This window comes from Shinella sp. WSC3-e (assembly GCF_945994535.1).
In the GTDB taxonomy this organism is placed as follows: Bacteria; Pseudomonadota; Alphaproteobacteria; order Rhizobiales; family Rhizobiaceae; genus Shinella; species Shinella yambaruensis.
Genome location: NZ_OZ000530.1, coordinates 2,907,270 through 3,016,519, shown reverse-complemented (window position 1 = coordinate 3,016,519; position 109,250 = coordinate 2,907,270). Strand labels below are relative to the sequence as shown.

Here is a 109,250-nt window from a genome sequence, read left to right as displayed (position 1 = left end):
GCGGCGCCGTGCACATGTCGGCGCTCGCCGGCATCGACCAGGCGCTCTGGGACATCAAGGGCAAGGCCTATGGCCAGCCCGTCCATGCCCTGCTCGGCGGCCAGGTGCGCGACAGGATCAAGGTCTATTCCTGGATCGGCGGCGACCGGCCCTCGGACGTCGCCAACAATGCCCGCGAAGTCGTTTCCCGCGGCTTCAAGGCGATCAAGCTCAACGGCTGCGAGGAGATGCAGATCGTCGACAGCTGGGACAAGGTGGAGAAGGCGGTGGAGACCGTCGCCGTCATCCGCGAGGCGATCGGCCCGCATGTCGGCATCGGCGTCGACTTCCACGGCCGCGTGCACCGGCCGATGGCCAAGGTCCTGGCGAAGGAATTGCAGCCCTACAACCTGATGTTCATCGAGGAGCCGGTGCTGTCGGAGAACCGCGAGGCGCTGAAGGAGATCGCCAACCATTGCGCGACGCCGATCGCGCTCGGCGAGCGGCTCTATTCGCGCTGGGACTTCAAGTCGGTGCTGTCGGACGGTTATGTCGACATTCTCCAGCCGGACCTTTCGCATGCGGGCGGCATCACGGAATGCCGCAAGATCGCGGCGATGGCGGAGGCCTATGACGTGGCGCTGGCGCCGCATTGCCCGCTGGGTCCGATCGCGCTTGCGGCCTGCCTGCAGGTGGACGCGGTGTCGCACAATGCCTTCATCCAGGAGCAGAGCCTCGGCATCCACTACAACACGGGCAACGACATCCTCGACTACATCTCCAACAAGGCGGTGTTCCACTATGCCGACGGCTTCGTGTCGATCCCGCAGGGGCCGGGCCTCGGGGTGGAGGTGGACGAGCAATATGTCATCGAGCGGGCGAAGGAGGGCCACCGCTGGCGCAACCCCGTCTGGCGCCATGAAGACGGCAGCGTGGCAGAGTGGTGAGCCCGCCGCATCGTCGATCCGGAGAGCTGGGCCATCCGCCGGGCTTTTTCCTTTCCTGGCCGTGGTGGACGCAGGCCCTCGTCATGCCTATGTCATACGGGCACACCGCAAAGGAGAGATTCATGCGCCCCATCACCGGTTTCGTCGTCGCCGCGCTCGCGGTCCTGTCGCTGGCAGGATGCAGCACGACTGCGGCGAACAACACGACCTACGCCCGCCCGCCGGCCTCGAGCGGCCTGCAGATTCCGCTGAACTGACACGCGTGCGCAGTTCCGGCCCGGTGCGGGAACTGCGCCTTTCTCATGTAGACCGAGCCGCTTCAGGCCTGCCGAAGCGGAAACTCGATCGCGGCGCGGTAACGCCCTTCGGCCGTCGGGCCTGAGGAGAGACGCCATCGATTGGCAAAACGCGCCTGCAGCCGGTCGGTGATGTTGCGCAGGCCGACGCCCATGCCCGGCGGCTTGCGGGCCATGCCGCCGCCTTCCGGCAGGTCGTTTTCGACGGTGAGGACCATGCGATCCCCCTCCCGGCGCGCTTCCAGCACAATGGTTACCGGTTTACGCGATGCCGCGACGCCGTGCTTGACGGCGTTCTCGATCAACGGCTGCAGGATGAGATTGGGAACCAGCGCGGTGGCGAGTTCATCGGGCAGGCGGATGTCGAACCGCAAGCGATCGGCGAAGCGCTCGCGTTCGATCTCGAGATAGTCGCGCTGAAGGGCGATCTCCTCGGCCAGCGGCACGTCATGCAGCGGGTCGAGCGAGAGCGTCGTCTGCAGGAAGCGCGACAGGGACAGGACCATGCGGTCCGCCCGACCCGCCGATCCCTCCTCGATGAGGCCCGCGACGGAATTCAGCGTGTTGAAGAGGAAATGCGGATTGAGCTCGTAGCGCAGCGCCCGCATCTCCGCATCCAGCTTGCGCCGCTCGGCATTGAGAAGCGAGAGCGCGGCGGCATAGAAGCCGAAGGTCGCGACGTTCCACAGCAGGCTCATGCGGAACTGCAGGATGGCTTCGTCGAACGTCGCGGCGATCGCAAAGCCGGGCATGCCGAGGCCGCCGGGCAGCAGGTGCGGCCCGAGGGCCACGACGGCCGTGACGTCGAAGGCCGCCTGGCCGACGGCAACCACCAGAACGGCCAGAACGCCGAGCCCGAGCGCCCTTTCCCGCGGCAGGCCGTGCAGCCGCTGGAGGATCTGCGCCAGCAGCAGCGCCAGCAGGACGCTGCTCAGCCAGCCGGGTGCAAGGATCAGGGCGCCGCCCGAGAGCAGCAGGAAATCGTTGATGAAGAGCGCCGTCCAGAGTGTGACGGCCAGGACGAGCGCTTCGCGCCCATGGATGATGCCGGCCATGCCTGCTCCCGAAACCGCTGCCTTTCGGGAACGCGTATTCGCCCCCTTCTTGCTATGCCCCGTAAGCGGCCCCGGGAAAATGTCCTTGTGATGTTGTTCACGAAAAAACCCGGCTTGCACATGGCAAGCCGGGTTTTCCTTCGATGCATGGCTTCTAAAGCGCGCCGCGATCTTTCAGATCCGTGCCTCACGCTTTAGGTCGTTGATTTTCCGCATGTCGTTGGCGCAAAGCCGCTGCACACTTTTGCACGACGTGCTTTTAGTGGCTGTCGGCCATGCGGGCGGCCTCGACGGCATCGGACTGCTCGAAGCGCACGCCGTTGAAGAAGGCGTTCAGCAGGACGGCGACGATGGAGGCGAGCACGATGCCCGATTCGATGATGGGATGGATCGCATGCGGCATCCACATCAGGTAGTTCGGGGCGAGCAGCGGGATCAGGCCGAAGCCGATGGAGACGGCAACCACGAAGAGGTTGTTGCGCGAGGACTTGAAGTCCACCGTCGTGAGGATGCGCACGCCCGTCGCGGCCACCATGCCGAACATCACGAGGCCGGCGCCGCCGAGGATGAAGGTCGGCACGGCCTCGACGAGGGCGCCCATCTTCGGGATCAGTCCGAGGACGATCATGATGATGCCGCCCGCGACGCAGACATAGCGGCTCTTCACGCCCGTGACGCCGACGAGGCCGACATTCTGCGAGAAGCTCGTATAGGGGAAGGTGTTGAACAGGCCGCCGATCATCGTGCCGATGCCGTCGACGCGCAGGCCCGCCGTCAGGTTCTGCTGGGAGACCGGCCGGCCGGTGATTTCCCCGAGCGCCAGGAACATGCCGGTCGATTCGATCATGACGACGATCATGACGAGCGTCATGGTGGCGATCAGCACGGGATCGAAGATCGGCATGCCGAAGCGCAGCGGCGTGACGACTGCGAACCACCCGGCATCGGCCACGCGGTCGAAATGCATCATGCCGAGGATCGACGCGGCGACGCAGCCGATGACGACGCCGCTGAGGACGGCGATGTTGCTGATGAGGCCGCGGCCGAAGCGGGCGATGGCGAGGATCGAGACGAGCACCAGCGCCGACAGCGCGATATGGCTCGGCTCGGCATAGATCGGGTTGGAAACGGTCGGCGCGATGGCAAAGCCGCTCGGAACCGCCGGGCCGCCGCTTTCCGCCAGCGTCTTCATCTGGGCGAGCCATTCGGCATGGGCCGGGTCGATCAGCTTGGGCGCGGTCGGGCCGAAGGGATTGCCGAAGGTCCAGTTGATGCCGACGCGCATCAGCGACACGCCGATGACGAGGATGATGGTGCCCGTCACCACGGGCGGAAAGAAGCGCAGCAACCGGCCCATCAGGGGCGCGATCAGGAGAGCGATGAAGCCGGCGCCGATAATGGCGCCGAAGATCATGCGCGCGCCCTCCGTTCCCGGCGTCATGGTGGCCATGGAGACCATCGGCCCGACGGAGGCGAAGGTGACGCCCATCATGACGGGCAGGCGGATGCCGACATGCCGGCCGAAGCCGAGCGACTGGATGATGGTGACGAGGCCGCAGACGAAGAGGTCGGCGGAAATCAGGAACGCGACATCCTGCGGGCTGAGCTGCAGCGCGCGTCCGACGATGAGCGGCACGGCGACGGCGCCGCCATACATGACGAGTACGTGTTGGATGCCCAGCGTTGCGAGCCTGCCCGCAGGCAGTTTCTCGTCCACCGGGTGTATGCTGGATGCGTCGCTCATGGATACTCCTCCCATCCCATCGACCTTCCGAATTCCCGTCCTCCAACGGGGTGCGCCATCTTTGGTAGAGCGACAGACGGTCGCAAGCATAGCCCGGCGATAAACACTTTACGGTTTTCTGGGGTAATCCTGCGAGGAAGCTGGTCCGCCGCGTGCCTGGGGCTTGCCGGATTCAGCTGGAATTTCATCGGTTTGGCACCGATCCGGCGCCCGATATGCGACGTGAGCCAGCCTTCATTTGACCGCAAGTCACCCGCTGCCGTCAACTGTTTCCTGCGCGGCATATGTGTATTTCCACGCCGCCACCGGAAGAGCGGGAAACAGGCCTGGAGAGAGGCGCCGTGCTGGAAAGCAGGAAGCCGCGCGCGCGAAGCGAGGCAGCGCCGCGGCGGGCCACCGGAGACCTGATCCGGCGGTCCCCGACCTTGCCGGCAGGCCGGAAAAGCAAAAGGCCTTCCGGTTTCCCGAAAGGCCTTTGGAATTCGAATGGTGGGCGTGACAGGCATCTAAGCAGCTCAATTCGCCTTTGTTTTTACTGTCTTTTTCGATTTAATTCCCTCACCGGAAATAAGGTGAGGGATTTCTATGTTCCCGATCTGGTCCGCGACGATGCGGCTGGCCTCGATGCCGAGCCGCTTCCTGTCGACCCCCTTGGTGTAGATTTCGGCCGTCGAGAGCTTCGTCCAGCCGTATTGCGCCAATAGCTGATGGCTTCCCGCGCCGCCCTCCGCCGCAAGCGTTGCACTGAGCTTGCGCAGTCCGTGCGCGGACTTGCTGACCCCCGCGTCGGTGCACTTCTCCTTGAACCAGTTCCCGAAGCTTTCCTTGGTGAAGGCTTTTCCCTGAGAGCTTTCGATCAGATGCAGGCCGCGCCGCGGCGTGGCGTCGATCATCTTCACCAGATCGTCTGATAGCTCGATCGATATCCGGTATCCGGTCTTCGCGGTGTCGATCGACATCACCCGGCCCTGAATGTGCTGCCGACCGATGACGGCAATATCCGACCGGCGCAGACCGGTCAGGAGCATCAGCTCCATTGCCAAACGCTCGGGCGTCCCGATCTCGTGCTTCGCGCGATACTTCCGCACATCGTCCTTGGTCCACGCCGGGAAGCCGTCGGTCTTGTAGGTCGGCAGCACGATATCGCCGGTCGGGTCGGTCGGGACGATCCGCATTCGCCTAGCCCATCCGAACATCCCCCGCATCACCTTAAGGAAGTTCGCGGCCAGCGCTGGCGTCTCGTGGCGCTTATCGACCGCTTCCTGGATGACGTCCTGCGTAAACCCGGTCAGCGCTGAGCGTGCGCTCGTTTTCAGAACCTTCACCATGATGAGGCGCTGCTGCTTCTGCGTCGCCGCGCTGTAGCCGGCCCATTTGGCGCTCTCGGTCGTGTATCGGTCCCAGAGCCACTGTAGCGTGCCCTCGTAGACCTTCGGAACGGGAAGGGGCGCGCCGCCCGTCAGCGCCGCCATATAGGCCGCCTTGAAGGTCGGATCGTTCGGGGCGGGGAGGCGGATGCGCTTTCCCTTGCCGATGCGGAAATAGAAGACCCACTTGTCATGGCGGGTCTTCTGCTTGTGAACGTGAAGGGGGAGTTTCCGGGGCATCCCGGATTCTTCACAGGACCGGGCGGGAGTAGTCAATTCCATCGCTCTTCTTCGGGGCGATGTCCGGCGCCGTCGTTCCGGCGTGCGGTATGATCGACACGACCGCATCCCCGATCTTGATATCAATGCGACAGCTGGTCTCGTTCGCGACTTCGGCGGCGCGCATCATGTCCTGTTTGCGGATGAGGGCAGGGGCTGACATGGATCAGTTCTCCCCGTTGTTCGACTTATCCACAGGGGCCTCGCCAAGCAGTGAGCGCAGGAAGATCATTAAGATTCGCTCCTGGTCAATATGGCAATTCCTGATGCTATCTTGGACGACGTCGTCGGCGAGCGCCCAACGGGCTTTTGCGCGGACGTCCTCGATCGTGCGGCAAGGGCAGCGCATGACCGCCAGTTCCGCTTCTTCCTTCCTGTCCCAGATGCCTTCTTCGTTGATGTGGCCCTCGTCCGTTATTCGAAACTCGGCGGTGGCGGCGAGGTGTGCTTCGATAAGATCGGTCAGCATTCCCCGTCCTCCAGCAATGCGTCGGCGACGGCCTACGCCTGGTTCAGTTCGTGCTCGGCTTGCTCGGCCAGAAGGTCGAGCGCCCACATGTCGCGAGGGTCCTTGAAGCCCTGCGCCGCGAGACGGAGGGCGTGGAGATAGGAACGGGCGGCACCGAAGGCATCTTCAAGACGCTGGCTAGGTGTCTGGGGCATCACACGCCCTCCGCCCGATCGAGGAAGGATTCGAGGAAGTCTATCGCCACCTCATAGGAGAGATCGCCCCGCTCTTGTCTGGCAGCCAGATAGCGCCCCTTGAGCAAGATTGCCTCGAAAGAGGTGGCGGGATGCAAGGCAATCGCGTGAATCAGTTCGATGCCGTGCGTCGAAAGCTCGTCGCCACCCTTTTCCGCAAACTCCGGGCTATCGTCATCATGCTCGTCCAGCAGCGCGCAAAACCGCGTCTCGTTGTCGATATGCTGGTTGATCAGGGCAAGCAGGTCTTCGCGCTCCCGAGCCTCTGCCAGGGCGATAGCGCACACCGCGTTGATGGTCTCGACGCTGTAGTCTGCGGCCATCGATCCAAGGCAGGTTTGCGTGGTGTGGTGCAGGAAGAAATCCTGCAGCGATTTGATGGGCTGGTCGGCAACCGCCGTTTCCAGCTTGCAGAGCGGGTCCTGGTATGGGTCCGCTTCGTCATCGTCCATCGGGCGCTGCGCGACGTAGAGCGGAAGCCACTTGGCGAACAGGTCGGCGATGACGGAGGGCTGCGGGTCGAAAAAGAAGGTTTTCATTCCGCCGCCCTCCGTTCTGCGTCGGCCTTCATCCAGCCAAGAGCGGCTTTCATCATGGCAGGGATGCGTGGAGTTTCGCCGGCCTCGTAGTCTTCGATGGCGAATTCCAGTGCCTCCATCGCCTCGCCGAGGGTTTCAGCCGGACGGTCCCACTCTTCGAGCACTTCGATCTTGTCCCAGTAATCGACGGGGATATGATCGTCTTCGCCTCGGTCCTCGGCCTCCGACTGCTTCGCGAGGTGGACGTATTTCACGGCCTTGTAGCGCAGGATCGCGGTGTTGAGCGAAATGTCAGCCATCACGCAGCCTCCACTTCCGAGACTTCAACGCTGAGATGCGCGGTGGCCGCGACAAAGGCCGGAAGGTCTTCCGCGTAATACGCCGCCCGCTGGATCAGCAGCCATGCGCGATCCTCGGCTTCCTCGGGCGTAGTCGGCTTTGCATCCTTGGCGACCTGCTCGACGAGTTCAATGCAGCCGTTGAGATGGTCGAGAAACACATCGCCGATCTCGCCGGCCGCGTTGTACAGATTTCCACTCGTGAAACGCCCTTGGTTCAAGAACGCGCAAGCCGTTTCGTCCAACGCGAAGAACAGGGCGAGGAGCGCGCGCAGTTCCTTCATCGAGAGCTTCCGCAGTTCCTCGACGGTGAGGAGATGTGTGATCTCGGGTTCGGTGGTGCCCATGATGAGCGACGAGATTGAGGGCACAGCCTCGCCCCCGGCCGGAATCGGTCCGTTCATGACTTCTCTCCATTTTCCTGTTGGGTGGTGCCGGCTAGGGCCGGTCTGTCATTTCTGAATTTGTGCCACGGCGGCGCGGTTTACTCGCGCCGGATCAGCCGGCGGCGGTGTCGGTTTCCGCGAGATCGGCGAAAAAGCGGACGACATTGGCCACGTCCTTGAGATAGCGCGCCGAATTCGTGAGATTGGCCATATGGTTGTCGACCTGCGCACGCTTCAGCATCAACTCGTCGAGCAAGCTCTTTTCGGCCGCTTCTTCCTGGTTGATCAGCCCATTCTCCAGTTCATAGGCGATGCCGGCATCGTCGATCTGGCGGCAATGCTCGACGTGGGATTTCATCCAGCGGTACTCGGCCTCAAGGACCTTCTCGATATTTTCGAGACGGATCAGCGCCGTTCGCAGAATTTCTTGCGCGCTCGAATCGGCTGCCTGCGGCATTTCAATCTTTTTCGGGACGTTCATGATGTTTTCCTCGGGGGCATGGCTTAGGGGTTGGCCTCCTCAATTTGAGGGGTGCCTATTCGTTCTTGACCAGCTTCAGGCGCCCTTGGCCCTGCCGCTCGGCGACATAGGTCTTGGCCTTGCTCAACAGGCCGTTTTCCATGCAGTGGCGGGCCTTGTCGGGGTCGAAGAGGCGAACCGCCTTCCCCCCGATATCGGCGCGTAAGCCGAATTCCATCGCCGCGCCCATCTTCTTCAGACGGTTGCCGAGCCAGAGTGTGCCGCACTTCAAAGCGGGCAGTCCGAATTGCTCCCAGATATGCCGAGCGGTGACGCCGGTGCGTTGGATGGCGTCCGGCCGCACCTTCTCGCGCAGGTCGGAGAGTTCACGGCGCATGGCATCCAGATCGGCGTGGACCGGCTCAAGCTCCTGCCGGACGACGACGCCAGCGTTGCGCTTGATCATCCCGCCGAGCATGGTGCGCGTGGCCTGATCGAATTCAACGTTGCCGGTCAAATGGCCCCGGCGCCAAGCAACGAAGACCTTGATCAGCATGTGCCGAACGGCCGGGGCCTTCTCGGCATCGGAAAGAGAGGCGACGAGCAACGCCTGCTCTTCTGAAAGCCAATATTCGATGACCTCCGACTTGCGCCCTCTACCAGACGTCACGACTTTGACGCCGCGCCGCACGGCGCCAAAGGCTTCAAGCTCAGCCATGTTTCGGTCGATCAGTTCACGAATGACTCGTGGACGTTTGAAACCAAGACGGTGCGCGAGGTCGAGATCAAGGGTGCAGGGCTCGCCATCATAAACGGACAGCTCGACGTCGGCGACGGAGAAGGACGAGACGTTCATCGCGTGCCCTCCATTGCCCGGAGCATGTCGCGGGCATTGTCGAGCGCAGCACGAGCCGCCAGCGCAACAGCCGAAACCCCGTGCCCGACGTCGCCGCCTATGCCGTCGCCGGTCTTGTCCAGCGCGGTCAGCAGGTCGAAGGCGGTTTCGATCTCGTCGCGGAGTTCGGCGAACTTGGGGAGGGTGCCCCCCGTAGGCTTGGCGGACGGAGAGGGGATATTCCGCGCCGGAATATCGGTTGTGGCGGCGTGGACATGAAGATCAATGCCGAGGATGGCCTTGAGCGCCAGCACTGACTTGGACCGCAGCACCACGCTGCGCTCGATACGATCGACTGTCTGCTGGGAGGTTCCCGCCTTTTCAGCCAGGAAAGCCTGAGACCATCCATTCGCCTCGCGCGCCGCGCGGATGATCGGCCCGTCCGTCGTCGGCGCGAGGTGGATGATGTCGGCGGCGGATTGATGTGCGTTCATGGCTACTCCATCGAGCTGATGAAGCGTTAATTATCCCTGAACGGATAGGTGGTCAAGCAGAAATTATCCGCGAACGGATTAGAACGGTGGCGTTTGCCAAATGTACGGCTTCACCCATTCAATCGGATGCACGTTTTCTACCGGAATGTCGGTGAGGTCGGAGGCGCGAGGGGACGTCAACGTCCACTTCCCCTCTGAAGAGCCGCGCAGGATCTTCCTAATGATGAAGCGACCGTCCGGCAGTTCCGCGACGACCACGCTGCCCACTCCGTCGGCAGGTTGGGTCGGATCACCAAAATATATGACGGCATGAGCTGCGAACTCGGGGAGCAGCGTATCCGATGTGACACGAACCGCAGTCAATTTTTTGTACGCAGTTGGGGGCTTTGGTGCCCACATCTGGTCAGCACGGTCAATCCAGCGAATTGTCTGCGCCTCTTCGATCACGCCGCGGACAGGCATCAGGTCGAACTTTTCCGAAAGGCCATAGACCTCATTATAGAGATCAGAAAGGCTGTCTCGGTGATCGCCTTCAGGTGCGGTTCCCTTTGTCCAGCGATTGACAGTAGACTGGCTAACCCCCAGCCGCTCAGCGACTTTTGTCTGGGTCCATCCAGGCATAGCGAGAAGTGAGATCAGTTTTTCGTTTATAGACATGGGGTTACAATATCCGTGATTGGATGGCGTTTCTATTTCCTTTCACGGATAATCGATATTGCCTAACTATCCGCGAACGGATATGGTTAGCGCGCTATGAACAACATCCGTTTTATCCGAACCCAAGTTTTCAAGATCAGCCAGGCCGAGTTCGCTCGGATCGCTGACACCGGCCAAGCGGTCGTTTCGCGATGGGAGAAGGGCGACACCTCGCCCTCTCTGGAACAACTTCGACGGATCCGTGAGGAGGCGCGTAGGCGTGCCCTTGCTTGGGACCATGATTGGCTCTTCGGTGCCGCCCCGGTGTCCGCATGAGGCCGCCCCTGAACCTCCCCGCCGCCGACGACGTCACGCGCGCCGCCATGTGGCTGGCTGACATCGCCCGTTGGCCGGAATCCCCGGCAGACCTCCTGATCCACCGCTTCGACTTGAAGGTCTGGCAGGCCCGCAAGGCCGTCGAGAAGGCCCGGAAGATGCAGTTGCTGCGGCGGGTATCCTGATGGGCGCCTTTGCGGAATGGCAACCCCGCTATGCCGAGCACGGCATTGTCACCTTCCCCGTCGTCGTCGACGAGAAACGGAAGAAACCCGCCATCCAAGGCTACCTAAAGATCGGCCTGCCGACGAGCGGCCAACTGGTGATGAAGTTTCCCGAGCACGACGCCCTCGGGCTGGCGTGCAAGCGGAACCGGATTTCCGTTCTCGACGTCGACACGACGGACGAGCGTGAACTTGCGGATGGACTCGCACGGCACGGCCAGACGCCGTTCATCGTCCGCAGTGGGTCTGGGCATTTCCAGGCTTGGTATCGCAACAGCGGTGAGAGCCGCCGAATCCGTCCCGATCCGACTCGGCCGGTCGATATTCTCGGCAACGGCTATGTCGTCGCGCCGCCGTCAATGGGCGCTCGTGGCAGATACCAGATCATTCAGGGCAACATGGACGATCTCGACCGCCTGCCGAAGATGATCAACGTCGCCCCGATCACCGGCCGCGGCGAGGATTTGTCCGCACGCAAGACGCAATCCGGTCCCGACCTCGCCGGCATGCACCAAGGCTCTGGCCGCAACAACACCTTGTTCAGCCGCGCTCTTCGCCAAGCGCACGTCGCATCAACCAAAGAGGAGCTTATCCAGATGGTTTCCCAGGCAAACCAGCAGTTTGCTCAGCCGTTGCCTGCCGACGAGGTGCTGAGCGTCTCGCATTCCGCGTGGAAGTACAAGGAGGCCGGCCGGCTCATGGTCACGGGCGGCGAGGCAACCGCCGTCATCTTCCAGAGCGATATCGACCATCTCTGGGACCAGCCGACAGCCTTGTCGCTTCTGGTGCGGCTCCGGCTCGCCAATGGGCATCGCAACGGCGAGCCTTTCCCGCTGACCAGCGGCATCGCAGCGAAGCTCAACATCAGCAAGGACACTTACCTCGCCGCTCGGAAAGTCCTTATCGACCGGTTCTTCCTTGAGATCGTCCACCCCGGGGGCAGGGGTCGTCACGACCAGCCGTTGGTGAGGCTGATGTGATGAAGGGGGGAGGAAGGCAGGAGAAGAGGTGTCTTAGTTATGTTGTGTCGAGATTTTCGACCCTAAGACTTCCCCCTCATTTGGAGGGCGGCATGACCATCGCGCTCTCCACGATCGACAAACTTGGGAAGCTTTTCCCTCGCCTGGCGAGCGATCATGACGGCGAGGTCGTTGCAACAGCTCGGGCGATTGTTCGGACGTTGGCGTCGGCCGGTGCCACGCTTCACGACATCACCGCCGAGATGCAGCCGAAGGTTCGCGTTCAGGAGCGTGTCGTCTACCGGGACGCTCCGAAGCCGAAGCCGAAGGCAAGTCGGAAGGCGAAGAAGGCGTCTCCACCGCCCGAGCCTCCGCCGCAGGCGACACGCGGCAAGTTTGTGCCCTACGAGGAGGTTTTGAAGTTCGGGCCTCAACTTCTCGAACTCGATCTGAACGGTAAGGAAATGGACTTCGTCCTGCAAATCCTGACCTGGGCCGAGACCTACAAATCCAAGTTCACGCTGACCGCAAAGCAGGCTGGTTGGTGGCAGCGCTTGTTGGTCGAGAACGATGTTGCCACACCTGAAGGACCAGCAGCATGAGCACCACTGTCGGGAAAATGAAGATCCAGATTGCCGGCGAGACCAAGGCGAGGTTGGCAGCCGAGCAGAGGGCGAGCGACGCGGAGGCGCGGGCCGAGGCGGCGGAGAAGCGGGAACGCAATTTGGACGGGGAGCTTCGGCGCCTTCGCTCGCGAGTGTCCGAGCTGGAAGCGCTCACCGCTTCGACAGGGAGGGCCGCGTGATCCTCCTCGACCTCATCAAACTCAAAGGCCGCCTTTGGTGGCGGAGGGTAACACTATGACCCCGATCCTGAACATCACGCGCAACGACGACGGGCAATACCAGATCACCGACCCGAACGGGAAGTTGGTCGAGGGGCCGTTCGATACCAACGCTGCGGCGTGGAAGGCTCTCGACAGGCTGGACAGCGAGGCCGCTTTGCCGAAGCGGCGCAAGAACAAGCCCGTCCTCTGGGGTAAGCCGGAAACCAACTCGAAGAAGACGCGTCGGAAGGAGAAGCGGCAGAAGGAGCGAGCCGACCACAAGATGAAGGTTAACGCGGCAAAGGCCGTCGGCTGGGTTCGTGGCGTCGCCGCGGTCAAGTTCGATCCGGCCGGCGAACGGGCCTACCGAGACCACAAGCTCGGCACCTTCGGGGCGGCATCCGAGGTCAAGCGGATCGATCCCGCTGAATACCTGGCTGCCAAGGCGCGAGGCGAAGCTTGAACCGCAAAACCGTCAACATCTACAAGGTGACGCGGGAATGCGGCGTACGGCTGGTCGCTTCGCGGGAGCATAGCCCCGCCAGCCGCCGGCCGTTCGACTGTTTTTGCAAGCCGACGGTCCGGGAGATCGGCCAGCGTTGGGGAGAGGGGCACTTGCGCCTGGTTCTCATGCTCATGACAGGCACACGCGCCAACGCCCGCGGGCTTTATGCGGACATGATGAAAGCCGTTGCCCGGCTCCTCGCCGGCAATCCCGACCTGATTCGCCGGCCGTCCCTGGTCGACGAGTTCAACACCATCGACCTTGGTCGTCTGCGCAGTCAGGCGAAGGCCATGCGGTGCGGAGTGCCGACGAGCGACGTGTTGCTTGTCCTGCTGTCGGTAAAGTTCAAGGCCGTGGCGAGCGGCGAAGCAATCGAGACAGGAGAAGAGGCATGAATTTCACGGACTGGACGGCCAAGCTGGTGAAGGACCGGATCATCGAAATGGCAGACACGCTGCGCATGGTGCCGGCAGTGAAGGGGCCGAAGAGCTACGGGAATGCCATGCCAGAGGGCGTCAGGCAGCGTTCGGAGGCTTTCGGGTATCACAAGGCCACTTATCGAGAAACCGCGTCAGCGGCTGCCCTCTGGCGAATGGAGCAATGCTTCGGGTGGATAAATTCTCTGCCCGACCAGTCTGACCGTGAACTTCTTTACGGCTGGTCGTTCGAAAAGGTGCGAACCGGGCGCTCTCTGGCCGACTTCGCCGAAGAAAATGGCATGAACGAGAGAAAATTGCTCCGGGCTGTAATCGCTATCTGCCAGCGGATTGCCGATCGCCTAAACCAAGAGAGGCAAATTCGGCTTTCGGCCCTGGATTGCGCCGTGTCCGAAAATGCGTTTGAACTCACGTCAACAACGGTACCGTCCGAGAAATGCGCCACACACTGGCGAGCGTCGGACGGAAGGCCGCACATCGACCCTGCTCTGCCGAAAAGCCGAGTAATCGACCCCCGGAAGATCCGGGCGCGGCATTCGGAAAAGAACCGGAGCCTCGGGGCACGCTAGGAATCCAAGGGGAAGCCGCTACGCCTGAATCCATAGCCTACTGGCCGGCGTACTTCTCTTTCATCTGCCGCCCAACGCGGGCGCCGAGGGCGAATGCTTCTTTCTTCAGCCAGCGCTCAGCGGATGCTTTGCCGTCGCGAGCCACACGGCGTCGATATTCTCGCTCTAGCCGCGGACGATGGCTATCCATAATGCGCTGTCCCTCAGCCCGCGCTTGGCGCTCTGCCTTGGCAGACATGGACCGATTTGACTGGCGAATTTTTCGCTTTTTTTTCGTGTCAACTTTCGGTTCGAGGCGCTTTTTATTCTCGCCCTTGCTATGCGGTTGAGTAGTCACCGTTCTGTTGTCGAGATTGGGTTCGGTAGGACTCTCAAGCCCTTCGACTGCCAGGGATGGCGATGGAAGTGCTACAGCTACGCTGATCAGGATCGCTGAAAGTGCAAGACGTGACAAATCATTTCTCCTTCTATGGCCGAAGATGGTCACAGTTGGGTCGATTTCGAGGTCGCGAGCCTACTTTTTGCTTGAGGATAGGAAAATTGCAAGTTTGGACAGTGGCGGTGGCACCGATCTACTGATTGGACAACCATCCATGAGACCGGCCGGTATCGAGCCTCGCCCATTCCAAAGCCCATCGGGAAGGCGGCCATGCCAATGTTAGGCGGTCGTGAAGGCCGCGGGATGTACGCAGCCGTTCCTTTCCGACCCCATACGGCATAGCCGTAACCTTGGGAGCAGCTTCCAAGGCAAAGTCCCAAGGCATAGCGCCAAGAGAGCCCGTCCCGGTCTGTCACCCGGTGGCGGGCTTTCGTTTCAGGAGAGAGAGAAGAGCGGGATGGTTCTCATCATTCGCCCTCTTTGCGGCAAATCGAGGCATGAAGGTTTTGCTCGGCATCACTTGCCGTTTGGCTTTTCCGGTTTCGCTGATGGTTTCAGCCCGGGGTCGTCATCGACCGTCTTACCTGGCTTTGTGGGTTCCTTCACGTCCTTAAACGGATCGTTGTTCGGTTGGAGCCCGATACCTGTGCCTGTGTTGGTGTCTGTTGATGTACCTGTTGAGTTTCCCATGTTGGTACCTCCCAATTTTAGCCACCAGATTATGCAACGCAAGATCGCAGGAGTCGATAGGCCTAATTCCAGCGCGCGCATCTCCGTCGTACGCTGGTAGGTCGTAGGGACTGGAACGCCCTACGGCCATTCATTACAGCCCGGCCACCTTGCGGAGATCGTCGTTCATTCGGCTCTGCCAGCCTTTGCCCGTCGCCTTGTAGTGCTCGACGAGATCGGGATCGAGGCGGATGGTGATTGGTTTTTTGGTGACCTCGGCCTTCGGCCGGCCGCGTACGGCCTTCTCCATCTTCTCCGCAATATCGGGGAAGACCTCCTTGAAGGGTCGGGCGGATTTCATCTCCTCCTCGGTAAGAGGAGGATTATCGGATACTGCGTCCCAATCGTCTTTCGTATAGCCGCGGCCTGGATGAAACTGCTCGCGGGGTCTGTACTTGATAACCATCAGATCAGGTTCCTTTCGTCTTCCCGGGCCGGGCGCATCGAGATAACCGAAAGCGCCTCGGTGCCGAGGGTTACGAAGATCACGACGACGGTGCCGTCTGCGAGACGACCGATAGCCTTGGACCGCCCATGCTTCGCAGGGACGACGACCGAGGCAAGGAAGAACTCGAAAGACAGTGCAGCGAAATCGAGACTGTGTTTCTCGATGTTGGCGATGCGCTTCGGTTCGTCCCATACGATCTTCATATAATGTACGTACGATAAATCCCGCGAATGTGCAAGGAATATTTGTACGTACGGAAATCATTTTTGTACGTACAGGTAGGCGATGCCGTCACGCCCTCCCGCCCACCGTCCGCCGATGCAGGGTGACCGGCAGCAACACCCGCTAGTGCGGATCGGCAGGATTGTCCTGAACTATACTTGGTGCGAATTGGTGGTAGTCAATGACAGACAGAGACGACGAGACCGGCCGCTTCCTGCCTGGCAACAGGTTCTGGGAGGCGCGTTCCTCGCATGGCCGCAATCCGATCTTCGCAAAGCCTGAGGATCTGTGGGCGGCTGTGGTGGAATATTTCGAGTGGGTAGAAGCAAATCCGCTCTACGAGGAGAAGGTCTTCAACGGCAAGGATGGCATTGTGCGCGCCACCATCGCGAAGATGCGCGCAATGACGATTTCCGGGCTGTGCGTCTTTCTCGATATCGCCCGCGGTACATGGGACGGTTATCGCGAGCGGCCCGATTTTATGCACATCGTCACGCGAGCCGAGGAAATCATCCGAGATCAGAAGTTTTCCGGCGCCGCCGCTGACCTCCTCAATGCCAACATCATCGCCCGCGACCTTGGCTTGGTCGACAAGCAGGATGTTGATCAGAAGACGAAGCTTGAGGCCGGCGATAGCCTGACCGAGCTGCTGAACACGATCGCCCAGAATGGCAAGCGCATCACTGACCGCTGATCAGTTCCTCGATCCGCGCTGGAGGTTATCGAACCTCTACTACATCACGGACAAGACGGGAACGAAGATCAAGTTCGAGCCGAACGAGAGCCAGCTTGCGTTCCTGAACGAGACGACGGCGCTCAACATCATCCTGAAGGCCCGGCAGCTCGGGTTCACGACGCTGTGCTGCCTGATCTATCTCGACGCCTGCCTGTTCCATCCGAACACCAGGGCGGGCGTTATCGCGCACCGGCTCGACGACGCCAAGGTCATCTTCCGGGACAAGATCAAGTTCCCGTATGACAGTCTGCCGGATCAGCTCCGGGCGCGCATCAGGTCGACGCAGGACAGCGCGGACACGCTGACGTTCAGCAATAACTCGTCCATCCGCGTTTCGACGTCGATGCGCTCTGGCACGCTGCAGTATCTGCACGTCTCCGAATTCGGGAAGATCTGCGCGCAGTTTCCGGAGAAGGCGCACGAGATCGTCACAGGTGCGCTCAATGCCGTGGCGCCGGGCCAGTTCGTCGTGATCGAGAGCACAGCGGAAGGGCAGGAGGGCGCCTTTTTCGACATGACGTCTCGGGCGATCGAGATGAAAAACTCCGGAGCCGCACTGACGGAGATGGATTACAGCTTCCATTTCCATCCGTGGTATCGGGACAAGACATACCGGCTCAATCCGTCCGGCGTGACGATCACGGAAGAGGATGAGCGGTATTTCGACAGCCTCGCGGCCAGGGGCATCGTTCTCGATGATTGGCAGAAGGCCTGGTACATCAAGAAGGACGTTACGCAGGCCGGCGACATGAAGCGGGAATTCCCGTCCTTTCCGGAAGAGGCCTTCGAACAGGCGCTGGAGGGCGCTTACTTCTCCGTCGAGATGGACATCGCCTACAAGCAGCAGCGCGTCGGCGGCTTCCCGGTCGATCCTCGTTATCCGGTCAACACCTTCTGGGATCTCGGCCGCAACGACCTCAATACGATCTGGCTGCACCAGTACATCGGTGGGCATCACCGTTTCGTCGGCTACTACGAGAACAGCGGCGAGTGGATCGGCCATTACGTCAACTGGCTGAACGACTGGAAGCGTGACCGCAATATCCAGTTCGGAGAACACTACCTGCCGCATGACGGTGACCGGCAATATCTCTGGATACCTGACGGCACACTCGACGTGATGTCCAAGCTGAACTTCCGGCCGAACATCGTCGATCGCGCTACCTCGGAAATCCAGCAGATCAACCAGGCACGGCCGTTCTTCCACAAGTGCCAGTTCGATGAAGCTGGCTGCTCGGTGGGCCTGAAGCGCCTCAAGGCGTTCCGGAAGGAATGGGACGACCTGAGAGGCATGTGGAAGGACAAGTCGCGCCACGACATCAATTCGCACGGCGCAAAGGCGTTTCTGACCTTCACGGCCTCCGGGTTCCGTGAGGACGAAATTACAGTGCAGGCAACGCAGCGTGACCGTCACCGTGAACGGTTCGCCTCCAGAGGTGAAAGCGAAGGCTCATGGATGACAGCATGACAGGCCTTGCGAAAGGCAAGCCGGTTCCGCAGCGCTTCAAGGATTGGTTCATCAACGACCGGAACCATACCGAGAAGTGGCGCGAGGAGGCGAAAGAGGATTACGAGTTCGTCGCCGGCCGGCAGTATTCGGATGACGAAATTGCGGCGCTCAAGGCGAAGAAGCGCCCCATCGTCGTCTTCAACCGCATCCAGCCGATTGTGGACAGCGTCTATGGCCAGGAGATCGGCAACCGCCGTCAGGTCAGCTATATCCCGCGGGAAATGGGCGACGTGAAACCGAACGAGCTTATGACCGGCGCAGCGGAATGGTTCCGTGACCAGGCGCATGCCGAAACGCATGAAAGCGATGCCTTCCTCGACATGCTGATCTGCGGCATAGGCTGGACGGAAACCCGCATCGACATGGAGGAAAACCCGGCCGGGACGCCGGAGATCAACCGCGTCGATCCGATGGAGATGTTCTGGGACTACGACGCCAAGCGTCGAAACCTCTCTGACGCGCGCCGCGTGTGGCGGGCTCGCCGCATTCCGGTTTCCGAGGCCAAGGCCATGTTCCCGGGCTTCGCCAAGGCGCAGCTTGATGCACAGTGGACCATGGTGCGCGATCGGCAGGAAGTCGAGAGCGCGCCGGAGACGGACGACGGCGGCGAGGATTCGGGCGACGAACTGGTGACCCTCGTTCACGCGCAATGGATCGAGCGCGAGGCCTATTACATCGCCGAAGACCCGATGAGCGGGCAGCAGGGCGAATTCAGCGTCGAGGAATACCAGACCACCAACAAGCGGATGAAGCAGTTGATGGGGACCGAGATGCAGGGCGCGCGTCTGATGCGCAAGGTCCGCAAACAGGCCTTCCTCGGGGAGGTGGTGCTGTCCTATGGTCCGGCGCCGTGCCCCACGCAGTTCTCCTTCGTGGCCATCACCGGCAAGCGAGACCGCAACAAGGGCACCTGGTACGGCCTCGTGCGCGGCATGAAAGACCCGCAGCGCTGGGCCAACAAGTGGCTTAGCCAGATGATGCACATCATGAACAGCAACGCCAAGGGCGGGCTGCTGGCCGAGAAGGGCGCGTTCAGGAACCAGCGACAGGCAGAGGAAAGTTGGGCCGATCCGTCCGCCATCACATGGATGGAGGATGGTTCGATCCAGCAGCAGCGCATAAAGGAAAAGCCGCCCGCGCAGTTCCCGGCCGGCTTCCAGCAACTCACCGAGTTCGCGATTTCATCGATCCGGGACACCTCGGGTGTTTCGGTCGAAATGCTTGGTCTTCGCGAGGCCGGACAGGCCGCCTCGCTGGAAATGCAGCGCCGGCAGGCGGGCATGACGATCCTGCAACCGTTCTTCGACGCGCTGAAGCACTATCGCGAGCTGCAGGGCGCGGTGATGCTCTATTACATTCAGAACGATCTTTCGGACGGCCGCCTGGTCAAGATCGTCGGTGACGACAACGCGCAATATGTGCCGCTGATCCGGCAGGCCACGTCGGAATACGACATCATCATTGATGATGCGCCGACCAGCCCGAACATGAAGGAAGCTGCCTGGGCGACCATGATGCAGCTCCTGCCGGCATTCGGCCAGATGATCCCGCCGCAGATGATGGTGACGCTGCTCGAATACTCGCCGCTGCCGTCGAACGTAGTCGAGAAGCTGAAGCAGCAGGCGCAGCAGAGGCAGGAACAGCAGGCGCAGGCGCAGCAGCAGCAAATGCAGGTTGCGCAGCAGCGTGAGGGCGCCGAAGTCGGCAAGATCGAATCCGAGACCGAGAAAAACAGGGCAACGGCGCTCAACCAGGCGTCTCAGGTCGAGTTCGAAAGGGCAAGAATGGCGACGGACATGCTCCAGATGTTCGCCGCTCCACAAGGGCAGCCAGAAAGGGCAATTCAATGAAGCAGTCCGAAGAGGATTTCGTGAATGAAGGGTTTTCCAGTGAAGAACTGGAGGCCATCAGCGCCGCCGGAACCGAACCGGTGGTGGAAGAGCCGGAGATCACCGCGGAAACTCCGCCGCCGGCCGAGACTGCCCCGGAGACACCAGGACCTGAGAAGGTTGATATCCGTGCTTTGCAGGAGGCCAGAGCGAGCGAACGCCAGCTGAGGGCAGAACTTGCCCGGCATGCCGAAGAGCGCGCCCGTCTTGACGAGCGGGTCAAGCTGCTCTCTGCCGCGATGCAGAGCCGCGCGGTCGATCCGGAGCCGAAAGTCCCGACATTCGAGGAAGACCCGTTCGGGAACATGGAACACCGGTTCCAGGGCACCAACAAGCAGATCGAGACGCTTCAAGCCGAACTGAAGGCGTTCCGGGACGCCGAGGCGCAGCGCGCGCAACAGTTCCAGGTCCAGCAAGAGCGGCAGGCGATCGTCAACCGCGCGCAGCTGATCGCGAACAAGGCGGCCGAAAAGCACCCCGACGTGAACGACGCGGTTCAGCACGTCGTCAACGCCTCCGTGGCCGAGCTGCGCCGCCGGCTTGAGGCCGGCATGATCCCGCCCGAGCACTATGAAGAGGCGGTGCATAACCATTTCACGGCGCTTTGCTCGCAGGCGCCGGAAGATCCTGACCAGTTCGCGGACTACATCCGCCGGCACGCCCGCTACTGGGACTGGCAGGGCGCGAAAACGCCGGCCGCCGGTCAGCAGTCCGTCCAGGACCTCGCCGCGCGCCAGGAGCGCCACATGAGCCTTTCCGGCACATCCGGCGGCGAGGCTCCGAAGCCTCTCGACGCCAAGGCGCTCGCCACCATGTCGGACAAGGAATTCCAGGCCCTCATGCACACCGTGCAGGGCCGCAAGCAGGTTGAGCAGATCATGGGCGGGTAATTGCCCTTCCCGCCCTGACGGCCCACGCACAACGGCCTTAAACTTGCTGCTTCGGGGCGCGGCCCGTTATCCGCGCGCAGCCCGCGCACCACGGCTTTAAAGTGGCCTGCTTCGCCTGCCAGCGGCGTCACAGTTTGGCGATCACCCCAAATTTTCCAGTCCTTTCAAGGATATAGAAATGGCAAACACCACGTTTGGCGTCAACGACGCCTTGGCGGTGAAGCTGTGGGCGCGTCGTCTCGAATACGATATCGTCTATCGTACCGACATCTCCGCGCTGATCGGCGAATCCTCCAACTCCATCATCCAGCTCAAGACCGAGACCTCCAAGGAGTCCGGCGACCAGGTCACGTTCCCTCTGATGAAGGAACTGATGGGCGACGGCTTCACCGAGGGCGAAATTGCTGAAGGCAACGGCGAAAGCCTGTCGCTCTACAGCGATGCGCTGGTCATCAACGAGCTCGGCCACGTCGTCAAGATCCCGAACAAGGGTCGGTCGATCGACGCGCAGCGCGTTCCCGTCAACCTCCGCGAGGCGGCCCGCTCCGGCCTTCGCACATGGAAGGCGAAGCGTATGTCCGTCACATTCTTCAACCATGTCTGCGGCTATACCCCGGAGACGCGGCCGAAGTATCGCGGCAACAATGCCATCGTCGCTCCGTCGCGGCAGTTGTTCGTCGACACGGGCAACAACAACTCGGACGGTGACGAAAACCTCGCCTCCGATGACGTGTTCTCGCTCAAGTACGTCGATTTCGCCCGAGAAATGGCGGAGACGGCCGCAAGCCCGATCCGGCCCATCAACGTCGAAGGCGTGGACGGCGGCCGTGACATCAGCGGCGGCAAGTACGTCATGTACCTGCATCCGTACCAGGTAACGGACCTGCGCACCAAGACGGATACGGGCCAGTGGCTCGACATCCAGAAGGCTGCGCTGGCGGGCGGCAGTTCGTCGAAGAACCCGATCTATACGGATGCTCTCGGCGAATACAACAACGTCATCCTGCGCAAGGCGAACCACGTCACCCAGGGCGTCAATTCGTCCACGGGCGTTGCGGTGGCCAACACGCGCCGTGCGGTCCTGCTCGGCGCTCAGGCGGCTGTCGTCGGCTTCGGCAAGGGCAACGGCCCGACGACCTATGCCTGGAATGAAGAGCTGATCGACCACAAGCGGCAGCTCGAAGTGTCCATCATGAGCATGTTCGGCCTGAAGAAGACCCGCTTCGACAACCAGGACTTCGGGACTGTCGTCGTGTCTTCCTACGCCGCTGCTCACACGTAAGGAGGGACGAAGATGCCGACCAATACCCGCGGCTCTACCGCCCGTGACGACAGCAAGCAGCTCATCCACTATCTGCGGAAGGGACTTGCCTACAACTCCGGTGCCGGCCCCCACCTCGTGGGGACCATTCCTGCCGGCGCTCTCATCCTGAAGCCGTCCTCGGGCGTGCATGTCGTGACAGCGGCAAATGCCGGCACGAACAAGCAGGCCGACGTTGGAACGCTCGCCACCGCTGACCTCTTCGGTACGGACCTGTCGCTCGCCGCGACGAATTTCGTTCCGCTGGACGAAGCGGTGGGCGGCTACCGCGTGGCGGCCGATACGGAGATCTACGTAACGCTCGACATCACCGGCAGCGGCAGCACGGCCGGCGATTTCGAGTTCGTGATCGCGTTCATCCCGGACAATGACCGGTAATGGACCTCGCGTTCATGACCTTGTGGGAGGCGGGTTATTTCCTGCCTCCTGCAGATCCTCCCAAGCCTGAAAAAACCGTCCTCAAGGGGCACTGCCAGCACTGCGGGAAGAAGGTCGGCAAGGGCCTTTTTCGGCATGAGAAGGCGTGCGCAAAGGTGAAGCGATGACGATCACCGTTGTCACGGGCGGCCCGATCGGTCCCGGCATCGACGTCAGCCTGACGCTCGGCGCTCTGAAGGCCGAGATTGCCGACGATCTGGACCGCACCGACCTGACGAGCCAGATCGCGACGGAAATCCAGCGGGCCATCAAGTTCTACCAGTACAAGCGCTTCTATTTCAACGAGGTGAGGGACGAGGTCTTCCAGACCGTCGCCTATCAGGGGCTCTACAACTCCCTCGATGCCGAGATCATCCAGCAGTTCATCGAGTTCGACGACATCTACCTGAACGGCGAGCAAATGCCGCTCACGTTCATGGAGCCGAGGGAATGGGAAGTGCTGGCGTCCGGCGGCAATGGCGCAAAGCCGCGCTCCAGGACCTACTATAACCAGGCGATCGGCCTCTACCCGCTTCCTGATCAGGCCTACACGGTGCGGATGACGGGGCACATCATCATCAGCGCGCCGTCCTCGGACAATGAGACCAACAATCCTTGGCTGACCGAGGCCTACGACCTCATCAGGGCGAGAACGGTCGCGAACCTCGCGCTGAAGAAGCTGCGCGACGACACCCTCTTCCAGCGCCATAGCGCGGTCGAGGCGAGCGAATTCAACAAATTGGCGGCAATGACGGCATCCAAGGTCGGTTCCGGCTTTGTGACGCCCACGGAATTCTGAGGCCAAGCATGGCTATTCCCTATCATACGCACAATTTCACGATCCAGACGGCTGACGCCGAGGATACGGCGGCAGGTGTCCGGGATGACGTGCCGGTTACGCCGAAGTCGATGAAGCCCATCGCTGACAAGGCGGGATCGGCTCTCCAGCCAACGACGGGCGTCGTTCGGCTTCCGACATACGACTATGCCGGTGGCGCTGGTGGCCTTTCTGACGTCCTTCGCGTCTTCATTGAGGACCGTCGTGCAAACTTTGCGCGCGTCGATACGGAACCGGCTCATGACGTGAAGTTTGAAAACGGCGGCTGGTGGTCTCTAGACGAGCTGACGGTGACGCCCTTCATGGCCGGCGCTGCTGGCGATGGCGTCACCGACGACACCAACGCGGTCAAGGCCATCGTCGGATTTGCCTATCTCCTCGGAGCTACGATCTATTGGCCCGACGCTGCTTTTCTGACGACGGAGAGTATCCCGAACTTCCACGACGTAAAGCACACCGGCCCCGGCCGTGTCCTGCGCGGGAGTGACGTTTGGTACAGCACCCCGACCGGTTCGCAGCGCAATATCGTTTACTACACCACGACAGGCGACAACGCGAACGACGGTCTGTCGGACGCTTCGCCGCGCCTCACCCTTTCGAACGCAGCAATCCTGCTGAACAAGTACGGCTGCGAAGGAAAGATGATCGACGGTCGCTGGCGCCTGCAGTTCGCTGCCGGAACCTGGCTCAACCAGACACTCCGCATTGGAAGCGCGCTCAAGTCTCGCTATCGGATCGAGCTGCATGGTGTGCTTGATGAGGACGGCACGCCCCTCACGATTTGGGAGCACAACAACACCTCAATCCTTAACGTTGTACATATCGAGCCGGAGGGCCAATACGAGTTCCGCGGCCTGTGGGCAAAGGGCGTCGATAACACGCAGTTCGCCTCTTATGGCTTCATTGGAAAATCGAAGGTCGATTTCTGGTTTGCCGATTGCCGTGTGACCGGAAAGTCCATCGGCTTTGCCGTCATCAACCAGTCGGAAGGCTACATGGAGCGCTGCTGGGCAATCGAATGTGGCGACGGTTTCAGAGGAACCTATTCGTCGACGATCAGCGTCGGACTTCTGCCGGAAGCCGCTTGTCGTGCAATTGATTGTACTGCGGCAGGCGCCTTCATCTCTCGCGCATCTGTCGCCCATGTCGATTACTTCAATCCGGAGGGCTGCGGGTACGGCGTCCTGATCGACATGAACGCCCGCGCCGCCATAACCGGCGGCGACTTCAAGCGCTGCGCGGTCGGCATCCAGACGTGGGGCGGCGGCGAATGGGCTGATGGTGGTGTCCCTGTCAACTTCAACGTCGGAACGGCCGATGCGTGCACGGTTACATTCCGTTCTCAAGGCTGGGGCGGCGAGACGCGTCTGTACTCGCAGAATTCGCAGTCATACCACCGGATCGGCCATGGGCTCGGTCCCTGGACCACGGATGCGACGTCACAAACGACATTGACAAACGTGGTGGCTCCGCCGGCTGGTGGGCGCCCTCGATTGGTGGGGGGCTTCTTCGCGGACAGCGGGAAATCCTTGCGAGTGCGGGCCTGGGGTACACTGTCGGGCGCGGGAATTACCAAGACCTTGCGCCTGCTCGCCATGGACTACGACACGCAGGCCAACCCCGCGCAGCTGATGAACCTCAATCTTGGGAACGGCGAAGGCGCGTTCGATATAGACTGCCTGATCGTTGCCACGTCAGTCACCGCCCAGCAGCATAATCGTCGCATCATCACCCCTATTGGTACGGTTCTGATTGACACCGCCACGGCGGTTTCGTTCGCGGCCGACCGCATGTTGCGTTGGTACGGCCTGCTCGGCGCATCAGGCGGACAAATCAGTCTCTCCGGCTACGAAATCTATCTGGCTGGCTAGGTTGTTCTAGGATGAAAATCCCTCTCTCGCCCTTCGAGCCGGACAAGGCCACCTACAACGTCGCCGCGGCGAATGTCGTCGTCAACGCTCTGCCGATTGCGGACGGATGGGGGCCCCTGCCGTCGCTGAACGAGATCATCCCGACAGAGGTTGAGGAAGGCGAAATCGACGCGATTGCGGGCTGCACCGGCGTGTTTCATGCCCGTACAGCGGCGGGAACGACGGCGACATTCGCGGGCACTGCCACGAAGCTCTACCTCTTCAACGAAACGGATCTGATCTGGGAGGACGTGACGCGCACGTCGAGCGACTATTCCTCATCGCTGCGCTGGTCGTTCGTCCAGTTCGGCAGCCGCGTGCTTGCCACGAACGGCGTTGATCCCATCCAGGTCTATGATCTCGGGTCGGATACCGAATTCGCTAACCTCGCCGGATCGCCGCCGGTCTGCAAGAGCCTGATGGTCGTCGGTGATTTCGTCGTGGCGCTCGGCGTTGACGGTCAGCCGGACCTCGTCAGGTGGTGCGGCATCAACGATACCGAGCAATGGGCCGAGGGCGAGGACGGTGCGGGCTCGCAGGTGATGCCGGTCGGCGGCGACGTCCTCAACGGCATTCCGGTGACGGGGGGCGCCATCATCCTCATGCGCTCCGCCATCCGCGCCATGCGGTTCGCCCTCGAAACGGGGTGGGTCTTTGCCTTCTCGGACATCACGACGGAACGCGGCCTTGCGGCGCCCTATGCCGTGGCCCAGATCGGACAAGACGACTATGTCTATTACAGCCCGAGCGGCTTCTACCGGGGCAACAATGCCATCGGCTCGGAGCGCCTGAACAAGTGGTTCAGCGAGACGGTCGACACGGACTATCTGGAGGACATGGATGCCTCGGTCGATCCGTTCCGACAGGTGATCTGGTGGCGGTTCCGGTCGCGCGACACGAAGAACTACCTTCTCGGCTATAACTGGATGCTGGACCGGTGGTGCTTTTCCGACATCGAGTTCCAGGCGCTCGCCACGGTCGCAACGCCCTCGGTCACCATCGACGGCATGGAGAAGTTCTTCAACACGATCGACGATGTAGACGTGCCTTTCGATAGCCGCTTCTGGCAGTCGGGCCAGCCGACATTCGGCGGCATATCGACGTCAGGCCGGCTCGCCTTCATGTCTGGCGAGAACCTGCCTGCCACGCTCTACACCGCCGAGGTTTCGCCAACCGATCCCGACCGCTTCTTTGTCAACGGCGCGCGGTTGGATTCTGACGCGGTGAACTACACGATGACTCTCGGCACCTCGGATTTCAAAGGACAGGGCATCCGATGGCGCAATCCGGTCACGCCGTCGCCACGGACGCGGTTCTGCGGCATTCGCGGCGACGGCCGGATGATCAAGCTGAAGGTGGACATTCCCGCCGGTGAGGAATGGAAGACGGCAACCACCATCGAAATGATGGGCGAAAGGGCCTCGTTCTCATGACCGTCTATGCGCAAACCACTGGCCAGCGTGTCGTGTCGTCCGTCAGCCTGGCTGATACGAGCGAAATCGATCTCGTCACGTCGGACACCAGTTCCACGTCCACGCTCGAAAGCATCATGTTCACCAACACGACGGCCGGCAGCATCGATGTGGACCTGATCTATGACAAGGGTGGCTCCTCGGTCTACGTGCTGCACGAAAAGCCTGTGGCGGCGCACGACTACCTGTTGCTAACCGACCACAATCTGCCGATCCCGGCCGGCTGCCTCCTCCGGGTGAAGGCGAGCGCGGCCGGCATCGATGTCACGGCGGTGCACATCCGCAATCACGCCAACCTCAAGAGCATCGGCCCCGGCTGATGCTTGTCGCCTTTGCCTCTCCCGAGGAGGTGGACGACATCTGGCCCATCTTCGAGGCCCGGATGCAGCGGGCCTGCGACCGGTACAGATGCGACCTGACGGAGCCTGTCCTGCGCCAGATGTGCCTTTCGGGAGAAGCCTATCTCATGGTGGCGCACGACGGCGAGCGGCCGCTGATGGCCTCCGTCTGGAAATTCTACAGCTGGCCGACCGGCATTGTCTTCCGGTGCCTGTGCCTGGCCGGCGATGGCGTCGGCAGATGGGCGGACGCGGCCCGTGCCTTCGCCGTCGATGCCGCCCGTACCGGCGGCGCCAAAACCATTACCGCGAGTGGACGAGCCGGTTGGGGAGCTATTTTCCCCGGCGCCCGCGAAGTCTACCGAACCTACGAGGTGAATGTCTGATGCCCGGTGGAAGCTCTCAAACCCAGACGACCAGTTCCGAGCCGTGGAAGCCGACGCAAGACCTCCTGAAGACGGGCCTCGCCGACGCGCTGAAGCTCTACAAGGACGGGTTCGGTTCTCAGGTCTATACCGGATCGACCGTCATCCCGTACTCGCTTCAGACGATGAAGGGGATGAGCGGCCTTGAAGCCCTCGCCAACGGCAGCGCCGGCAAGAGCCTGACGAGCCAGATGAAGAACATCATCGGCAACGGCGGCTTCAACTCCTACCAGCGGAACGCCCTTGGCGGGCTCAACATGGCGGCCGACAATGCCGAAAACCGCTATATGCGCATGCTCGGCAACGGCGGCTTCAACCAGTCGCAGCAGCAGGCGCTTGGCTCGATCCGACGCAACTTCGACGACAATCAGGGGATTTTCCAGGGCCTTTTGAACAGTGGCGGCCTGACCGATGACCAGCGTCTCGCCATGGACAATTACCGCACCACGGCAACGTCGCAGTTCGATCCGAACGCCGACCCGAACTTCCAGCGGGTGCTTTCTAGTGCCCTCGATGCGGCCGGCGACAGCGTCAACCTCAGCGCGGCGGCGGCAGGCCGGTACGGCTCGGGTGCGCATCAGGGTGTCCTTGGCAAGACGACGGGCAATCTCGCCGCGGGCATGATGTCGGACGAATACAAGAACTGGCAGAACCGCCGGGACCAGGCGAACGCCAATCTCTTTGCCGGCGGGCAGACAGGCGTCGGCAACATGACGAATGCCTACGGCACGATGCAGGGCGCGGCGAACAACCTGATGCAGATGGGACAGGTCGGCATCGACAACATCGATCGCCAGTTCGGCAATCTGCTGAACGCCAACGGCCAGCTGTTCAACGCGGGACAGGCCGGCCTCGGCAACATCCAGAACGCCTACAACATCGCGCAGATGCCATATCAGACGCTGATGCAGATCGGCGGCATGAATGAGGATCTGGCCACGCGGCTCAAGAATGACGAGCTGCGCATCTTCAACTCGCAGAACAACAGCCCCTGGGACCAGATCGGCCAGCTGCTCAACGTCGCCAACCTGAACGGCAACTTCGGCACGCAGAACGTCACGGCCTCCGGCCCGAGCGGCAATCCGATCCTGAGCGGCCTTGGTGGTTTCGGCCTGCTGGCCAGCCTGTTCGGCGGCGGCGGTGGCACTGGCGGGCCCGGCGCCCTCAGACTTTAAGGAGATCGACATGCCCGGAAAACGTCCCGACGAGACCTATGGCCGCCCGATCAAGCCCGGCAAGGGCGACACGATCCCCGCCGGCTTTCCAGGTCAGCTCGGCCTCCTCGCCAAGCAGATGAACAACGGCTTCGGCGGCGGCATCCTCGCGCAGAGGAATTACCTGAACCAGATCTACGATCCGATCCGCATGCCGGGCACGCCAACGCTCGGCGGCGATGGAACGGCCACGGGCGACAAGCCGGGCGTCACCGGCGAGACGGAGCTTGATCCTGCGATGCAGCAGTGGGCGCGCATGCTCTATGGCTCTCCGTACCGGGACCAGCAACTTGCCGCGCTGCAGGAGTATTTCAAGCAGCAGGGACATCTTTGAGGAGCGATGACGATGGCAAACGGCTTTCTCGGCCTTGATTCCGACGCCCTCATGGCGATCAGCGCCGGCCTGCTTTCCGGGCGCTCGACGCAGGAGCAGCTTGGCAATGCGGCGACGGGCCTCATCGGGGCGCGCAAGGAAGCTCGCCAGCGCAACATGACGATGGAGATGCTTGGCAACGGCAACCCGCAACTGGTTCAGGCCGTCCAGGCTGGCCTCTTGTCGCCGGCAGACGCCTTCACGCTGCACTACAAGCAGCAGCTGGCCGACAAGGAGGCCCAGCTGAAGGCGCAGCGTCCGAGCTATATGGCCGTGGGTGGCAGAGTGTTCAACGAGAACACGGGTGACTGGATCGACCCTCCTGGCGGCGTGGCAAAGAAGCTGCCGGCAGTGGCGGACGAGTATGAATACGCGAAGTCTCAGGGGTTCGGCGGCTCGTTCATGGACTATCAGGCGTCCAAACGCCGGGCAGGCAACACCGGTGCAGATCCTTACGAGACCCGCCGCGCCGCCGCCGAGGCCAACGGCCTGACGCCGGACAATCCGGCCTATCAGTCGTTCATCCTCACCGGGAAGATGCCGCGCGAAGACCAGTCGCCGCTTACCGCCACCGACAAGAAGGCCATCCTTGAGGCCGACGACATGGTGGCGGCCAACGAGAACGCCATCACGGCGCTGGATCAGGCCATCAGCATCAATGACAAGGCCAATCAGGGCTTCGGCGCCAGCACGCGCGGCGCGTTTGGCAACGCCTTGCCGAATATCTTGCTCCCCGACTTCGTGTCCTCGCCGGAAAGCTCGGCTGCCACGGCTGAATACGACAACCTGGTGATCGGGCAGGCGCTTCAAAGCCTGAAGTCTATTTTCGGCGCTGCGCCCACCGAGGGTGAACGTAAGATCCTGATGGAAATTCAGGGCTCGGCAAGTCTCCCGAAAAATGTCCGCCTCGGCATCCTGGAGCGTGCCAAGGCTCTTGCGGAGCGCCGGCTTGAATTCAATCGCCAGCGCTCCGAGAGCCTGCGCGGCGGTTCGTTTTACAAGCCGGGTGGCGGACAGGCCCAGAAGGGCAACCGCACGTCTGCCGGCGTCCAGTGGAGCATTGAACCGTAATGCCGACACTCAACATCAACGGCCGCCGTGTGCAGGTGGATGACAGCTTCCTGAGCCTCACGCCGGAACAGCAGAACGCCACCGTGGACGAAATCGCCTCTCAGCTCGGCGAGGTCCCGCAGGCCGAAAGCGCGCAGTCGCAGGATCTCCGCTCCGATCTGTCGAGCATGTCGACCAAGCTCGGGGACGCCTCGATCGATAGCCTGGCGCAGGTCCGGTACGACCAGATGCCGGAATGGAAAAAGCCGATCGTCGCGGCCGGTGATCTCGTCGACCTCGCCGCCAATGGCATGACCATGGGTTTCGGCGACAAGGCCGCAGCCGCCGCGCGCGCCGCGTTCACCGACAAGTCCTATGATGAAGAGCTCGCCGCAATGCGTCAGGCAACGCAGGGCGCGCGGGATCGGGCGGGGTATGCGGGAACGGCAGCGGAGTTCGGCGGACTGATTGCTACTCCGGTCGCGCTCGCCAATCGCGGCGCCACGCTGGCCGGACGCTTCGGTACGGGTGCGATGGAGGGCGCGAAGGGTATCGCGGCCCGCGCCGGTCTGATGGGCGCTGAGGGCGCGGCCTATGGCGGACTCTCGGCAGCGGGCAATGACGCGGACATCGCAGAGGGCGCTCTGCTCGGCGGCGGGCTCGGTGCCGCCGTGCCTGTCGTCGCTGGCGTCGGCCGCGCCGTTGCCAAGCCGTTCATGGACGCGGTGCGGGCTCGCACGAACCCCGGGGCCTATGCCGTGGAGAAGGTGGCGGAGCGCGTTACAAGCCGCATGCCGGTCGACCAGGCGGGCCGGCGGATGGCGGCCGGCGAGGGGCTAAACCTTGCCGACGTCGGCGGCGAGAGCGCGCGCGGCCTACTTCGGACTGCGACCAACATCCCGGGAAAAGCCCGAGACCGCGTCCAGGCCCAATTGACGCTCCGCCAGTTCGGTCAGGGCGACCGGCTGAAGGCGGCGATTTCGCGCACATTTGCCGACCCTAACGGATACATGGCTGCAAAGGACGCCATCGCGGATGCGGCGGAAAAGGCGGCTGGTCCGCTTTATCGGCGCGCCTATGCGCGGCCCACCCACTTCAGCAAGACCCTGGAGGGTATTCTGGAAACGCCTGCCGGCAAGTCGGCACTTCGGCATGCCGAGCAGCTGGCGGGCAACGAGCAGGTGCCGTTCAAGCAGATGTTCGTCAACATTACGCAGAACGGCCAGGTGGTTCGTCGCGTGCCGGACACGCGCGGCTGGGATTACATCAAGCGCGCCATGGACGATATGATCGCGCGCGAGACGGATAGCATCACCAAGAAGGTGACGAACGAAGGCCGAATCTTGGTCGGATTGAAGAACCGGATGCTGGCTGAGGTCGACCAGCTGAACCCCGATTATGCAGCTGCCCGAAGTGCATGGGCCGGCAAAGCCGCGCTCGACGATGCGCTGGAGACCGGCCGGGAGGTGTTCCGCATGTCTCCCGAAGCCCTGAAACGAGCCGTGGCCGACATGGGGCCGGCGCAGAAGGCGAGCGCCCGCATCGGAGCGGCCGAAACCCTGCGAAACCAGATCGAGCAGGCCGGCGTGACGAACAACGCAATCCTGCGCATTTTCTCGCGCCCGGCGCAGATGCGGAACCTGCAAACCTTGTTCGAGAGCCCGGAGAAGTTCCGGGAATTCCGTTCGACGATCATCAGCGAGGCGCGCAAGCGGGCCACCTACCAGGCCGTGACGGGCAACAGCACGACGGTTCGGCAGGCGATCGACATGGCGGAGGCTGGCGGGCTTCAGGAGGGCGTCGACACGGCGCGGAACCTGATCACGACGGGACCGGTGAACGCCACGCTGCAGTTCATCGGCTCCCGGCTTCGCATGCTTGGCGGAATGACACCGACGGTGGCGGACGAGGTGTCGAAACGGCTGATGGCTGGATCGGCCAAGTCGAAAGCGGCGGTCATCAACGAGCTTCAGCGCATCAACCAGCTGAAGATTTCGGCGGAACAGAAGCGTCAGGCGGTGCAGGCGTTCGTCGCCCGTGCGCTTGCCATTGCGGCGCCTGCGGGGATCGCCGCAGAGTAGTCAGGCATCTGTTTTATTTCGACGCGAAGGCCATAGGAACCACAGCAAGAGAACAACGAAGAGGCAGAAAAGCGCGAAATCCACCGTGAGTTCAGGTGCTATGTGACCGCGCGCATAAAGGCCGCCGATGGCCACGGCGAAAATCCCAAGCAGGACTTCTGGGGTAAGGCGGCTTTTCATGTGCACCATTCGTCTGCGGCCAAACGTCAAAGGAGAAAGTCACTGTCCTTCAAGTTGACGAGCGGATCAAGGACAATCGAGAAGTCGGCCTTGCCGTCGCCGTTCACGTCGCCATGGATGAAAGTGTCGCCCAGCTTCTTCTCGTATCGGAGTTCCCCGGCGGTTTTCGAGAATTTCTTGTCGCCGATGAACTCGAAGAACTGGTCTCCGCGTTTGCCAGTGTCCGCATCGATGCCCATCAGGTCGATCCTGTCGCCTTCGACCTGGCGGAAATCGTAGATCGTATCCCGGCCGCGCCAGCTGACCGTGGAATCCGAAACGGAGTTGAAAACGAAGGTGTCGGCACCACTGCCGCCCCACAGATCGTCGGCGCCTTTGCCACCGGTGATCTGATCCTTGCCGGCATACCCGATCAGCACGTCGGCCTTGTCGCCGCCGGTGATCGTGTCGTTGCCTTTCAGCATCTTGGCGACGACGGCATAGTCATCGTTCAGCGTGACGGTCTTCGCGGCGGCGGTGAGTTCGGCGGCCTTGATGCTCACTCCCTCGATCGAGACCACTTTGATGTTCTTGATGTAGGCCTCGTAGCTGGTGACGACGCCCTTCGACAGGTCCCGGTTGGAATTCATGCCGAAGCCGTATCCGTGAAACTCCTCGGTCACGTTGCCGCCCGGCTGAATGATGTACGTCCACTGGTCGAAGAGATAGTGCGAGCCGTCGAGCATGGTCGAGTAGTCGAGCTTGCTCATATCGAACGAGCGATTTTTGTGAACTTCGACGGTAGCCATGGCGCCCTCCCTTAAACCGGGAAAGGGAACCACCAATTACCGCAAAAGTCGAGACAGGAACCCATGGCAACAGCACAATCCGTCATTGACGTCATGCTCGGCGAGGCCGGCGGCAAGACCGCAGAGCAGCGTCTCAACGACATGAGGCACATTTTCTCATCCATGGTGAACCGCGCCCGGATGACGGGCCAGAGCATCGAGGATATCGCCCTCAGCCGGTCGCAGTACAACGCCTATGGCAAGCGCCTGCCTGCCGGCGTCGAGAAGTACCGGGATCTTGCAGAGCAGGCCATCCAGGACGTCCTTTCAAACGGCCCGGTGACCAGCGCCACCTACTACGCCACGCCCGCGGCCGTGGACAATCTGCCCGGCCGGCTCGCCTATGAGACGGAGACGGCGAGCCACCGCTATTTCAGCGACCCGGAGTTTCGGGGGATCGTCACCCGCAAGGGCGCTCGCCAGCCTCAATTGCTGAACACGCCAACGCCGGAGTTCGCGGTGCGCGATCCGTTCGCCGGTTCGGTGCTGAGTGACCTCGGTGCTGTCTCCGGCGTGCCTTCCGGTCTGGAGACCCCCGCCGTCACGCCGACCGAGGCCTATGGCCAGCTGGCGGGCTCGACGGAGGGAACCGGTCTCCAGAACCTCTCCGGACAGTCGCCCATGGCCGGCCTGCGCTCGGGCCTCCTGGCGCAGCAGCGCGACTATCAGACGCTCGATCTCTCCCCGAGCCAGTACCAGGCGGCGCTTGATCGGCGAGACGCCGCCGTCGGCATTCTTGGCCAGCAGGACATGGCCGTCCCGAACATGGCGGAGATGCAAGCGCAGGCGAACTTTCAGAACGAGGTGAACCAGGCGCGCCAGAGCGTTTCCCAACCGCACACCTATCAGGCCTACCAGCCCGAGGCGGGCGTCACCGACGCTATCGCCGCCATAGAGGCCGTTTCACCGACGACACAGCAGGCGACACCCAGCCTTGCTGACGCATACCGTCAGATGGGCCAGTCGATGGAGCAGGGCGGCATCCTCGGCATGGACGGCCTGAAGGTGCGCGATCCGAACGACGTTCTCGGCGTCGGCCGGCTGAGCCCCAACCCGCTCGCCAATCCCATCGACAATCTCCCGGCCTATGAGCCGCAAACGGCAGAAGTCGGTACGGTTGAGGGGCCGGTAACGACCGGGGCCATATCCGCACCGGAAGACGTCGTTGAACAGGACATGGCCGTGTCCACGACGCCGGACGCCACACAGCAGCAGCCCTCCCGGTTCGGCCGGATCGCTCGCAATGCCGGAGCGTCCATGCTCGGCGGTATTGCCGGCTCCGCAATCGGCGGCCCGATTGGTGGCCTGATCGGCTCCGCGCTCGCCCGCGAGACCTTCGGCGCCAACCAGCAGCCGGGCGGCTTGCTCGGTGGCCTGCTTGGCGACCGGAGCGGGCAAGGGGCATGGGCCGGCGTCGGCACGCTGAATGACCTCGGGCGCGGTGCGCAGGCGGCCTATGGCGCGTGGGGTGGCCCGAAAGGCACCACCGGCATTGCGACGGATGGTTCGCGCATCACCAACCTTGGCGACGGCCTTGTTTCCCGCATCGACCGGTTCGGGCACGAGACCTTCTTCAAGGACGGCGACACCTGGGCGGCGGAGGCGGCGCTGGCGGCCTCTTCGGCGGGATATTCGGGGGCAGCTTTGGCGATAGCGGGCGCTCTCAGGCAGACAGGGCAAGAGATAGCGTAGGACTTTACTGATGGCAAAAACCTCCATCCTCGACTACAGCGCCACGCCTGCGGAAAATCAGGACGTCAACGGCATTTCCATCCTCGGCACGGCGCGGCCTTCGAACATGGATGACGGGCTGCGCGCCGTGATGTCGCACGCGGCAAAAGGTGCCGTTTCGCGCCGGGTGGCGAAGAGCGCGCCGTACACCGTAACGAAGGACGATCACAACCAGCTCTTCGACTTCACAACGGACGCGACGTGCACGACGCAGGCCGCCGCAACGCTCACCGATGGGTGGATGTGCTACATCTACGCCTCCGGCGGCGACGTCACGATCAACCCGAACGGTTCGGAGACCGTGAACGGGGAGGAGACGGCGACGGTCAAGGAGGGAAACCTCGCCATCCTTCGCGTCTTCGACGGCAACTTCATGCTGAGCTTCTTTCTCGGCTCGGCCGCCGGAGACATCATCCATGAGGAGACGGCGACGACGCTCTCCAGCGGAGACAGTCGGGACATTACCGGCATCGATACGGGCTATCGGTCGTTCGTCATCGAAGGCAGCCTCACCAGCATCACGAGCAACCCAGGCGTGACGAATTTCCGGCTGAGCGTCGGCGACGGCTCGACGTGGTACGACTTCAACGTTGCCGCGCCGCTCGTCCGCTGGTCGAACAGCGGCACCACGAACCGTTATTTCTTCGCGGAAGTCCACAACCTTGACAGTGCCGACCTGCCGATCTTCTTCAAATCGGACCCGCGAAACGAGGATCTGACGTTCCGGGATTTCGCACTGCCCGACATCTATTCGGCCCGGCCAATCACGGCGCTGCGCTTCCGCATCGTGCCGCCCTCTGGCTCCCTTACGCTGAACATCGGCTGCCTGCGCGTCCGCGGCATTCGCTAACCGTCGCCTCCGTGCGCGACGGCACCTAGCCGCAGTATTTCAGTTTGAACTTTATAGTACCGCGCCATTCGGCGGTGGGACATTGGCCCATTTCTCAGCGATGTCAGAGCAAGCAGCTTTCATCTCGTTGAAGCGATAGATCGAATTCGTTGGCGCGGTAATCGTGGCGCCGGCGACCGCACAAAGCACCATGCACAACTTTTGCTCTGGCTTTGATTCCTCAATGAAGGGCGCCTCCGCTAAGTAACCAAACATGAAGGCAGATTGCCATTGACCGACATCCACAGAGAGGGGGCTGCCCTTTGCGTAGCGGTACATTATTGCGCCGACTTTCTGAGTGTTGACCTTCGTCTTTCGGTACGTGAGCAAACTTGGTGTGAATTTGACCTTGGTGCCGTTGTACTCGGGGCTTCCTATATTTTGCGGCGCCATGAGATCAAATCCGGACAAATCAAACATGGTGGAGACTGCTGAGAATGCCTCAATGAAATCCGCGTTATAGCCGTACAATTGCTCTTGGAAGTCTTCATCCGCGAGCATGTGACGAACGTCGTCAGCTTTGCTGGAAAGGTCCCCAGGTAGCGGATTCCCCTCAAGCAGGTGATCTGATATCGTCCTGCGTGCGATCTGGTGCTGAAAGGTTCGGGCAAGCGACTTGTACTTGGATTTCTGCACTATCGTTCGACGCGCTTGAGTCGAGGCAGACATGTAGTCGGCAAGGTATTGAACTGGAATTGTCGGGTCTTTCACAACGGAATGCGTTTTCTTTTCCATAACACCCTCGGTGGACGCTCATGAATTACTACAGCGGCACTCTCGACAATGACCTCAGTCTTAAACTATCGCCGCTTACTGGCGAACAGGCAAGAATGGCGGATCCGCAATTTGAGGGCGCAGGAGGCTATTTCCTGTACAAGACGAGGAAGTCGTCGCCTAAAAGCATCGAAGTTCTCGCCCAAGTCCACTCCGACGAGGCGGCGTTTGAGTTAAGCCGCCTTCTTGGCTTAGACTAATTTCTTCTTGTACGGACGGTGCGTTAGAAGTGGGCCACGCCCAAATCCAAACGAAACGCGGTTGCCACCAGTACTGCTCGGGGTTGATCAGGGGACATCTAGACCGCATCCGAGGGCAAGGCGCTCTGCGGCTGGTCGCTAGCTGATCGCATTGGGCGGCGCAGCGGGACGCCCCCGTTCACATCAACCACTTCAAAGGCTCCCATCTCGGGGGCCTTTTTCGTTCCAACGAGGAAAACACCATGAACCGCAGCGCATTCTATGCGTCGGTGCGCCAGCGCGCGTCCGGCATCTTCGGCACGTCTCTCACCCAAGGCCAAGTCAACGGCTGCGAGGCGATCCTCGACGAGGCACAGAGGCGAGGAACGCCGCTCTTCCACCTCGCCGCGATCCTGTCGGAGGTCTACCACGAGACAGGCGGCCAGATGCAGCCCGTCAAGGAAACGGTCTACGCTCACAGCAAGGATCGGAACCCTTCCGACGCCACCGTCATCAAGCGCCTCGACACCGCCTATGCCAAAGGCCAGTTGCCGTGGGTGTCAAAGCCCTACTGGCGTCAGGGGTGGTTCGGAAGGGGCCTTATCCAAGTAACCCACGAGGAGAACTACCGCAAACTGGGTCTCTCGAAAGAGTCGGCGCTGGACCTGAAAACCTCTGTCCGCGCGACATTCGAGGGCATGGAGAAGGGCCTCTTCACCGGGAAGAAGCTTGCCGACTACGACTATCTGGTTACCCGCAACCCCGATGTGCCGGGCTACAAGTATTACAATTCCCGCGCCATCGTGAACGGCGACACGGCCGGCAACGGGGCGAAGATCGCCACCTATGCCAAGGCGTTCGAAAAGGCGCTACGGGACGCTGGCTATAGCGGGAAGGCGTCTCAGCCTGCCCTCGAGCCCAAACCCACTCCTGCGCCTCCTGTGGCCGAACCAGCCGCTGCCCCCAAGCGCTCCGGCTTCTCCGCTTTCATCTCCGCGATCCTCAGTCTCTTTGGAAGGAAATAGCCATGTCCGCCGTCATCGCTCGAATCGCCCTGCGCTATCTTGCCGCCTCCCTGGTCACAGCCGGGCTGCTGGACGCTGACCTCGGCAACCAGATTGGCGCAGATCCCGATATCCTGACGCTCCTGGGCCTCGCCATCGGCGCGGGCGTCGAGATGGCCTATGCCGCTGCGCGCCGGCTCGGGTGGGCGACGTGATCGGCCTCCTCGATGCCGCGAAGATTGCCGGCGGCATCGCCCTCGGTGCGCTGATCGCCACGCCGGCCGCCCACTATCTCGGCAAGCGCGAAGGGCGGCAGGAAGCTGCCGTCGCCGCCCTTGAACAATCCGTCAAAGCCCTGCGCGAAAGGAGCGCCACCGATGATGAGATATCTCGTTCCGATCTTGCTGGCCTGTGCCGTCATCTCGGGTTGCTCGAAGACGACGAAAGGGAATGCGTGCGACGGCTGGCGGAAGCTCAACATGCAGCTGGAGACGGCGCTGTTCGTAACGATGAATGACCGGCAGTTCGCCAATGGCGTTGCCGGCCACAATGCACACGGCGTCCGGCAGGGGTGCTGGAAATGAGTCCGCCGGAGATCGACGCCGCGGTTCATCAGCAGCTCGGCGCACTTGACGCCAAGATGGACCGTGTCTTGGCCGACCAGGACCAAGCGCGATCCGACCGCAAGCAGCAGTATTCGAAGTCCGAGAACATGGAGAGGCGGCTCGACGACCTGGACCGGAAGCTCGAAGGCCTCAGCACCCGCCTGGACAAGATCGAGCCTGTCACGGCCGATATCGGTCGCTGGCGGGAACGTTTCCTTGGCATGCGAATGCTGATCGTCTTCATCGCCGCTGCGTTCGGTGCCTCTCTGGCGACAGTGGGGAAGTGGGTGGCGCTTAGACTCGGTTGGACCGGATAAAAATGTGGCTAAGCTCTTCTTGAGCCAGTTTGACAGCGATTCGCAATTCTACTTCCGCAAGGCCGGGTCCGATCGCTTTCCTATAGTCTTCTATTGAATAAATTTGAATTTCTCTCGGTATCGCTTCGGAACTATCCCGGTCCAATTCAAAGGAAACGATTATCTGATCATCTACGAGAACTCTGAAGGTATCAAACGTTTGCTCAGGCGTATCGGTCAGCACATGATATACCCGTCCATTGTCTGTAATCCCCTTAACTGATCGATAAATGCGATCAGCTCTGGCGCCAGATCCCGGCTTGATTCTGGCTTCCAACAAGTCCTGCCGAATCTGTTCCTCTGTCACCTTCTCAACCACCAAATTACTCGCTCCGAACGGCAACGGCCGAAGCCGAACGCTTTATTGTAATATCAATCCCTATGCTACGATCATCAGCTGGCACTTTCATGCATCGGCGACCAGTTAGCCAGCCACTGCGATCAATGACCTTCAAATCGGTGCAGGCCGGCGACATCAAGGTCGTGCGCGAGATCCTTCAGCGCATCGAGGCTGCACAGCGGCGCGGCATTGAACGGCAATAGCCGAAGCCAGTCTAAGCCATGCCCCTCTGTCCTTTGTGGATGGAGGGGCACTTTTTGCGTTTCAGGGCCTGACGAATACGCCGGCCACATCGGCAGCGTACCATTTGCACCGCCTGACCAGCGGGAGGATGCCGACCACAGCCCGGTAGCGGCCGGGAAAACAAACCGAGCTATCGGGGCATATGGACTTCACGGATGCTTGGCTTCGACGGGATCGAGGCAGGCGCTGATGATCCTCCTCAGGACCGTCTTAATTGATGCCTATGGCTCTGAGGGTAGTTGTTAGAAGGGTGGAGAACGGGAGAAAAGGCTTTCTAAGCCATCAGCCTTGGCACGAAAAAGCCCGCCGGAAGGGCGGGCTGAGTGCATGGTAGTAAGTGGTAGTAAGTGGTAATAGCGAGGCCGCAGGTTTCAAGGACGCGCGCTACTCGCTGGCGCTAATTGATATGCCACTTTCCTTCTCGACTGATTGAATCGCGTTGATCCAGGCAGCAAAGGATCGCGTGGGAAGCCTGTAAAAGCCACGCCCTTTTCGGCTCTCGTCAGCCAGTATGATCCCTCGCGTTTTTAACGCCGCCAGGGCATTGTTTACAGTGGTGCTAGGCAGCCCCGACTCTGCAATTATTGCTTTTCGAGATACCCACTGATCAGAGTGTTCTGCCATTGTATGGAGGACTTCACGATAGTGGTCTGACGCTATTTTCGAGTGGTACATTTCGCTGAAGTACTTATTTCCGAGCTGCGCTAAAGCTCCGTTCTCAGCAAATGCCCCTGTTACCACGTCTTGGGGCGAAATAATGTCATCGGTATCAGTATCGAAAGCACTGTACGCGAATTGTTGGATGAAGTGAGGGTATCCTTCTGACAAGCCGCCAAGGAGTTTACTGGCAGTTCCTTCGATGGTCGTCTGTATCTCATTTTTTTCGTTCGCTTGACGGATCCCACTGTCAATTACCAACTCACGCTCATGGGTGAGAAGTGGATCTAGGACCATGGTCGTGAAAATCCGTGGCGAAGATTCATGGCTCGCGCGCAACTTAGAGATGAGCGGAGGGAGTCCAGCAAGCCCAAACAATACACGGTCGCAGTTCTTTCTCGTAAGGCGTTCGGTAACAAGCTTGCAGAGGGCACCTAGCCCTGCTTCCTCTCCGGGACGGTCGGCCTCATCGATTAGTATCACTATACCGTCGATCGCATCACCCAAATCGCTACACAGCCCAGCCAACTTTCCGACTAGTTCATCCGCTGCATCGTTCGGGTCAAAGGATGCCGCCTCCTTGTGATATCGAACGCCAAGGATTTCCCAGTTGGCGCACCAGTCCCAAAAGGCCTTGGCACGTGCGCGAAGTTCATCCCTCTCGCCTAATGCTGCTTTCGCCTCCCGCCCAATTGCCCTTATGATGTCTAGTTGAGTAGCTGCATCACCAAGGTCTACGGAAAGAACGAGAAAGTTGAAATTTATCCCCCCTGTCGCTTTAATAGAGCCGCTTGCAATCCACTTCACCATCCAGAACAAAGATGATTTACCTATACCTCGTTCACCCAGGATCATGAAGTGACTGGGATTCGAGTTCTTTGTCTGAAAGAGAGCTTGCTCGATCGCGTCAATCTCCGGAAGGCGCCCATGGAACATACCGGGAGCAATGATACTATTAGGCCTGAACGGATTATATTTCATCGACATTCTCGATCTCAAAGGCGTTTCGATAATCCAATGGGCAGTCGCGTCCTGTGCCGCCTAGCACGCGCCGCTCAATGCGTGGTCCCCTTCCGTCTTGCGATGTACGCGTCGTTCAATTCTCTGACCATGAACCTAGCCACGACTTCGTCGAAGCCATCCTGAGGAATGCCGTTAAGCTCGGCCGTCAATCCCGTGAATATGTCGTACACCGCCCACATGCCCGTGCCGTCCTCACGCATGTCGTAGCGGTTCTTATGAACGCGGCAAGCCATGGCTTTCTTCATCAGTTCACGGTCGAGGGCGGAGCCACGCCCATTTTGCATTGGTGGATCGTGGCAAAGGAACCATCTAATCGCGCAGAAGTCGAGTCGTTCTCGCCGTCAGATTTCGGACCACTGCTTGTGGATATTGCCTCGCCGGAAAGCATAGTACGTAACTGACTTAGACCAGTCCGTCCCGCCGACCGTAGCGTCCCCTCGCCAAACAGAGGGAGCAGAAATGCAAGACAACGTAAGACCTATCGTGCCAGTAAGTGTCAGCGGCTTGACGCCGGGAGTGCCCCCAACCGGCGTTCCAATATTTGAGACAGTCAGGGCTACTGATCTGTTCGTCGATCTGGCGTACCAGCGGTCCATTGGAGAGCGAGGGTTAAACCAGATACGACGCATTATCGAGGGCTTCGACTGGGCGAAGTTTAAGCCGCCTATTAGAGGTGGCTCGGTTTGTCTGAACAGCTTCGGGCGTTTCGCTAAGTGGATTTCCGCCTCGATTATGCGGCCACCATCATTGGTGTCAGCGCGTTGAAGTAGGCCTGATCCGGCGTCCGCCGGTCAAGGGATGAATGTGGGCGTCTGGTGTTGTAGAAGTTCAGATATCGGCCGATGCCAGCGCGTGCCTCGGACACAGTCTTGTAGGCATGGAGGTAGACTTCCTCGTATTTGATCGAACGCCAGAGCCGCTCGACGAAGACATTGTCTCGCCACGCACCCTTGCCATCCATCGAGATGGCGATCTGTGACCTCTTCAGCACGGCGGTGAAGTCGATGGAGGTGAACTGCGATCCCTGGTCGGTATTGAAGATTTCCGGCCTGCCATGACGGGCAAGTGCCTCCTCCACCGCCTCGATGCAGAAGGCTGCTTCCATCGTGATCGACAACCGCCATGACAAGACCTTCCGGCTGAACCAGTCCACGACGGCGCACAGATAGACAAATCCCCGCGCCATGGGGATGTAGGTCAGGTCCATTGCCCACACCTGATTGGGCCGGGTGACTGCCAGCTTTCGTAGGAGGTAGGGATAAATTTTGTGCCCTGGCGCTGGTTTCGAGGTGTTCGGGCGGCGGTAGATCGCCTCGATGCCCATCTTCTTCATCAGCGTGGCGACGTGTCGCCGCCCGGTCTCCAGACCTTCTCCTCTCAAGAGCCCTTGCAACATCCGACTTCCGGCAAAGGGGTAGTCGAGATGCAATTCGTCAATCCGGCGCATAAGGGCCAGATCGCCGTCAGACACCGGAAGAGGCAGATAGTAGACGCTGCCACGGCTGAAGCCGAGAAGCTTCGCCTGGCGCACGACGGATAGCTTGTGCTCGCGGTCGATCATTTCTTTCCGCCCAGCAATCCCGCCTTGCCGAGCGCACCGGATAAAAAATCGTTCTCCAGTGTCAGTTCGCCGATTTTCGCGTGCAGCGTTTTGACATCGATGGTCGGACCCGACGGCTCCGCTTTCGTTTCATCGCCGAACACACCTGTCGCCCCCTCAAGGAGCTGGTCTTTCCATTGCTTGATCTGGTTGGCGTGCACATCGAACTGCTGGGACAACTCCACCAGCGTCTGCTCACCTCGGATGGCGGCAAGTGCCACCTTCGCCTTGAAAGCCGGGCTATGGTTCCGGCGCGGTCGTCTCGTCATGGTCTCTCCTGTTCCCGGCATCTAAGCCGAAGTCAGGCAGAAACTCCACTTATCCCCGCTGTGCAGATTTCCCGAGCCAGCTCTATTTGCGCGTACTCAGAGTACGAAGGAGCAACCGTCCTTAAGGTGCTTGATGGGCAACATACCGCGATCGCCGCGGCTTCCAATCCGCATGTCGGAGAGATTCCCGTGATGATCGTGGAAGCCGAAGACACGATCGCACAGGCGAAGGCGTTTATCGGCCAGAACACACAGAAGCTTGGCATCACTAGCCTGCAGCTCCATCAAGCAGCTGTAGCCGCCGGGGATGAAGACGCCCTTACTCTGGAACTGACGTGCAAGGCCGCAAATGTAAGGCTTCTACGCGCACCGAATTCTCACGCCGGCGATGGCTCTCGACAGACGATAGCCGTTAAGCAGATCGAAGGGCTGATTGCCCGCCGAGGAAGAATTTTCGCGCGGGAAGTTCTGGAAATTATTGCAAACGCCGAGCGTGGATTGATCACTGCCACTCATGTAAAGGCGGTAGAGTTCCTTCTCATCGATCCCGAGTTCGCCGGCCATGTGTCGGCCGACGATATCACCTCGGCCATTATCGACCTTCTCTACACCGCGGAGGAGGATGCGAAGCGGTTCGCGGACACGCACCGGATGCCACATTGGAAGGCCTTGGCCAACGTGTGGTTCCGGAAGTGCAAAAAGCGGAGAGGCGTGCTTCGAGCAGCTTAGGCGTGGTGCGGGGCAGTTTAACCTGCTGCCCCAATCCGCTCAGGACTCGGTTAGCCAATAGGCGGGGCAGCGCCGAGGCGGAGAGCGGCAGTAGCCATAACTGGAATTGCACCGCCTCGCCTGAACGCGAAGGGCGGGAGGCCCGCCCTTCGCTAGGTTCATATCGACTTCGTCAAAGAACGCGATTAGCCGTCTGCCTCCGTCTTCGGCAGGGCCACCATGCGCAGCGTGTATTCACACGTCGCCCATCCGCGCTTGCCGCTATTGCCCATCCCTCCCGACGAACGAGCGTGAGCCTGGAGCGTCACTTTCGTCGGCGCGTGGAGGCCGGGCACGACCTCAATGAAGTCGAGGAAATTCACGCGGCAATCGTACTCGGAGCCATTCTTCGTCGTCAGGCCTCCCGAGAGGCTTTCGCGATCCAAGGCATGGCCGGCCGGCGCCTTCCACTCCTGGAGCGGGGAGTCGCACGCCGCGCGGCGACCATCCCAACTCGTGCTACCGGTCGTGCAGTTCGCCGAAATCTTCATCTCGGTGAGATGCTGCATGTCCTCCGCTCCCGCTGCGGTCTGGAAGACGATGGCCGCGCCGCTGATGGCGAGGGTGACCGCGAGGTGCGCGGTCGATCTGATCAATTTTGCCATTCTGCTGTTCTCCTCTTCGGACAGACGGGGTATTACCCCCGACAGTCGGGGATTCTGTCCCCGGAGCGGATGGGCGAACCCACCCGATCTCGAAAATGAGGATTACAAAAGTCTCCGGCTGGAGGAACAAGCCTACGCAGAAAGGGCGCAGGTCACCGTTGGTCAGCGCCGGTTGCTGTCATCAAGGCCGTTTTTTGAAGTGCTGTAAAATAGATGCAAGTGTCCCTTCCACTGAGGCTGGGCGCGGCGAAGATTTGCGCCTCCGCAACCGAGAGGTATCCGAGCTTCTTTCCCGTTAAACACCAATCCTGAAGGGAGCGCAGTGGAATCGGATAGAACTCGTCCCGTTGCAGCGACTTGAAGAAAGCCGGAGCATAAACGAAGCGCTTCTCACTCTTCGCCAAGTGGGTGGCGGTACGCACGAGGAAACGCCGGAATTCATCTGGCACCTTCACACCATACGACGCATACCAGCGCTGATCGCGTTGCTTGTAGCCGCCGGGTTCGCAATCGATCTGACGCGCTTCTTCTTTACTAATCTCTTGTGCTTCATCCCATACCGTTTCGACTCTCTTGGCGCCACCGCCGCCAGCGTTCGAACGTTCGGGTATGTCCATTAGAAAACGAGGTTGGAGGAGTTTCATGCCCAATCTCCGTCGTCAGATTGATTCCGATCGTGAATACGTTTCGAGGGCATCTTCTATTCGTAGGAGTTATTCCCGGCTCCCGATAATCGATCCTCGCCCGTCGCCTAGAAAGGGCTTTCACGAGCGCGATAAGGGGCGATTCGCTGGGCGAAACGATGTCATGGCGCGGGGGTCTAGGGCTTGGAAAAGGTGAGGGGAGCGCGACGGGTTTCACAACGAAATCAATGGTCGCAGAAGGGGCCGAGGTGAGGGGTAATGCATGGTCTAAAAATGCAAAAAGCCCTGTAAAAACAGGGCCTTGCAAGGTATCGAATGGTGGGCGTGACAGGGATTGAACCTGTGACCCCTACGATGTCAACGTAGTGCTCTCCCGCTGAGCTACACGCCCATCCGATGAGGCGCATAGACCACAAAACCCCGAGGCGCGTCAATAGGTTTTTGAAGCTTTTTTTACGGGGCGATTTTGCGGTCTTTTCCGAGGGTTAGGCGGCCAGCATCTTGTTGACTTCCTCGACGAGATCGCGCAGGTGGAACGGTTTGGACAGAACCTTGGCGTCCTTCGGGGCCTTGGAATCCGGGTTGAGCGCCACGGCGGCAAAGCCGGTGATGAACATGACCTTGAGGTCCGGGTCGAGTTCCGTCGCGCGGCGGGCAAGCTCGATACCGTCCATCTCCGGCATCACGATGTCGGTCAGGAGAAGCGAGAAGGGTTCTTCGCGAAGCCGGTCATAGGCGCTGGCGCCGTTGTCGTAGGACAGCACCTGGTAGCCCGCCTTTTCGAGCGCCTTTACGAGGAACCGGCGCATATCGTTGTCGTCTTCTGCGAGGAGAATCTTGGGTGTCATGGAATTCGGGAACCGTTGCTAAGGTTGTCTGCCCGCGGACGGGCGGTTCTGTTACAAGAGCGTATTCCGGTAAATATCCGGTGAATGGGTGAGGGCAAGCCCTTATCCCTCGTTTCTCAGTATGGACACGGGGTGTGGCCGCTGGCAACATGGCCGACGCAATGACTTTCAGGCATGGTAAAGGACGGCAATGGCGGAGGCCTCAAGCGAAAACAGTCACTTCGAAGTGCTGGAACCGGTTTCGCAGAGCGTGCCCCTCGTCTTCAATTCCCCCCACAGCGGTCGGCGTTATCCACAAGGCTTCCTGGCGCAGTCGCGCCTCGATGCGCTCGCCATCCGCCGCTCGGAGGACCATTATGTCGATGAGCTGTTCTCCGTCGCGCCGGCGCTCGGCGCGCCGATGCTGGTCGCGCATTTCCCGCGCGCCTGGCTCGACGTCAACCGCGAGCCCTACGAGCTCGATCCGCGCATGTTCGAGGGGGCGCTGCCCTCCTATGCGAACGTCAATTCTATCCGGGTCGCCGGCGGGCTCGGCACCGTACCGCGGGTGGTCGCCGAGAACATGGAGATCTACCGCCATCGCTTTCCCGTGGAAGAGGCGCTGGAGCGGGTCGAGACGGTCTACAAGCCCTATCATGCCTGCCTGCGCCGCCTCGTCGTGCGCACCCATGTGACCTTCGGCTTCTCGGTGCTCATCGACTGCCATTCGATGCCGGGCAATATCCGCGTTTCCGGCACGGGCATGCGGCCGGACTTCATCATCGGCGATCGCTACGGCACGAGCGCGTCGGGCGAGCTTTCGCGCACGGCGATGCGGCTTCTGGAGGACATGGGCTTTTCCGTCGTGCGCAACAAGCCCTATGCGGGCGGCTTCATCACCGAGCATTACGGCCGGCCGGCCAAAGGGCTGCATGCGTTGCAGATCGAGGTGAACCGCGGCCTCTATGTCGACGAGACGACGCTGGCCAAGCGGCCGGACTTCGCGGTGCTGCAGACGGCGATCTCGGCTTTCCTGCAGGACTTTTCCGACCATGTCGAGGAATATGCCGCCGACCGGGCGCTCGCCGCCGAATAGGCCGGCCTCCCCTCAAAAAAAACCGCGCTTGGGGCGCGGTTAAGTCTAGGGAGGAAACACCCAAGGAGGGTATTTACAGCCACGAATGACTGTAAGAAAACAATAATATTGCGCTGCACAAATGTCAAGCGCAACTGCGGGACAAATTTGCGGTCCGTTAAGCAACATCCTGTGCCCGCTCCGCGCGGCCTTCTGCGTCAATCCGGTTCCGTTTTCCGCGGCGATGCAGTAAGGAGAGGCGGTCCGCAGCCCCTCCGAGAGATCCCCCATGTTGCCTGATCGCACCTTCTTCGACCGCCTTGCCGATGCAGCAAGGAAGGAAACCCTGCCGCGCTTCCGCGTCGGCGCCGATGTCGTCAACAAGGAGGCTGCCGGCTTCGACCCCGTGACGGAGGGCGACCGGGCGGCGGAACTGGCGATCCGCGCGCTGATCGAGCAGCATTTCCCGGGGCATGGTATCCTCGGCGAGGAGCACGGCTCGGTCGGCCTCGACCGCGAATATGTCTGGGTCATCGACCCGATCGACGGCACGCGCGCCTTCATTTCCGGCGTGCCGGTCTGGGGCACGCTGATCGGCCTCTACCGCAACGGCGAGGCCGTCATGGGGCTGATCGACCAGCCCTTCACCGGCGAGCGCTATTTCGCCGACGGAAGCGTGTCCCACTATGCCGGACCGGATGGCAGCAAGGCGCTGTCGACGCGGCCCTGCAACAGCCTGTCCGATGCGATCCTCTTCACCACCTCGCCGCACCTCTTCACGGAACGCCGCAAGGACCGGTTCGAAGCCGTGCAGGAGAAGGTGCGGCTCTTCCGCTACGGCGTCGATTGCTACGCCTATGCGCTGCTCGCTGCCGGCCATGTCGACCTCGTCGTCGAATGCGGGCTGAAGCCCTATGACGTCGGTGGCCTCATCCCGGTCATCGAACAGGCGGGCGGCATCATCACCGCCTGGGACGGCGGCCCGGCGGAAATGGGCGGCGAGATCATCGCGGCCGGCAGCCGCAAGGTCTATGATGAGGCGATGGCGCTGCTGAACGGATAGGAATCTGTTTCGCGATTCCCTTCCTTGAACCAGGCTCGATTTAAAGGGGGCCTGCGTTCAGGCGCCGAGGCTGGTTTCCTCGGCGTCGCTTCCCGGAATGAAGGCGTCGATCGCGGCCAGCGCCTGCATGCGGTAGCGGTCGGCCTCCTGGAACAGTTCGTGGCGCGCGCCGTCGATCTCGATGAGGCGGGCGGCGCGGAAGATGCGCGCGAGATCGCCGATCGCCTTGCGCGGCACGAGGGCGTCCCGTGTCGGGCACAGCAGCAGGGTGGGAATGCGGATGCGCGTCAGGTGGTCCTGATGCGTCACGCGCGCCATGGTCTTCAGCGTTTCGTTCAGCCAGCGGGCGCTCGGCCAGCTGATGGAAAGCTCCGGGTGCTCGGCGAAGATCGCGGCATTGCGGGCAAAACGCCGCGGATCGGATGTCACGATGTTATGTGCGAAGTCGAGCGGCGGATCGCCCTTGCGGAAGGTGTGCTTGCCGAGACCCAGCAGCGAGGCCAGCCGGGCGATGACGGTGATCTTGCGCTGGCTCATCGACTGGCCGGCGAGCGCGATGAAAGGTGCGGCGAGCACCATGCGCTCGATGCGGTTTTCGAGCAGCGGTGCCTGGGAGAGGGCGACGAGCGCGCCGGTCGAATGGGCGACAATGAAGAAGGGCAGGCGGGCATCCGGCAGCACGATCTTTTCCAGGAAGAGCGAAAGATCGGCCTCGTAGTCGGAAAACCGCAGGATATGGCCGGTGCGGCTGCCCGGTATCAGCCGGTCGGAGCCGGCCTGCCCGCGCCAGTCGAAGGTGGCGACCCAGAGGCCGCGGGCGGTGAGGTCGCTGATCGTCTCGAAATATTTCTCGATGCATTCGCTGCGGCCCTGCAGCAGCACCACCGTGCCCTTGGCCTCGCGCTCGTTCGAGCGGAACACCGCGTAGCGGATCTTCACGCCGCCATTGCCTTCCAGGAAGCCGGCGAAATGGTTCTCCGGTACGGGATTGTCGGCGGTGGCGTTGAGGATGGAATCCATGGCGCGGGCGGGTCTCGGCGGGCGTCGATGATCGATGGATAGGCGCTGGCGCCAGTGCCGTCAAAGAAAAAAGCCGGCTGCATGCGGGCACGGGGGGCTTCACATGCAGTCCGGCGTAATTTGACCGGGAAGGAAGGGACGTTACACCCCGGTCGTCAGAAGTTTTCGCTTCCGATGATGCCGTTCTAGCAGGACCAATCTGAACGCTGTCCGAAGCTGCCGTTCATCCTCCGTTCATCTCGAAATTTTTTCCGAAGCCCGCCTTTTCGGCCGGCCAGGCCTCTTGAACGGCTGAAATTCCATTCCCATCTCAACGTCACGGACGCCAACAGGGTCCGTCGAGGCTTCCGTCGCCAGAATGGGACGGGGCCGGATGAACCGGGCTGCACCTTCGGAAATCGGGGGCAGCCTTCAGAAAGATCGCAACCGTTGCTCTAAAGGAGGACACCATGCGTCACGTCGATTTCTCCCCCCTCTATCGTTCCACCGTCGGCTTCGACCGTCTCTTCACCATGCTCGACAGCCTTGGCCAGCCCGATCAGGCGCAGAGCTACCCGCCCTACAACATCGAGCGCACCGGCGAAAACACCTACCGCATCACCATGGCGGTGGCTGGCTTCGACGAGAGTGAACTCTCCATCGAGGCGCGCGAGCACGCGCTGACGGTCAAGGGCGAGAAGAAGGACGACGCGGCCGAAGACAGCCAGTATCTCTATCGCGGCATTGCCAAGCGCGCCTTCGAGCGTCGCTTCCAGCTCGCCGATCATGTGGAAGTGCGCGCCGCTTCGCTGAAGAACGGCCTCCTCCACATCGACCTCCTTCGCGAGATCCCGGAAGCCGCCAAGCCGCGCCGTATCGAGATCACGGCCGTCCAGCGCGACGCCAAGCAGATCGAAGCGCAGACCAACTGATCCGGCTTCGCGTTCGATTGGAATGAAGAAGGGCGGTGCCGCAGGGCACCGCTTTTTTTGTGTCCGGCGATGCCGCTCAGAGCGCCGAGAGGAAGTCGTCGACGTCGGTTTCCTTCGTGGCGAAGCTCGTGACGAGCCGGATCAGCGTTTCGTCCGCGCGCATGCTGGCCTTTACCTCGGGGCCGGCGGGCCAGTCGTAGAAGACGGCGCCCTTGTCCTGCAGGGCCTTCATCGCGTTGTTGCGGATGATGACGAAGAGCTCGTTCGATCCCGTCGGCCAGGCGAGGCGGGCCGTGTCGGAGGCCTCGAAACCGGCCGCAAGGCGCGCTGCCATGGCATTGGAATGACGGGCGAGGGTGAGCCAGAGGCCGTCCTTGAAATAGGCGTCGAACTGGGCGGCGATGAAGCGGGACTTGGAGAAGAGCTGGGCCGAGCGCTTGCGCAGGAAATGCATCTGCTGCGCCTTGCCTGGATCGAACAGGATGAGCGCCTCGGCGCACCAGCAGCCGTTCTTCGTGCCGCCGAAGGAGAGGATGTCGACGCCGCGCCTCCAGGTCATGTCCGCCGGCGTCGTGCCGAGATGGACGAGCGCATTGGCGAAACGTGCGCCATCCATGTGCAGCGGCAGGCTCGCCTTCCTCGCGACCTCCGAGAGGGCGGCGATCTCGTCGAGCGTATAGGCGGTGCCGGCTTCGGTGGCCTGGGTGATGGTGACGGCCATCGGCTGCCCGCCATGCACGAAGTCCGGCGGGAAGCGGCCTATGGCGGCGGCAAGAGCGTCCGGGGAGAGCTTGCCGGCGGGACCATCGATCGGCACCAGCTTGGCCCCGGCAGCGAAAAATTCCGGCGCATTGCATTCGTCGACATTCACATGGGCTTCGCGGTGGCAGAAGACCTGGCCGCCGGGCCGGTTGAAGCTGGCCAGCGCCAGCGAATTGGCCGCAGTGCCCGTGCCGACGAAGAAGACGGCGACGTCACGCTCGAAAATTTGCGAAAAGGTCTTTTCCACATGCTTGTCGAGGTCGCTCGCGCCATAGGCCGAGGCGAAGCCGCCGGCCGCCGTCACGAGGCTCTGTGCGATGTCTGGATGGGCGCCGGCCCAGTTGTCGGAAGCGAAAAACATGCGATTTCCAGTGCGAATGTGGCTGCGGGAGGACCATAATGGAGAAATGAAGGCGATCAATCGCCGAAAACGGCTGAAAGTGCCATCCTCCTGGAGAATGAAAGGAATGGAAACAATGGGCCAGTTGATCGTAATTTAATTTCAAGCTTGCGGCGGAGCAGGCAATTTTTCTTCATGGGGTGGTGATTATTTGGCATGATGGCCTTGCGGCCCGGGGGTGTTTCTGGCATAGAGCCCATGAAATAGGACAGGTTTACTGTCCTATTTCGGTCAAGAGACCGAAGAGGCGCCTTCCGCGACCGCGGAAACTGCCGAAACGGCACCAGGCGAGGGAGGACCGCTCCTTCGGAAAACCTGGTTGCCACGACGGTCCTGATGATCATTCCTGGTCGGCCGTCGTTTTGCGGTTACATCAGGTTCAGAAAACAGCCGCTCGCGAGGCCCTGCCCCAAGGCAAAAGGGTCTCACGGGCGAAAAGGATTGCCCGCAGGATGGGCCCACAGGAGGAAGAGATGATGGTGAAGACCCAAGCACATGATTTGCGGCAGTTCCGGGCGCAGGCGACTGCGACGGGCGCCACGACACGCGCTTCCAATCCGGGCCTGCCGAAAAAACAGGGACTCTATGATCCGCGCAATGAACACGATGCCTGCGGCGTCGGCTTCGTGGCGCATTTGAAAGGCAAGAAATCGCACCAGATCGTCAAGGACGGGCTGTTCATGCTCGAGAACCTGACGCATCGCGGCGCTGTCGGCGCGGATCCGCTGATGGGCGACGGTGCGGGCATCCTCGTCCAGATTCCGGACCGCTTCTTCCGCGAGGAGATGGCAAAGCAGGGCATCACGCTGCCGAAGGCCGGTGAATATGCCGTCGGCCACATCTTCATGCCGCAGGACGAGAAGCTCGTCGATTATTTCAAGAAGGTCATCGGAGATGTCGTCGCTGAAGAGGGGCAGGTCCTCATCGGCTTCCGCGACGTCCCGGTCGACAATTCTTCGCTCTCCAAGGCTCCCGAGATCGCCGCCACCGAGCCGCGGCACGTCCAGGTCTTCATCGGCGCCGGCCGCGACGCCGCGACGAACGGCGAGTTCGAGCGTCGGCTCTTCACCCTGCGCAAGGTGATCTCCAACCGCATCTATGACGAATACGAGGGCGAGGAGAGCAATTTCTATCCCGTCTCGCTGTCCTCGACCACCATCGTCTACAAGGGCATGTTCCTCGCCTATCAGGTGGGCGCCTACTACAAGGACCTTGCCGATCCGCGCTTCGAATCGGCCGTCGCCCTCGTGCACCAGCGCTTCTCCACCAATACCTTCCCGTCGTGGAAGCTGGCGCACCCGTACCGCATGGTCGCCCATAACGGCGAGATCAACACGCTGCGTGGCAACGTCAACTGGATGGCGGCCCGCCAGGCCTCCGTCTCCTCGCCGCTGTTCGGTGAGGACATCACAAAGCTCTGGCCGATCTCCTATGAGGGGCAGTCGGATACGGCCTGTTTCGACAACGCGCTCGAATTCCTCGTGCGCGGCGGCTATTCCATGGCCCATGCGGTCATGATGCTGATCCCCGAGGCCTGGGCCGGCAACCAGCTGATGAGCCAGGAGCGCAAGGCGTTCTACGAATACCACGCCGCGCTGATGGAGCCGTGGGACGGCCCCGCCGCCGTCGCCTTCACCGACGGCAAGCAGATCGGCGCGACGCTCGACCGCAACGGCCTGCGCCCGGCACGCTACCTCGTCACCGACGATGACCGCGTCATCCTCGCCTCCGAAGCCGGCACGCTGCCGGTCAAGGAAGAAAGCATCGTCAAGAAGTGGCGCCTCCAGCCGGGCAAGATGCTGCTCATCGACATGGAGGAAGGCCGCATCATTTCCGACGAGGAGGTGAAGTCCGCGCTTGCCGCCAAGCATCCCTATCGCGAGTGGCTGGACAACACCCAGATCATCCTGGAAGACCTCGGCCCGGTCGAGCCGCGGGCGCTGCGCCGCGACGTCTCGCTGCGCGACCGCCAGCAGGCCTTCGGCTATACACAGGAGGATACCCGCCTCCTGATGTCGCCGATGGCGACCACCGGGCAGGAGGCGATCGGCTCCATGGGCACGGACACGCCGATTTCGGCCATGTCCGACAAGACCAAGCTGCTCTACACCTATTTCAAGCAGAACTTCGCGCAGGTGACGAACCCGCCCATCGACCCGATCCGCGAGGAACTGGTCATGAGCCTCGTCTCCTTCATCGGCCCGCGCCCGAACATCCTCGACCATGGCGGCGCGGCCAAGGCCAAGCGCATGGAGGTGCGTCAGCCGATCCTTACCAATGGCGACCTCGAAAAGATCCGCTCGATCGGCCATGTCGAGGACCGTTTCGACACCAAGACGCTGGATTTCACCTATGATGTCTCGCGCGGTGCGGACGGCATGCCGGAAATGCTCGACCGTCTGTGCGAGCGTGCCGAGCAGGCCGTCACCAGCGGCTACAACATCATCGTGCTCTCCGATCGCCAGATCGGACCGGACCGTGTGGCGATCCCGGCGCTCCTGGCGACGGCCGCCGTGCACCACCACCTGATCCGCAAGGGGCTTCGCACCTCGGTCGGCCTCGTCGTGGAGACCGGCGAGCCGCGCGAAGTGCACCATTTCTGTCTTCTCGCCGGTTACGGCGCGGAAGCGATCAACCCGTACCTGGCCTTCGACACGCTCACCGACATGCACAAGCGCGGCGAGTTCCCGAAGGAGGTGGACGCGGAGGAGATCGTCTATCGCTACATCAAGGCGATCGGCAAGGGCATCCTGAAGGTCATGTCAAAGATGGGCATCTCGACCTACCAGTCCTATTGCGGCGCGCAGATTTTCGACGCCATCGGCCTCTCCTCCGAGCTTGTCGACAAATATTTCTTCGGCACCGCGACGACCATCGAGGGCATCGGCCTCGACGAGATCGCCAAGGAGACCTTCAACCGCCACAAGGCCGCCTTCGGGCGTGATCCGCTGCTCGCCAACACGCTGGATATCGGCGGCGAATATGCCTACCGCATGCGCGGCGAGGAGCACGCCTGGACGCCGGACGTCGTCGCTTCGCTGCAGCATGCGGTGCGCGGCAACGCGGCCGATCGCTACAAGGAATTTGCCGAGATGGTGAATGCCTCGGCGCTGCGCATGAACACGATCCGCGGCCTGTTCTCGATCAAGGGCGCGGAAGCGGCCGGCCGCAAGCCGATCTCCATCGACGAGGTCGAACCGGCGGTCGACATCGTCAAGCGCTTCTCGACGGGCGCCATGTCCTTCGGCTCGATTTCCCGCGAGGCGCACACGACGCTCGCCGTCGCCATGAACCGGATCGGCGGCAAGTCGAACACCGGCGAGGGCGGCGAGGAAGCCGACCGCTACATGCCGCTGCCGGACGGTTCGATGAACCCCGAGCGCTCGGCGATCAAGCAGATCGCCTCCGGCCGCTTCGGCGTGACGACCGAATACCTGGTCAATGCGGACATGCTGCAGATCAAGGTCGCGCAGGGCGCCAAGCCCGGCGAGGGCGGCCAGCTGCCCGGCCACAAGGTGGACGCGACGGTCGCCAAGACCCGTCACTCCACCCCGGGCGTCGGCCTCATCTCGCCGCCGCCGCACCACGATATCTATTCGATCGAGGATCTGGCGCAGCTCATCTACGACCTGAAGAACGTCAACCCCGAGGCCGATATCTCGGTCAAGCTCGTCTCGGAAGTCGGCGTCGGCACGGTTGCCGCCGGTGTCGCCAAGGCGCGCGCGGACCATATCACCATCGCCGGCTTCGACGGCGGCACGGGCGCCTCGCCGCTCACCTCGCTGAAGCATGCCGGCTCCCCGTGGGAAATCGGCCTTGCCGAGACGCACCAGACGCTGGTGCTGAACAAGCTGCGCTCGCGCATCGCGCTGCAGGTCGACGGGGGCCTCAAGACCGGCCGTGACGTCGTCATCGGCGCGCTGCTCGGCGCGGACGAATTCGGCTTCGCGACGGCCCCGCTCATTGCGGCCGGCTGCATCATGATGCGCAAGTGTCATCTCAACACCTGTCCGGTGGGGGTTGCCACACAGGACCCGGTGCTGCGCAAGCGCTTCAAGGGCACGCCGGAGCATGTCATCAACTACTTCTTCTTCGTCGCCGAAGAGGTGCGCGAAATCCTGGCCTCGCTCGGCGTGCGTTCGCTGAACGAGATCATTGGCGCCTCGGAGCTGCTCGAAAAAGAGAGGATGATCTCGCACTGGAAGGCCAATGGCCTCGACTTCTCCCGCATCTTCCACAAGGTCGATGCGCCGAAGGAGGCGACCTACTGGACCGAGCGGCAGGATCATCCGATCCACGACGTCCTCGACCGCAAGCTGATCGAAGAGGCGAAGCCCGCGCTGGAGAAGAAGACGCCCGTCGCCTTCGAGGTCGACATCAAGAATGTCGACCGTTCGGCCGGTGCGATGCTGTCCGGGGCCGTCGCCAAGCGCTACGGCTTCAAGGGGCTGAAGGACGACACGATCTCGGTGAAGCTGCATGGCACGGCGGGCCAGTCCTTCGGTGCCTTCCTTGCCCGCGGCATCACCTTCGACCTGATCGGCGCCGGCAACGACTATGTCGGCAAGGGCCTTTCCGGCGGCCGCATCGTCGTGCGTCCCCCGGCGGAGAACCGCGCGGTGCCGCATGAATCGATCATCGTCGGCAACACGGTGCTCTACGGCGCGATCTCGGGCGAGTGCTACTTCAACGGCGTTGCCGGCGAACGTTTCGCCGTGCGCAATTCCGGTGCCGTCGCCGTCGTCGAGGGCGTGGGCGACCATGGCTGCGAATACATGACGGGCGGCGTCGTCGTCGTCATCGGCCAGACGGGCCGCAACTTCGCGGCGGGCATGTCCGGCGGCGTTGCCTATGTGCTGGACGAGGCCGGCGATTTCGCCCGCCGCTGCAACATGGCGATGGTCGAGCTGGAGCCGGTGCCGGAAGAGGACGACATGCTGGAGAAGCTGCACCATCATGGCGGCGACCTCATGCACAAGGGCATGGTCGATGTCTCGGACGACATGACGCGCCACGACGAGGAGCGGCTCTACCAGCTCGTCACGAACCACCTGCACTATACGGGCTCGCCGCGGGCGCGGGAGATCCTCGACAAATGGGCCGAGTATCGTCCGAAATTCCGCAAGGTCATGCCGGTCGAGTACCGCCGCGCGCTCGAAGAGATGGAGCGCATGAGGATGGGGATCGCTGCCGAGTGAGGCGGCGGGCTCCGCAAGGAGCCCCTCATCCGCCTGCCGGCACCTTCTCCCGGTGAACGGGAGAAGGGATGTGCGGCAAGGCGGTGCGACATCTGCCTTCTCCCCGCCTGCGGGGAGAAGGTCGCGGCAGCGGGATGTGGGGTTGTCCCCGTCAATGCCTGTCGCGCGGTGTTCCCTTTTGCGCCCGAAGCGCTCGTCGAAACGTTATAAGAATCAGGATATCACAATGGGCAAGGTTACTGGTTTCATGGAAATCGACCGGCAGGTGATGAAGTATCAGCCGGCCTCCGACCGCATCCGCCATTTCCGCGAGTTCACCATCCCGATGTCGGACCCGGAGGTCCAGAAGCAGGCCGCGCGCTGCATGGACTGCGGCATTCCCTATTGCCACGGCCCGACCGGCTGTCCGGTGCACAACCAGATCCCGGACTGGAACGACCTCGTCTACAACGGCAACTGGGAAGAGGCGATCCGCAACCTGCATTCGACCAACAACTTCCCGGAATTCACCGGCCGCGTCTGCCCCGCGCCCTGTGAGGAAGCCTGCACGCTGAACCTCGAGGACATGCCGGTCTCCATCAAGACCGTCGAGCAGGCGATCGCCGACAAGGCCTATGAGATGGGCTATATCGTGCCGCAGCCGGCGACGCTGAAGACCGGCAAGAAGGTCGCGGTCATCGGCTCCGGCCCGGCCGGCATGGCCGCCGCCCAGCAGCTTGCCCGTGCCGGCCACGAGGTTCACCTCTACGAGCGCGAATCCAAGGCCGGCGGCCTGTTGCGCTACGGCATTCCGGATTTCAAGATGGAGAAGAACTTCATCGACCGCCGCGTCGACCAGATGCGCGGCGAGGGCGTGACCTTCCACTACGGCGTCAATGTCGGCGTCGACAAGAAGATGGACGAGATGCTCGCCGAGCATGACGCCGTGCTCTATTGCGGCGGCTCGGAAACCCCGCGCGACGCCGGCATTCCGGGCGTCGATTTCGCCGGCGTGCACGATGCCATGCCCTATCTCGTCCAGCAGAACCGCCGCGTCGGCCGCGAGAACATCGACAGCGTCGGCTGGCCGTCCGACCCGATCCTTGCCGGTGGCAAGCACGTCGTCGTCGTCGGTGGTGGCGACACCGCCTCGGACTGCGTCGGCACCGCCTTCCGCCAGGGCGCGGTGAAGGTCACCCAGCTCGACATCCGCCCGCAGCCGCCGGAAAAGGAGGACAAGCTCGCCGTCTGGCCGTTCTGGGCGACGAAGATGCGCACCTCCTCCTCGCAGGCCGAGGGCGCGGTGCGCGAATTCCAGGTCGGCACGCTCGAATTCGTCGGCGACGAGGACGGCGTCCTCACCGGCGTGAAGTGCTGCCAGGTGGACGACCGCCGCAAGCCGATCGCCGGCACGGAGTTCATCATCAAGGCCGATCTCGCCTTCATCGCCATCGGTTTCCGCGGCCCCTTCACCGACAGCGTACTGAAGGATCTGGGTAGCCGCCTGACGATCAACACCGACAAGCGCGGCTCCTCCAACGTCGTCGCCAACGAGCACGACTACAAGACCTCGGTGGACAAGCTTTGGACGGCGGGTGACGTGCGCCGCGGCCAGTCGCTGGTCGTCTGGGCGATCCGCGAAGGCCGACAGGCCGCCCGCGCCATCGACGAGGCCCTGATGGGCTCGACCACGCTGCCGCGCTGAGATTCATGCAAATGGCGAAAGGGCGCTCCGGGAAACCGGCGCGCCCTTTGTCGTTTTGAATGCCCCTCATCCGCCTGCCGGCACCTTCTCCCCGCAAGCGGGGAGAAGGGACCTGTTGCACTGTTCTACCCTGATCCGGGCAAAGCGTTGCCCCATCTCCCTTCTCCCCGCTTGCGGGGAGAAGGTCGCGGCAGCGGGATGAGGGGCGATACCTGCCTCAGACGAAGAGGAAATCCGATGCCGAGAGGTCGGCGAGCTTGATGTCGTCGAGGCGCAGTTCGCTCTGGCCGAAGTCGAACACCACGTCCTTGCCGCCATCGGCCGTGCGGGCGATGTCCTTGAGGTCGGCGAAGCTCGAAACACCGAGGCTCTTGGAGATTTCGATCTTGTCGAAATTGGTCTGGAAGTCCTCGATCTCGGTCCTGCCGGTCTTGAAGACGAAGGTGTCGCGGCCGGCGCCGCCTTCCAGCTCGTTGTTGCCCGAGCCGCCATCCAGGCGATCGTTGCCGGCGCCGCCTTCGAGGTCGTCATTGCCCGAGCCGCCGAAGAGCCGGTCGTTGCCGGCGCCGCCCTCCAGGTCGTCATGGCCGGAGCCGCCCCAGATCCTGTCGTTGCCGGCATCGCCCGAAAGCTTGTCGTTGCCGCCATGGCCGGAAATCCGGTCATTGCCGTCGCCGCCGGAGATCGTGTTGGCCTTGCTGTCGCCGTTCAACACGTCATCGCCGGAAAGGGGGTCCTTCGGTTCGTCGGTATCGACGGACTTGAAGGAGAAGTGGCTTGCCTTGAGGCTCGACAGCTTGGTGTCTTCCAGCGTCAGCGTATTGCCGTTGCCGAAATCGAAGCGCACGTCCTCACCGCCGTCTACGGTCCTGGCGAGCGCCTTGAGTTCCGCAAAGCTCTTCACGCCGAGCGCGCTGTCGATGACGATCTTGTCGGCGCTCGTGGAGAAGTCGTCGATCTCGTCGCGGCCGCTGGAGAAGACGAAGGTGTCGCGGCCGGAGCCGCCGCTCAGCTCGTCATTGCCGGTGCCGCCGTGCAGCCAGTCGTTGCCGGCACCGCCCTCCAGGTCGTCATTGCCGCCGTAGCCGAAGAGCTTGTCGTTGCCGCCCTTGCCGTAGATGTCGTCGGCCGTCGACTGGCCCTTGAGCGTGTTGGCGGAAGAGGTGCCGATGATCTTAACCATGAGAAATGTCCTTGTTCGATTGGGTCTTCAGAGGCGAAAGGTCAGCGCGGGTCAGTCTTCGCGCTCGAGGCGCAGGATCTCGCCGGTATAGCCGTCGATCTTGGCTTCGCTGACCACGTTCTTCGTGTCGACGATCTTTGCCTCGAAGTGGCCGTCGTCCATCTCGATTTCGCGGATGACGTAGCCCTTGGCCGAAAGCTCGGTGGCGACCTGCTCCAGCGTCTTGCGCACGGGCGCCGCGGCGGTTTCGGCGAGGGCCGGTACGGTGAGGGCGAGGAGGCCGGCGGCGAGAAGGCCGGTCGTGGTGAGGCGCATGGCGAAATCCTTTCCTGTCGTTGTGGGGGGAGGTTTCGCACAGGCTGCCTGTTGCTTGCCTGACAGGCGCTGTCAGCGATTTGTCAGCTTGATACGCGTATAGGTAGGTCCATGATCACGAAGATATTGACTCCCTTTCCGCTGGCGCTCGCCCTGTTCGTCGCCCTTTCCGTGATGCCGCCGATGGGCGCGCAGGCGGATGACGACGACGATGCGGTGGAGCACGAGGAAGCCCGCCGCGCCCTCGAACAGGGCCTCGTGCGCCCGCTCGAACAGATCATCGTGGAAGCCCGCAAGCATGTCGAGGGCGACCTGATCGAAGTGGAGCTTGAGCGCGAGAACGGGCGCTATATATATGAGCTGGAATTCATCCAGCCGTCCGGCCAGATCATCGAGCTGCAGCTCGATGCCAAGACGATGGCGATCGTAGAGGACGACGACGACTGATGCGCCTGCTTCTCGTCGAGGACGACGCCCGCATCGCGGCCGATGTTTCCGCCGTGCTGACGGGGGCCGGCTATACCGTCGAGACCGCCTCGGACGGCAAGGATGCCTGGTTCCTCGGCGATACCGAGGATTATGATCTCATCATCCTCGATCTCGGCCTGCCGAGCATGGACGGCATGGCGCTCTTGAAGCGTTGGCGCGCCAACGGCCGGCACATGCCGGTGCTGGTGCTGACGGCCCGCGGCAGCTGGGCCGAGCGCGTCGAGGGCATCGACGCCGGCGCCGACGACTACCTGCCGAAGCCCTTCCAGTTCGAGGAGCTGCTTGCCCGCGCCCGCGCGCTCATCCGCCGGTCCGTCGGCCATGGCGCCGCAACGATCGCCATCGGTGCCGTCACCATCGATACGCGGGCCATGCGCGTCAGCGTCAACGGCGTGCCGCAGTCGCTGACGCCGCTCGAATACCGGCTCGTCAGCTATCTCGGCCATCACCGCGATCGTATCGTGCCGCCGACCGAGCTGCAGGAGCACCTTTACGGCGACGATTTCTCGCGGGATGCCAATGCGCTGGAGGCGCTCGTCGCGCGGCTGCGCAAGAAACTCGGCGCGGTCGCCATCGGCACGCGACGCGGCTTCGGCTACTATATGGGCGAGACCGCACCGTGACGCGCCGTTCGCTGCGCCTTCGCCTGGCGCTTGCCGGCGCCGCCTCCATCATCGCCGCCCTCGTGGCGGCGTTCTTCGTTCTGTCGACGCTGTTCGAGCGGCATGTGGAGCGGCGCATCGCCGCCGAGCTGATGCTGCATCTCAACCAGGTGATCGCCGGCCTTGCCGAGCAGCCGGGTGCGTCGCTTCATCTCGTCAAGCCGCCGGTCGATCCGCGCTTCGAGCGGCCGCTCTCCGGCCTCTACTGGCAGATCGAGGGCGACGGCAGCCGCCTGCGCTCCCGCTCGCTTTGGGATGATGTGCTGACCCTGCCGGACATTCCGGCCGGCGGCATCCATACCGCGACCATCACCGGGCCGGGAGATGCGTCGCTGCTTCTCCTCGAGCGCGAGGTGGTGACCAGCGAGCGGGCCGGGGCGCGGCCGCTGCGCGTCGCCGTCGCCATCGACCGCACCGATATTTCGCGCGCGACGGATCAATTCGAGGCAGACCTTCTGCCCTACCTGCAGGCGCTCGCCGTACTGCTGCTGGCGGCGAGCTTCGTGCAGATCTTCGTCGGCCTGCGCCCGCTGGCAACGTTGACGGAACGCCTTTCCGCCATCCGCGCCGGCAAGGCCGAACGGCTCGGCAACGATTTTCCGGACGAGGTCCTGCCGCTTACCGGCGAGGTCGATGCCCTGCTGCAATCGCGCGAAAACCAGCTGCGCAAGGCGCGTGAGCGGGCGGCGGACCTTGCCCATGGCTTCAAGACGCCGCTGCAGATCCTTTCCGGCGACGTGCTGCGCCTGCGCGAGCGGGGTGAGGAGGCGGTTGCCCGCGATATCGAGGCGATCATCCTGCGCATGCGCCGCCATGTCGACCACGAGATGGCCCGCGCCCGCCAGGCCGAGCGCGGCCACACGGCGCGCAGCGATCTCGGCCGCGTCGCCGCGCAGGTCGTCAGCGTCGTCTCGCGGACGCCGGCTGGCCGCGATCTCGACTGGCAACAGGAAATCGAAGCGGGCCTCATCCTGCGCATCGATGCGGAGGATCTCGCCGAAATCCTCGGCAGCCTTGCGGAAAACGCCGCGCGTTACGCCCGGACCACCGTCGGCATCTTCGCCCGGGCGGAAGGTGCGGCGGCGATCATCGAGGTCGTTGACGACGGACCGGGCATTCCGGAAGGGGAGATCGAGTTCGTGCTGAAACGGGGCGGCCGGCTCGATACGACGAGTGAAGGCGCGGGATTGGGCCTGGCCATTGCCGAGAGTTTCGTCGAGGAGGCGAATGGCAGCTTCATGCTGGAAAACCGCAAGCCCGGCCTATGCGCCCGCATCATGCTGCCGCGGATCGTGGCCTGAGCGGTTTGCCGAACGCGTCGATCCAGGGGATCGCGGCGAAGACCGGTCAGGGGGTCGCGATCTTGTTCAATCGGAAGTCGTCGACGCGGCCGAGGGGGGCGTCGGCGATCTCGCCCTTTTCCACCAGCTTCTCGCGCAGGCTCTTGCCGTTGCCCTTGATGGCGGCGCCGCCGAGCAGCGCGGTGCCGCCGTCGAGTGCCGGATCGGCGAGGCTGATCGGCTGTGTCTTGGTGATTTCCGTGTCTTCCGCCGGCGCGGTCACGACGAGGTCCTTGAGGTCGCCCTGCAGGCCGGGGCCGTCGGCGGCGGCATCGCCCAGCACGCGGCGGATTTCCTTTTCCACATAGAAGGCGAGCTTGCGCTTGCCGGCCTTGGTGAAGTTGATGCCGTCGGAGCCGCGCAGGCGCACCTGCTGGCCGTTGATGTCCGAGCCGGAGATGACGAACTTGCCGTTCTCGTCGACGAACCCGTCCCAGATATCGACGAATTCGCCGCCGGCCTTCTCGACGCCGGCACGATAGATATTGTTGAGCGTCGTCATGTCGGCCGTCATGGCCGACGACTGGAAGGCGGGCATGCCGATCCACATCATCGGCTTGCCGCCGTCGCGGGCGAGCATCGCCAGGCGTTCGACGCGCGCCTCGTATTCCCTGGTCCAGGCCTCGGAGCGGAACTTTTCCTTCTCCCCGGCCACCGACATCTGCTGGCGGTCGTTGGCGCCGATGCTGAGGACGACGAGGGCGGGCTTGGTTTCCGCGATCAGGCCGGGCAGGGAGGCCGGCCAGTTGTAATAATCCTCGCGCACGATGCCGGAGGAGCCGTTGGTGCGGCGCTCGACGACGATGCCGGGCGTTGCCTCGAAGGCGGCGACCAGGCCCTCGCCGAGGCTGCCGGCGATGAAGTCGCCGACGACGAGCACGACCTTGGCGTCCGGCAGTTTCTCGATCGCCGCCGGCTCCGGCTTGGTGGCCACCGTGGTCGCCTGCTTTTTCTTGCGCGTGACGGTGCGCGGCTTCTTGATCTGCGGCTCGGGTGCGACCTCCTCCTGCTTCGGCTTGCCGAAGAGCAGCTCCAGGATGGTCTTGCGTTCCTTGCGCTGCTGTGCGCCGGCGGGAAGGGCGGTCACCACGACGCTCACCCCCGCCACAAGGGCAAGGCCGAGGCGCACAATCCGCATGGTCGTCGTCGTGCTCATCGCGAGGGCTCCCGTCTTGTCCACGACCCTGCCGGATCCCGGTGGCGGCATGATGGCAAATGCGGGGCCCAAGGGAAAGCCCGGCAGCAAAAGGGGCGCCGGAGCGCCCCTGTTCGTCCTTGTCAGGCGGTTTAGCGGCGCAGCGCGCGCAGCAGCTGCTGGCTCGGCTCGCCATCGGCGGCAAGGCCCATGCGGTTCTGGAAGGCCTGGATGGCGGCCTTGGAACCGGAGCCGAAATTGCCGTCGACCTCGCCCTCGTAATAGCCGAGCTCCTTGAGACGGGTCTGCAGCTCGAACTTTTCCGTGATGTCGAGCGCGCCGTCCGGGCGCGGCCAGCGCTGCTTGACGCCGCTGTAGCCGGCGAGCTGGTCGGCCAGCATGCCGACTCCCATGGCGTAGGAGTCCGATGCGTTGTAGCGCTTGATGACGAAGAAGTTCTTGGTCATCAGGAAGCCGGGGCCGCCATTGGCCGGCAGCTTCAGCTCGGCGCGGTCGGCGCCGTTCTTGAAGCCGCTGCCGTTCGGGCGCGTGAAGCCGAGCTTCGCCCACTGGGCAAGCGTCTTCGTCTGGCCCGAATACTTGCTGCCGCCCTTCGGCACGACGATCTCGTAGCCCCAGGTCTTGCCCGACTGCCAGCCGTTCTTGGCAAGCAGGTTCGCCGCGGTCGCCAGCGCGTCCGGCACCGAGGTCCAGATGTCGCGATGGCCGTTGCCGTCCGCGTCGACGGCGTAGATCATGTAGCTCGTCGGGATGAACTGGGTGTGGCCCATGGCGCCGGCCCAGGATCCGGTCATCTTGCCAGCCGCGATGTCGCCGCGCTGGATGATCTTCAGCGCCGCGATCAGCTGCGTGCGTGCGTATTTCGCGCGCTTCTTGTCGGCATAGGCGAGCGTTGCCAGCGCCCGCGGCACATAGTGCAGCCGGTCGTCCTTCTCCAGCACCGCGCCATAGTTCGATTCCATCGACCAGATGGCGAGCAGGATGTTGCGGTCGACGCCGAAATGCCGCTCGACGGCTGCAAGCGTGCGGGCATGTTTCGCGGCCATCTCCCGGCCGACGCGCACCGTGTAAGGATTGACGCGCGAATCGAGATAGTCCCAGATCTTGTGCTTGAATTCCGGCTGGTAGGCGGCCTTTTCAAGGACATCCGGATCGGGTGTCTTGACGCCGGAAAACGCCTTCTGGTAGGTCGATTTGCTGATGCCGGCTTCGGATGCCGTCGCGTAGAAATCGGCGATCCACTGCTGGAAGCGGGCGTCCGCACGGGCAGCGGTGGCCTGGGCGAACAGCCCGGCCGACAGGAGGAGAGTGAGCGCGGATCGGCGCAGAACGGTTTTCAGATTCTGTGTCATCAGCTGTCGTGTCCGTTTCTCAAATTTCGGTACGATGGCGTGGAACCACCGGCTGAACGCAAAACTTATAAAAACGAAGTCAACAAATTCTTTACCATCAAACTTTTGCCCCGTCTTCCTTCGCAAAAAAGTCTTCCTTTGCAAAAAAATAGCAATTGGCTTCTATTCCGGCACACATACGGCCCGGCCATGAGGGCGACGGGCGCAACGAGGTGAATATGTCGCAGGCACGCAAGGTTCGCAAAGCAGTCTTCCCAGTGGCCGGTCTCGGCACCCGCTTCCTTCCGGCCACCAAGGCCGTGCCGAAGGAAATGCTGACCGTCGTGGACAAGCCCGTCATCCAGTATGTGGTGGACGAGGCGCTGGACGCCGGCATCGAGCACCTGATCTTCGTGACGGGCCGGTCCAAGGCGGTCATCGAGGACTATTTCGACATCCAGGTCGAGCTGGAGCAGACGCTGCGCCAGCGCAACAAGACCGCGGAGCTGACGCTGCTCGAAAGCATCCTGCCGGTCGCCGGCTCGACGAGCTTCACCCGCCAGCAGGAGCCGCTTGGCCTCGGCCATGCCGTCTGGTGCGCCCGCGAGCTGGTCGGCAACGAACCCTTCGCGCTGCTTCTGCCTGATATGATCATGAAGGCGGAAAAGGGTTGCATGAAGGGCATGGTGGAGCTTTTCGAGCACAGCGGCGCCAACATCGTCGCCGTCGAGGAATGCGCGCCCGACCAGGCGCACAAATACGGTATCGTCGGCGTCGGCGAGACGATCGGCGAGGGGTTTGCCATCACCAAAATGGTCGAGAAGCCGGCGCCGGGCAGCGCGCCGTCCAACTTCTTCATCAACGGCCGCTATATCCTCCAGCCGGAAATCTTCCCGATCCTCTCCACGCAGGAGCGTGGCGCCGGCAACGAGATCCAGCTCACCGACGCCATGGTGAAACTTGCGGGCAGCCAGAAATTCGCCGCCTACCACTTCCGCGGCGAGACCTATGACTGCGGCGCCAAGGACGGCTTCATCCTCGCCAATATCGCCTTCGCGCTGGCGCGGGCGGATATCCGCCCGACCGTCGAAGGGCCGCTGAAGGAACTCGTCGCCAAGCTGAAATAGGGTTCAGCGGCGCAGGACGAGACCGATGCCGGCGCGCGTGATGCCGGTGTCGGTGCCGCGCGACGGGCGGGTCAGTTCGTAGGACACGTCGCCGGTGAGGGCGAGCCAGCGGTTGAGGTCCCAGGTAAGGCTCGTGCCGACACGGTAGACATTCTGGTCGGCGCCGCCGGAAGAGGAGAAATCCCGCCAGGTATAGGCGCCGCTCAGCCGGGCGACGAGGTTTTCGCGCAGCTCATGCGTCAGTTCGGCGGTGGTCGCGTAGTCGACGTAGCCGCTTTGCCCGGCGGTGGTCGACGGCTCGATCTGCGTGCCGAGGCCGAGCCGGAGCTCCGTGCCGCGCTGCGGTGACCAGATGACCGAACCGTCGAGCGTCAGAGCCGCGATCGATTTCAGGCGGCTGTCGTCGAAGGCGGCCCGCTTGTAGCCCATGCCGAGATCGCCGCGCAGCTTTTCGCCAAGATCGATCTCCACGCCGGCACGGCCGCCCAGTGTCGAGCTCGAGCGCTCGTAACCGAGCGAATCGCGCTTCTCGTCATAGATCGAACGGGCGATGGAGGCCTCGAGATAGGGGATCAGTGCCGGCGACAGCTCGAAGCCGATGCGCCCCGTCAGGGTGCCTTCCGTGAAGTTGCGGTCGGAAAGGCGCAGCTTCGCGCCGTTTGCGAGCTTTGCCGAGCCGTAGACCTCGCGCTCGATTTCGGCGCCGATCATGCCGCGGATCGCACCGAAATCGCGCTGGACGCGCGCGCCGGCGGTAAAGCCGTGCACGCCCGACTGGGCGCTCGCGCCGTCGATGGCGTTGGGATCGCTGGAATCCTCGCGCTCGAAACTGTAGCCGGCGGTGAGATTGGCGATCGTGTCGTCGCTGAGGTCGAGGCGCAGGTCGCTGTTGATGCGTGCCTGTGGCTCCGTCTCTCCCGTGCCGCTGATATTACGCTGGTAGATGCCCTCGGCGTCGATGGTCAGCTGGTGGCGCGACCAGTCGGATGTCAGCACGCCGCGAAAGCCGGTCTGGGAATAGGTGCGGCTCGTCGTGCCGCCGGATTTCGTGCGTTCGTGCCCCAGGCTCTGGGTGATCGAGGGCCTGAGCACGAATGTGCCGACGCGGATGCCGGTCGGCTGGTAGGGGTCGCCGAAATCGCTTCTTGCCGCTTCGGTGCTGCCTTCGCGCAGGTTCAGCCGCTCGCCTTCGCGTTCGGTGCGGCGGATGGCCGCGTTGCCGTCCACCGCCTCGGAGAGCGCCTCGGCCTGGTCGCCGGTGAGGGCAGGCCCGGTCCATGCCGCCGTTTCGGTTCCCGGCAGCGTCGCGTCGGCAGCGTACCCGGTGTTGCGGACGAGAGGGTCGAGCGGCTCCTGGAATGTCGGCGTCTCGTTCGCCACCCGCTGCTGGGCGAAGGCGGGTGCGGCGGCAAGCACCGTGCCGGCAAGCAGAAGATTGGCCAGATGCCATGACAGGCGGGGCAGTCTTGCCCCGCGATCCTTTGCCTTTTCTTCTGCCATGACTGCGGCCCGCGAACCTTTCGATTTCCTAAGCGAACGTAAACCGTTGTGGTTAACGCTTGGTTGCCGGGCCGCAAAGTCACTCGCCGTAACAATCTGCGTTCTTTCGTGCATGGACAGAGGAATGCAAAAGCGCTAACGAGGCGCATGATCAAAAGACAGGCAAAAGTTGACAGTGCCGGCGCCATCGCCTCGGCGATCCGCACCGTTGAAACGGAAATGGCCGGCCTTACCGCCCTCTCCGCGGCGCTCGAGGGACGGCTCTTCGACGCGTTTTGCGAGGCTGTCCGTCTTATCGGTGATATCAGCGGCCGCGTCATCGTGACCGGCATCGGCAAGTCGGGGCATATCGGTGCGAAGATCGCCGCGACCTTCGCCTCCACCGGCACCCCGTCCTTCTTCGTCCACCCCGTGGAGGCCAATCACGGCGATCTCGGCATGATCGGCCGCGACGACGTGATCCTTGCCATGTCCTGGAGCGGCGAAAGCGCCGAACTGCAGGGCATCATCAACTATTCCCGCCGCTTCTCCATTCCGCTGATCGCCATCACCTCCGGCGAGCGCTCGGCCCTTGCCCGCGAGGCGGATACCGTGCTGCTGCTGCCGAAGGAGCAGGAAGCCTGCCCGCATGGCCTTGCGCCCACCACCTCCACGCTGATGCAGCTTGCCCTCGGCGATGCGCTCGCGGTTGCGCTGCTGGAAGCGCGCGGTTTCACCGCCACCGACTTCAAGACCTTCCATCCCGGCGGCAAGCTGGGTGCCAGCCTTTCGCATGTCGGCGATATCATGCACAGCGGCGAGAACATGCCGCTCGTCGCGCTCGGCACGTCGATGCCGGATGCCGTCCTGCTCTTGTCGCAAAAGCGCTATGGCTGTGTCGGCGTCGTCAATGACGAAGGGATTCTCGTCGGCATCGTCACGGACGGCGACATCGCGCGCAACCTGTCGCGCAACCTTGCCGAACTCACCGTCGACGAAATCATGACGCGGGCGCCCAAGACGGTGAAGCCGACGACGCTGGCGACCGCCGCGCTCGGCCTGCTCAATCAGTACAACATTTCCGCGCTGATCGTCACCGACGAGACCTTCCGCCCCGTCGGCGTCGTGCATTTCCACGATCTGCTGCGCATCGGCGTGGCCTGATCCGCGCATTCCACGGCTCATAGCAAAAACCCGCATTTCTTCGAGATGCGGGGTTTTGATTCATAGCATTTCCGCTTTTCCGCGAATCGCGAAAACGCTCTAATTTTTTATTTTAACGCAATTCCGGACGCAAAACCGCTTCGCACTCCTGCTGGATTGCTTTAGACGGCCTCGACGATCAGATCGCGGCCGTTGCTGGCCGTGACGCGCACACGGGCGCCGACCGGCAGGTCGGGTCCCTGCACGCTCCACATCGTATCATCGAGGCGGATGCGGCCGCGGCCCTCGCTGATCGGCTGCTCCAGCGTCGCGGTACGGCCGACGAGGCTCTGGCCGCGCTGGTTGAGATGCGGCTGGTCGGAAGCCGGGCCACGCGCGCTGACGATGCGGCGGCCGATCACCACGGCGACCAGGGAAAGCACCGCGAAGAGCAGCCATTGCACATGCCAGGTCCAGAATGCCGATTCCCATAGCAGCAGCGAGAGGGCGCCGGTGACGATCGCCGCGATACCGATCCAGACGAGGAAGACGCCGGGCATCAGCACCTCGAGGATGAGGAGCACGATGCCGAGCACCCACCAGGCCCAGGGGCCGAGTTCCGTGACGATGCGCTGGATCATGCTCAGCTTCCCTGCGGCGGGGTTTCGAACGGGTTGCGGAAGGCCGGTGTCGAGGCGGTCGTGGTTGTCGTGGCGGGCGTCGACTGGCGTGTGCGGGGCGTGCTCGCCACCTGCGCGCCGCCGCCATTGCCGAAGACCTCCCTGGCGATCGCGCCGATGCCGCCGAGCGAACCGATGAGCGACGAAGCCTCCATCGGCATCAGCACGATCTTCGAGTTCGGCGCCTTGCCGATCGCGGCCATGGCCTCGGTATATTTCTGCGCGACGAAGTAGTTGATCGCCTGCACGTCACCCGCCGCGATGGCCTCCGAGACCATCTTCGTCGCCTTGGCTTCGGCCTCGGCAAGGCGTTCGCGTGCCTCGGCGTCGCGGAAGGCGGCTTCGCGCTGGCCCTCGGCCTCGAGGATGGCGGACTGCTTGGCGCCTTCCGCGCGCAGGATCTGTGCGTTGCGCGACCCCTCCGCTTCCAGCACCTGCGCGCGCTTTTCGCGCTCGGCCTTCATCTGCCGCGCCATGGAATCGACGAGATCCTTCGGCGGCGCGATGTCCTTGATCTCGACGCGGGTGATCTTCACGCCCCAGGGATTGGCCGCCTCGTCGACGACGCGCAGCAGCTGGTCGTTGATCTTGTCGCGGTTGGAGAGCAGTTCGTCGAGGTCCATCGAGCCCATGACCGAGCGGATGTTGGTCATGGTGAGGTTGATGATGGCGTGTTCGAGATTGGCGACCTGATAGGCGGCCTGGGCGGGGTTCAGCACCTGGTAGAAGGCGACGGCATCGGAGGCGACGCTGGCATTGTCGCGGGTGATGACCTCCTGGGTCGGGATGTCGAGCACCTGCTCCATCACGTTCATCTTCGCGCCGATGCGGTCGATGAAGGGGATGATGAGGTTGAGGCCGGGGTCCAGCGTGCGCGTGTAGCGGCCGAAGCGTTCCACCGTGTACTGATACCCCTGCGGGATCGTCTTGATCCCGGCAAAGAGGATCAGGATGACCAGCACAACGAGGGCGATGACGACGATATCCAGTCCGGCCAGATCCATAGTTCTTCTCTCCATCAGACAATGCGGCGCGGCGCCACTTTAAGGAATACGGCCCGCGACGCCAGTCTATTTGGACGAAGGCAAGATTTATCCGGGATCAGACCCAGCCGGAAAGCTCCCGGCGCACGACCTTTTCCAGCACCGCCATGCCCTCGGGCGAATCGTTGAGACAGGGGATGTGCGCGAATTTCTCGCCGCCATTGTGCAGGAAGCTCTCGGCCGCCTGCTCGGCGATCTCCTCCAGCGTCTCCAGGCAGTCGGAGACGAAGCCGGGATTGACGACGGCGATGCGCTTGATGCCTTCCTGTGCCAGCTTTTCCACGGTCTTGTCCGTATAGGGCTGGAGCCATTCCTCCGGCCCGAAGCGGGACTGGAAGGTGACGACGAGCTTTTCCTTCGACCAGCCGAGCCGTTCGCGCAGGAGCCGCGCCGTCTTCTGGCACTGGCAGTAATAGGGGTCGCCCTTGTCGAAATAGCTCTTGGGAATGCCGTGGAAGGAGGTGAGCACCCGCTCCGGCTCCCAGTCGAGCGTCGCCAGGTGCTTTTCGATCGAGACGGCAAGCGCGTCGATATAGACCGGGTCGTCGTGATAGGGGGGCACGGTGCGCAGGGCCGGCTGCCAGCGCATCTTCAGGAGTGCCTCGAAGGCCTTGTCGTTGACGGTCGCCGTCGTCGCCGCCGCATATTGCGGATAGAGCGGGAAGACGAGGACGCGTTCGCAGCCGGCCTTCTGCAGGTATTCCATGCGCGAGGCGATGGAGGGCTGGCCGTAGCGCATCGCCCAGTCGATGACGACGTCCGGATGATCGGAGAAGGACTGCGCCATCAGTTGGGCCTGGCTGCGCGTATAGGTGCGCAGGAAGCTCTCGTTCTTCTCCTTGTTCCAGATCGTCTCATAGGCCTTGCCGACCTTGCCGGGGCGGGTGTTGAGCACGATGCCGAAAAGGATCGGGTACCAGGCGATCCGCGGCCATTCGATGACGCGCTTGTCGGTCAGGAATTCCTTGAGGTAGCGGCGCATCGAGGTGTAGTCGGTGCCGTCGGGGGTGCCGAGATTGACCAGCAGCACACCGACCTTGCCGTTCTTGACGGGCGCGTGGTCGGCGGGCTTGGCGGCGATGTCCTGCATGGTGCGGTCCTCAGCGTGCGGGGTGTCGTTCATTACTTTGCGGCTTTGTCTTCTTGCAGGTTCGGACGCAAGGCCGCGATGCACGTTCGCGGCAATTGCTCCGTGCGGCGGACGCCGGTTGGCTCAGAATCGTTCTAAAAAGAAATGCCGGCCCGGAAAAGCCCGGACCGGCAGAAATAGTGGAGACAAATTGTCCTTATTTGGTCGGGATGGACAGCTCCGTGCCGACATGCAGAGCCCGCGGCCGCGGATTGCCGTTGGCTTCCGCGATCTTGCGCCACAGCGTGCCGTCGCCATAGGCGGCCTTGGCGATATCCCAAAGCGTATCGCCGCGGACGATGACATGCGTGCCGCCGGCCGTGACCGTCGCGGTTTCAGTCGTCGTGGTCGTGGCGGCGGTGCCAGTCGCGGCCTCGCCGGAGGTTGCCGTGTCTTCCGCCGACTTGGCGGCCGTATCCGTCGCGGGCGCCGTCTCGCTCGTGTCGGTCCCAGTCCCGGTCCCGGTGGTTGCCGGGGTCTCGACGACCGTGGCATCGGCAACTTCCGTGATGCGGCCATCCGTATAGGGCTGGTAGGGGCGGTGCGCGGCAAGATAGTCGGCGACGACCAGCTCGAGGTTCGGGCCGAAATCGTAGGCGTTCATGCCGGCCGTGGCGAAGACCGAATAACCGTCACCGCCGGCGCGCATGTAGTTGTTCGAGGCGATGCCGTAGGTCTTGGCCGGGTCGAGCGGCACGAAGGCGTCACCCTCCTTCACTTCGACCGAGACGACGCGGCTGCCGGCCGGCTTCGACTTGTCGAAGGAATACTTCATGCCGGAGACCTGCGGGAAACGGCCGGCGCCTTCCTCGATCTGGCCGAGGCCGTTTTCAAGGGCGGCGACAAGATCCGAACCCTTGAGCTGGAAGGTCGCGACCGTGTTCTGGAAGGGCAGCACCGACAGCACCTCGCCCATGGAGACCGGGCCGCCGTCGATGGAGGCGCGCAGGCCCCCGCCATTGGTGATGGCGATCGTCATGCCCTGGCTCTTCGTGCGGTCGAGGATCGCGTCGGCCACCAGGTTGCCCATGGCGCATTCGGCGGCGCGGCAAACCTCGCGCGAGCCGTCGATCGGTGCGGCGCTCTCGGCGACGATCTTGTTCTTCAGCTCCTCGATCGGGCCGCCGAGCTCCTTGATGCGGGCGAGCACGGCCTCGTCGGGCTTGATGGAGGAATCGATCAGCACCGGCTCGCCGGAGGATTCCTTCACGACGCCCGCATCGTCGAACACGACCTTGAGATTGCCGAGATACTTGGAATAGGCCGCAGCCTGTACGACGGGCACCTTGTAGCCGCCGGGATTGTCGACCAGCGTCGGATAGGGGCCTTCCGCCTTGTCCGAGGTGTTGGAGAGGAACGTGTTCGTATGGCCGCCGACCACCACGTCCACGTCGGGGATTTTGGCGATGGCCGCAAGGTCGCGCGGGTAACCGACATGGGTCAGCGCGATGATCTTGTTGACGCCCTCTTTCTTCAGCTCGCCGATCGCTGCCGTGATGTCGGCGACGTCGTCGCCGATCAGGACATTCGGGCCGGGCGAGGAGAGTTCCGCCGTGTCGTTCGCCACCGCCCCGACGATGCCGATCTTCTGGCCGCCCTGGTCGAGCACGATGAAGGATTTTATGCGGTCGCCGATCTTCGAGCTCGCGCTGGCGGCGACGTTCGCGGTGACGACCGGGAACGCGACCTTGTCGAGGAAGGTGGCGAGGCCGTCCTCGCTGTCGTCGAATTCATGGTTACCGACGGTCATGGCGTCGAACTTCATGAGGTTGAGGAACTCGGCCTCCACGGCCCCCTTGTAGGTGGTGTAGAAGAGCGATCCCTGGAAATTGTCGCCGGCATTGAGCAGCAGCACGTTCTTGCCGGCCAGCGCCTGGCGCTGGGTGTCGATCGCGGTCTTCAGGCGTGCCACGCCGCCGAAGCACTCGCCCTTGCCTTCCTCTTCGGCCGAGCAGGTCGAATCGAACTTGTTGATCGCCTCGATGCGCGAATGCAGGTCATTGATATGCAGGATGTTCAGCTCGTAATCGGCAAGCGCCGAGCCGCTGGAGAGCGCGATGATGGAGGCGGCCAGGAGGCCGGATCGGAAAAACGTCATGGTCCTCTTCTCCTTGTTTGCCCGCGACGGCGCGGGAGGGCTGTCCGCTTCGCGGGGAGGCGCGAGACATGACAGCCGGCCGGCGGATGTTTTCACCGGTCGCGGGCGAGTTCAAGCGAAAAGACGAAGGGCCCAAGGCCATGCATGTTTATGCGCCGAAACGAAAAAAGGGCCTTGCGGCCCTTTCCGTCGGCAGCGCTTGCGCTCAGGCGCGGCGGGCGAGCGAGAACTGCGCCCCTTCGGCGGTCGTGCAGTTCAGCTGGCGCTGGCTGACCAGCGCGCAATTGACCTTGGACTGGGTGTTGCGCACCAGCGAGGTCATGTTGATCTCGACCAGCGTCGGTGAGGTGTTGATATAGGTGCCCGAGGCGAGGAGCTGGTTCGTGTCGGTCGTGCGCGTCGTGAACGTGCCGCCCTGGAAGGTGGAGACGATGCCGTTCGGGTCCACCCAGGCGCCTTCGACACCCTGCGGCACGGGGCGCTGCGCCACCGGCAAATCGCGCGGCGCGCGCTCGGACTGGCACGAGGCAAGCGCGACGGCGGCGGTCAGCAGGCTGAGGACTGTGATCGGCTTCATATGGGTCTCCCAGGGTCACGGCGGCGCGAACCACCCGTCCAATTCGGCGAACCATGCCGCGAAGAGGCGTCGAAAGCAAGACGCGCCGCCGGGGCAAGGGGCATTATCCCATTGAAAGCGTTTCAGACCCGCTGGCAAGTCCGCCAAACCTCTCCTGCGTCGTGCTCGGCCTTGAGCCGGGGATGACGACGGCGGGTGGGGCGAGGGTCGTCATCAAATCGAGACGCCCGCGGCCTGGCCGCGGGCGTCGCGCATTTCAGTTCAAAGGCCGGTTCAGCGGACCAGGATGTTCTTGAACTGCCACGGATCCTTCGTGTCGAGGTCTTCCGGGAAGAGGCCCGGGCGGCCGTCGAGCGGGGTCCAGTCGGTATAGTGGCCTTCCACCGGGCCGAGATAAGGCGTCTGCACTTCCAGGCACCGCTTGTAGTCGACCTCGTCGGCTTCCACGATGCCGGCCTTGGGGTTTTCCAGCGCCCAGACCATGCCGGCGAGCACGGCCGAGGTCACCTGCAGGCCGGTGGCGTTCTGGTAGGGCGCGAGGCGGCGGGTTTCGTCCAGCGAAAGGCGCGAGCCGTACCAGTACGCGTTCTTGTCGTGGCCGTAGAGCAGCACGCCGAGTTCGTCGACGCCGTCGACCAGTTCGTTCTCGTCGAGAACGTGCAGCACCGGCTGCTGGTGGCCGCCATTGCCGAACATCTCGTGCAGCGAGAGCACGGCGTCGTTGGCCGGGTGATAGGCGTAGTGGCTGGTCGGGCGGTAGGTGACGTGGCCGTCCTTGTCACGCACCGTGAAGAAGTCGGCGATCGAGATCGACTCGTTGTGGGTGACGAGGAAGCCGTATTGCGGGCCGGGCGTCGGGCACCAGGAGCGCACGCGCGTGTTGGCGCCGGGCTGCTCCAGGTAGATCGCGGCCTTGCAGCCCTTCTTGTGCTTCTTGGCGTTCTTCGGCATCCAGTTCTCGTGGGTGCCCCAGCCGAGTTCGGCCGGCTGCAGGCCTTCCGAGATGAAGCCCTCGACCGACCAGGTGTTCCAGAAGGTGTTGAACGGCTTCGGGTTCCTGGTGCGCTGGGTGTCGCGTTCGGCGATGTGCACGCCCTTGACGCCGACCTTCTTCATCAGCTTGGCCCAGCCTTCGCGGTCGTCCTGCGCGGGTTCCTCGAACTTGATGCCGAGGTCCCTGGCAAGGTTCAGCAGCGCCTGCTTGACGAACCAGGAAACCATGCCGGGATTGGCGCCGCAGGTGGAAACGGCCGTCGTGCCGCCGGGGTGCTTTTCCTTCTCCTTGCGGATGGTTTCGCGCAGCGCATAGTTGGTGCGGTCGGCGTTCTTCATGCCCTTGTCGAAGTAGAAGCCGAGCCAGGGTTCGACGACGGTGTCGATATAGAGAACGTCGAGCTTGCGGCAGAGCTTGATGAGGTCGAGCGAGCCGGTATCGACGGAGAGATTGACGCAGAAGCCCTGGCCGTTGCCTTCCGTGAGCAGCGGCTTCAGGAGCTCCTTGTAATTCTCCTTGGTGACGTGCGCCTTGATGTGACGCACGCCGTGGCGGGCGTAAATCTCCGTGTCGGCGGCGTCTTCGCGCGGCTCGATGACGATCAGCCGGTTCCGGTCATACTTGAAGTGGCGCTCGATCAGCGGCAGCGTGCCGCGCCCGATGGAGCCGAAACCGATCATCACGATCGGGCCGGTGATCTCGCCATAAACCGGATAGGTGCTGTCTGCCATTTGGTTCTCCTGCGGACGGCCGCTTTTGCTGTAAAATCAGGGTCTCGACGGGCCCCATAGCATAATATGGCAGCGCTAGAGCACAGTTTTCTGTCACAATAAAGGGTGGCTGCGGTTTTCCGTCGTGATATTCTTAACCGGCCGCAACCGCCCGCAATTCCGCCACCAGCGCCGCCCTTTTCGCGGCAAGGCCCTTGTAGGTCGCCTGGGGCAGGTTCAACGCTTCGAGCTGGTCGGCGAAGACGGTCGCGATCCTCTGCGCCTCAGGCAGCGTGCGCAGCGCCGCGAGCGGATCGGTGTAGATGCGGATGGTGAAGAGGATGTCGCCGGAGACCGGCAGCTTGCGCAGGGTCTGGCGCTCGACGCGGGCGAAGGTGGTTTCGAGCGACAACGCGTGCCCTTCAGGCAGGGCGCCATGCGCCTTGGATGCCGGATAGTGCAGGTCGGCGTCCGGGTTGATCGACCAGTTGAAACGGAAGACCGGCTGCTCGACCTTGAGATTGTCGAACATGCGGTTGATCAGGAGGGCATTGCGCGTGCCCTCGCCGAAATCCGGCACGGGCGCGTGGATATCCTCCATCCGCCGGCCGAACTTTTCCGGCAGCGACCAGGAGGAGGGGAAGGCGACGTAACCGGCGACGAGCCGCCAGCCGCTGTCGTCGCGGCGCATCAGCACGAGGTCGTCCTGCACCAGCCCGCCGGCGGTGACGAGCGGGGCGTCGGCGGTGTCGAGGTGGACGGTGCGCGTGCCGGCGACGATCGTTGATCCTTCACGGCGATAGAAGGACGGATGCTGGGCCGTGATGTGTCCTGCGAGGAGTTCGAGAACTTCCCGCTGCGCTTCGCGCGTCCCGGCCTCTTCCACGAAGACGATGTCGGGACAGTCAGCGATCAGCCGATCCTTTTCGAGAAGGTAGCACTCCAGGTCGCCGTCCGGCTCGATCCAGCGAGCGGGATCGAGCGGGCCGAGGCCGATGGTGAAGAGGCGGGCGGAGCCGTCATAGGGCGTATAGACCGGCTGCTTCATGTCAGTTCGCCCCAGATCAGCCCGCGCAGGGAGTTGCCGACGAAGGCCGTGCCTTCGGCAAGGTCTTTCGGCCTGAGGATTTCTTCGACCGCCTTGCCCGTCTCCAGCAATTCGTCCCGCAGCACGCCCGCGAGCAGGCCCGAGGCGAGCGGCGGCGTCTTGAGGATGCCGGTGCCGTCGTCGAGGAAAAGCGAGGTGATGGTGCCTTCGCAAAGTTCGCCGCGCTCGTTGAGGAGGATCACCTCCTCCGCTTCCGTTGCGGGAACCTCGGCGCGTGCTGCGGTGTAGACCGAGCGGCGGGATGTCTTGTGGCGGAGCAGCGGGTCGGCCGAGGCAAGCCGGGTGGCGGCGATCTTCAGGCGCCACCTCGCATCCGGCGCGAGAGGGGTAAAGGGGGCCGTCTGTATGTCGATCCGGCCGTCAGGGAAAAGTTCGAGGCGAATGCGGAGAGGGGTGCCTTGCGGGCTACCCCCCTCTGCCCTGCCGGGCATCTCCCCCGCAAGGGGGGAGATCGGTGGGGGGGCTGATCCTTGCTCCGATGCAGCGCTGGCGGTGGGCGAAACGCCGCTCCATCCAATCTCCCCCCTTGCGGGGGAGATGCCCGGCAGGGCAGAGGGGGGTAGCGCAGCGAACAAAGCCTGCTCCGCCCCCTCGCTTCCCGCCAATCCAAGCGCCGCGGCCGAGCGCGCGAGCCGCGCCAGATGCCGCTCCAGCCGCACGAAGCCGGCGGCGGGCTCCCAGCGCAGGGTCTCGATCAGCGAGATATCCATTGATCACCCACCGCAAAGCGCGCCTTCAGCAGGCATTCGTCATATTCCGCCTCGGCGGTCGAATCGAAGACGATGCCGCCGCCGACATTGAAGACCGCCTCGCCGCCGTCGAAGATCGAGATCGTGCGGATCGCCACGTTGAAGCGCATCGTTCCATCCGGGGCGATCAGGCCGATCGCGCCGCAATAGGCATCACGCGGGCCGTCCTCCAGGTCGTGCAGGATCTTCATGGCGCTCATCTTCGGCGCGCCGGTGATCGAGCCGCAGGGGAAGAGGGCGGCGAAGATGTCGCGGATCGAGAGGCCGGGCGTGAGTTTCGCCCGCACATGGCTCACCATCTGGTGCACGGTCGGATAGGTCTCGACGGCGAAGAGCTTCGGCACATGAAGCGTGCCCACCTCGGTGATGCGCGAGATGTCGTTGCGCAAGAGGTCGACGATCATGCGGTTTTCCGCCTGCGACTTCGGATCGGCCTGCATGGCGGCGATGATCCTTGCATCCTCCGCCGCAGTGCCGCCGCGCGGCGCGGTGCCCTTCATCGGATGCGTCTCGATCCAGCCGTCCCTGTCGACATCGAAGAAGAGTTCCGGCGAGCGGGAAAGGAGAAGCGGCCCGTCGAGCGAGACGAAAGCGCCGTAGCGCACCGGCTGGCGCTCGATCAGCGACCAGAAGGCGGCGAGCGGATCCCCGGTCCAGCGGGCGCGGATCGGCATGGTGAGGTTCGCCTGGTAACAGTCGCCCTGCCTCAGATGCCGGTGCAGGCGGTCGAAGCGGTCGCGGTAGGTCTCGAAATCCCAGCCGGCTTTCGGCTCGGTCAGGAACGGTTCGTTCTCGGTGCGCTGGCGGGGTTTTGCCAGCGGGTGGCCGTCCGCCGGCTTCTCGAAAATGCCGAAGCTCATCAGCGGCGTCGGGCGGTTGTCCACCGCGAAGGGCGCGAGCTTCTCCTCGAAGAGATGGCCGGCCTCGTAGCTCATGAAGCCGGCGATCCAGTGCCCCTTCGCGTGTGCCGCCTGCAAGGCCGCGAAGGCGTGCTCGAAGCCGGCGCGCTCGCGCACGGTGACGACGGCGAGCGGATCGGCGAAAACCACCGTCCGGTCCTCACGGTCGTCCCTGAGGAGCACAAAGCGTTCGCGGTCGGTCATGCGCGGCTTCTTCTTTTAAGGTCAGGCCCTATCAAGCGCTTCCAGCTCGTCGATCAGCCCTTCGATCATCGACAGTCCCTTGCTCCAGAACGACGGATCGCTCGCATCGAGGCCGAACGGCTTCAGGAGTTCGGAATGGTGCTTGGTGCCGCCGGCCTTGAGCAGGTCGAAATACTTTTCTTGAAAGCCGGCCTCCGCTTGGCTGTAGACGGCGTAGAGCGAGTTCACCAGGCAATCACCGAAGGCATAGGCGTAGACGTAGAAGGGCGAATGGATGAAGTGGGGAATATAGGCCCAATAGGTCTCGTAGCCTTCCGAAATCCGGATCGCCGGGCCGAGGCTTTCCTCCTGCACGGAGAGCCAGAGTTCGCCGATCCGGTCGGACGTGAGCTCCCCTTCCTTGCGGGCGGTGTGCACCTTGCGCTCGAATTCGTAGAAGGCGATCTGGCGCACGACCGTGTTGATCATGTCCTCGACCTTCTGGGCGAGCATCGCCTTGCGCTCGCGCTTGTCCTTCGTCTTGTCGAGCAGGCTGCGGAAGGTCAGCATCTCGCCGAAGACGGAGGCCGTCTCGGCAAGCGTCAGCGGCGTCGACGCCATCAGCGCGCCCTGGCCGCCGGCCAGCACCTGATGCACACCGTGGCCGAGTTCGTGGGCGAGCGTCATCACGTCGCGCGGCTTGCCCATATAGTTGACCAGCACATAGGGGTGCGCGGAGGGCACCGTCGGATGGGCGAAGGCGCCCGGTGCCTTGCCAGGGCGCACCGGCGCATCGATCCAGCCCTTGTCGAAGAATTTTTGGGCGATATCGGCCATTTCCGGCGCGAAGGCGCTGTAGGCGGAGAGCACGGTGTCGCGCGCTTCGTTCCACGATATGATGGCATCGGGTGTCTCGGGAAGGGGCGCGTTGCGATCCCAGTAGTTCATCTGCTCCATTCCGAGCCACTTCGCCTTCATCGCATAATAGCGGTGGGAGAGGCGCGGATAGGCTTCGCGCACCGCTTCCGCGAGCGCCGCGACGACTTCGGGCTCGACGCGGTTGGCAAGGTGCCGGCTGTCGGCGATGTCGGAAAAGCCGCGCCAGCGGTCGGAGATTTCCTTGTCCTTGGCCAGCGTGTTGGTGATCAGCGTGAAGGTGCGGATATTGTCCCTGAAGGTTTTCGCCAATGCCTCGGCGGCCTTGCGGCGGTCGTCCGGGTTCGGCGACTGGAGCTGGTTGAGGGCGATTTCCAGCGGAACCTCCTCGCCGTCGATCGTGTAGCGGAGCGATGCCATCGTCTCGTCGAAGAGCCGGTTCCAGGCCGCAGCGCCGGTCATCGATTTTTCGAGGAAGAGCTGTTCCGTCTTGTCGTCGAGCTGGTAGGGCTTGTCCTTGCGCAGGTCCTCGATCCAGGGGCGATAATGCGCCGCAAGGGCGTCATTCACCAGCGCCGCCTCGATGCGCTCGTCCGCTATCCTGTTGAGTTCAAGCGAGAAAAACAGAAGATGCGCGCCAAGGTCGGTCAGCTTCGACTGCACGTCGCCGTAGAACTTGCCGTTGGCCGGATCGGTCGTGTTGGTGAAATAGGTGAGGCCCGCGAACGAGATGAGGCGGCCCATCACATCTTCCAGCGCCTCGAATTCGCGCACGGCCGCGCCGATGCCCTCGTCGCCGGTCTTTTCCGTCGCGGCGTCCAGCTTGCCCTTCCACTTCGCCTCGAAGGCGAGCGCGTCCGCCTCGGCCTTCTTCATGTCGCCCTGGAATTCCGGGGAAGCCTCCGAGGGATAGAGATCTGCGAGGTTCCAGCCGGGAAGATCGCCCAGCGCGGCGGCTGCGGCGGCGTCGGCCGGCGCGAGGGCGATGCGGGGGGCTTGGAAATGTCGGGTCATCGTCTGTCTCTCTTCCAGATGGGCGGATCGGCCCCTTGCTTGCGTCGGCAATGGTTAAAATGCAAGTCTTTCTCAAAACGGCATGTTCAACCCTTTCTGCCATGGTCCCCTGGTGTTGAGTTCCCTAGGGCGTGCATGACGCGCGCCTTCAGGCAAGGAGGTTCCAGTGACGGCCCATATTCTTGTCATCGACGACGATCCTGTCCAGCGCAGGCTGTTGAAGAACATGATCGAGCGCTCCGGCCATGTCGCCCATATGGCGGAAAACGGCCGTGCGGGCCTCGATCTGCTCGATCGCAAGGGCGGCCTGATCAATGTGATCCTGCTCGACCTGATGATGCCGGAAATGAACGGCTCGGCCTTCCTCGATGCGCTCGCCGAGCGGGAGAACACCATTCCCGTCATCGTGCAGACGGGTCAGGGCGGCATCGAGACGGTCGTCATGGCGATGCGCGCCGGCGCCTTCGATTTCGTGGTGAAACCGGTCTCGCCGGAACGCCTCAACGTCGCCGTCGGCAATGCGCTGAAGATGGACCAGCGGGAAGGCCGCGGCCGGGGCGGGCGCCGCCACCGCAGCGAGGCCGTGCATTTCGACGACATCGTTTCGGCGAGCCCGGAAATGCTGCGCGTCATCGAGCTTGGCCGCCGCGCTGCCCAGTCGAACATTCCGGTGGTGCTGGAAGGCGAATCGGGCGTCGGCAAGGAAATGGTCGCGCGCGCCATCCAGGCGGCGAGCGACCGGGCGCAGAAACCCTTCGTCACCGTCAATTGCGGGGCGATCCCGCACAATCTCGTCGAAAGCATCCTGTTCGGCCACGAGAAGGGCGCCTTCACCGGCGCGACGGAGCGCCATACCGGCAAATTCATGGAGGCCGACGGCGGCACGCTGTTCCTCGACGAAATCGGCGACCTGCCGCTCGACGTGCAGGTGAAATTGTTGCGCGCGGTGCAACAGGGCGAGATCGAGACCATTGGCGCGCGGTTCCCCCAGAAGGTGAACGTCCGCCTCATTTCGGCGACCAATCGCGACCTCATCAACGAGGTGCGCGAGGGCCGCTTCCGCGAGGATCTTTATTATCGCCTCAACGTCTTCCCGGTGACGATCCCGGCGCTGCGCAAGCGCAAGGAGGATATCCCGGTTCTGGTGCGCGCTTTCGTGCAGCGTTTTGCCGGCGAGCAGAAACTCGCCCGCCCGCTTGGCGTTTCCGCCGGGGCGATGGCGTTGCTGACGGCCTATGACTGGCCGGGCAACATCCGCCAGCTCGAAAACGCCATCTTCCGCGCCGTGGTGCTTTCGGAGGGGGCGGAACTCACCGCCGCCGATTTCCCGCAGATCGCCGCGCAGGTGCCGGGCTATGGCCTTGCCGAGGACGGCGCCGTCACCTGGGAGGCGGCGAGCGTCCGCACCCCGGAACCGGCCGCGGAAAGCCGCCTGCCGAGCGTCTATCCGGATTTCCGCCCGAGCGAATCAGTCGCCGATCCAACCCCGGAAAACGCCATCGCCAGCGTCGACAAGGGCGGCCATGTGCGCAAGCTGGCCGATGTGGAAGAGGAGCTGATCCGCTTCGCCTTGAAATTTTATCATGGCCAGATGAGCCAAGTTGCCCGCAAATTGGGCATCGGCCGCTCGACTCTTTATCGCAAACTGAAGGATTATGGCATCGACCCGGACGACCCGTTGAAAGAAGCTGCGTAAAAACCCTTGGAATCCCGGCCACTTGCGATTTCTCGATTGCCGTTTATTCCCTGTTAGTGGATTGTTCACTATAACGGGTGCGCGACGACGAGTGTGGCGTATTTGCCATGCTCTCACCGCAATTGGCAGTCATCTGGGATAACGGACGTTCGTTGTCCTTCGGACGGGGAAAGAGTTGGCAAATTTGTTCGCATCGATGAAGCGCCCCGGGGCATCCCTGGGCAGCCTCTGCAAGACAGTGTTGCAAAAGCTGCCCAAGGCTTTGACCACGGCTGTGCTGTCTGCCGCCCTCATCCTGCCCACGGCCATTCCCGCGACGGTCCAGGCCGAGAGCGGCAATCGCACGCTGAAGCTCTATTTCATCCACACCAAGGAAAAGGCCGAGATCACCTTCAAGCGCAACGGGCGCTATGATGCGCGCGGCCTGAAGCAGATCAACCAGTTCCTGCGCGACTGGCGCCGCAACGAGCCGACGAAGATGGATCCGCGGCTCCTCGACCTCGTATGGGAAGTCTACCAGAAGGTCGGCGCCAAGGGCTACATCAACGTCGTTTCCGCCTATCGCTCGCCGGCGACGAACGGCATGCTGCGCTCGCGCTCCAAGGGTGTCGCCAAGAAGAGCCAGCACATGCTCGGCAAGGCGATGGACTTCTACATTCCGGGCGTCAAGCTCGCGACGCTGCGCGCCACCGCCATGAAATTCCAGGTCGGCGGCGTCGGCTATTATCCGACCTCCGGTTCGCCCTTCGTGCATCTCGACGTCGGCAGCGTGCGCGCCTGGCCGCGCATGAGCCGGCAGGAACTCGCCCGCCTCTTCCCTGACGGCAAGACCATGCACGTTCCGACCGACGGCAAGCCGCTGCCGGGCTACCAGCAGGCGGTTGCCGACTACAAGCGCCGGGTCGGCGCAGACACGATCCAGGTGGCCGGTGGCGGCTCCACCCCGGCGGCGTCCAAGCGCAAGGGCGGGTTCCTCGCGGCCCTCTTCGGCGGCGGCGGCGACGAGGATGAAGAACCCGAAATGATCGCCAGCAGCGCCACCATCGCCGACAACTTCGATGAAGGCGGTTCGGGCGCAGGCGCGAAGGCGAAGGTTGCCGAAGAGAAGAAGCCGGTCGTCGCGGAAGCCGAGACGGAACTTGCCTTCACCGCGCCGGTGCCGGGCAGCCGCCCTGCCTTCAAGGCTGCCGAGACGAGCGAGCTTGCCCTTGTCGCGCCGACGACGAGCGGTGCGGTCGCAGCGCTCGAAGCGGCGACGGCCGAGGAGCAGAAGCCTGAATTCGAGGATCTTGCTGCCTACAAGATTCCGCTTCCCGTCCTGCTCGGTGCACGCACCGAACCCGGCGATGCGGAGCCGGGCGCGGTCATGACGGCCGAAGCGGCCGTCGAGGATGCTGAAGAACTGGCCATGGTTCCGGTGCCGGGCCTGCGCCCCGAGGTCTCGCTTGACCAGACGCAGACCGCGCTGATGGCCGCTGCGGAAGCCGACGTCGCGCTGCCGACGGCTGCGGACCGCACCGGCCTTGCCGCGCTTGCCGATCCGACGACGGACGGCACTGTCGGCAATCCGGTCGAGATGGCGGCGCTCGTCTCCACCAATGCCGGCGGCACGCGTTCGCTGGCGGGGCTCGATGCCTTCGACGGCAAGCCGACGGAAGAGTCGACCTCCAAGGGCGGGCGCCCGAAGAAGAAGGATGCCGATGCGGCGAGCCGCGGTGCCATCCGCACCGAGCCGAAGCTGACGCAGAAGATCATCTCGCAATGGGCGTTGACCCAGGGCCGTGTCGCGACGCTCTCGAAGCCCGTCAAGGCGCCGCGCTTCGTCAGCCGCACGCTGCGCGCCGCGCCGACGACCGTCTACATGGCCGGCTTCCAGCCGGAGGGGCATGCGTCGGTCGATGCCGGCCGCTTCAGCGGAACCGCCGTCAACTTCATGGAAGTGCGCAAGTTCCAGAGCGCCGAGAACTGAGATTTGGGTTCATTCCTAAAAAAACCCGCCGGAGTGATCCGGCGGGTTTTTTGTCTTCTGACCTTGCCTCCCCTCCGTCGTCATCCTCGGGCTTGACCCGAGCATGACGAAAGCGAGGGAAGCGCATCACGCGTCCGGCGGCAGCTCGACCATGCCGAGGGCCTGGAGATAGGTGTCGAGGATGGCCTCCTGCTCCATGCGCTCGTCCTTGTCCTGCTTGCGGATCTGGATGACCTTGCGCAGGATCTTGGTGTCGAAGCCGACGCCCTTGGCCTCGCCATAGACGTCCTTGATGTCGTCGGCGATGGTTTTCTTTTCTTCCTCGAGGCGCTCGATCCGCTCGATGAACGCGCGAAGCTGGTCGCGGGCGACGCCGTGGGCATCCGACATGGTCTTCTCCTTGGATGGGATAAAATTCGAAGGCCGTGACTTGCCGCGAACTTCCGGCAAGATCAAGGCCTGTCCCGCCATTTTCACGGGGGTAAGGCTCATTCCTTCGGGCGGTTCACCTCGAAGGCCGCCTTCTGCGCCTCGCTCGCCTCGCGCTGATGGCGCGCGCGCCATTCCTCATAGGGCATGCCGTAGACGATCTCGCGGGAGGCCTCCTTGTCGAGCGGCACGCCTGCCGCGTTCGCTGCCTCGCGATACCAGTTCGACAGGCAGTTGCGGCAGAAGCCGGCAAGATTCATCAGGTCGATGTTCTGCACGTCGCTGCGCTCGCGAAGATGCTCGAGGAGGCGCCGGAAGGCGGCCGCCTCGAACTCGGTCTGCTGTTCCTTGCTCAGGTCGGTCATCGTCTTGGCCTCAATAGGGTCCCGTGCGGGAGGGGAATACGGTATAGGTGTGCAGCGTCTCGTCTGCATTCAACCGGGCGAAGATCGGCGCAAGCCGTTCCACCCAGCGGGCGATGCCCGCTGCATCGCCGATCTCGTCCTGGCGGATTTCGATGAGGGCATGGGGGATGCCGGGTTTCATGCAATGGCGGAACATCGTGTCGCCGCGCAGCGCCCCGTCATAGGGTTCGTTGTTGCCCACCACGACGTCGCCGGGCGCTTCGAGCTCGGCCAGCAGCGGGCGGACGGCGCGCGGGTCGCTGTCCCACAGCACCGTCACCTGCCAGGGCCTGGCGACACCCTTCCAGGCCGGCGTGAAGGAATGCATGGAGAGGACGAGCGGCGCCTTGCCGGTTCTGTCGGCGACGGCGCCGATCGTCCGGGACACGGCATCGTGATAGGGGCGATGGAAGGTCTCCAGCCGGTACTGCCATTCTTCGGGCGCGATCGGGTGGTTGCCCGGCACGATCGCGCCGTCGGAGATGCGCATCACCAGGGTCGGATCGTCCTCGCCGCGGTTGGGGTCGATCAGGAGACGGGAGAAGCGGCTCATGACGACCGGCGCGTTCAGCCGGGCATGAAGGCCGCGCACCAGGCCCTCGACGCCGATATCGTAGGCGATGTGGCGTTGGAAGGCGCTCTCCGGCAGGCCGAGGCGGCCGTAGCGTTCCGGCAGGCGATTGGTGGCGTGGTCCGCCAGGATGACGAGTCCGAGACCGAGATCGCCGTCGATGATTTCGAAGGGGGCGTGATCCTGCATGCCTTTAGCCGAATGTGCATCGCTCATGCCGACTGATCGCATGGGGCGATCGCGCCTGCAAGGTTCGCAGCCCTGCCTTGCGGGAAAGAATCCTTCTCCCGCCGTGAAATTGTAAACGACCGCTGCCCAACTCCGTTGCATCTGAAACGATGCAGCGGAGTTGGGCAGCGATTTCAGATTCCACGGCGCCTTTTGCACGTCGTGAACGACGCGCGGCGCTGTAGTGTTGCGTTGACATTCATGCCCCGCCGTCGCAAGAAAGCGCGAGATCAAATCAACGGAGTTGCATCGGAAGCCGTGAGAGCCAAGAGCCATCGCCCGTTTTTCCCGAAAGCCCGCGGCCTCGCCCAGGCCGGCCTTTTCGCCTTTGCCGGCTTTGCGGCCCTGTCCGTGCCGGACACGGCGAAAGCCGATTTTCGCGTGTGCAACGGCACGCAGAACCTCGTCGGCGTCGCTATCGGCTATCGCGCCAAGGAAGGCTGGATGACCGAGGGCTGGTGGCAGGTTCCCGCGACCACCTGCGCCACGCTGATCGAGGGCGAGCTGCAGTCGCGCTATTATTACCTCTATGCCGAAGATGCCGCCCGCGGCGGCCGCTGGACCGGCGACGTCAACATGTGCGTCGCCGAGAACGAGTTCAAGATCACCGGCGTGCAGGACTGCTTCGCCCGCGGTTTCCAGCGCATGGGCTTCAAGGAATACGACACGGGCCGACAGGGGAGCTGGATGGTGCAGCTCTCAGATACGCCAGGGACCCAGGAAAGCCAGAACTGATGAGACGGAACAGAAAAGTCAAAATCCTCGCCACGCTCGGACCCGCATCGTCCGATGAGCAGATGATCCAGAAGCTGCATGAGGCCGGGGCCGACCTGTTCCGCATCAATATGAGCCATGCCAGCCATGACGTGATGCGCACGCTGATCAGCCGCATCCGCGCCGTGGAAGCCCGTTGCGGCCGACCCATCGGCATCCTCGCCGATCTCCAGGGCCCGAAGCTGCGCGTCGGCAAGTTCGCCAACGGCTCGGAAGAGCTGAAACCCGGCCAGACCTTCACGCTCGACAACAAGGACGTGCCCGGCGACAACACGCGGGTCTTCCTGCCGCATCCGGAAATCCTCGAGGCCGTCAAGCCCGGCCATCGCCTGCTGATCGACGACGGCAAGCTGCATCTGCGTGCCGAATCGTCCGATGGCACGGCGATCGTCTGCACTGTCGTCTCAGGCACCAAGATCTCCGACCGCAAGGGCGTCAGCCTGCCCGATACGCTGCTCGGCGTCGGCGCGCTGACCGAGAAGGACCGCATCGACCTCGATGCGGTGCTGGCGACTGGCAGCGTCGACTGGGTGGCGCTCTCCTTCATCCAGCGCCCGGAGGACCTTGCCGAAGTGCGCAAGGTCGCGCGCGGCCGCGTCGGCCTGATGTCGAAGATCGAAAAGCCGCAGGCGATCGAACGCATCGACGAGATCATCGAGCTTTCCGACGCCCTCATGGTGGCGCGCGGAGACCTTGGCGTGGAAATGCCGCTGGAAGCCGTGCCGGGCCTGCAGAAGCAGCTCATCCGCGCCTGCCGCCGCGCGGGCAAGCCGGTCGTCGTCGCAACGCAGATGCTGGAATCGATGATCTCCGCTCCCGTGCCGACCCGCGCCGAGGTGTCGGACGTCGCGACCGCCGTCTTCGAAGGCGCGGACGCCGTGATGCTGTCGGCCGAATCCGCCTCGGGCGCCTATCCGGTCGAAGCCGTCTCCACCATGGCCTCGATCGCCAGCAAGGTCGAGCGGGACCCGCACTATCCGGGCATCATCTATGCCCAGCGCTCGACGCCGGAAGCCACGGGCGCGGACGCCATCTCGCTGGCCGCCCGCCAGATCGCCGAGACGCTGAAGCTGTCGGCCATCGTCTGTTACACCTCGTCGGGCACGACGGGCCTGCGCGCCGCGCGCGAGCGGCCGGACGTGCCGGTCCTGGCGCTTTCGCCGGTCATCGAGACGGCGCGCCGCCTCTCGGTCGTCTGGGGCCTGCACTGCGTCGTCACGGGCGATGCGGAGGACCTCGACGACATGGTGAACCGCGCCTGCCGCATCGTCGTCACCGAAGAATTCGGCAAGCCGGGCGACCGCATCATCATCTCGGCCGGGGTGCCGCTGCGCACGCCGGGCGCGACGAACATGCTGCGCATAGCCTATATCGGCGCTGACGGCGTCAGCGGCGTCTAGGCCTATTCTTCATGATCCCTCGCAAGGCGGGCCTCGGCCCGCCTTGCCGATTCCTGGAGGTCGCGCACCTTCCCGGCGATCTTCTCCAGTGCCTCGACGGCAAGGTCCGTCACGACATAGTCCGGCTTGTGGCCGAGATTGCGGATCCAGACGAGCTCCGATCCGGCTATGTCGCGCGCCAGCCCGCGCGAATGGATTTCCTCGTAGACCACGCCATCGGCATCGCCAGTGACGACCACCGTCGGCGCGCGGATATGCCGGTAGCGCGGCTGTATGCGGCGGACGTATTCCAGGAGATTGGCGACGTCGGCGGCGTTGTTGCGAAAGGCGTCGGGGCGCAGCACGAGGGCAGGGGCGGTCGCGGCGACATAGCCGTCGGGACGCGGATTGGGCGCGAAGACGAAGCGCGTGCCGCGGTCGATGCGCAGGAGGCCGGCGGGTAGTGCGACGATGCGGGTGAAGAGCCAGCCGATGACGGGCATCTTCGCGATGTCGTAATACCAGTCGATACCGCTGGGCCAGGGATGGGTGGCCGGCGCCAGGAAGAGAAGGCCGGCCGTCTTCTCCGGATGCTCCAGCGCGAAGCTGGCGGCGATGGCGCCGCCGAAGGAATGGCCGACGATGATCGCCCTGTCGAGCCCGCGCTTTTCCATCAGCCGTGCGATGGCGCGGGCCTGCCCGTCCGGCCAGCCGTTCTCCGGGCCGCCGCGATCGGAGTAGCCATGGCCCGGCCGGTCGAGGAAGAGCATTGCGGCGCGGCCGTCCAGCTTGTCCCGAAAGGCATGCATCTGGTCGCGCAGATTGCCGCTGGCGCCGTGGATGAAGACGAGAGGCGGCAGGTCGGCATTCATGCCGGCGGGCACCAGCACGCTGTTGAGGCTGAAGCCGCCGACATCGATCCGTTCGCCGATGTTCGGGAATTGCCGCTCGATTGCCCGTGCCTTCCAGACGGTGAAGGCGTAGCCGGCAAGCGCGAGGGCGAGAGGAAGGGTAAGGAGGGCGAGCAGCATGAAACGGAGAGGGAAGGGCAAGGACGATCCGGTTTCCGTTGAGATAGCCGATCCATGCCGTCGGCGCCATGCCGGAGACTATGTGCGCTGGCCGGTCAGCTTTTCCGCAAGGTCGCCCATTTCCTTCTGCGCCTGCCGTTCGGTCGGGTAGATGTCGAGGAATTTCTCCCAGGCCTTCATCGCCATCTCGTCCCGGCCCGACTGGGCAAGGATCGCCGCCATGCCGGCGAGCGCGCCGAAATGCCGGGGCTCGATGGCCAGCACCTGGTTGATGTCGGACATCGACTTGCGGTAGTTGCGCATCTTGAAGTGCAGCGTCGCCCGGCGGTTCCAGCCCTCGACATAGTCGGGTTTCAGGCGAATCGCTTCGTCGAGGTAGTCGAGCGCTGCGGCGTTCTTTTCCTCGGCGATGGCCTTGTCGGCCCATTGGATGAGAAGGTTGATGCTGGCGCTGCCCGAATCCTGCCATTCCCGGCGGATCTGGTCGGCGATGCCGCGAGCCTTATCCGGATTGCCTTCGCGCTTCAGCTCGCTGAAGAGCTTTTCGAGGCGCTGGGCCGGGGTCGTGAAGGCGCCGGAAGCGGGATCGACGGATGCCTTGTCCACCGTCTGCGCAAGCGCAATGGCCGGGGCGGCCCCGATCAGGACGAGGGAGAGACAGAGTGCTGCGGGCGTAAAAATGCGCATGGCGGTTATGGTAAACCGCCATGGCCGAACGTCAAATCAATATTTTTCGACCACCACGACCCGCTTGCGGGAAGGCGACCGCGACGCTTGGTCAGCCCTGGCGAGCCTTGAAGCGCGGGTTCTGCTTGTTGATGATGTAGATGCGGCCCTTACGGCGAACAAGGCGGTTCTCGCGGTGACGAGCCTTGAGCGACTTGAGCGAATTCTTGATCTTCATTTTTCTGATCCGCGTATTGCAGGGCGACTCGAGTTCGCCGGATTTCCTCAATCAAAAACGCGCCGTTTCGGGCGCGCTTTCAGGTTGGCAGGCATGTACCTTGTCACTTTTGTGCTGTCAACCATTGGCGGCGGGTTTTCCGCGGCAAGGACCGGTTTTCCAGCGTCGCTTAGTCCAGAATCTGGGTGATATGCCCCATTTTCCGACCCGGCCGGGCTTCCGTCTTGCCATAGAGATGGACGAGCACGCCGGGCCTTGCGAGCCAGACGGGGACGTCCTCGATGTCGTCGCCGACGAGATTCTGCATCACGCAATCCGAATGGCGGCGGGGATCGCCGAGCGTATGGCCGGCGACGGCGCGGATATGCTGCTCGAACTGCGAGATGACGCAGGCCGCCTCCGTCCAATGGCCGGAATTGTGCACGCGCGGCGCAATCTCGTTGGCGACGAGCCCGCCATCCGGCAGCACGAAGAACTCGACGCCGATGACGCCGACATAGTCGAGCTGGTCGAGGATGGCGCGGGCTGCCTTGCGGGCCTGGTTGGCGGTCGCCTCACCGACGCGGGCCGGCAGGGTGGAAGTGTGCAGGATGCCGTTCTGGTGGACGTTTTCCGCCGGGTCGTAGCAGGCGATGGTGCCCTCGCGGTCGCGTGCGGCGATGATGGAGATTTCCCGCTCGAACGGCACCAGGCTCTCGAGGATCAGCGGCACCCCGCCGAGCGCCTCGAAGGTGCCTTCGCGATCCTCCGCGGGCGAACGGAAGAGCCGCTGGCCCTTGCCGTCATAGCCGAGCCGGCGCGTCTTCAGGACACCGACGCCGCCGAAGCGGTCGAGCGCGTTTTCGAGGTCGGCCTGGTTGTCCACGGCGGCAAAATCGGCGGTGAGGATGCCGCAGTCGCGGATGAAGCGCTTTTCGACGAGCCGGTCCTGCGAGACCTCCAGCGCGCGCGGCGGGGGATAGACCGGGATGGCCGCGGCAAGCGCCTCGGCGGCGGAAACCGGCACGTTCTCGAATTCGTAGGTGACGACGTCTGAGACGCGGGCAAGTTCGGCAAGCGCGTCCGCATCGTCATAGGCCGCGACGATCTGGGCGTTGGCGACCTGCGCGGCCGGACAATCGGCCTGCGGTTCGAGGATGACGGTCTTGAGGTTCAGCCGGGCAGCCGCCATGGCCAGCATGCGGCCGAGCTGGCCGCCGCCGATGATGCCGATCGTGCGGACGCTCATAGCGGGCCGTCCACGGGATATTCTGCGACGGCGTTCGACTGGTTTTCCCGCCATTCATCGAGGCGGTGGGCGAGTTCCGGATCACCCAGTGCCAGCACGGCGGCGGCGAGCAGCGCGGCATTGACCGCGCCCGCCTTGCCGATGGCGAGCGTGCCGACGGGAATGCCGGCGGGCATCTGTACGATGGAGAGCAGGCTGTCCTGGCCGGACAGCGCCTTGGACTGGACCGGCACGCCGAAGACCGGCAGCGGCGTCATCGCCGCGGCCATGCCGGGCAGGTGGGCCGCGCCGCCGGCGCCGGCCACGATGACTTTGAAACCCTCCGTCTTCGCCCCGCGGGCAAAGCTGTACAGCCGGTCGGGCGTGCGGTGCGCCGAAATGATGCGGGCCTCGTAATCGACGCCGAGCGCATCGAGCGTATCGGCGGCGTTCTTCATCGTCTCCCAGTCGGACTGGCTTCCCATGATGATGGCGACGGGGGGCGTTTCTGTCGTGTCCAAGGCGTCTTTCCCGCTTTCAGGCGATGATATCGGGGATGATCTGGTCTTCCAGCTTGGAGATCTTGTCCTTGAGGACCAGCTTCTTCTTCTTCATGCGCTGGATTCTGAGGGCTTCGCAGCCGATCTGGATCATGGCGTTGATCGCGGCATCGTAGTCTTCGTGCTCCTGGCGCAGCCGTGCAACGGCAAGCCGCAATTCAGCCTGTTCCTGGTCTGCCATGCTATTTCTTTCCCCGTCGTCGGCGGTGCGGCCGAGCCGCGGTCCTCCAGCTTGTATGAAGGCTGCTCCTACCACGAAACCCCTGGTAACGGGAAGTTATCCCTTGCCACGTTTTCGCCTTCGACAAATGAAAAATGACATGGCACACTGGTTCTGTTGCAACCTGGACCACCCGGCATGCGAATGACCGGGTGCAAGCAAAAGGAAGGAACTGTCACATGACGATTGAGGCTCATCTGGCCACGCTCGAAAAGAAGCACTTCGCTCTGGAAGCCGAGCTGCACGCTGCAATGAATCAGCCGTCCTCGGAGGACCAGACGATCGCGGACATCAAGCGTCGCAAGTTGCGCATCAAGGACGAGATCGAGCGCCTTCGCGGCTCCTCTCACTGAAAAGACAGGGATTTTTCCAAAGTTACGGAAGGGGTGAGGGTCGCGGAACAGTTGGTCTGTATGGGAGGACCAGGGTAGGAGCCCATTTCGCGAAACCGCTCCCGGTACACGAAAACCTTAGATGTCGAGACGCCCTGGCCGCCAAGATGGCGCGCCGGGGCGTTCTGTCTCAGGACGGGACATCCGGCTCAGGACCAGAACTGGTCGAGCCAGAGATTGAGCCGGTCGAAGCCCCGCGCGTTGATCGCGTAGATGCGTTTCGTGCCTTGGGATTTCACGCTGACGAGATTGCATTCGAGCAGGGCCTTGAGGTGCTGCGAGACCGCCGGGCGGCTGATCGGCAGGCCTTCGGAAAGCTCGTTGACGGTGCGCGGCGCCCGGCGCAGCTCCTCCAGCAGGAACCTGCGGTTGGGGTCGGCAATCGCAGCGAAGGGGTCCGGGTGCGCCATGGGCGGACGCTATGGCAAAGCAGCATTTGCGGCAAGTTTTTTGTGCGCTGCGAAGGGCCCGACCCGGTTCAGAGAAAGGCGACCACGCCGTCATAGGCCAGCTTCGCCCCGGCGATGAGGGCCATCGCATACATGAAGGGATAGAAGACGGCGGGCTTCATGCGCTTGACGATGAAACCGCCGATGGCCGTCGCCACGATGGCGAGCGGCACGAGCGTGGCCGATATCGTCAGGTTCGTCGTGTCGAGCTGGCCGAGCGCGAAATAGGGGCCGAGCTTGATGACGTTGAGGATGGCGAAGAAGCGCACGGCCGCGCCCGTATAGTCGCGCGGCGGCAGCTTCAGCGGCAGGCTGTAGACCTGGAAGGGCGCGCCGCCGGCATGGGCGACGAAGCTGCCGTAGCCGGACAGCGTGCCGAGGAAGGCGGCGGGCAGCAGCCGGTGCGGCTTGGGCGGCACGATGTAGCCATGACGCGCGCGCCAGCCGTTGTAGAAGTAGCGGGCGACGAAGAGAACGGTGATGAGCCCGATGATAAGGCGCAGCACATCGCGCGGCACATAGGCCGATGTCGCCCAGCCGATCGCGATGCCGATGAGGGCGCCGGGCAGCAGCATCTTCAATAGCGTGCGGTCGTTGTGCTGGCGCCAGATCCAGAGCGAGACGCAATCCATCACCACGAGGATGGGCAGCAGGATGGCGGCGGCTTGCACCGGAGGAACGGCCATGGCAAGCAGCGGCACGCCCATCAGGGCCAGCGCCTCGCCCATGCCGCCCTTCGTCAGGCCGACCAGGAGGACAGCGGGGACGGCGGCATAGTAGATGGCGGGGTCGATGGACATGGAGGGCGATTGATCCTGTTCGTCCTTCCGTCTATCCGCTTTGATCTGTTATGACGAGCCCGAGTGCCGTATTCTAAGGAAGTTCATCCATGTCCGATGCCGAAACCCGCTGCCGCCTGGTGCTGATCCTGCCCGAGGGCGAGGACCTTTCCGCCCGCGCCGCGATGCTGGAAGGCGCGCTGAAGGGCGGTGATGTCGCCTCGGTGATCCTGCCGCAATACGGGCTGGACGACGGCCAGTTCCAGAAACACGCCGAAACCCTGGTGCCGATCGTCCAGCAGGCGGGCGCCGCGGCGCTCGTTGCGGGCGATACCCGCGTTGCCGGCCGGGCGAAGGCCGACGGCATCCATGTCGCCGGGGGACTCGAAGAGCTCGGCGAAACGATCGAGAAGTTCACGCCGAAGCTCATCGTCGGCGGCGGCAACGCGACGGACCGGCACAGGGCGCTGGAGATCGGCGAGGTGCAGCCGGACTATATCTTCTTCGGCAAGATCGGCGGCGACATCAAGCCGGAGGCGCATCCGAAGAACCTCGCGCTTGCCGAATGGTGGGCCTCGATGGTGGAGATTCCCTGCATCGTGCTCGGCGGCACGGATCCGCACTCCGCATTGGCCGCGGCCGAGACCGGCGCGGAGTTCGTGGCCCTCGACAGGGCGGTCTTCGCCGATCCGGCGCAGGCCCCGCACGTGGTGGCGGCCGTCAATGCTCTTCTTGACGAAAAAGCGCCACGGTTTGAGCAATAGTAGGCGCTCATGATCAGGGCCGTTCTCATCCAAGCTTGCCGTATCGTGCCGGTGGCGCTTCTCGCCGCGGGCGTCCTCGTTGCCGTGCCCGCCTCGGCGGAAACGGCGAAGAAGGGACCGTCCGTGACGGCGGGCAGTGCGGCAAACGCCACCGCGGACCCGGCGGGCGAGATCGAGCCCGCTATCGCCGACGACCAGTCCGCCACGAAAACGGACGCGGAAAAAGACAAGCCTGCCGACGGTCCGTCGACCGGCCTTTCCGTGCTCGACCGTATGGGCGCCGACCTGCCGGCGCTGCCGGAGGAAAAGCCCTTCACCGGCAAGATCGACGAGGCCTATGGCGCCTTCCAGCGTGGCCGCTACCTGACGGCGATGGAGCTGGCCCTGCCGCGTGCGCAGCTTGGCGACCCGGCCGCGCAGACGCTGGTGGCCGAAGTCCTCGACCGCGGCCTCGGCGTCAAGCGGAACCGCGAGCAGGCCATGTTCTGGTACGAGCAGGCCGCCAATGGCGGCGATCCTACCGGCATGTTCAAATATGCGATCCTGCTGATGGAGCGCTCGCGCTCGAAGGAGGACCGCGCCAAGGCCGACGAGCTGATGAAGAAATCGGCCGATCTCGGCAATGCCTCCGCGCAGTTCAATTACGCGCAGGTTCTTGTGGCCGATTCCCCGGGGGAGAAGGGCCTGCGCGCGGCGCTGCCCTACTACGAGAAATCCGCCGAACAGGGCATTGCGGATGCGCAATATGCCGTCTCGCAGATCTATGTCAGCCTGAAGGGCCTGCCGGAGGAGAAGACGAGGCGCGCCAGGGAATGGCTGCTGCGTGCCGCACGCGCCGGCTTCGACACGGCCCAGCTCGACCTCGGCATGTGGCTGGTCAACGGCACGGGCGGCGAGCGTGACTACGAGGCCGGCTTCAATTGGCTGAAGCGGGCGGCCGGCGGCGGCAATGCCGTGGCCCAGAGCAAGCTCGCCCAGCTCTACATCCACGCCATCGGCACCCGGCCCGATCCGGTCGAGGCGGCCAAATGGTTCGTTCTCGCCCGTCGCGCCGGGCTCAACGATCCCTCGCTCGAAGACTTCTATCTCGGCCTCAGCGACGCGCAGCAGAAGGCGGCGATCGACGCGGCCAACAAGTATCGCTCAGGCTCCTGAGGCCGCCCCCGTTTACCCTTTGCAGCATCGGGGGCCCTGCATTGCAGCCGACGCAGGGGCCTGAGGCTTGAAACTTCGGGGGATTTGTGGTTTTGAGGCCGCATATTCCGGACCCGGCGCGTTTCGCGCCGCGGCTCTGCCGTTCCGAAGCGCCGGACACTCCCGAAGGATTTTTGCTACATGGCTCGTTCAGCTCTTCTCAACGTCATGGTTCAGGCCGCCTTCAAGGCCGGCAAGTCGCTCGCGCGCGATTTCGGCGAGGTGCAGAACCTGCAGGTCTCGCTGAAGGGCCCGGGCGACTACGTTTCGCAGGCCGACCGCAAGGCGGAAAAGCTGATCCGCGAGGATCTGATGAAGGCCCGTCCGACCTACGGCTTCCTCGGCGAGGAATCCGACGAGATCATCGGCACCGACGGCGCACACCGCTGGATCGTCGATCCGCTCGACGGCACGACCAACTTCCTGCACGGCATTCCCTGTTTTGCGATCTCCATCGCGCTGGAGCGGAACGGCGAGATCGTCGCCGCCGTCGTGCTGAACCCGGCGACGGACGAGCTGTTCACCGCCGAACGCGGCGGCGGTGCCTTCCTCAATGACCGGCGCCTGCGCGTGGCGGCCCGCAAGAACCTGTCGGATGCCGTCATCGGCTGCGGCGTCCCGCATCTCGGCCGCGGCAACCATGGCAAGTTCCTCATCGAGCTGCGCCATGTGATGGGCGAAGTCGCCGGCATGCGCCGCCTCGGCTCGGCCTCGCTCGATCTCGCCTATGTCGCCGCCGGTCGTTTCGACGGTTTCTGGGAGCGCGACCTCGCGCCGTGGGACCTGGCGGCCGGCATTCTCCTGATTCGCGAGGCGGGCGGCTACGCAACCGACCTTGCCGGCGGCAGTGCCATGCTCGACACCGGCACGGTCGTCGCCGGCAACGAATATATCCACAAGGCGCTCAGCGAAGTCGTGCACCGTCCGGTGCCGACGCGCTAAGACCCGGAAATGGGCGGCGCATTCCGCGCCGCTGTTGCCGCTAAGCCCTTCAATTCGGCGCAATCTTCCTCTAGTCTCCCGCCCGACGAGGAAGCGGAGAGACGACGATATGGCGAAGCTTGGGCTGTCGGGCTGGGGAGGGTCGCCCGGGACTGCGGAGGATTATCCGCACAAACTCTCAAGCCCCATGGCCTTCTTCTGGACGATGGTGATCTTCCTCATCATCGTCGGCTTCGTGGCCGCCATCCTCTTCCGCCAGGCGCAATCGGCCTTCCTCAGCAATCCGGGCCTCAACGGCCTCATCCTCGGCGTGCTGCTGATCGGCATCCTCCTGGTCTTCAACCATGTGCTGGCGCTGAGGCCGGAAGTGCGCTGGTTCAATTCCTTCCGCGCCGCCGGCAGCGCCGAGAAGGTCGGGCGCGATCCCGTGCTGCTCGCGCCGATGCGCGCGCTGATCGGCCGGCGGCACTCCGTGGCGCTCTCGGCCACCGCGCTGCGCTCGATCCTCGATTCCATCGCGACCCGCCTCGACGAATCGCGCGATACGTCCCGCTACCTCATCGGCCTTCTCGTCTTCCTCGGCCTTCTCGGTACCTTCTGGGGCCTTCTCGGCACAATCGGCTCGATCAGCCAGGTCATCCAGTCGCTCGATGCTGGCGGCGGCACCGCGAATGACATTCTCAACGCCCTGAAGGAAGGCCTTTCCGCGCCGCTAGACGGCATGGGCACCGCCTTCTCCACCTCGCTCTTCGGCCTGTCCGGTTCGCTGATCCTCGGCTTCCTCGACCTGCAGGCAGGCCGTGCGCAGAACCGTTTCTATACGGAGCTGGAGAACTGGCTCTCCTCCGTCACCGATGTCGGCCCGGAACTGCAGCCGGTCGTCGACATGGCGGCCAGTTCCTCCACCGACGTGCAGGCCCTCGCCCAGCAGATCCTGAAGCTGGCGCAGGAGGGCGGCGGCGGCCGTTCGACGGCGGCCATGGCGAGCCTTGCCGAGGGCATCCAGGGCCTCGTGAAGAACATGCGCAGCGAGCAACAGATGCTGCGCGACTGGATCGAGGCGCAGCAGGAGGAATCGAAGGCCCTGCGCCGCACGCTCGACCGGCTTGCCGCCCGCAGCGGGGAGAAGAACGTCGAGCGCCTGCCTGAGCGCGCGACGGAAAAAGCCCAAAAGGCCGGGGGCGAATAGGGATGGCGCTCGCCCGCAATCGGCGCAGCCAGCGCGCGGTCGACTACTGGCCGGGCTTCGTCGATGCGCTGTCGACGCTGCTGCTCGCCATCATGTTCCTGCTCACGGTCTTCGTGCTGGCGCAGTTCTTCCTGAGCCGCGAGATTTCCGGCAAGGACGACGTGCTCAACCGGCTGACGAGCCAGATCAACGAGCTGACCCAGCTCCTGGCGCTTGAAAAGAGCGGCAAGCAGGACCTCGAGGATGCGCTCGTCAATCTCCAGGCCTCGCTTGCCCAGTCGGAAAGCGATCGCACCCGCCTCCAGCAACTGCTCGACAGCGGCGCCGGCGCTTCGGATGCCGCCAATGCCCGCGTCACGACGCTGGAGGGCGAGCTCGATTCGGAAAAGCAGGTCAGCGCGCGGGCCATGAGCCAGATCGAGCTGCTCAACCAGCAGATCGCGGCGCTGCGCAGCCAGATCGCCGCCGTCGAGGAGGCGCTGCAGGCTTCCGAGGCCAAGGACCAGTCCTCGCAGGCGAAGATCGCCGATCTCGGCCGCCGCCTCAATGTTGCGCTGGCGCAGCGTGTGCAGGAGCTCAACCGGTACCGCTCCGACTTCTTCGGGCGCCTGCGCGAGATTCTTTCCGACCGGGAAAACATCCGCATCGTCGGCGACCGTTTCGTCTTCCAGTCGGAGGTGCTCTTCCCCTCGGGCGGCAGCGATCTGAACGAGGCGGGGCAGGCGGAGATGGGCAAGCTCGCCACTGCGCTGCTCGATCTCGCGCGGGAGATTCCCTCCGAGATCAACTGGGTGCTGCGCGTCGACGGCCATACGGACAACGTGCCGCTTTCCGGCACGGGCCGCTACCGCGACAACTGGGAGCTTTCCTCCGCCCGCGCGACGTCGGTCGTCAAGTTCCTGATCTCCAGGGGCGTGCCGGCCAACCGGCTGGTCGCGGCGGGTTTCGGCGAGTTCCAGCCGATCACGGAAGGCAGCGACGATGCGGCGCGGGCAACCAACCGCCGCATCGAGCTGAAACTCACCGAAAGATAACTCAGTCCATCTGGATGTTGGCGCCCTCGACCACCGGCTTCCATTTGGCAAGCTCTTCCGTGACGTGCTTGCCCAGCTCCTCCGGCGTCGAGCCGACGATGGTGGCGCTGAACTCCTTCATGCGTTCGGCGACGGCGGGGTCCTTCAGCGCCGCATTCGCCGCCTCGTTCAGCTTCGCGACGACCTCGCCCGGCGTGCCGGCCGGGGCGAAGAGCGCGTTCCACGTGTAGGTCTCGTAGCCGGGAATGCCCGATTCGGCGACCGTCGGCACATCCGGGAAGGAGGCTGCACGCTCCTTCGTGGTGACGGCGAGCGCGCGCAGCGTGCCGGCCTTGATGTGGCCGGAGGAGGAGGGCAGGTTGTCGAACATGATCGGGATCTGGTTGCCGATCACGTCGTTCAGCGCCGGGCCGGAGCCCTTGTAGGGCACGTGCTGCATGCTGACGCCCGCCATCGACTTGAAGAGCTCGCCGGAGAGGTGCAGCGGCGTGCCGTTGCCGGAGGAGGCATAGCTGTAGCCGTCCGGATCGGCCTTCAGCAGCGCCAGCAGTTCCTCGACGGTCTTTGCCGGCAATTCGGGGTTCACCACCAGCACGTTCGGCACGATGACGAGCAGCGAGACCGGCGCGAAGTCCTTCTCCGCATCGTAGGGCTTGGTCTTGAGGATCAGCGGGTTCAGGGCGTGTGTCGCGACGGTCGCCATCAGGATCGTGTAGCCGTCCGGCTCGGCGCGTGCCACGCGGTCGGCGCCGAGGCTGCCGCCCGCGCCGCCGACATTTTCCACGACGATCTGCTGGCCGAGGATATCGCCCATCTTCTGCGCGATGATGCGCGCGACGACATCCGTCGAGCCGCCGGCGGCGAAAGGCACGACGAGCGTGATCGTCCGGTCGGGGAATTGCTGGGCGCTGGCGGGCAGGCCGAGTGCCAGAGATGCGAGCACGGTGGTGCCGAGGGCCACGAGGGTCCGGCGGGTGAGCGTCGAAAATGTCACGTTGTTTCCTCCCGAGGTGACGTGAAGTCCGCCCCCTCAGGATAGGGCGCCCGGCCCGTCAGGCAAGAGCCGGCGTTCAGCCGACGGCGCGGTCCTCTCCAAGGAAGGCCTGGCCGCCATGATCGAACTGCAGGCGCGCGAGGCGGGCGTAGAGCCCGTCCTGCCGGATGAGCGACTGGTGGGTGCCTTCCTCGACGATGCGGCCTGCCTCCATGACCAGGATGCGGTCGGCCTTCAGCACGGTGGCGAGACGGTGGGCGATGACGATCGTCGTGCGCTTGCCCATCTGGCCGTCGAGGGCCTTCTGGACGAGCGTCTCGCTTTCCGCGTCGAGGGCGGAGGTCGCCTCGTCGAGAAGCAGCAGCGGGGCGTCCTTGAGGATGGCGCGGGCGATGGCGATGCGCTGACGCTGGCCGCCCGACAGCGTGACGCCGCGTTCGCCGACCATGGTGTCATAGCCCCTATCGAGCCGTTCGATGAACTCTTCCGCCTGCGCCGCCCTTGCGGCGGCCCGCACGGCCTCGTCGCTGACGCCGGACATGCCGAAGGCGATGTTGTCGCGGATGGTCGCTGCGAAGATGGTGACGTCCTGCGGCACGAGCGCGATGCGGCGGCGCAGCTCGTGCGGATCGGCTGCACGAAGATCGACGCCGTCGAGAAGCACGGTGCCGGCATCGGGATCATAGAAGCGCAGCACCAGCGAGAGGATCGTGCTTTTGCCGGCGCCGGAAGGGCCGACGATGGCAACGGTCTCGCCGTGCTTCACCGCAAAGGTCAGGCCGTTGATACTGCGATAGCCGGGACGGGCAGGGTAGGCGAAATGCACATCATTGAAGGTCAGGTCACCGCGCGCGGGCAGCGGCAGGGCCACGGGGTTCGCGGGCGCGGTGATCGCCGGCGGCTCTTCCAGGAGCTCGGTCAGGCGCTCGGCTGCACCGGCGGCCTGCGAAAGCTCGCCCCAGACTTCCGACAGCGCGCCGAGGCTGCCGGCGGCAAAGACCGCATAGAGCAGGAACTGGCCGAGCGTGCCGGCCGAAAGCGTGCCCGACAGCACGTCGCGGGCGCCGAACCAGAGCACGGCGACGACCGAGCCGAAGATCATGGCAATGGCAAAGCCGGTCAGCAGCGAGCGGGCGCGAATGGCGGAGCGTGCGGCGCCATAGGCCTGCTCGACCGCGCCGAAGAAGCGGGCGCGGGCGGCGTCTTCCGCATTGAAGGCCTGCAGCGTGCGCGTGGCGCCGATCGCCTCGCCAGCATAGGCGGAGGCGGCCGCCAGCGTGTCCTGCGCCTCGCGCGAGCGGCGGCGCACCGAGCGGCCGAAGGCGACGAGCGGGAAGACGATGATGGGAATGGCGGCGATGACGAGGCTGGAGAGCTTCGGGCTGGTATAGACCATCATGGCGATGGCGCCGAGACAGAGGATGAGGTTGCGCAGCGCGACGGAGGCGGTGGCGCCGACGGCGGACTTGATCTGCGTCGTATCGGCCGTCAGCCGCGAGACGATCTCGCCGGACTGGTTGACGTCGAAGAAGGCGGGCGAGAGCTTCGTCACATGGGAAAAGACGTCGCGGCGCAGGTCTGCCACGATGCGCTCTCCGAGCGTGATGACGAAGTAGTAGCGCATGGCGCTCGCCAGCGCGAGCAGGCCGGCCAGCGCGAACAGCATCGTGAAGTAGGTGTTGATGAAACCCGCATCGGCGCCGGAAAAGCCGTGGTCGATCATGCGGCGCACGGCGAGCGGCAGGGCGAGCGTGGTGACGGCGGCCATGACGAGCGCTGCCAGCGCCCCGGCGACGAGGCCGCGATAGCGACTGATATAGGGAGCAAGCCTGCCCAGCGGACGAATGTTGCGGCGCGCCGATTTTTCCTGCGCGCCCTTCTCTCTGTCTGTGGACACCATACCCCCGTTTCCAGCGCCTTCAGGCACGAATTGTCTTTCGGCTCTTGTTATCCGGACGGCCTTCCTGTATAGGCTCGCCATCGAATTGGGAAGCCGTAGGTCCGACCGACCGCGGCTTCATTTACGTCTTTGGCCCCGCTGTCGCAATCCATTGCGACAATTGGCCCCCGGAACAGGCAGGAAAGTTGTCATGAAGGCTGATATTCATCCCGCATACCACACCATCAAGGTCGTGATGACCGACGGCACCGAGTACGAAACCCGTTCGACCTGGGGTTCGGAAGGCGCGACGATGAACCTCGAAATCGACCCGAAGTCCCATCCGGCCTGGACCGGCGGCAACCAGCAGCTCATGGACCGCGGCGGCCGCGTCTCCAAGTTCAAGAAGCGCTTCGAAGGCCTCGGCCTCTAATCCGCCTGCTTCGGAAGAGTTTGAGAAACCCGGCTTCGGCCGGGTTTTTTGTTGCTTACGGCGCGGGATGATCGCCCCTCACCTGCCTGCCGGCATCCTCTCCCCGCAAGCGGGGCGAGGAAGGCTGGCGTGCCGTTTTCCCACAATCGCTTACCTGCAGAGGCAGGGAAACCGGCGCGACACCCCCTTCTCCCCGCCTGCGGGGAGAAGGTCCCGGCAGGGGGATGAGGGGCGGGCCTCCGTTGCAAACAAAAAACCCGGCCGAAGCCGGGTTGTCTCGTGTGATGCGCTTGCGGCTGCTCAGTTGCTGCCGAAGGCCGTCTGCAACAGGTTGATCTGGGCCTGGACGCTGTTCTGGTTGTCGGGCGCGAAGGTCTGGACGTCCTGCGGGCGATAGATCTCGCGGTCGAGCAGGGCGATGCGGTTCTGCAGGCGCAGCGAGCGTTCGATGAGGTCGCGGAAGGCTTCCGGCAGGTCGTTCCAGCCGGGCGCGGTCTTGTCGACGTTGAAGCTGTCGAGGCGGACCTTGTTCTTTTCCGAAAGCACCTGGTCTCGGCTCATCTCGCCATTGTTGACGGCGCGCTGCAGGAGCAGCCAGGAGGCCATCTGCATCAGGCGGGTGGTGAGGCGCATCGATTCGGCCGCATAGAGCACCGAGGCCATGCGGGGCAGCACCTTGGAGGCCTGGCGGCCGACGCCGTCCAGATAGCTCGCGGTCTCCTCGACCAGACCCATGCCCTCGGCGTACAGGGACTTGAATTGCGCCGACGCCGCAACGTGGCCAGCGAAGCTGACGGTATTCAATCCTCTTTCGGACATGGTTTCATCCCTGTTGAACGCATCACATGCAGGTAACGGAAGGTCGGCCTGCGGTGTTCCAATCGGCCGGTCTGTGTCGTGAGGATGATCCCATAACCCAATTCGCGCAAGGGTATTCTTAAGAAAGGGTTAATCTCCACAATTCTTTCGGGACAGGCCGTGCGTGGGGCGGCGGCGAGCAAAAAAAGAGCCGCGGGAAGCGGCTCTCAAGGTAAAACAGGGAGAAAAATCAGACCGAAACCCCGGGGGGTGAAAATGTCTGAATCCGGAAGGACCGGATGCACAAGTAATAACAGGGAAGGCTTAATGGCCGGTTAACTTTATTGGTGGTTTGCTCGTGCCTGTGCCTTTTCGGCAAGGCTGCGGCAATCCGGCACAGGTTCAGCGGAACAGGTTTTCCGCCGCCGAGCGGCTCGCGCCCTTCTTCAGCTTCTCCGCCTCCAGCCGTTCGATTTCCGCGCGCAGGAGGTCGATTCGGGCGGCAAGCTCGTCGACGGAAAGCAGCGAGAGGTCGCTGCCGATCTCATGGGCGATCTTCTTCACGGGGCGATCGTCTTCGAAAAAGCTCATGCGGGGCGCTCCTCCTGTTGCTCGTCGGCGGCCTGCGGCTGGGCGAGGGCGCGCGGCGAAAGCTGTAGGCTTTCCGGCGTGGTGAGCGTGCCGGGGTTGAGGGTCGTGTAGGTCTCGCGCATCTCGGCCGGCAGCGCGGCGCGGCGGCGGCTGCGGAAGATGGCGTAGACGGTGATGAGGATATGCGCACAGCAGGTGACCATGAAGAGCGCATAGGGGCCGACCGCGGACATGATCGGGCCGCCGAGCGTCGGGCCGATGATCGTGCCGACGCCGTAGAGCAGCAGGAGGCCGCCGGAGACCTTGACGAAGTCCTCGGGGCTGGCGAAGTCGTTGGCGTGCGAGACGGCGATCGGGTAGAGCGCGTTCGCCATTGCGCCGTAGAGGGCCGTCAGCACCAGAAGCACGATGACGGAGGCCGGCTGGAAGACGAAGAGCGACAGGCCCGCCGCCGCGGCAATGGCCGAGAGGGCCGCGAGCACGATGCGCCGGTCGACCCGGTCGGACAGACGGCCGGCGGGCAGCTGCATGACGGCGCCGGCGAAGATGGCGACGCTCATCATGATGGCGATCGTGCTGGAGGTGAGGCCGGCATTGGCGCCGAAGACCGCGCCGAGCGTGCCGAAGGCGCCATTGGCGATGCCGATCAGCACGATGCCGACGCTCGCGACCGGCGAGGTGCGGTAGAGGGCGGGGATGTCGAGCCTGACCTGCTTCAGCGGCTGCGGCGAGGCGGCGGTGGAGAGCGTTGTCGGCAGCATGGCGAGGCAATAGAGGATGCCGGCGAACATGAAGAGCATCGGCGTCGTGACGTCGCCCAGCGCCACGGTCATCTGGCCGCCGACGGTGCCGACGAGGGTGATGGCGATGTAGAGTGAGAAGATCAGCCCGCGGCTTTCATTGGTGGCGCGCTCGTTCAGCCAGCTTTCGATGATCATCGAGGTGCCGGCGATCGAGAAGCCGGTGACGGCGCGCAGCGCGATCCACCAGACCGGATCGACCAGCATGCCGGTGAGCAGCGCGATGATGGCGATCAGCGAGGCGAAGCCGGAAAAGGCGCGCACATGGCCGATGCGCTTGACCACGGTGGGCGCCAGAAGGCAGCCTAGAACGAAACCGGATGCCCAGGACGTGCCGAGCAGGCCGAGCATCGTCGTCTCATAACCTTCGAAGGCGCCGCGCATGGGCAGGAGCAGGCCGTGCAGGCCGTTCCCGAGGAAGAGGAACAACGTGCCCATGAGAAGCGCGAAGACGGAAATGAGGTTTTTACGCATGAGGTTTTCGTGAGTTTCGCCAATGGGTAAGGAATAGCGTACCTGCCACCGATTGCCAGATGCAAAGCGCGCGGGCGAGCGATTTTCAGGCGCCACGCTGATCGCTTGGAAAAGTGTCTGAGGTGTGACAGGAAGGGCGGAGAAAGGCCGCCATGTCGAAAATCCTGCCCGCCCTGCTTCTCGCCGTCATGCTGCTGCATCTCGTCCGGCCCCTCGGCCTGCCGGGGTTGAGACGGCGCGCGGATTTCTGGAAGATCGCCGTCGTCGCCATTGCCTTGATGATGCTGACCGTGCTGATCCGGCCGTAACAAGATGTTGCCCAACAGGACCTGCCGCGACCAGAAGGCCGCAAACCTCTCCTCGTCATGGTCGGGCCTGACCTGATCATCCATCCTCCGGGCGCGATGGTGGCTCCTCGGCTCGGAGGCCGAGGATGACGGCAGTGGGCGGCGCGAGGGTTGCTGCTGGATCCTGAAACGCAAAAGGGCCACCCGAAGGTGGCCCCCATGAGGTTTGGTCCGGTGCGGACCCGGGCCTTGCGGCCCGAAGGAAGGCGGGGATCAGAACGAGGGCTGCCTCGTTGCGTTCACCACAATTCCCATGCCCGAAGCCAAGACCGAAATCTCATTAGACATTGGATCACCTTCCTTTCTCAACGTTGACGATAAGAGGAATGTAAGCGATCCGACGCCAAGCGCAAGGGTTCTGCCGTTATTTCTGCTGGTGCAGGACGTCGACGCCCGGCAGGGGCTTGCCTTCCATCCATTCCAGGAACGCGCCGCCGGCGGTCGAGACATAGGTGAAATCATCCGCGACGCCGGCATGGTTGAGGGCGGCAACGGTATCGCCGCCGCCGGCGACGGAAACCAGCTTGCCTTCCTTGGTGCGGGCAGCGGCGTGTTTGGCGGCGGAGACCGTCGCGGCGTCGAAGGGCGCGATCTCGAAGGCACCCAGCGGGCCGTTCCAGACGAGCGTCGCGGCGCGCGAGATCCAGGCATTGACCGCCTCGACCGTCTTCGGACCGACATCGAGCATCATGGCATCGGCCGGGATGGCGTTGACGTCGACCACCTGGTTCTCGGCATTGGCCTTGAACTCGCGGGCGACGACGCCGTCTTCCGGCAACACGATGGCGCAGGTGGCGGTCGCCGCCTCGATCATGATCTGCTTGGCGGTGTCTGCAAGATCATGCTCGCAGAGCGACTTGCCGACATTGGTGCCGCGGGCGGCGAGGAAGGTGTTCGCCATGCCGCCGCCGATGACCAGCGCGTCGACCTTCTTCACGAGGTTCATCAGGAGGTCGATCTTGGTGGAGACCTTCGCCCCGCCGACGATGGCGACGACCGGACGGGCCGGGTTGCCGAGGCCCTTCTCGAGGGCTTCCAGCTCGGCCTGCATGGTGCGGCCGGCATAGGCGGGCAGGAGGTACGCCAGGCCCTCGGTGGAGGCATGGGCGCGGTGGGCGGCGGAGAAGGCGTCGTTGACGAAGATGTCGCCGTTTGCGGCCAGAGCGGCGGTGAAGTCCGGGTTGTTCTTCTCCTCGCCCTTGTGGAAGCGGGTGTTTTCCAGAAGCAGGACATCGCCGTTACCCATGGCGGCGATGGCGGCGGCGGCCGGCTCGCCGGTGCAATCGGCGGCAAAGCCGACCTTCCTGCCGAGGACGTCGTTGACGGCGGGCAGGATCTGCTCCAGCGACATTTCAGTGACGACCTCACCCTTCGGGCGGCCGAAATGGGCGAGGAGGATGACCTTCGCGCCCTTTTCCGAGAGTTCGCGGATGGTCGGGGCGACGCGTTCGATGCGGGTCGCATCGGTGACCTTGCCGTCCTTGACCGGAACGTTGAGATCGACGCGGACGAGCACGCGCTTGCCGGCGATGTCGGTGAGGTTGTCGAGGGTCTTGAAGGTCATGAGGAGTGGGCTCCCGTCAAAGTCTTGTAAATAGGGTGGGGTAGTCGGTCACGAAGCCGTCGGCATCGACCGGAAGCTCCGCGCTGAATGTGCGATCCGCCGCTTCATAGAGGTAACGGCTCGCCGGCGCGAGGCAGGTATAGTGCTGGCCGTCCACGAAGGGCATGAACGTATCGAACGGGACGTAGACCATGGCCAGCGTCGTTTTCCCATGTTCGACGGAAAGACCCAGCCGCCGGATCGGCAACGTGTTGGTGAAGGGCGAGCCGGCGAGATCGATGTCCATGCAGCCATCGAAGGCGGGAAGGGGTTTTCCGTCCTCTCCGCTCCAGCGGCCTTCGCCATCCGATGTCATCGCGATGCGCCGGCCGGCCATGTCTTCGACGAGGAAGGCGCGGACGCGCCAGGCGGTATCGAGATCGATGCGGTAGCGAACGCCGAAGGGCCGGTTGCCGTGGTCGCCGATCACGGTGCTTTCGGCCCGAAGGCCGCCATCGACGGCGCGCACGGTCAGGTGTTCCAGCCCCTCGCCCTCCAACGGACGCCAGCGGACCGTCTTGAGGACAAGGGGCGGGAACATGTTTGGCGTCCTTAGATCAGCTTGCCGAGGGCAACGGCCGTGTCGGACATGCGGTTCGAGAAGCCCCACTCGTTGTCGTACCAGGAAAGGATGCGCACGAGGTTGCCGTCGAGGACCTTGGTCTGGTCGGCGGCGAAGTTCGAGGAGTGGCTGTCGTGGTTGAAGTCGATCGAGACCAGCGGGCCGGTGACGTAGTCGAGGATGCCCTTCAGCTCGCCTTCGGCGGCTTCCTTGATGGCGGCATTGACTTCCTCGGCGGTGACGTTGCGCTTCGGCACGAACTTCAGGTCGACGACCGAGACGTTCGGGGTCGGCACGCGGATGGCCGAACCGTCGAGCTTGCCTTTCAGCTGCGGCAGCACGAGGCCGACGGCCTTGGCGGCGCCGGTCGAGGTCGGGATCATCGACAGGGCCGCCGCGCGGGCGCGGTAGAGATCCTTGTGCATGGTGTCGAGGGTCGGCTGGTCACCCGTGTAGGAGTGAACCGTCGTCATGTAGCCCTTCTCGATGCCGAAGGCCTTGTCGAGCACGTAGGCGACCGGAGCAAGGCAGTTCGTCGTGCACGAGGCGTTGGAGATGACGAGGTCGTCCTTGGTCAGCGTGTTGTGGTTGACGCCGTAGACGATGGTCTTGTCGGCGTTGTCGCACGGGGCCGAGACGATGACGCGCTTGGAGCCGTTGGCGAGGTGCGCGCCGGCCTTTTCCTTCGTCGTGAACAGGCCGGTGCATTCCAGCGCGATATCGACGTCGCCCCAGGGCAGTTCCTTCGGGTCGCGGATGGCGGTGACGCGGATCGGGCCGCGGCCGACGTCGATCGTGTCGCCGGAAACGGTGACGGTGCCCGGGAACTTGCCGTGCACGGAATCATAGCGAACGAGATGCGCGTTGGTCTCGACCGGGCCGAGGTCGTTGACGGCGACGACCTCGATGTCGGTGCGGCCGGATTCGACGATGGCGCGCAGAACGTTGCGGCCGATGCGGCCAAAACCGTTGATGGCAACTTTCACAGTCATGTGGGGTCTCTCCCTATCAATAAACGTTTGGCGGGGTAGGGCGCGGCGGGCCGCGCCTTACGCACTCAGGCGAGCTTGGCTTCCGCGGCGGCGACGACGGCCTCCGGCGTGATGCCGAAGTGCTTGTAGAGGTCCTTGTAGGGACCGGACGCGCCGAAGGAGGACATGCCGATGAAGGTGCCGTCCGAGCCGATGAAGTGATCCCAGCCCTGGCGGATGCCGGCTTCAATGGCGATCTTGACCGGCGAATTGCCGATGACCGCCTGCTGGTAGGCTTCCGGCTGCTCGGCGAAGAGCTCGACGCAGGGAACCGAGACGACGCGGGTCGAAACGCCCTTGGCCGACAGCGCCTGCTGGGCCTTCACCGCGATCTCGATTTCCGAGCCGGAGGCGAACAGCGTCACCTTCGCGTCGCTGGCGGAGACGAGATCGTAAGCGCCGCGGGCGCAAAGATTCTCTTCCTCGTATTCCAGACGCACCGGCATCAGGTTCTGGCGGGTCAGCGCGATGGCCGACGGGCGGTTGTGGCTTTCCAGCGCAAGCTGCCAGCATTCGGCCGTTTCCGTGGCGTCGGCCGGGCGGAAGACGAGCAGGTTCGGGATGGCGCGCAGCGCCGCCATGTGCTCGACCGGCTGGTGCGTCGGGCCGTCCTCGCCAAGGCCGATGGAATCGTGCGTCAGGACGTGGATGACGCGGATGCCCATCAGCGCGGCAAGGCGGATCGACGGGCGGCAGTAATCGGAGAAGATCAGGAAGCCGCCGGAATAGGGGATGAGGCCGCCATGCAGCGCCATGCCGTTCATCGCCGCCGCCATGCCGTGCTCGCGCACGCCGTAATGGATGTAGCGGCCGGAGAAGTCGGTCGGGGTGATCGACTTGGTCTGGCTGGTCTTGGTGTTGTTCGAGCCGGTGAGGTCGGCCGAGCCGCCGATGGTTTCGAGGAGAACGCCGTTGATGACTTCGAGGGCGTCTTCCGAAGCCTTGCGGGTGGCCGGGTTCGGTTTGGTTTCGGCAAGCTTCTTCTTGTAGGCGGCAATCGCCGGTTCGAGGCCGCTCTCGAGGTCGCCGGCAAAGCGGCGGACGAACTGGGCCTTCTTCTCGGCGTCCGTCTTTTCGAGACGCGCTTCCCATTCCTTGTGCGTCTTGGCCGAGCGCAGGCCCGCGAGACGCCAGGCGTCGAGCACGTCGGAGGGCACGACGAAGGCTTCCGATTCCCAGTTCAGCGCCTTGCGGGTGGCGGCGATCTCTTCCGCGCCGAGCGGCGAACCGTGCACCTTGTGCGTGCCGGCCTTGTTCGGGGCGCCCCAGCCGATCGTCGTCTTGCAGGCGATCATGGTCGGCTTGTCGGACTTCTGCGCCACTTCGATCGCCGCGGCGATCGCATCCGGATCATGGCCGTCGACGGCGATCGTGTTCCAGTTCGAGGCGCGGAAGCGGGCGTGCTGGTCGGTCGAGTCGGCGATCGAGATCGGGCCGTCGATGGAGATGTTGTTGTCGTCCCAGAACACGATCAGCTTGTTGAGCTTCAGGTGGCCGGCGAGCGAGATTGCTTCCTGGCTGATCCCCTCCATGAGGCAGCCGTCACCTG

119 protein-coding genes and 1 tRNA gene (2 of these 120 cut by a window edge) are annotated in these 109,250 nt (G+C 63.4%); 55 read left to right on the top strand and 65 right to left on the bottom strand.

Annotated features, from left to right (window positions below):
- Both dgoD and AABF56_RS15045 read left to right on the top strand, forming a co-directional pair.
- Positions 1-926 carry the 3' portion of a galactonate dehydratase gene (gene dgoD / locus AABF56_RS15050; protein WP_244766543.1) on the top strand. It extends 223 nt beyond the left edge of the window, so only the last 926 of its 1,149 coding nucleotides appear in the window; its start codon lies off the left edge, out of view; its stop codon occupies positions 924-926.
- 122 nt (positions 927-1,048) lie between these two features.
- Positions 1,049-1,183, top strand: coding sequence for a hypothetical protein (locus AABF56_RS15045; RefSeq protein WP_272806545.1), 135 nt, complete (start codon positions 1,049-1,051; stop codon positions 1,181-1,183).
- 62 nt (positions 1,184-1,245) lie between these two features.
- Here AABF56_RS15045 and AABF56_RS15040 read toward each other — a convergent pair whose 3' ends face one another.
- The 13 genes from AABF56_RS15040 to AABF56_RS14980 form a co-directional block, all read right to left on the bottom strand.
- Entirely contained in the window at positions 1,246-2,277 is a 1,032-nt protein-coding gene (locus AABF56_RS15040) for a sensor histidine kinase (RefSeq protein ID WP_272806544.1), read from the bottom strand.
- Between the two features lie 259 nt (positions 2,278-2,536).
- Positions 2,537-4,021, bottom strand: a complete 1,485-nt coding sequence (locus AABF56_RS15035) for a nucleobase:cation symporter-2 family protein (RefSeq protein ID WP_244768271.1) — start codon at positions 4,019-4,021, stop codon at positions 2,537-2,539.
- Between the two features lie 515 nt (positions 4,022-4,536).
- Positions 4,537-5,628 (bottom strand): tyrosine-type recombinase/integrase, encoded by a 1,092-nt coding sequence (locus AABF56_RS15030; RefSeq protein WP_272806543.1) that lies wholly within the window; start codon positions 5,626-5,628, stop codon positions 4,537-4,539.
- A 10-nt stretch (positions 5,629-5,638) separates the two neighbouring features.
- On the bottom strand, positions 5,639-5,830 hold the full coding sequence (locus tag AABF56_RS15025; protein ID WP_272806542.1) for a hypothetical protein: 192 nt from the start codon (positions 5,828-5,830) through the stop codon (positions 5,639-5,641).
- 3 nt (positions 5,831-5,833) lie between these two features.
- The gene (locus AABF56_RS15020; protein ID WP_272806541.1) at positions 5,834-6,136 is read right to left on the bottom strand and encodes a hypothetical protein; all 303 of its coding nucleotides are present in this window, start codon (positions 6,134-6,136) and stop codon (positions 5,834-5,836) included.
- Positions 6,137-6,168: 32 nt separating this feature from the next.
- Positions 6,169-6,330 (bottom strand): hypothetical protein, encoded by a 162-nt coding sequence (locus AABF56_RS15015; RefSeq protein WP_272806540.1) that lies wholly within the window; start codon positions 6,328-6,330, stop codon positions 6,169-6,171.
- Positions 6,330-6,908, bottom strand: a complete 579-nt coding sequence (locus AABF56_RS15010; protein ID WP_272806539.1) for a hypothetical protein — start codon at positions 6,906-6,908, stop codon at positions 6,330-6,332. Before AABF56_RS15010 ends, AABF56_RS15015 begins: the two co-directional genes overlap by 1 nt.
- Positions 6,905-7,207: a hypothetical protein gene (locus AABF56_RS15005; protein WP_272806538.1), complete on the bottom strand. Its 303-nt coding sequence runs from the start codon at positions 7,205-7,207 to the stop codon at positions 6,905-6,907. Before AABF56_RS15005 ends, AABF56_RS15010 begins: the two co-directional genes overlap by 4 nt.
- Positions 7,207-7,650, bottom strand: a complete 444-nt coding sequence (locus AABF56_RS15000) for a hypothetical protein (protein ID WP_272806537.1) — start codon at positions 7,648-7,650, stop codon at positions 7,207-7,209. Before AABF56_RS15000 ends, AABF56_RS15005 begins: the two co-directional genes overlap by 1 nt.
- A gap of 94 nt (positions 7,651-7,744) precedes the next feature.
- Positions 7,745-8,113, bottom strand: coding sequence for a hypothetical protein (locus AABF56_RS14995; RefSeq protein ID WP_272806536.1), 369 nt, complete (start codon positions 8,111-8,113; stop codon positions 7,745-7,747).
- Between the two features lie 55 nt (positions 8,114-8,168).
- Positions 8,169-8,948: a hypothetical protein gene (locus AABF56_RS14990; protein ID WP_272806535.1), complete on the bottom strand. Its 780-nt coding sequence runs from the start codon at positions 8,946-8,948 to the stop codon at positions 8,169-8,171.
- The gene (locus AABF56_RS14985) at positions 8,945-9,421 is read right to left on the bottom strand and encodes a helix-turn-helix domain-containing protein (RefSeq protein ID WP_272806534.1); all 477 of its coding nucleotides are present in this window, start codon (positions 9,419-9,421) and stop codon (positions 8,945-8,947) included. The genes AABF56_RS14990 and AABF56_RS14985 overlap by 4 nt, the downstream gene beginning before the upstream one ends.
- Positions 9,422-9,499: 78 nt before the next feature.
- The gene (locus AABF56_RS14980; RefSeq protein ID WP_272806533.1) at positions 9,500-10,078 is read right to left on the bottom strand and encodes an XRE family transcriptional regulator; all 579 of its coding nucleotides are present in this window, start codon (positions 10,076-10,078) and stop codon (positions 9,500-9,502) included.
- Positions 10,079-10,174: 96 nt separating this feature from the next.
- Between AABF56_RS14980 and AABF56_RS37775 the strand changes: the two genes are divergently transcribed.
- From AABF56_RS37775 to AABF56_RS14945, 8 genes are all read left to right on the top strand, one after another.
- Positions 10,175-10,393, top strand: a complete 219-nt coding sequence (locus tag AABF56_RS37775) for a helix-turn-helix domain-containing protein (protein ID WP_353851169.1) — start codon at positions 10,175-10,177, stop codon at positions 10,391-10,393.
- Positions 10,390-10,578, top strand: coding sequence for a hypothetical protein (locus AABF56_RS14975; RefSeq protein ID WP_272806532.1), 189 nt, complete (start codon positions 10,390-10,392; stop codon positions 10,576-10,578). The genes AABF56_RS37775 and AABF56_RS14975 overlap by 4 nt, the downstream gene beginning before the upstream one ends.
- On the top strand, positions 10,578-11,597 hold the full coding sequence (locus tag AABF56_RS14970) for a bifunctional DNA primase/polymerase (protein WP_272806531.1): 1,020 nt from the start codon (positions 10,578-10,580) through the stop codon (positions 11,595-11,597). Before AABF56_RS14975 ends, AABF56_RS14970 begins: the two co-directional genes overlap by 1 nt.
- A 92-nt stretch (positions 11,598-11,689) precedes the next feature.
- Positions 11,690-12,178, top strand: coding sequence for a hypothetical protein (locus tag AABF56_RS14965; RefSeq protein WP_272806530.1), 489 nt, complete (start codon positions 11,690-11,692; stop codon positions 12,176-12,178).
- Positions 12,175-12,381, top strand: a complete 207-nt coding sequence (locus AABF56_RS14960; protein ID WP_272806529.1) for a hypothetical protein — start codon at positions 12,175-12,177, stop codon at positions 12,379-12,381. The genes AABF56_RS14965 and AABF56_RS14960 overlap by 4 nt, the downstream gene beginning before the upstream one ends.
- A gap of 55 nt (positions 12,382-12,436) precedes the next feature.
- The gene (locus tag AABF56_RS14955; RefSeq protein ID WP_272806528.1) at positions 12,437-12,865 is read left to right on the top strand and encodes a hypothetical protein; all 429 of its coding nucleotides are present in this window, start codon (positions 12,437-12,439) and stop codon (positions 12,863-12,865) included.
- Complete coding sequence (locus tag AABF56_RS14950; protein ID WP_272806527.1) at positions 12,862-13,302, top strand: hypothetical protein; 441 nt, start codon at positions 12,862-12,864, stop codon at positions 13,300-13,302. The genes AABF56_RS14955 and AABF56_RS14950 overlap by 4 nt, the downstream gene beginning before the upstream one ends.
- Entirely contained in the window at positions 13,299-13,913 is a 615-nt protein-coding gene (locus AABF56_RS14945; protein ID WP_272806526.1) for a DUF6362 family protein, read from the top strand. The genes AABF56_RS14950 and AABF56_RS14945 overlap by 4 nt, the downstream gene beginning before the upstream one ends.
- 37 nt (positions 13,914-13,950) lie before the next feature.
- Here AABF56_RS14945 and AABF56_RS14940 read toward each other — a convergent pair whose 3' ends face one another.
- The 4 genes from AABF56_RS14940 to AABF56_RS14925 form a co-directional block, all read right to left on the bottom strand.
- On the bottom strand, positions 13,951-14,367 hold the full coding sequence (locus AABF56_RS14940; RefSeq protein WP_272806525.1) for a hypothetical protein: 417 nt from the start codon (positions 14,365-14,367) through the stop codon (positions 13,951-13,953).
- Between the two features lie 441 nt (positions 14,368-14,808).
- Positions 14,809-14,982, bottom strand: coding sequence for a hypothetical protein (locus AABF56_RS14935; protein ID WP_272806524.1), 174 nt, complete (start codon positions 14,980-14,982; stop codon positions 14,809-14,811).
- A gap of 133 nt (positions 14,983-15,115) precedes the next feature.
- The gene (locus AABF56_RS14930) at positions 15,116-15,427 is read right to left on the bottom strand and encodes a BrnA antitoxin family protein (RefSeq protein ID WP_272806523.1); all 312 of its coding nucleotides are present in this window, start codon (positions 15,425-15,427) and stop codon (positions 15,116-15,118) included.
- Entirely contained in the window at positions 15,427-15,672 is a 246-nt protein-coding gene (locus AABF56_RS14925) for a BrnT family toxin (protein ID WP_272806522.1), read from the bottom strand. Before AABF56_RS14925 ends, AABF56_RS14930 begins: the two co-directional genes overlap by 1 nt.
- 200 nt (positions 15,673-15,872) lie before the next feature.
- Between AABF56_RS14925 and AABF56_RS14920 the strand changes: the two genes are divergently transcribed.
- The 15 genes from AABF56_RS14920 to AABF56_RS14850 all read left to right on the top strand — a co-directional run bounded on the left by AABF56_RS14920 (position 15,873) and on the right by AABF56_RS14850 (position 32,155).
- Positions 15,873-16,385, top strand: coding sequence for a DNA-packaging protein (locus AABF56_RS14920; RefSeq protein ID WP_272806521.1), 513 nt, complete (start codon positions 15,873-15,875; stop codon positions 16,383-16,385).
- Positions 16,360-17,895 (top strand): terminase, encoded by a 1,536-nt coding sequence (locus AABF56_RS14915; RefSeq protein ID WP_272806520.1) that lies wholly within the window; start codon positions 16,360-16,362, stop codon positions 17,893-17,895. Before AABF56_RS14920 ends, AABF56_RS14915 begins: the two co-directional genes overlap by 26 nt.
- Entirely contained in the window at positions 17,892-19,787 is a 1,896-nt protein-coding gene (locus tag AABF56_RS14910) for a portal protein (protein WP_272806519.1), read from the top strand. Before AABF56_RS14915 ends, AABF56_RS14910 begins: the two co-directional genes overlap by 4 nt.
- Positions 19,784-20,716: a hypothetical protein gene (locus tag AABF56_RS14905; protein WP_272806518.1), complete on the top strand. Its 933-nt coding sequence runs from the start codon at positions 19,784-19,786 to the stop codon at positions 20,714-20,716. Before AABF56_RS14910 ends, AABF56_RS14905 begins: the two co-directional genes overlap by 4 nt.
- A gap of 178 nt (positions 20,717-20,894) precedes the next feature.
- Positions 20,895-21,998: a N4-gp56 family major capsid protein gene (locus tag AABF56_RS14900; RefSeq protein WP_272806517.1), complete on the top strand. Its 1,104-nt coding sequence runs from the start codon at positions 20,895-20,897 to the stop codon at positions 21,996-21,998.
- A gap of 12 nt (positions 21,999-22,010) precedes the next feature.
- Positions 22,011-22,415: a hypothetical protein gene (locus AABF56_RS14895; protein ID WP_272806516.1), complete on the top strand. Its 405-nt coding sequence runs from the start codon at positions 22,011-22,013 to the stop codon at positions 22,413-22,415.
- A 163-nt stretch (positions 22,416-22,578) separates the two neighbouring features.
- The gene (locus AABF56_RS14890; protein WP_272806515.1) at positions 22,579-23,253 is read left to right on the top strand and encodes a phage adaptor protein; all 675 of its coding nucleotides are present in this window, start codon (positions 22,579-22,581) and stop codon (positions 23,251-23,253) included.
- Positions 23,254-23,261: 8 nt separating this feature from the next.
- Positions 23,262-25,163, top strand: a complete 1,902-nt coding sequence (locus AABF56_RS14885) for a hypothetical protein (protein WP_272806514.1) — start codon at positions 23,262-23,264, stop codon at positions 25,161-25,163.
- A gap of 11 nt (positions 25,164-25,174) precedes the next feature.
- Positions 25,175-26,635: a hypothetical protein gene (locus tag AABF56_RS14880; protein ID WP_272806513.1), complete on the top strand. Its 1,461-nt coding sequence runs from the start codon at positions 25,175-25,177 to the stop codon at positions 26,633-26,635.
- Positions 26,632-26,994 (top strand): hypothetical protein, encoded by a 363-nt coding sequence (locus tag AABF56_RS14875; RefSeq protein WP_272806512.1) that lies wholly within the window; start codon positions 26,632-26,634, stop codon positions 26,992-26,994. Before AABF56_RS14880 ends, AABF56_RS14875 begins: the two co-directional genes overlap by 4 nt.
- Positions 26,994-27,398 (top strand): hypothetical protein, encoded by a 405-nt coding sequence (locus tag AABF56_RS14870; RefSeq protein WP_272806511.1) that lies wholly within the window; start codon positions 26,994-26,996, stop codon positions 27,396-27,398. The genes AABF56_RS14875 and AABF56_RS14870 overlap by 1 nt, the downstream gene beginning before the upstream one ends.
- Positions 27,398-28,612, top strand: coding sequence for a hypothetical protein (locus AABF56_RS14865; RefSeq protein WP_272806510.1), 1,215 nt, complete (start codon positions 27,398-27,400; stop codon positions 28,610-28,612). Before AABF56_RS14870 ends, AABF56_RS14865 begins: the two co-directional genes overlap by 1 nt.
- A 10-nt stretch (positions 28,613-28,622) precedes the next feature.
- Positions 28,623-28,985 (top strand): hypothetical protein, encoded by a 363-nt coding sequence (locus tag AABF56_RS14860; RefSeq protein ID WP_272806509.1) that lies wholly within the window; start codon positions 28,623-28,625, stop codon positions 28,983-28,985.
- A 12-nt stretch (positions 28,986-28,997) separates the two neighbouring features.
- Positions 28,998-30,095 carry a hypothetical protein gene (locus tag AABF56_RS14855; protein ID WP_272806508.1) on the top strand — a complete coding sequence of 366 codons (1,098 nt, stop codon included), beginning with the start codon at positions 28,998-29,000 and terminating at the stop codon, positions 30,093-30,095.
- Positions 30,095-32,155: a hypothetical protein gene (locus AABF56_RS14850; RefSeq protein WP_272806507.1), complete on the top strand. Its 2,061-nt coding sequence runs from the start codon at positions 30,095-30,097 to the stop codon at positions 32,153-32,155. Before AABF56_RS14855 ends, AABF56_RS14850 begins: the two co-directional genes overlap by 1 nt.
- On the opposite strand, the gene AABF56_RS14845 is transcribed toward AABF56_RS14850, so the two are convergent.
- Both AABF56_RS14845 and AABF56_RS14840 read right to left on the bottom strand, forming a co-directional pair.
- On the bottom strand, positions 32,156-32,335 hold the full coding sequence (locus AABF56_RS14845; protein WP_272806506.1) for a hypothetical protein: 180 nt from the start codon (positions 32,333-32,335) through the stop codon (positions 32,156-32,158).
- Between the two features lie 26 nt (positions 32,336-32,361).
- On the bottom strand, positions 32,362-33,123 hold the full coding sequence (locus tag AABF56_RS14840) for a M10 family metallopeptidase C-terminal domain-containing protein (protein ID WP_272806505.1): 762 nt from the start codon (positions 33,121-33,123) through the stop codon (positions 32,362-32,364).
- Between the two features lie 63 nt (positions 33,124-33,186).
- On the opposite strand from AABF56_RS14840, the gene AABF56_RS14835 reads away from it, so the two are divergent.
- Entirely contained in the window at positions 33,187-34,854 is a 1,668-nt protein-coding gene (locus AABF56_RS14835; protein ID WP_272806504.1) for a hypothetical protein, read from the top strand.
- A gap of 10 nt (positions 34,855-34,864) precedes the next feature.
- Positions 34,865-35,743 carry a hypothetical protein gene (locus AABF56_RS14830; RefSeq protein ID WP_272806503.1) on the top strand — a complete coding sequence of 293 codons (879 nt, stop codon included), beginning with the start codon at positions 34,865-34,867 and terminating at the stop codon, positions 35,741-35,743.
- 51 nt (positions 35,744-35,794) lie between these two features.
- Here the strand turns inward: AABF56_RS14830 and AABF56_RS14825 are convergent, their stop codons facing one another.
- Positions 35,795-36,517, bottom strand: a complete 723-nt coding sequence (locus AABF56_RS14825; RefSeq protein WP_272806502.1) for a hypothetical protein — start codon at positions 36,515-36,517, stop codon at positions 35,795-35,797.
- 20 nt (positions 36,518-36,537) lie between these two features.
- Between AABF56_RS14825 and AABF56_RS14820 the strand changes: the two genes are divergently transcribed.
- From AABF56_RS14820 to AABF56_RS14800, 5 genes are all read left to right on the top strand, one after another.
- Positions 36,538-36,756, top strand: coding sequence for a hypothetical protein (locus AABF56_RS14820; protein ID WP_272806501.1), 219 nt, complete (start codon positions 36,538-36,540; stop codon positions 36,754-36,756).
- A 242-nt stretch (positions 36,757-36,998) separates the two neighbouring features.
- A complete protein-coding gene (locus tag AABF56_RS14815) occupies positions 36,999-37,760 on the top strand; it encodes a hypothetical protein (protein WP_272806500.1) in 762 nt (253 codons plus the stop codon).
- Between the two features lie 2 nt (positions 37,761-37,762).
- Complete coding sequence (locus tag AABF56_RS14810) at positions 37,763-37,954, top strand: hypothetical protein (RefSeq protein WP_272806499.1); 192 nt, start codon at positions 37,763-37,765, stop codon at positions 37,952-37,954.
- Positions 37,951-38,256, top strand: coding sequence for a hypothetical protein (locus AABF56_RS14805; RefSeq protein WP_272806498.1), 306 nt, complete (start codon positions 37,951-37,953; stop codon positions 38,254-38,256). Before AABF56_RS14810 ends, AABF56_RS14805 begins: the two co-directional genes overlap by 4 nt.
- Positions 38,257-38,319: 63 nt before the next feature.
- Positions 38,320-38,661 (top strand): DUF1515 family protein, encoded by a 342-nt coding sequence (locus tag AABF56_RS14800; RefSeq protein WP_272806497.1) that lies wholly within the window; start codon positions 38,320-38,322, stop codon positions 38,659-38,661.
- Here the strand turns inward: AABF56_RS14800 and AABF56_RS14795 are convergent.
- The 4 genes from AABF56_RS14795 to AABF56_RS14780 all read right to left on the bottom strand — a co-directional run bounded on the left by AABF56_RS14795 (position 38,639) and on the right by AABF56_RS14780 (position 42,832).
- Positions 38,639-39,022, bottom strand: coding sequence for a hypothetical protein (locus AABF56_RS14795; protein ID WP_272806496.1), 384 nt, complete (start codon positions 39,020-39,022; stop codon positions 38,639-38,641). The two genes, AABF56_RS14800 and AABF56_RS14795, sit on opposite strands and share 23 nt — an antisense overlap.
- Positions 39,023-39,667: 645 nt before the next feature.
- Entirely contained in the window at positions 39,668-40,927 is a 1,260-nt protein-coding gene (locus AABF56_RS14790) for an ATP-binding protein (protein WP_272806495.1), read from the bottom strand.
- A gap of 68 nt (positions 40,928-40,995) precedes the next feature.
- A complete protein-coding gene (locus AABF56_RS14785; RefSeq protein WP_272806494.1) occupies positions 40,996-41,247 on the bottom strand; it encodes a hypothetical protein in 252 nt (83 codons plus the stop codon).
- A 446-nt stretch (positions 41,248-41,693) separates the two neighbouring features.
- A protein-coding gene (locus tag AABF56_RS14780) for an IS3 family transposase (protein ID WP_306040543.1) occupies positions 41,694-42,832 on the bottom strand; the annotation gives its coding sequence in 2 pieces (ribosomal slippage) (positions 41,694-42,574 and positions 42,574-42,832; 1,140 coding nt in all).
- 189 nt (positions 42,833-43,021) lie between these two features.
- Between AABF56_RS14780 and AABF56_RS14775 the strand changes: the two genes are divergently transcribed.
- Positions 43,022-43,561 (top strand): hypothetical protein, encoded by a 540-nt coding sequence (locus AABF56_RS14775; RefSeq protein ID WP_272806493.1) that lies wholly within the window; start codon positions 43,022-43,024, stop codon positions 43,559-43,561.
- A 185-nt stretch (positions 43,562-43,746) separates the two neighbouring features.
- Here AABF56_RS14775 and AABF56_RS14770 read toward each other — a convergent pair whose 3' ends face one another.
- From AABF56_RS14770 to cpdR1, 4 genes are all read right to left on the bottom strand, one after another.
- A complete protein-coding gene (locus tag AABF56_RS14770; RefSeq protein WP_272806492.1) occupies positions 43,747-44,205 on the bottom strand; it encodes a hypothetical protein in 459 nt (152 codons plus the stop codon).
- A 152-nt stretch (positions 44,206-44,357) separates the two neighbouring features.
- Complete coding sequence (locus AABF56_RS14765; RefSeq protein ID WP_272806491.1) at positions 44,358-44,849, bottom strand: hypothetical protein; 492 nt, start codon at positions 44,847-44,849, stop codon at positions 44,358-44,360.
- 316 nt (positions 44,850-45,165) lie between these two features.
- Positions 45,166-45,240 (bottom strand) — tRNA-Val (locus AABF56_RS14760).
- 94 nt (positions 45,241-45,334) lie between these two features.
- On the bottom strand, positions 45,335-45,697 hold the full coding sequence (gene cpdR1 / locus AABF56_RS14755; protein ID WP_023512679.1) for a response regulator CpdR1: 363 nt from the start codon (positions 45,695-45,697) through the stop codon (positions 45,335-45,337).
- A gap of 190 nt (positions 45,698-45,887) precedes the next feature.
- Here cpdR1 and AABF56_RS14750 point away from each other — a divergent pair, with 190 nt between their 5' ends.
- The gene (locus tag AABF56_RS14750) at positions 45,888-46,772 is read left to right on the top strand and encodes an N-formylglutamate amidohydrolase (protein WP_244768272.1); all 885 of its coding nucleotides are present in this window, start codon (positions 45,888-45,890) and stop codon (positions 46,770-46,772) included.
- A 268-nt stretch (positions 46,773-47,040) separates the two neighbouring features.
- Positions 47,041-47,814: a histidinol-phosphatase gene (gene hisN, locus AABF56_RS14745; RefSeq protein ID WP_272806490.1), complete on the top strand. Its 774-nt coding sequence runs from the start codon at positions 47,041-47,043 to the stop codon at positions 47,812-47,814.
- Between the two features lie 57 nt (positions 47,815-47,871).
- On the opposite strand, the gene AABF56_RS14740 is transcribed toward hisN, so the two are convergent.
- Positions 47,872-48,834: an alpha/beta fold hydrolase gene (locus tag AABF56_RS14740; protein ID WP_272806489.1), complete on the bottom strand. Its 963-nt coding sequence runs from the start codon at positions 48,832-48,834 to the stop codon at positions 47,872-47,874.
- Positions 48,835-49,283: 449 nt separating this feature from the next.
- On the opposite strand from AABF56_RS14740, the gene AABF56_RS14735 reads away from it, so the two are divergent.
- The gene (locus AABF56_RS14735) at positions 49,284-49,745 is read left to right on the top strand and encodes an Hsp20 family protein (protein ID WP_244768275.1); all 462 of its coding nucleotides are present in this window, start codon (positions 49,284-49,286) and stop codon (positions 49,743-49,745) included.
- A gap of 76 nt (positions 49,746-49,821) precedes the next feature.
- Here AABF56_RS14735 and AABF56_RS14730 read toward each other — a convergent pair whose 3' ends face one another.
- On the bottom strand, positions 49,822-50,868 hold the full coding sequence (locus AABF56_RS14730) for a threonine aldolase family protein (RefSeq protein WP_272806488.1): 1,047 nt from the start codon (positions 50,866-50,868) through the stop codon (positions 49,822-49,824).
- A 515-nt stretch (positions 50,869-51,383) separates the two neighbouring features.
- On the opposite strand from AABF56_RS14730, the gene gltB reads away from it, so the two are divergent.
- Positions 51,384-56,105 (top strand): glutamate synthase large subunit, encoded by a 4,722-nt coding sequence (gene gltB, locus AABF56_RS14725; RefSeq protein ID WP_443021162.1) that lies wholly within the window; start codon positions 51,384-51,386, stop codon positions 56,103-56,105.
- Positions 56,106-56,331: 226 nt separating this feature from the next.
- The gene (locus AABF56_RS14720) at positions 56,332-57,789 is read left to right on the top strand and encodes a glutamate synthase subunit beta (RefSeq protein ID WP_272806486.1); all 1,458 of its coding nucleotides are present in this window, start codon (positions 56,332-56,334) and stop codon (positions 57,787-57,789) included.
- Between the two features lie 217 nt (positions 57,790-58,006).
- Here AABF56_RS14720 and AABF56_RS14715 read toward each other — a convergent pair whose 3' ends face one another.
- Both AABF56_RS14715 and AABF56_RS14710 read right to left on the bottom strand, forming a co-directional pair.
- Positions 58,007-58,972 (bottom strand): calcium-binding protein, encoded by a 966-nt coding sequence (locus AABF56_RS14715; protein WP_272806485.1) that lies wholly within the window; start codon positions 58,970-58,972, stop codon positions 58,007-58,009.
- Between the two features lie 51 nt (positions 58,973-59,023).
- Positions 59,024-59,287, bottom strand: a complete 264-nt coding sequence (locus tag AABF56_RS14710) for a PepSY domain-containing protein (protein WP_272806484.1) — start codon at positions 59,285-59,287, stop codon at positions 59,024-59,026.
- 111 nt (positions 59,288-59,398) lie between these two features.
- Between AABF56_RS14710 and AABF56_RS14705 the strand changes: the two genes are divergently transcribed.
- From AABF56_RS14705 to AABF56_RS14695, 3 genes are read left to right on the top strand one after another with little or no spacing between them, the layout of a single operon-like run.
- A complete protein-coding gene (locus AABF56_RS14705; RefSeq protein ID WP_244768281.1) occupies positions 59,399-59,734 on the top strand; it encodes a PepSY domain-containing protein in 336 nt (111 codons plus the stop codon).
- Entirely contained in the window at positions 59,734-60,399 is a 666-nt protein-coding gene (locus AABF56_RS14700; protein ID WP_244768282.1) for a response regulator transcription factor, read from the top strand. The genes AABF56_RS14705 and AABF56_RS14700 overlap by 1 nt, the downstream gene beginning before the upstream one ends.
- Positions 60,396-61,739: a sensor histidine kinase gene (locus AABF56_RS14695; RefSeq protein WP_272806483.1), complete on the top strand. Its 1,344-nt coding sequence runs from the start codon at positions 60,396-60,398 to the stop codon at positions 61,737-61,739. Before AABF56_RS14700 ends, AABF56_RS14695 begins: the two co-directional genes overlap by 4 nt.
- Before the next feature lie 46 nt (positions 61,740-61,785).
- Here AABF56_RS14695 and AABF56_RS14690 read toward each other — a convergent pair whose 3' ends face one another.
- Both AABF56_RS14690 and AABF56_RS14685 read right to left on the bottom strand, forming a co-directional pair.
- Positions 61,786-62,934, bottom strand: coding sequence for an SGNH/GDSL hydrolase family protein (locus AABF56_RS14690; protein WP_272806482.1), 1,149 nt, complete (start codon positions 62,932-62,934; stop codon positions 61,786-61,788).
- Between the two features lie 131 nt (positions 62,935-63,065).
- Positions 63,066-64,286: a lytic murein transglycosylase gene (locus AABF56_RS14685; RefSeq protein WP_244768285.1), complete on the bottom strand. Its 1,221-nt coding sequence runs from the start codon at positions 64,284-64,286 to the stop codon at positions 63,066-63,068.
- Between the two features lie 218 nt (positions 64,287-64,504).
- Between AABF56_RS14685 and galU the strand changes: the two genes are divergently transcribed.
- The gene (galU, locus tag AABF56_RS14680; RefSeq protein ID WP_272806481.1) at positions 64,505-65,392 is read left to right on the top strand and encodes a UTP--glucose-1-phosphate uridylyltransferase GalU; all 888 of its coding nucleotides are present in this window, start codon (positions 64,505-64,507) and stop codon (positions 65,390-65,392) included.
- A gap of 3 nt (positions 65,393-65,395) precedes the next feature.
- Here galU and AABF56_RS14675 read toward each other — a convergent pair whose 3' ends face one another.
- Positions 65,396-66,892 carry an outer membrane beta-barrel protein gene (locus AABF56_RS14675; RefSeq protein WP_272806480.1) on the bottom strand — a complete coding sequence of 499 codons (1,497 nt, stop codon included), beginning with the start codon at positions 66,890-66,892 and terminating at the stop codon, positions 65,396-65,398.
- A 147-nt stretch (positions 66,893-67,039) separates the two neighbouring features.
- Here AABF56_RS14675 and AABF56_RS14670 point away from each other — a divergent pair, with 147 nt between their 5' ends.
- On the top strand, positions 67,040-68,035 hold the full coding sequence (locus AABF56_RS14670; RefSeq protein ID WP_244768288.1) for a KpsF/GutQ family sugar-phosphate isomerase: 996 nt from the start codon (positions 67,040-67,042) through the stop codon (positions 68,033-68,035).
- A 161-nt stretch (positions 68,036-68,196) separates the two neighbouring features.
- Here the strand turns inward: AABF56_RS14670 and AABF56_RS14665 are convergent, their stop codons facing one another.
- The 10 genes from AABF56_RS14665 to AABF56_RS14620 form a co-directional block, all read right to left on the bottom strand.
- On the bottom strand, positions 68,197-68,655 hold the full coding sequence (locus tag AABF56_RS14665; protein WP_244768289.1) for an NfeD family protein: 459 nt from the start codon (positions 68,653-68,655) through the stop codon (positions 68,197-68,199).
- A gap of 2 nt (positions 68,656-68,657) precedes the next feature.
- Positions 68,658-69,692 (bottom strand): SPFH domain-containing protein, encoded by a 1,035-nt coding sequence (locus AABF56_RS14660; RefSeq protein ID WP_272807516.1) that lies wholly within the window; start codon positions 69,690-69,692, stop codon positions 68,658-68,660.
- Between the two features lie 103 nt (positions 69,693-69,795).
- Complete coding sequence (gene hemH, locus AABF56_RS14655) at positions 69,796-70,827, bottom strand: ferrochelatase (RefSeq protein WP_272806479.1); 1,032 nt, start codon at positions 70,825-70,827, stop codon at positions 69,796-69,798.
- 196 nt (positions 70,828-71,023) lie between these two features.
- The gene (locus AABF56_RS14650; protein ID WP_272806478.1) at positions 71,024-72,964 is read right to left on the bottom strand and encodes a 5'-nucleotidase C-terminal domain-containing protein; all 1,941 of its coding nucleotides are present in this window, start codon (positions 72,962-72,964) and stop codon (positions 71,024-71,026) included.
- Between the two features lie 205 nt (positions 72,965-73,169).
- On the bottom strand, positions 73,170-73,541 hold the full coding sequence (gene omp10 / locus AABF56_RS14645; RefSeq protein WP_272806477.1) for an outer membrane lipoprotein Omp10: 372 nt from the start codon (positions 73,539-73,541) through the stop codon (positions 73,170-73,172).
- A gap of 273 nt (positions 73,542-73,814) precedes the next feature.
- Positions 73,815-75,266 (bottom strand): homospermidine synthase, encoded by a 1,452-nt coding sequence (locus tag AABF56_RS14640; protein WP_272806476.1) that lies wholly within the window; start codon positions 75,264-75,266, stop codon positions 73,815-73,817.
- Between the two features lie 133 nt (positions 75,267-75,399).
- Positions 75,400-76,293 (bottom strand): heme-dependent oxidative N-demethylase family protein, encoded by an 894-nt coding sequence (locus AABF56_RS14635; protein WP_272806475.1) that lies wholly within the window; start codon positions 76,291-76,293, stop codon positions 75,400-75,402.
- Positions 76,290-77,063: an aminotransferase class IV family protein gene (locus tag AABF56_RS14630; protein WP_272806474.1), complete on the bottom strand. Its 774-nt coding sequence runs from the start codon at positions 77,061-77,063 to the stop codon at positions 76,290-76,292. The genes AABF56_RS14635 and AABF56_RS14630 overlap by 4 nt, the downstream gene beginning before the upstream one ends.
- The gene (locus AABF56_RS14625; RefSeq protein WP_272806473.1) at positions 77,048-78,205 is read right to left on the bottom strand and encodes an aminodeoxychorismate synthase component I; all 1,158 of its coding nucleotides are present in this window, start codon (positions 78,203-78,205) and stop codon (positions 77,048-77,050) included. Before AABF56_RS14625 ends, AABF56_RS14630 begins: the two co-directional genes overlap by 16 nt.
- 21 nt (positions 78,206-78,226) lie before the next feature.
- A complete protein-coding gene (locus AABF56_RS14620) occupies positions 78,227-80,074 on the bottom strand; it encodes a M3 family oligoendopeptidase (protein WP_272806472.1) in 1,848 nt (615 codons plus the stop codon).
- Between the two features lie 166 nt (positions 80,075-80,240).
- On the opposite strand from AABF56_RS14620, the gene AABF56_RS14615 reads away from it, so the two are divergent.
- A complete protein-coding gene (locus AABF56_RS14615; RefSeq protein ID WP_272806471.1) occupies positions 80,241-81,770 on the top strand; it encodes a sigma-54-dependent transcriptional regulator in 1,530 nt (509 codons plus the stop codon).
- Between the two features lie 175 nt (positions 81,771-81,945).
- Positions 81,946-83,739 (top strand): DUF882 domain-containing protein, encoded by a 1,794-nt coding sequence (locus AABF56_RS14610; protein ID WP_443021126.1) that lies wholly within the window; start codon positions 81,946-81,948, stop codon positions 83,737-83,739.
- Between the two features lie 126 nt (positions 83,740-83,865).
- Here the strand turns inward: AABF56_RS14610 and AABF56_RS14605 are convergent, their stop codons facing one another.
- The 3 genes from AABF56_RS14605 to AABF56_RS14595 form a co-directional block, all read right to left on the bottom strand.
- Positions 83,866-84,129, bottom strand: a complete 264-nt coding sequence (locus AABF56_RS14605; protein WP_064331154.1) for a DUF2312 domain-containing protein — start codon at positions 84,127-84,129, stop codon at positions 83,866-83,868.
- Between the two features lie 98 nt (positions 84,130-84,227).
- The gene (locus AABF56_RS14600) at positions 84,228-84,533 is read right to left on the bottom strand and encodes a DUF1244 domain-containing protein (RefSeq protein WP_272806470.1); all 306 of its coding nucleotides are present in this window, start codon (positions 84,531-84,533) and stop codon (positions 84,228-84,230) included.
- Positions 84,534-84,543: 10 nt separating this feature from the next.
- Positions 84,544-85,332: an N-formylglutamate amidohydrolase gene (locus AABF56_RS14595; protein ID WP_272806469.1), complete on the bottom strand. Its 789-nt coding sequence runs from the start codon at positions 85,330-85,332 to the stop codon at positions 84,544-84,546.
- A gap of 384 nt (positions 85,333-85,716) precedes the next feature.
- Here AABF56_RS14595 and AABF56_RS14590 point away from each other — a divergent pair, with 384 nt between their 5' ends.
- Both AABF56_RS14590 and pyk read left to right on the top strand, forming a co-directional pair.
- Positions 85,717-86,106: a DUF1036 domain-containing protein gene (locus tag AABF56_RS14590; RefSeq protein WP_306414950.1), complete on the top strand. Its 390-nt coding sequence runs from the start codon at positions 85,717-85,719 to the stop codon at positions 86,104-86,106.
- Positions 86,106-87,545: a pyruvate kinase gene (gene pyk, locus AABF56_RS14585; protein ID WP_272806467.1), complete on the top strand. Its 1,440-nt coding sequence runs from the start codon at positions 86,106-86,108 to the stop codon at positions 87,543-87,545. The genes AABF56_RS14590 and pyk overlap by 1 nt, the downstream gene beginning before the upstream one ends.
- Before the next feature lie 2 nt (positions 87,546-87,547).
- On the opposite strand, the gene AABF56_RS14580 is transcribed toward pyk, so the two are convergent.
- From AABF56_RS14580 to AABF56_RS14555, 6 genes are all read right to left on the bottom strand, one after another.
- The gene (locus AABF56_RS14580) at positions 87,548-88,555 is read right to left on the bottom strand and encodes an alpha/beta fold hydrolase (RefSeq protein WP_272807514.1); all 1,008 of its coding nucleotides are present in this window, start codon (positions 88,553-88,555) and stop codon (positions 87,548-87,550) included.
- 78 nt (positions 88,556-88,633) lie between these two features.
- A complete protein-coding gene (locus AABF56_RS14575) occupies positions 88,634-89,242 on the bottom strand; it encodes a hypothetical protein (protein ID WP_443021124.1) in 609 nt (202 codons plus the stop codon).
- A gap of 91 nt (positions 89,243-89,333) precedes the next feature.
- On the bottom strand, positions 89,334-89,459 hold the full coding sequence (gene ykgO / locus AABF56_RS14570; RefSeq protein WP_024271182.1) for a type B 50S ribosomal protein L36: 126 nt from the start codon (positions 89,457-89,459) through the stop codon (positions 89,334-89,336).
- Between the two features lie 169 nt (positions 89,460-89,628).
- Complete coding sequence (locus AABF56_RS14565) at positions 89,629-90,687, bottom strand: 5-(carboxyamino)imidazole ribonucleotide synthase (protein ID WP_272806466.1); 1,059 nt, start codon at positions 90,685-90,687, stop codon at positions 89,629-89,631.
- Positions 90,684-91,151 (bottom strand): 5-(carboxyamino)imidazole ribonucleotide mutase, encoded by a 468-nt coding sequence (gene purE, locus AABF56_RS14560; protein ID WP_272807512.1) that lies wholly within the window; start codon positions 91,149-91,151, stop codon positions 90,684-90,686. The genes AABF56_RS14565 and purE overlap by 4 nt, the downstream gene beginning before the upstream one ends.
- A gap of 52 nt (positions 91,152-91,203) precedes the next feature.
- The gene (locus AABF56_RS14555) at positions 91,204-91,407 is read right to left on the bottom strand and encodes a YdcH family protein (protein ID WP_244768304.1); all 204 of its coding nucleotides are present in this window, start codon (positions 91,405-91,407) and stop codon (positions 91,204-91,206) included.
- Between the two features lie 218 nt (positions 91,408-91,625).
- On the opposite strand from AABF56_RS14555, the gene AABF56_RS14550 reads away from it, so the two are divergent.
- Entirely contained in the window at positions 91,626-91,799 is a 174-nt protein-coding gene (locus AABF56_RS14550; RefSeq protein WP_064496056.1) for a YdcH family protein, read from the top strand.
- A 188-nt stretch (positions 91,800-91,987) separates the two neighbouring features.
- Here the strand turns inward: AABF56_RS14550 and AABF56_RS14545 are convergent, their stop codons facing one another.
- Positions 91,988-92,248 (bottom strand): ArsR/SmtB family transcription factor, encoded by a 261-nt coding sequence (locus AABF56_RS14545; RefSeq protein WP_272806465.1) that lies wholly within the window; start codon positions 92,246-92,248, stop codon positions 91,988-91,990.
- Between the two features lie 68 nt (positions 92,249-92,316).
- Entirely contained in the window at positions 92,317-93,087 is a 771-nt protein-coding gene (locus AABF56_RS14540; protein WP_272806464.1) for a sulfite exporter TauE/SafE family protein, read from the bottom strand.
- An 89-nt stretch (positions 93,088-93,176) separates the two neighbouring features.
- Between AABF56_RS14540 and AABF56_RS14535 the strand changes: the two genes are divergently transcribed.
- From AABF56_RS14535 to AABF56_RS14515, 5 genes are all read left to right on the top strand, one after another.
- On the top strand, positions 93,177-93,830 hold the full coding sequence (locus AABF56_RS14535; RefSeq protein ID WP_272806463.1) for a thiamine phosphate synthase: 654 nt from the start codon (positions 93,177-93,179) through the stop codon (positions 93,828-93,830).
- A gap of 9 nt (positions 93,831-93,839) precedes the next feature.
- On the top strand, positions 93,840-94,985 hold the full coding sequence (locus tag AABF56_RS14530) for a tetratricopeptide repeat protein (protein WP_272806462.1): 1,146 nt from the start codon (positions 93,840-93,842) through the stop codon (positions 94,983-94,985).
- 180 nt (positions 94,986-95,165) lie between these two features.
- Positions 95,166-95,966 (top strand): inositol monophosphatase family protein, encoded by an 801-nt coding sequence (locus AABF56_RS14525; protein WP_272806461.1) that lies wholly within the window; start codon positions 95,166-95,168, stop codon positions 95,964-95,966.
- Between the two features lie 109 nt (positions 95,967-96,075).
- A complete protein-coding gene (locus AABF56_RS14520) occupies positions 96,076-97,155 on the top strand; it encodes a MotA/TolQ/ExbB proton channel family protein (protein ID WP_272806460.1) in 1,080 nt (359 codons plus the stop codon).
- Positions 97,156-97,157: 2 nt separating this feature from the next.
- The gene (locus AABF56_RS14515) at positions 97,158-98,189 is read left to right on the top strand and encodes a peptidoglycan -binding protein (protein WP_272806459.1); all 1,032 of its coding nucleotides are present in this window, start codon (positions 97,158-97,160) and stop codon (positions 98,187-98,189) included.
- Position 98,190: 1 nt separating this feature from the next.
- Here AABF56_RS14515 and AABF56_RS14510 read toward each other — a convergent pair whose 3' ends face one another.
- Both AABF56_RS14510 and AABF56_RS14505 read right to left on the bottom strand, forming a co-directional pair.
- Positions 98,191-99,183 carry a Bug family tripartite tricarboxylate transporter substrate binding protein gene (locus tag AABF56_RS14510; RefSeq protein ID WP_272806458.1) on the bottom strand — a complete coding sequence of 331 codons (993 nt, stop codon included), beginning with the start codon at positions 99,181-99,183 and terminating at the stop codon, positions 98,191-98,193.
- 76 nt (positions 99,184-99,259) lie between these two features.
- Positions 99,260-101,083 (bottom strand): ABC transporter transmembrane domain-containing protein, encoded by a 1,824-nt coding sequence (locus AABF56_RS14505; protein WP_272806457.1) that lies wholly within the window; start codon positions 101,081-101,083, stop codon positions 99,260-99,262.
- 190 nt (positions 101,084-101,273) lie between these two features.
- On the opposite strand from AABF56_RS14505, the gene rpmE reads away from it, so the two are divergent.
- Positions 101,274-101,495 (top strand): 50S ribosomal protein L31, encoded by a 222-nt coding sequence (gene rpmE / locus AABF56_RS14500; RefSeq protein ID WP_023516320.1) that lies wholly within the window; start codon positions 101,274-101,276, stop codon positions 101,493-101,495.
- Positions 101,496-101,795: 300 nt separating this feature from the next.
- On the opposite strand, the gene rcdA is transcribed toward rpmE, so the two are convergent.
- The 3 genes from rcdA to AABF56_RS14485 form a co-directional block, all read right to left on the bottom strand.
- Positions 101,796-102,314 (bottom strand): protease adaptor protein RcdA, encoded by a 519-nt coding sequence (gene rcdA, locus AABF56_RS14495; protein ID WP_272806456.1) that lies wholly within the window; start codon positions 102,312-102,314, stop codon positions 101,796-101,798.
- Between the two features lie 381 nt (positions 102,315-102,695).
- Entirely contained in the window at positions 102,696-102,884 is a 189-nt protein-coding gene (locus AABF56_RS14490) for a DUF1192 domain-containing protein (RefSeq protein WP_064331139.1), read from the bottom strand.
- A complete protein-coding gene (locus AABF56_RS14485) occupies positions 102,881-104,158 on the bottom strand; it encodes an MFS transporter (RefSeq protein ID WP_272806455.1) in 1,278 nt (425 codons plus the stop codon). The genes AABF56_RS14490 and AABF56_RS14485 overlap by 4 nt, the downstream gene beginning before the upstream one ends.
- Before the next feature lie 152 nt (positions 104,159-104,310).
- Between AABF56_RS14485 and AABF56_RS14480 the strand changes: the two genes are divergently transcribed.
- Entirely contained in the window at positions 104,311-104,466 is a 156-nt protein-coding gene (locus AABF56_RS14480; protein WP_244768316.1) for a hypothetical protein, read from the top strand.
- Positions 104,467-104,869: 403 nt separating this feature from the next.
- On the opposite strand, the gene AABF56_RS14475 is transcribed toward AABF56_RS14480, so the two are convergent.
- The 4 genes from AABF56_RS14475 to tkt form a co-directional block, all read right to left on the bottom strand.
- On the bottom strand, positions 104,870-106,069 hold the full coding sequence (locus AABF56_RS14475) for a phosphoglycerate kinase (protein ID WP_272806454.1): 1,200 nt from the start codon (positions 106,067-106,069) through the stop codon (positions 104,870-104,872).
- 16 nt (positions 106,070-106,085) lie between these two features.
- The gene (locus AABF56_RS14470) at positions 106,086-106,649 is read right to left on the bottom strand and encodes a putative glycolipid-binding domain-containing protein (protein WP_272806453.1); all 564 of its coding nucleotides are present in this window, start codon (positions 106,647-106,649) and stop codon (positions 106,086-106,088) included.
- An 11-nt stretch (positions 106,650-106,660) separates the two neighbouring features.
- Positions 106,661-107,662 carry a type I glyceraldehyde-3-phosphate dehydrogenase gene (gap, locus tag AABF56_RS14465; protein WP_272806452.1) on the bottom strand — a complete coding sequence of 334 codons (1,002 nt, stop codon included), beginning with the start codon at positions 107,660-107,662 and terminating at the stop codon, positions 106,661-106,663.
- A 65-nt stretch (positions 107,663-107,727) separates the two neighbouring features.
- Positions 107,728-109,250: the 3' portion of a transketolase gene (tkt, locus tag AABF56_RS14460; RefSeq protein ID WP_272806451.1), read on the bottom strand. The gene runs 460 nt beyond the window's last position; the window shows 1,523 of its 1,983 coding nt (coding positions 461-1,983); its start codon lies beyond the right edge, outside the window; its stop codon occupies positions 107,728-107,730.

Coding starts and splice junctions, on each gene's coding strand:
- AABF56_RS15045 (WP_272806545.1), top strand. CDS start 1,049: ATGCGCCCCATCACCGGTTTCGTCGTCGCCGCGCTCGCGGTCCTGTCG.
- AABF56_RS15040 (WP_272806544.1), bottom strand. CDS start 2,277: ATGGCCGGCATCATCCATGGGCGCGAAGCGCTCGTCCTGGCCGTCACA.
- AABF56_RS15035 (WP_244768271.1), bottom strand. CDS start 4,021: ATGAGCGACGCATCCAGCATACACCCGGTGGACGAGAAACTGCCTGCG.
- AABF56_RS15030 (WP_272806543.1), bottom strand. CDS start 5,628: ATGCCCCGGAAACTCCCCCTTCACGTTCACAAGCAGAAGACCCGCCAT.
- AABF56_RS15025 (WP_272806542.1), bottom strand. CDS start 5,830: ATGTCAGCCCCTGCCCTCATCCGCAAACAGGACATGATGCGCGCCGCC.
- AABF56_RS15020 (WP_272806541.1), bottom strand. CDS start 6,136: ATGCTGACCGATCTTATCGAAGCACACCTCGCCGCCACCGCCGAGTTT.
- AABF56_RS15015 (WP_272806540.1), bottom strand. CDS start 6,330: ATGCCCCAGACACCTAGCCAGCGTCTTGAAGATGCCTTCGGTGCCGCC.
- AABF56_RS15010 (WP_272806539.1), bottom strand. CDS start 6,908: ATGAAAACCTTCTTTTTCGACCCGCAGCCCTCCGTCATCGCCGACCTG.
- AABF56_RS15005 (WP_272806538.1), bottom strand. CDS start 7,207: ATGGCTGACATTTCGCTCAACACCGCGATCCTGCGCTACAAGGCCGTG.
- AABF56_RS15000 (WP_272806537.1), bottom strand. CDS start 7,650: ATGAACGGACCGATTCCGGCCGGGGGCGAGGCTGTGCCCTCAATCTCG.
- AABF56_RS14995 (WP_272806536.1), bottom strand. CDS start 8,113: ATGAACGTCCCGAAAAAGATTGAAATGCCGCAGGCAGCCGATTCGAGC.
- AABF56_RS14990 (WP_272806535.1), bottom strand. CDS start 8,948: ATGAACGTCTCGTCCTTCTCCGTCGCCGACGTCGAGCTGTCCGTTTAT.
- AABF56_RS14985 (WP_272806534.1), bottom strand. CDS start 9,421: ATGAACGCACATCAATCCGCCGCCGACATCATCCACCTCGCGCCGACG.
- AABF56_RS14980 (WP_272806533.1), bottom strand. CDS start 10,078: ATGTCTATAAACGAAAAACTGATCTCACTTCTCGCTATGCCTGGATGG.
- AABF56_RS37775 (WP_353851169.1), top strand. CDS start 10,175: ATGAACAACATCCGTTTTATCCGAACCCAAGTTTTCAAGATCAGCCAG.
- AABF56_RS14975 (WP_272806532.1), top strand. CDS start 10,390: ATGAGGCCGCCCCTGAACCTCCCCGCCGCCGACGACGTCACGCGCGCC.
- AABF56_RS14970 (WP_272806531.1), top strand. CDS start 10,578: ATGGGCGCCTTTGCGGAATGGCAACCCCGCTATGCCGAGCACGGCATT.
- AABF56_RS14965 (WP_272806530.1), top strand. CDS start 11,690: ATGACCATCGCGCTCTCCACGATCGACAAACTTGGGAAGCTTTTCCCT.
- AABF56_RS14960 (WP_272806529.1), top strand. CDS start 12,175: ATGAGCACCACTGTCGGGAAAATGAAGATCCAGATTGCCGGCGAGACC.
- AABF56_RS14955 (WP_272806528.1), top strand. CDS start 12,437: ATGACCCCGATCCTGAACATCACGCGCAACGACGACGGGCAATACCAG.
- AABF56_RS14945 (WP_272806526.1), top strand. CDS start 13,299: ATGAATTTCACGGACTGGACGGCCAAGCTGGTGAAGGACCGGATCATC.
- AABF56_RS14935 (WP_272806524.1), bottom strand. CDS start 14,982: ATGGGAAACTCAACAGGTACATCAACAGACACCAACACAGGCACAGGT.
- AABF56_RS14930 (WP_272806523.1), bottom strand. CDS start 15,427: ATGGTTATCAAGTACAGACCCCGCGAGCAGTTTCATCCAGGCCGCGGC.
- AABF56_RS14925 (WP_272806522.1), bottom strand. CDS start 15,672: ATGAAGATCGTATGGGACGAACCGAAGCGCATCGCCAACATCGAGAAA.
- AABF56_RS14920 (WP_272806521.1), top strand. CDS start 15,873: ATGACAGACAGAGACGACGAGACCGGCCGCTTCCTGCCTGGCAACAGG.
- AABF56_RS14915 (WP_272806520.1), top strand. CDS start 16,360: ATGGCAAGCGCATCACTGACCGCTGATCAGTTCCTCGATCCGCGCTGG.
- AABF56_RS14910 (WP_272806519.1), top strand. CDS start 17,892: ATGACAGGCCTTGCGAAAGGCAAGCCGGTTCCGCAGCGCTTCAAGGAT.
- AABF56_RS14905 (WP_272806518.1), top strand. CDS start 19,784: ATGAAGCAGTCCGAAGAGGATTTCGTGAATGAAGGGTTTTCCAGTGAA.
- AABF56_RS14900 (WP_272806517.1), top strand. CDS start 20,895: ATGGCAAACACCACGTTTGGCGTCAACGACGCCTTGGCGGTGAAGCTG.
- AABF56_RS14895 (WP_272806516.1), top strand. CDS start 22,011: ATGCCGACCAATACCCGCGGCTCTACCGCCCGTGACGACAGCAAGCAG.
- AABF56_RS14890 (WP_272806515.1), top strand. CDS start 22,579: ATGACGATCACCGTTGTCACGGGCGGCCCGATCGGTCCCGGCATCGAC.
- AABF56_RS14885 (WP_272806514.1), top strand. CDS start 23,262: ATGGCTATTCCCTATCATACGCACAATTTCACGATCCAGACGGCTGAC.
- AABF56_RS14880 (WP_272806513.1), top strand. CDS start 25,175: ATGAAAATCCCTCTCTCGCCCTTCGAGCCGGACAAGGCCACCTACAAC.
- AABF56_RS14875 (WP_272806512.1), top strand. CDS start 26,632: ATGACCGTCTATGCGCAAACCACTGGCCAGCGTGTCGTGTCGTCCGTC.
- AABF56_RS14870 (WP_272806511.1), top strand. CDS start 26,994: ATGCTTGTCGCCTTTGCCTCTCCCGAGGAGGTGGACGACATCTGGCCC.
- AABF56_RS14865 (WP_272806510.1), top strand. CDS start 27,398: ATGCCCGGTGGAAGCTCTCAAACCCAGACGACCAGTTCCGAGCCGTGG.
- AABF56_RS14860 (WP_272806509.1), top strand. CDS start 28,623: ATGCCCGGAAAACGTCCCGACGAGACCTATGGCCGCCCGATCAAGCCC.
- AABF56_RS14855 (WP_272806508.1), top strand. CDS start 28,998: ATGGCAAACGGCTTTCTCGGCCTTGATTCCGACGCCCTCATGGCGATC.
- AABF56_RS14850 (WP_272806507.1), top strand. CDS start 30,095: ATGCCGACACTCAACATCAACGGCCGCCGTGTGCAGGTGGATGACAGC.
- AABF56_RS14845 (WP_272806506.1), bottom strand. CDS start 32,335: ATGAAAAGCCGCCTTACCCCAGAAGTCCTGCTTGGGATTTTCGCCGTG.
- AABF56_RS14840 (WP_272806505.1), bottom strand. CDS start 33,123: ATGGCTACCGTCGAAGTTCACAAAAATCGCTCGTTCGATATGAGCAAG.
- AABF56_RS14835 (WP_272806504.1), top strand. CDS start 33,187: ATGGCAACAGCACAATCCGTCATTGACGTCATGCTCGGCGAGGCCGGC.
- AABF56_RS14830 (WP_272806503.1), top strand. CDS start 34,865: ATGGCAAAAACCTCCATCCTCGACTACAGCGCCACGCCTGCGGAAAAT.
- AABF56_RS14825 (WP_272806502.1), bottom strand. CDS start 36,517: ATGGAAAAGAAAACGCATTCCGTTGTGAAAGACCCGACAATTCCAGTT.
- AABF56_RS14820 (WP_272806501.1), top strand. CDS start 36,538: ATGAATTACTACAGCGGCACTCTCGACAATGACCTCAGTCTTAAACTA.
- AABF56_RS14815 (WP_272806500.1), top strand. CDS start 36,999: ATGAACCGCAGCGCATTCTATGCGTCGGTGCGCCAGCGCGCGTCCGGC.
- AABF56_RS14810 (WP_272806499.1), top strand. CDS start 37,763: ATGTCCGCCGTCATCGCTCGAATCGCCCTGCGCTATCTTGCCGCCTCC.
- AABF56_RS14800 (WP_272806497.1), top strand. CDS start 38,320: ATGAGTCCGCCGGAGATCGACGCCGCGGTTCATCAGCAGCTCGGCGCA.
- AABF56_RS14790 (WP_272806495.1), bottom strand. CDS start 40,927: ATGTCGATGAAATATAATCCGTTCAGGCCTAATAGTATCATTGCTCCC.
- AABF56_RS14785 (WP_272806494.1), bottom strand. CDS start 41,247: ATGCAAAATGGGCGTGGCTCCGCCCTCGACCGTGAACTGATGAAGAAA.
- AABF56_RS14770 (WP_272806492.1), bottom strand. CDS start 44,205: ATGGCAAAATTGATCAGATCGACCGCGCACCTCGCGGTCACCCTCGCC.
- AABF56_RS14765 (WP_272806491.1), bottom strand. CDS start 44,849: ATGAAACTCCTCCAACCTCGTTTTCTAATGGACATACCCGAACGTTCG.
- cpdR1 (WP_023512679.1), bottom strand. CDS start 45,697: ATGACACCCAAGATTCTCCTCGCAGAAGACGACAACGATATGCGCCGG.
- AABF56_RS14750 (WP_244768272.1), top strand. CDS start 45,888: ATGGCGGAGGCCTCAAGCGAAAACAGTCACTTCGAAGTGCTGGAACCG.
- hisN (WP_272806490.1), top strand. CDS start 47,041: ATGTTGCCTGATCGCACCTTCTTCGACCGCCTTGCCGATGCAGCAAGG.
- AABF56_RS14740 (WP_272806489.1), bottom strand. CDS start 48,834: ATGGATTCCATCCTCAACGCCACCGCCGACAATCCCGTACCGGAGAAC.
- AABF56_RS14735 (WP_244768275.1), top strand. CDS start 49,284: ATGCGTCACGTCGATTTCTCCCCCCTCTATCGTTCCACCGTCGGCTTC.
- AABF56_RS14730 (WP_272806488.1), bottom strand. CDS start 50,868: ATGTTTTTCGCTTCCGACAACTGGGCCGGCGCCCATCCAGACATCGCA.
- gltB (WP_443021162.1), top strand. CDS start 51,384: ATGGTGAAGACCCAAGCACATGATTTGCGGCAGTTCCGGGCGCAGGCG.
- AABF56_RS14720 (WP_272806486.1), top strand. CDS start 56,332: ATGGGCAAGGTTACTGGTTTCATGGAAATCGACCGGCAGGTGATGAAG.
- AABF56_RS14715 (WP_272806485.1), bottom strand. CDS start 58,972: ATGGTTAAGATCATCGGCACCTCTTCCGCCAACACGCTCAAGGGCCAG.
- AABF56_RS14710 (WP_272806484.1), bottom strand. CDS start 59,287: ATGCGCCTCACCACGACCGGCCTTCTCGCCGCCGGCCTCCTCGCCCTC.
- AABF56_RS14705 (WP_244768281.1), top strand. CDS start 59,399: ATGATCACGAAGATATTGACTCCCTTTCCGCTGGCGCTCGCCCTGTTC.
- AABF56_RS14700 (WP_244768282.1), top strand. CDS start 59,734: ATGCGCCTGCTTCTCGTCGAGGACGACGCCCGCATCGCGGCCGATGTT.
- AABF56_RS14690 (WP_272806482.1), bottom strand. CDS start 62,934: ATGAGCACGACGACGACCATGCGGATTGTGCGCCTCGGCCTTGCCCTT.
- AABF56_RS14685 (WP_244768285.1), bottom strand. CDS start 64,286: ATGACACAGAATCTGAAAACCGTTCTGCGCCGATCCGCGCTCACTCTC.
- galU (WP_272806481.1), top strand. CDS start 64,505: ATGTCGCAGGCACGCAAGGTTCGCAAAGCAGTCTTCCCAGTGGCCGGT.
- AABF56_RS14675 (WP_272806480.1), bottom strand. CDS start 66,892: ATGGCAGAAGAAAAGGCAAAGGATCGCGGGGCAAGACTGCCCCGCCTG.
- AABF56_RS14670 (WP_244768288.1), top strand. CDS start 67,040: ATGATCAAAAGACAGGCAAAAGTTGACAGTGCCGGCGCCATCGCCTCG.
- AABF56_RS14665 (WP_244768289.1), bottom strand. CDS start 68,655: ATGATCCAGCGCATCGTCACGGAACTCGGCCCCTGGGCCTGGTGGGTG.
- hemH (WP_272806479.1), bottom strand. CDS start 70,827: ATGCAGGACATCGCCGCCAAGCCCGCCGACCACGCGCCCGTCAAGAAC.
- AABF56_RS14650 (WP_272806478.1), bottom strand. CDS start 72,964: ATGACGTTTTTCCGATCCGGCCTCCTGGCCGCCTCCATCATCGCGCTC.
- omp10 (WP_272806477.1), bottom strand. CDS start 73,541: ATGAAGCCGATCACAGTCCTCAGCCTGCTGACCGCCGCCGTCGCGCTT.
- AABF56_RS14640 (WP_272806476.1), bottom strand. CDS start 75,266: ATGGCAGACAGCACCTATCCGGTTTATGGCGAGATCACCGGCCCGATC.
- AABF56_RS14635 (WP_272806475.1), bottom strand. CDS start 76,293: ATGAAGCAGCCGGTCTATACGCCCTATGACGGCTCCGCCCGCCTCTTC.
- AABF56_RS14630 (WP_272806474.1), bottom strand. CDS start 77,063: ATGGATATCTCGCTGATCGAGACCCTGCGCTGGGAGCCCGCCGCCGGC.
- AABF56_RS14625 (WP_272806473.1), bottom strand. CDS start 78,205: ATGACCGACCGCGAACGCTTTGTGCTCCTCAGGGACGACCGTGAGGAC.
- AABF56_RS14620 (WP_272806472.1), bottom strand. CDS start 80,074: ATGACCCGACATTTCCAAGCCCCCCGCATCGCCCTCGCGCCGGCCGAC.
- AABF56_RS14605 (WP_064331154.1), bottom strand. CDS start 84,129: ATGTCGGATGCCCACGGCGTCGCCCGCGACCAGCTTCGCGCGTTCATC.
- AABF56_RS14600 (WP_272806470.1), bottom strand. CDS start 84,533: ATGACCGACCTGAGCAAGGAACAGCAGACCGAGTTCGAGGCGGCCGCC.
- AABF56_RS14595 (WP_272806469.1), bottom strand. CDS start 85,332: ATGCAGGATCACGCCCCCTTCGAAATCATCGACGGCGATCTCGGTCTC.
- pyk (WP_272806467.1), top strand. CDS start 86,106: ATGAGACGGAACAGAAAAGTCAAAATCCTCGCCACGCTCGGACCCGCA.
- AABF56_RS14580 (WP_272807514.1), bottom strand. CDS start 88,555: ATGCTGCTCGCCCTCCTTACCCTTCCTCTCGCCCTCGCGCTTGCCGGC.
- AABF56_RS14575 (WP_443021124.1), bottom strand. CDS start 89,242: ATGCGCATTTTTACGCCCGCAGCACTCTGTCTCTCCCTCGTCCTGATC.
- ykgO (WP_024271182.1), bottom strand. CDS start 89,459: ATGAAGATCAAGAATTCGCTCAAGTCGCTCAAGGCTCGTCACCGCGAG.
- AABF56_RS14565 (WP_272806466.1), bottom strand. CDS start 90,687: ATGAGCGTCCGCACGATCGGCATCATCGGCGGCGGCCAGCTCGGCCGC.
- purE (WP_272807512.1), bottom strand. CDS start 91,151: ATGGGAAGCCAGTCCGACTGGGAGACGATGAAGAACGCCGCCGATACG.
- AABF56_RS14555 (WP_244768304.1), bottom strand. CDS start 91,407: ATGGCAGACCAGGAACAGGCTGAATTGCGGCTTGCCGTTGCACGGCTG.
- AABF56_RS14550 (WP_064496056.1), top strand. CDS start 91,626: ATGACGATTGAGGCTCATCTGGCCACGCTCGAAAAGAAGCACTTCGCT.
- AABF56_RS14545 (WP_272806465.1), bottom strand. CDS start 92,248: ATGGCGCACCCGGACCCCTTCGCTGCGATTGCCGACCCCAACCGCAGG.
- AABF56_RS14540 (WP_272806464.1), bottom strand. CDS start 93,087: ATGTCCATCGACCCCGCCATCTACTATGCCGCCGTCCCCGCTGTCCTC.
- AABF56_RS14535 (WP_272806463.1), top strand. CDS start 93,177: ATGTCCGATGCCGAAACCCGCTGCCGCCTGGTGCTGATCCTGCCCGAG.
- AABF56_RS14530 (WP_272806462.1), top strand. CDS start 93,840: ATGATCAGGGCCGTTCTCATCCAAGCTTGCCGTATCGTGCCGGTGGCG.
- AABF56_RS14525 (WP_272806461.1), top strand. CDS start 95,166: ATGGCTCGTTCAGCTCTTCTCAACGTCATGGTTCAGGCCGCCTTCAAG.
- AABF56_RS14520 (WP_272806460.1), top strand. CDS start 96,076: ATGGCGAAGCTTGGGCTGTCGGGCTGGGGAGGGTCGCCCGGGACTGCG.
- AABF56_RS14515 (WP_272806459.1), top strand. CDS start 97,158: ATGGCGCTCGCCCGCAATCGGCGCAGCCAGCGCGCGGTCGACTACTGG.
- AABF56_RS14505 (WP_272806457.1), bottom strand. CDS start 101,083: ATGGTGTCCACAGACAGAGAGAAGGGCGCGCAGGAAAAATCGGCGCGC.
- rpmE (WP_023516320.1), top strand. CDS start 101,274: ATGAAGGCTGATATTCATCCCGCATACCACACCATCAAGGTCGTGATG.
- rcdA (WP_272806456.1), bottom strand. CDS start 102,314: ATGTCCGAAAGAGGATTGAATACCGTCAGCTTCGCTGGCCACGTTGCG.
- AABF56_RS14490 (WP_064331139.1), bottom strand. CDS start 102,884: ATGAGCTTTTTCGAAGACGATCGCCCCGTGAAGAAGATCGCCCATGAG.
- AABF56_RS14485 (WP_272806455.1), bottom strand. CDS start 104,158: ATGCGTAAAAACCTCATTTCCGTCTTCGCGCTTCTCATGGGCACGTTG.
- AABF56_RS14480 (WP_244768316.1), top strand. CDS start 104,311: ATGTCGAAAATCCTGCCCGCCCTGCTTCTCGCCGTCATGCTGCTGCAT.
- AABF56_RS14475 (WP_272806454.1), bottom strand. CDS start 106,069: ATGACCTTCAAGACCCTCGACAACCTCACCGACATCGCCGGCAAGCGC.
- AABF56_RS14470 (WP_272806453.1), bottom strand. CDS start 106,649: ATGTTCCCGCCCCTTGTCCTCAAGACGGTCCGCTGGCGTCCGTTGGAG.
- gap (WP_272806452.1), bottom strand. CDS start 107,662: ATGACTGTGAAAGTTGCCATCAACGGTTTTGGCCGCATCGGCCGCAAC.